Source organism: Streptomyces jeddahensis (assembly GCF_001642995.1).
In the GTDB taxonomy this organism is placed as follows: domain Bacteria; phylum Actinomycetota; class Actinomycetes; order Streptomycetales; family Streptomycetaceae; genus Streptomyces; species Streptomyces jeddahensis.
In genome coordinates this window covers 115,343-207,143 of record NZ_LOHS01000075.1, presented here as the reverse complement: position 1 = coordinate 207,143, position 91,801 = coordinate 115,343, and the positions used below count along the sequence as shown (strand labels likewise).

The window sequence follows — 91,801 nt, the reverse complement described above, 5'->3', positions numbered from 1 at the left end:
GGGGACGTGGCGGGATGTGCGCCCGCAGCGGCTGGCGCAAACTCCGGGTGACCCCAGACAACTACGGCTAGGCGCCAGACCGAGGACGTACATCCCGGCGCGGCCCCGACCCACCCACCGGCAGGTGGCGCACCGCCGACCAGCGGGGCCCTCACCACCGATCCGGATGCGCCGTCGCGTACCGCTTGGCGGCCTGGATCAGCTCCGGCGCAGCCGCGGGCGCCTCATCGCGATGACGCTCGGCCCACTTCGTGACGTACGGACACAGCGGCGCGACGGGTACGCCCTCGCGTCGGGCGATGACGTACAGCTCGCGCGCCAGTGCCCCGGCGATGCCCTGCCCCTCGTGGGCGGGTTCCACGACGGTGTGGAGCGGTACGAGGGCGCGCCGGGGCGACTCCAGCTCCAGGTAGACGATGTGGCCCACGACGTCACCGCCCGCGTACGCCTCGAGGCGGCCCCGCGGACGATCGTCACAGATCTCGATGTCACTCATCGGTTCTCCTCAGGCGGGACGGAACTGCGGCACTACGGCGACCGACGCGACGGTACGACGAGAGACGGCGGCACGGCGAGACGGCGTCAGGCAGAGGCCGGTAGGCCGGGGGCGGTGGTCAGACCGTGACGGCGGCCATGGCCTCGGCCGGGGCCGCCACGGCCTGCGGGCTGCGCTCCGTACCGCTGCCAGGCACCGGCTCCGAAGGGTCCGCGCCGAGCGCCACGATCCGGTTCGCCTCGTCCACGTGCACGACGCGCGGCCGCAGCGCACGGGCCTCGGCGTCATCGACCTGGGCGTAGCTGATGATGATCACCAGGTCGCCCGGGTGCACCAGATGGGCCGCCGCGCCGTTGATCCCTATGACGCCGGAGCCGCGCTCCCCCTCGATGACGTACGTCTCGAGCCGGGCGCCGTTGGTGATGTCGACGATGTGCACGAGTTCGCCGGGGAGCAGATCCGCGGCGTCCAGAAGGTCGGCGTCGATGGTGACGGACCCGACGTAGTGCAGGTCGGCCTGGGTCACCGTGGCGCGGTGGATCTTGGACTTGAACATGGTACGCATCATCGAGGTACTCCCGGATCTAGGCTCCCTGCCTGCGTTTTTGCAGGTCAAGGGCGGTTCCCTACCCTACAACGAGTCGCATGTTCGGGCAGCATTCCCCCAGGTTTTTCAGGACGCATGCTGACCACTTGCTGACTTTTCTGATGCATCGTCACGCAACTACAGGAGGGCTTCACGCCCTCTCCCGGACGCCACCGCGACGACGGCACAAGCCTACGCAGCACCCCGCCAAGGGCGTCCGTGATCACCGTCACTCCGGCGGTCTGGGCGGCCTCAAGGAGCCATCTTGCCCCTAGAACCGCAGTCGCACCCCGACGAGAGCCGCCCCGAAATCAGCTCGTCGCGCAGGCGCCATCGCGTCGAGCCCGTCCTTATGGATACTTCTGAGGTCGCTGGCGTTGCTCAACATGTCCACGAGCTGGGTCTATAGGGAGGCATCGAAATTGGGCTTGAAAGATCCCTGGCCCCCTTCCCGTCCGTCGACCGCGTGTCAAACCACCGGTGGTCTCCTGGAGCAGGGTGTCCCCGGCGAGGTGCTGGTCGAAGGTCTCGATGCCGCTGCGCGCGGCCAGGGCCCGTACGCGCTCCTCGCCGTCCCAGAACCAAGTGGCGCCCAGGTCGAGGCCCCGCTCGGGGTGAGATGTAGAGGCGGAGAACAGGCGGCCGCCGATGCGGTCGCGGGCCTCCAGGCAGACCGTGGCGCGGCCGGCGACGTGCAGCGCGGTGGCCGCGGCCAGCCCGGAGGCACCGGCGCCGATCACGATGACATCGTGCTGTCCTGGTGGGACATGTGTGGCTCCATTCTGAGCAGGCTGAACCCCCGCTGTTGTCGGTGGCTCCGGCATCAGGCTTCTGAGGTGCCGAGCCGGGGGTATGGGGGCAAGGCAAGGGGCCGCCCGCCGCGTGGCTGAGGCGTGGGGTGGGCGGAAGCGGCTGGCTACGTGCCGCTGGCGGCGGCAGTGTCCAGGACGATGCGGAAGCGGGGAGCTCCGGAACGCAGCCGGGTGACGGCTTCGCCGGCCTTCTCCAGCGGCATGCGCTCGAGCATCGGGCGCACGCCCTTGGTGACGGCGAAGGCCATGGCTTCCTCCGCTTCGCGCGGGCTGCCGGTCAGGTGGCCGGTGAGGGTGTGGCCGTTCATGACGAGCCGGGCCGCTGGAACGGTCACGGAGCGCGCGTCGACGCCGACGAGGGTGAGCTGCCCGTGCACGCCCAGGCCGGTGAGCAGCTCGTCCACGGGGGCGGTCGAGGAGGCGGTGTAGACGATGAGGTCGGCACCGCCGAGTTCCTTCAGGGCAGCGCCGGGCGCCTGGGCGGCGCTGACAGGACACCTTCGTCGTCATGTTGTGGACGAAGCAGCTCCTTTGATGAGGTCCGCCGCTCTGCGCAGGCCGTCGCGGCGGCGTATCTCCGCTCCCACGTCGGCCAGCCGCTTCCGCAGGGCATGGTCCGCGAGCAGACGCTCGACCGTCCTCGTCAGTTCCTCGTCCGTGAAGCGGTAGGTGTCCAGCCGGACGCCGAAGCCCAGCTCGTCCATCCGCTGGGCGTTGTCGTACTGGTCCCAGAACAGTGGTAGCAGCACCATCGGCTTGCCGAAGTGCAGGGCCTCCGTCGTCGTGTTGTTGCCGCCGTGGGTGATGACGAGATCGACGAGCGGCAGGATCGACGTCTGGGGCAGGAACTCCGCGCCCCACATGTTGGACGGGAGCTCTATCTCCTCGTGGAGCGGGCCCTTGGACACGATGTAGCGGTGCGGGGTCCCGGCCAGCACGCCGATGACGCGGCGCATCAGTTCCACGTCCGCCGAGCCGAGTGAGCCCAGCGAGAAGTAGATCAACGCGCCGTCGCCGTCCCGCAGTTCAGTGGGCAGCTCGAACTTCTCGTCCGTCTCGCGCACTGAGGAGTCCAGCCGGTGCCAGGACGGGCCGAGCGCGCGCTCGTAGTCCGCGGCCTCCGGGTACACGTAGAGGTTCGTTGCGCCTTCGTGAATGAAGTCCAGCTCGGGCAGGGCCGGGGCTCCCTGCTCCACCACCCACGCGTTGAACTCCTCCCAGAGCGCGCGGTGCGAGCGGTCGTACGCCTCCCGGAACTGAGCCCATCCGGAGCGGTCCGCCGCCGGATAACCGGAGAAGACCGGGGGCACGTCTCCCGTTCTCAGCTCGAGGGGGTTGCAGGACATGATGCGTACGAACGGCTTGCCTGCGGTCAGCAGGGCAGGGAAGCAGACGACGTTGTCCTCGACGATCACATCGGGCTGGACCCGTTCGATGATGCCCCGCAGCTGCGGCTCGCAGTACTTGACGCCCGCGATGAGCTCCTCCCAGACCGGCTTGATCCAGGTCTCCAACTGCTCGATGGTCGGCTTGCGGAACTCCGGGGCGGTGTCCCTGATGAAGTCCTTCCAGAACTGGCCCGCGTCCTGCTCGCCTTCCGACGGAGGCGCGAGGTCGACCAGGTCCTCCTCGAAGCCGAGCGCCGTGAGCTTGCCCTTCCAGGACGCCTCGGCGGCGAAGACGACGCGATGGCCGCGGCGGCGCAGGACATCGCCAATACCGACGCAGTTGTTGGTGGGTCCGTAGGCGCTCTCCGGTACGAACAGCACGGTGAGTCGGCGCTCGGTCATGGCTCTTCCCCCTCGATCGGACTGACAGGAGTGCTGGCGGGAACGTGGACGGCGGCGTCCGGCGGCCAGGACAGCGAGACCTGCTGGCCGGATATGACACGAGACGGGCCCTGGACGGCGACGAGCACCGGCCGGTCCAGGTCCGGGACACGCACGGCGAGGTGTGACGTTCCGCCGTGGAAGCTGACGTCGACGACCGTGCCCGTAAGTCGGCCGCCCCCGGCGTCGGGATCGCCGTCGCCGTCTCCTTCGCAGATACGGATGCTCTCCGGGCGTACCGCCGTGATGCCGTCCGGACCGGGAAAGAGGTTGTTCGCGCCGACGAAGCCCGCGACAAAAGCGGTACGCGGCCGTTCGTACAGCGTCACCGGTGCGTCGGTCTGCTCGATGCGGCCCGCGTTCATGACGGCGATCCGGTCGGCGAGCGACATCGCCTCCTCCTGGTCGTGCGTGACCACCAGGAAGGTGATGCCGACCTCGTGCTGCAGCCGCTTCAGCTCCAGCTGCATCTCCGCCCGCACCTGCTTGTCCAGCGCGGACAGCGGCTCGTCCAGCAGCAGCAACCGGGGCCGCTTCACGATCGCGCGGGCGAGCGCGACACGCTGGCGCTGTCCGCCGGAGAGCTCGTGCGGACGCCGGCGGGCGTACGCGGTCAGGCCTACGGTGTCGAGGACCGCGTCGACCCGTTCCCGTATCTCACGGCGCGGGAGCCGTTCCCGCTCCAGCCCGTACGCCACGTTCCGCTCCACCGACATGTGCGGGAAGAGCGCGAACGACTGGAACATCAGATTGACCGGGCGCCGGTGCGGCGGCACGGAGAGCAGGTCCTCCCCGTCGAGGGTGACCTTGCCCGCGTCCGGGGTCTCGAAGCCGGCGAGGACGCGCAGCAGGGTCGTCTTACCGCAGCCGCTCGGCCCGAGAAGCGCAGAGAACTCGCCTTCGCCGATGTCCAGCGAGACATCGTCCAGCGCCCGCGTCCGCCCGAAGCGGTGGCTGACGCCCTTGATCTCGATCATCCGGTCGCCTCCGGAGCGCCATGGGTGGTCGTACGGCTGAGCCGCTGCGCGGCGACGACTGCGGTGAAGCTGACCGCGAGCAGCAGCGTCGCGAGCGCGTTGATCTCCGGGGTGACGCCGAAGCGGACCATCGAGTACACGACCACGGGTAGGGTCGGCTCGGTCGGCGCGGCCGTGAAGAACGCGATGACGAACTCGTCGACGGAGAGCGTGAAGGCGAGCAGCGCTCCGGCTGCGACGCCCGGAGCGAGGGACGGCAGCGTGATGCGGACGAACGTCGTCAGCGGCGTCGCGCCCAGATCCCGGGATGCCTCCTCCAGAGAGGGATCTGTGTGCGCCAGCCGGGTCCGTACGAGGGCGGCGACGAACGCGGTGCCGAAGACGGTGTGCGCGAGCAGCACGCTGTGCAGGCCGAGGGTGAGCTGGACGGCTGCGTAGAAGACGAGCAGACCGATGGCGAGCAGCAGATCGGGGACGACGGCGGGGAGCAGGGTCACCGCGTCCAGCAGCCGTGAACGCCTGTCGCGGCCCGCGCCGACCGCGAGCAGGGTGCCGAGCACGGTGGACAGCGCGGCGGATCCGGCCGCGACGATCAGGGTGTTGACGAGCCCGTGCAGGATCTCGTCGTCGCCCGCCAACTCGCCGTACCAGCGGGGACTGAACCCCTCGAAGGCGTACGGGGAGTCGCCCGCGCTGAACGACATGGCGACGAGGACGACGACGGGCGTATAGAGGAAGAAGTACGTCAGCCAGAACGGAACCTTCACCAGCAGCCGGTGTCTCATCGGGTCGCGTACCTCCTCGCCGCCCACGCCTGCGCGAGGAGCAGCACCATCAGCACGGCCAGCAGAGCGAGCGCGAGCGCGGAGCCGAAGGGCCAGTCGCGGGCCTTGAGGAACTGGTCGCGGATGAGGTTGCCGACCATCACCGACCGTCCTCCGCCGAGCAGTTCGGGGACGACGAAGTTCCCGAAGCTCGGTACGAAAACGAAGAGGCAGCCGGTGAGGACCCCGGGGAGGGTGAGGGGAAGCGTCACCGTACGGAAGGTGGTCCATGGCCCGGCGCCCAGGTTCGCGGCGGCCTCGCGCACCTGCGGATCGAGCCGGACGAGGGACGCGTACAGGGGCAGGATCATCAGCGGCAGATACGCGTACAGCAGTCCGGTGACGACGGCGGCGTCGGTGTACAGGACGTCGACCGGACCGAGGCCGACGGCGCGCAGCGCCTTGTTGAGCCAGCCGGGGCCGCTGAGCAGCACGATCCACGCGTAGACGCGGATGAGGAAGCTGGTCCAGAAGGGCAGGACGACGGCGATCAGGGCGATCGTCTGCCGGCGGCGCGGGAGGCCGGCGATCACGTACGCCGTCGGGTAGCCGAACAGGAGGGCGAGGAAGGTGGTGAGGGCGGCGGTCCAGGTGGAGTGGAGGACGACGTCGGCGTAGAGGGGGTCGGCGAGGCGGGTGAGGTTCTCGATGGTCGGCTGGTACACGACACCGCCGAAGCGGCCGCGCCGGAGGAAGGCGTAACTCAGTACCAGGCCCAGCGGGACCACCATGAGGACGGTCAGGTAGGTCAGGCCGGGCCCGGTCAGCGGCCACCGCTTCATGAGCCGTGGCCCGGTCAGGGGCCACCGCTTCATGACCCGGCGGCTACCTCGGTCGACAGCCGGGTGTACTTTGTGGCCGCCTCGCCGACGTCGACGATGGACTCACCCTTCAGCAGCTCGGCCGGGGTCATACGCAGCGGTGCGTTGGCTTCGAGCACCTTCGGGTCGAGCTGCTCCATGGCCGCCTTGTTGGGCACCTTGTAGAGGATGTTCTCAGCGGCCCAGCTGTGGATCTCCGGGTCGAGGATGTAGTTGATGAGTGCGTGCGCGGCCTCTTTGTTCTTGGAGGACTTCAGTACGACCATCGTGTCCACCCAGAGGTCGCTGCCCTCCTTCGGCACGGTGAACTCGATCTTCGGGTCGCTGGTCGGGCACCAGCCGTCCCAGGCCTCGGCCATCGCCGACTCGCCCTTGGTCAGCCGGTCGCCGAAGGTGGTGTCGTCGTAGGCGAGCAGGTTCTTCTTGGCCTTGAGGAGCAGGGTGCGGGCGGCGTCGAGTTCCTGGTCGCTGGTGGTGTTGACGGAGTGGCCGAGCGCCTTGAGCGCAGGGAGGGCCAGCCAGCGCTCGGTGGTCATCATGGTGACCTTCTTCTTCAGCGCCGGCGGTGGGTTGAGCAGGTCGTTCCAGCTGGTCGGGGGCTGCTTCACGAGGTCGGTGCGGTAGCAGATCCCGGTCGTCCCCCAGGTGTAGGGGACGGAGAAGGTGTTGCCCTTGTCGTAGGCGAGCTTCTGGGCCTCGGGGTAGAGGTTCTTGAGGTTGGGGATCAGGTCCGCGTGGATGGGCTCGAGCAGTCCGGCCTCGTTCAGGGCCTGGGCGTACTGGCCGGAGACGAAGGCGACGTCGATACCGCTGTCGCTGTCGCCGCCCGCGCCGCCGGCCGTCAGCTTGGCCATGATCTCTTCGTTGGTGGCGTGGTGCGCGATCTTCACCGGGACGCCGAGGTCGTCCTTGACCCGCGCGGGGAGGTCTTCGGGGCTGTAGCCGTCCCAGATGGAGACGGTGAGGGACTGTTTGGTGATGTCGGCCTTCGGGTCAAGCGCGTCTGGGCCGTTGCTCCGGCTGCCTTCTTCTCCGCAGCCGGTGACCAGAAACAGGGCCAGCCCCGCAGCCACCGCTCCGACTGCACGTAAGCCGCGCATGCCACAACTCCCCCCGTTGAAACGCCGGTTGCGGCGTGAGTCTCGCATCACGTCGCAACTTCCACAACGGGGCGGTGATCAGGGTTCCTCAGACGGGCCGGACAACCCCGCCACGTACACCTCTGTTGCCCGTCCTGGGGCCTCCCCGTCCGATGCAGAGGCCGTCTGGGCGGTGATCACCGGCATGTACGAGGCGTACGCTGCCGGGACCGCGTGGCGATCGACGCGCGGCTGGATCCGGGGGCGACGACCTGGGATTCGGCGGCCGATGAGCTGCCGCTCGGCAACGGGGACCTGGACCGCCTGCGCGACGCGCGATCGGCGGCCGGGGGCTGTCCGGTGGAGACCAGCCTCGCCGCCTACGAACTGGGCAGTGCGGCCAGGAGCTGAGCCGGTCCCATCCGGTCGGCCCGTACGACGCTGCCGGGCTGCGCGACGCGCACGGCGGCCGTCGCGTTGGTGAACGCCCGGCCGAGCTCGGCAAGACCGGCTACCGGTCCGGCAACTGCCCCCGCGGTGGGCAGCAGCAGGCGGGCTCGGCGAGCGCCGTCCGCATTGAGAACGTGCGCTGGCTGTGCCTGGACATCGAACGCGACGACCCGGCGGAGCTGTACGAGGACGGATACGATCGCAAGGACATCCGTGCCGCGATCGACTTCCTGAACTGGCTCGATGAGAAGCAGCTCCCCCTGGCCGCGGCCGGCCAGGAGGACCTGGACCTCTGGCTCACCACTCACCCCACACGCCGGAGGGTCGATCGGAGCCTTCATCCGATGGGCCAGCGCCCGACGACTGACCAACAAGATGGCCCTCACGGCAGAGAGAACCGGCCTCCCAACCCAGCTCATCACCGAGGCCGCGCTGAACGAACAACTGAAACGCTGCCTGAACGACGACCAACTCCCCCACTTGCAGATTCTCCGCATCGCAGGGCGCTCGCCGACGGTCCGACTTGGAGTGGGCGTACTCGAGTGCGTCCAGAGTGGGATCAACCTGCCTTGCTCCAGGGCGAGTCAGGCTCGGACCGTTGATCTCGTGCCTCCTCGACCGTCACCGTCCCCGCCGCACCGTCGACCGTGATCACCTGGCCCGTGTGGATGTGCTCGGTCGCTCCCGGGACGCAGATCACCGCCGGGATGCCGTACTCCCGGGCCACCGTCGGCCCGTGTGCCATCACCGCGCCGGTCTCGGTGACGAGGCCGCCCGCCGTGAGGAACAGCGGTGTCCAGCCAGGATCGGTGGTCGGGGCGACGAGGATCTCGCCCGGTTCGAGCGCCGCGTGCACCGGATTGCGGACCACGCGGGCGCGGCCGGTGACCTTGCCAGGTGCGGCGCCCATGCCGGTGAGCGTCCGGTCGTCGGCCGTACGAGGTGGAAGCTGGGTCTCCACGTCCGTGCCGTCGGACAGCAGGGCCACCGGGACGGTACGGCGGCGCAGTTCGCGGTCGTACGTGGCGCGCCGGGCCGCGATCGTCTCCAAGAGCGTGTGCCGGTCGGCACCGCCCTCCACTGCCGTGCGCATTTCCGGCGGCGTGAGGAACATGACATCGTCCGCCTGCAAGAGCAGCCCCTGCGCCTGCAGTTCGGCGCCGATCAGGAGCAGCCTGCGGCGGCGGTCGCGCAGGGCGTAGAGCCCGGCGAACTTGCCCGCCTCGCGCAGACCCGTCAACTCCCGTGAGCGGCGCAGGAAGAAGCCGGCGACCCGGCCGCGCAGCCGGTGCGCACGCCGGGCGCGAAGGTCGAGTTCGGTCAGCATCGCCTCGGCCCGCGCTACGGCACGCTGGAACCGTACGTGCGGCGCCTGCTCCGGGTCGGTGACCTGCAGGCAGTTGGCCAGCATCGTGAAAACCGGCGTCGGATCCTCCGACCAGCGCGGCACACCGACGTCGACCTCGGCAGCGGACCGGTTGCCGTATCGGGCGAGAAAGCCGTCCAGGCCGAAGTCGGGCAGCTCGCCCGCCAGATAGGCGGTCGCGAGCTCCTGCGGTGGTGTGGTCAGGAGCTGGTCGCGGTACGCCTGTGCGCGCCGGGCCACCTCCCACAGCGCGAGGTCCATCTCGATCGTGACGTTGTACGGCATGCCGCCGAGCACCGTCCGTATCTCGTCGTCGCCCGCGACGCCCTTCAGCAGCGGCGGCAGCGCGGCCGAGACCACGAGTCCGCTGACCACCGGCCAGATGATGGCGTCGGTCCGCGTGCTCGACTCGTCCCCGACCAGGGTCAGTAGCTCCGCGGCCGTGGCCGGGTCCGTGACCGGCTCCCGCCGCAGCCGTTCGATCTCGTCGAACACCGTTGCTCGCGCCTTGGCGGGCCGGGCCAGCGCGCCGAGGATGCCCGCGACCGCCTTCGGGCCGGTCTTCAGCGCCGCCGCACTGCGCTTGCGGGCGGACTTCCGCGGTGCGAACCGCGGATCGTCGAGGAGATACTCGACCACCTGCTGCGCCCGCGGCCCGAAGTCGACCGCCATCAGCTTGACGAGGCGCTGCCGCGTCGAGGGGTCGCGCATCGCGTCGGTCAGATCCCCGTACAGCCGTCCGCCGATGTCGACGACCTCGACGGTGAGGCCGAACGAGGCGAGCATGCCCGCCACCATCGACTTCAGCGTCGACATGCCCATCGGGGTGGCGGGCTGGAGCATTCCCTGGACGTGACCGAACTCGACGTACAGGCGCGTGTCCGCCTGCCCGCTCGGCGGCGGGGCGGGGAACAGCGTGGTGATCGGGCGGGACTGCAGCAACCACAGCGTTCCATCGCCGTCATAGGCCCATTCGACGTCCTGTGGTGCGCCGAGGCCGTCCGCCAGCCGGGCGCCCGTCGCCCGCAGGTCCTGCAGACGGTCGGGGGAGAGGCACCCGTGGTCCGCCACCGCCATGCCGTTCAGTACGTAGTGGTCCGCCGACGACGTCCCGTCGACGACCGCTGTGCCGAGCCCCGGCGCCGCGTCGATCACGGTCTCGGCCCGCGAGCCGGTGACCGGGTCCACGTGATCTGGAGCGAGTGGCGCAACCCCGGCGAGGACAACGTTGACCTGCCTGAGTTCTGGTTCGATGCTCGGGAGTACCAGGCAGAGGTAGAGCGAGCCGTTGCGGACCAGAGCTGGGAGTGGCCAGCGCGCTTCGTTGGGCGACTGTTGGAGCTGGACCTCAGAGGGCGCGCTGGCTGGCTTGCACAGTGGGAATGTGAACTTGGCAGTGTGTCCGCCTGGTTTTGGGAACCCGACCAGATCAACCTCTTCCTCTTCCATCCGGGCCGCTCAGCCATTGGGGAAGACCGCCCATGGCTGCAGTCCCGGATGGTGCTTGACGTCTCCAGTGACGACCTGAAGGTCAGGCCGAAAGACTTGCTGAGCAACTCGTGGCGGGTGACCCACGTCAGACAGCCGAGGTCTGCGGCGGATCTCCGGAGTACGCCAGACAGCTCGGTTACCCGTGGCCGCAGCGGCGGAGGGTCTGAGAGGGCGGTTCCTGAGTTGATGTCCGTTTCTAAGTGACGCTTGGGGCAGGGGTGCTGGCTGCCGCGCCTGCTACTGCTTGCTGACGAAGTTGCCGGTGTCGGCTTCGGTGAGGACGCCGAGTCTGACCAGGCGCTTCAGCTTGCCCGGGTGCCTTCGACGTTCTTCGGCAGCACTTCGTGGCCGAGGGCCTGGCATACGTCCTTGGCCCGTAGGGGGCCGGTCGCCTCGTTGAAGACAGCGAGGATGCGCGGGTAGTCCGGGTGCTCGGGCAACTCCGGCGGGGATGCGGGGAGCCGGTCGGCGAGGCCGGTGACGGTCTTGCGGGTGATCGCGAGGTGCTCGAGGTGTGTCTCGGCCTCCCGCAGCTGGGCCTGTAGGTCATCGATCTGCGCACGAAGGTCGTCGGCCAGGGCCCGGGCGGCGTCCTTCTGAAGGTCCAGTGCCTGAAGGAGGGGACGGATGTTCATGCGCTCATCGCCTCTTGGCGCCAGGTGGAGGTGTTCGCGCCGGTGAGGCGGCGGATCATGATGTGGGACATCGCCCAGTAGACGCGGGAGGTGGAGGAGGCGGTGCGGTGCTCGTAGTCACGGACCAGGCGCCGGTGCAGTATCAGGATCCCGTAGGTCTGCTCGACCCTCCACCGCTTCGGCTGCGGCTGGAATCCCCGGTGCCCCGGATCGCGTTCGACGATCTCGACGTCGATGCCCAGTCCGGCGCCGTGCTCGACGACCTGGTTCTTGAAGCCCTGGTCGACCAGGGCTTTGCGGACGGTGTCGCCGGTGTGTTCGGCGACCTGGTCCAGCAGGACGATGCCCGCAGTGTTGTCGTGGGTGTTCGCGGCGAGGACGACGACCGCGATGACCAGGCCGAGGACGTCCACGGCTAGGCCGCGCTTGCGGCCCCGGCACCCGCTTGGCCGGATCGCGGCCGGTCGTGGAAGCGGGGACCCCGCTCGCCGTGTGGACACTCTGGGTGTCCAGCACCACCAGGGTCGGGTCCTCTAATCGCCGGGCGCGTTCACGGACCTGGCAGCGCAGGAGTTCATGGATGACCTGGTCGGTTCCGTCGTCCCGCCAGGCGGCGAAGTAGTAGTACGTCGCGCTCTTCTGCGGCAGATCGTGCGGGAGGTAGGCCCACTGGCAGCCGGTCCGCCCCTGGCAGAGGATCGCGTTCACGATCTCCCGCATGTCGTAGGCGCCCTGATGACCGCTGACCGAGCGGTGCCGGTCCTTCCACGCGGTGATCACAGGCTCGATCAACGACCACTGCTCGTCCGATAAGTCGCTGGGATACGGCTTCCGTTCACTCACCCCGCCAACCCCGACAGACCCCGCGTCGCGGACCTGCGGATTCCGTTCACACCCCACACCATCAGGCGACCACAAACCGACTCAAGGAATCACGAATCGCCCTCTAGGAGGGCGATTCGCCCTGGCCGGGCGTCTCAAGACGGTTGAAGCCAGCGAGGCGGGGCGAGATGGCGAAGGGGAAGGATTCGCCGTCGGGGGTCTTGATGGCCGCCACGATGTCGTGGTCCGGTGCACCGAATATCTCGAAGTGCTGCACGGTGCAGTGCTCCATCACCTCGCGGATGTACGGATCCGACAGCCGCCAGTGGGCGCGGATGGCATCGGAGTCGCGGTAGAGCTGGAAACTGTGCGCCAGCATCCGCTCCTCGTCGATGAAGACGTCCACCATGAGCTGGGGGCCGTGCTCTTGAGCGAATGCCACCGCCTGCGCGATGGCGTGCCGGAAGCCGTCGAGGTGGCCGTCGGTGATGCGCATGGTATTGCGGAAGAGAATGGTGCTGCTGTTTGTGGTCTTCATACGCCGAGTGTTGTACCTAAACCAAGGTTGAGGTCAAGGGTGCAGCTCAGCCGGGGCTATCGGCGTTTCTGCTGTTCAGTCCAGCAGCTGCTGCTCAGGCCCACGAACAGGTGAGACCGAGTAGCCGATCTAGCGGGCTGAGTACGAGACTTGGTGGGGCTGAGGAGCCGATTTGCGCTCGGCCTGCACACCACCCTGGCTCTCAGTCGACCTGAGCTGGGCGTTAGCCTCAGCGGATGATTCCTGCGCCCCCTCCGAAGGTCATCACGCGCCACCGCGACGGGCAGATCCGTGCCTATCTGAAGGGCCCCGGCGCTTTCGGGTCGCTGGAGCCCGCCGCGGTGTTCCAGCCGCGGGTCGGCGACGAGGTCGTGGAGTGGGCGGTGCGGCCTGATCTGGAGCGAGTCGTGTACACGACCCTGAACAGGGTCGTCTGCCTCACGCGCGCCGGTGACCTGGTGTGGGCGTCGGACTTCGAGCCGCACTCCGACGTGCGCCATGGCCACCGGCCTGGCTGTGCCCTCTCTCTGGACGGCCGGACTGTGTGGGTCTACCGGCCGGACGCGATGGCGGAACGTGGGGGCGGAGACCAGTGGGTCGTGCACGACGCCGAAGGCGGGGTGGTCCTCGTCCGCCGGGAGCTGGAGACGGTTGGGCATGGCGCCGGCCACCACGTGCACCCCGTGGACGGCAGCGTCTACCTCGACATCGGTGAGGGCCAGGACGGTGCCGTCATTCTCCGGGGGATAGTCGGGGCCGATGGCGAGCCGGAGTTCGTGACATACCCGTGGTGGGACCGCTGCCTGATCGACCTGGCGCCGGGCGGGCGGCAGTTCATGACCGTCGACCACGGTCAGCGGGACGTCGCCTTCCACCGCCACCCCAGCGGGGACCGGCTCTTCACTCTCTCCGTCGAGGCCTTCGGATATGACCCGGAGGAGACGTTCGTGGAATGGAGCGGTGGCTATCTGACCCCGGACACGGCCGTCGTCACCGTGGGCGGTGAAAGCCAGGATGAGGAGGAGTGGTACCGCTACCACCTGATCGACGTGAGGACGGGTACGGTCAGCGGCGACATCGCCGTCGACGTGGCCAGCCCGTACGAACTGGAGCTCCTGGGTGACGGCTCCTGGCTCACCGACGGCCCCGACGGTCACCCCGTCCGCTGGTCCCTCGTTCAGCACCCGGCAGGTTGAAGGGGCACACCGCACAGCACAGCGATGGGACCGCTACTCCGCCCGCCATCTGCACTGCCCAGACCCGCCAAGTCAGATGCTCAGCCGCTAGATCGGCTGCTCAGTCTCAACAGGACGGGGCCGCCCCGGTGTCCAGTCGACCAGGGCGGTCCCGCGTGGGTGAAGCTGTCAGGTGGTGGGTGGGCGAAGCAGGATGACGTTGCCTGGAGTCTGGCGGGCTTCGTTGACGCGCTCTTCTCTTGCGTGAGAACGGCGCTGGCAAGGGTGAGGTGGGGTCACCAGTTGGCGGAGTTCTTCGATCTCGGCTCTCTGATTGGCGATGGTCTTTTTGAGTTTGGGGCCAGGACGCAGCCGCGCCCAATGCTGACTGTTTGCTGACCTCAGCCCGGCAATCACGCCTCTGACCTGCGGGAGTGACAGGCTCTTTCCGGACTCATGCCGGGCCCGTGCCGCATGCCGGGTCCGTGCCGCCTGGCAGCTCCGGTTCCCGGTTCCTGCGCTTCTTTACGGGTGACCGTGTGCGCTGCCTGTCGGCGGGCCGCGTCAGCGGATGGTTCTCTCAGTGGGGCAACCCGACCGATTGAGGAACCTTGATCAACTTCAGCGTCACGGCGCTCGTCTTCGGTGTCGTCTTCCTCGCCGAGTTCCCGGACAAGACAGCGGTCGCGTGCTTCATCATGGGGACGCGCTACCGCGCCTCGTACGTATTCGCGGGCGTCGCCGCCGCTTTCGCGGTCCATGTCGCGCTGTCGGTGGCGGCAGGCAGCGTACTGACGCTCTTCCCGCGGCAGATCATCCGGGCGCTGACGGGTGTGCTCTTCCTCGGCGGCGCGGCCATGCTCCTGACGCAGAAGGACCGGTCCGATGGTGATACGGAGATCCGCAAGCCGGGGAGCCCCACCTTCTGGAAGGTCTCGGCGGCGGGCTTCATGCTCATCCTCGTGGCCGAGTTCGGCGACCTGATACCCAGATCTTGATGCTGAACCTGACGGCGCGCTACGGCGATCCGCTGTCGGTCGGGATCGGTGCGGTGCTCGCTCTGTGGACGGTGGCCGGCCTCGGCATCGCGTGCGGCAGGGCGCTGACGGAGAAGGTACCGCTGCATCTGATCACCAAGGTGGTGGCGCTGCTGATGCTGGGGCTGGGTGTGTGGAGCCTGTACGAGGCAGCGGCCGGGTGAGACGACGAGGAGTGACCGGTGCTCCCTGGCCAGCCCTCGGCGCAGGGGCGGTTCGTCTCCAGGTCCGGTCCGGAGGCGGGCCCGGGACGGTCCCCTACGTGTCGCTCTCGACGTATCGCCCTCATGGACAGGGCGACGGGCCGAGACCCGGTGAGAGCAGACTGAGGCGGGACAGCGCCGCGCTCAGCCAGGCGGCCCGGACGGCGGCGAGTGCGGCTGGAGCCGACTGCGGCGGCGCCGGCTCCTCGGGTTTCTCGGGTGTCTCGGGGTTCTCGGCTGCGGAGGTCAGCCAACCTGTACGGGCCAGGCGGTGCGCGAGGGGCTTCAGCGGTGCGTGGAGGAGCGTGGCGCCGGTGATGGCCGTCAGCGCGATGCCCCAGCCGATGGGGCCCAGCGGGGTGGATCCGAAGAAGTGGCTGATGCCCGGGGTCTGGATGATGCCGACGAGCACGGCGGCCGAGCCGATGGTGGCGGCGAGCACCTGGCGGTCAGCGCCGCCGCTGGTGAGGGTCTGTGCGAGCTGGGTGCCGACCACGGCAGCCAGCGCCACCGTGCCGGCGCGGCGTTGCGTGCCGGTGAGTCGTGCGACCGTCCAGGCCAGCCCCGCGCCGAGGGCGGTGGTGAGCCCGCGCTGCACCATCTCCTGGGTGAGTGCGGCGCCCAGCGACTGGTGGGGTCCTTCCTCGAGCAGCTGCTCTCCGGAGCTCTCAGCCGGAGTGCGTACGGCGATGGACAGTGCGGGGGCGAGGTCGGTGAGGAGGTTGACCAGCATGATCTGACGGGCGCTCAGCGGTGAGCTGCCGGCCAGCGCGGAGGCGAGCACGCTGAACGTGACCTCACCGAGGTTGCCGCCGATCAGGATGGCCAGCGCGGTCCTGACCGAGGTCCACATCGCACGGCCCTCGGTCAGGGCGGTGACGATCGTCTCCAGGCGGTCGTCACCGATGACCAGATCGGCTGCGGCCGTTGCCGCGGGAGTGCCGCGCCGTCCCAGGGCGATACCGACGTCGGCCAGCCGGATGGCGGGGGCGTCGTTCGCGCCGTCGCCGGTCATCGCCACGACCCGTCCGAGACGCTGGAATGCCTGGACGATGCGGACCTTGTGCCGCGGGGTGCACCGGGCGATCACATCGACCTTCGGCAGCAGCACGTCGAGCGCGTCGTCGTCGAGCTCGTCCAAGTCGGCCCCGGTGCGCACGGTTTGCTCCGGCTCGCCGGTGACCGACGCCGCGATGGCCTCCGCGGTGGCGGCGTGGTCCCCGGTGAGCAGGACCGTGTGCACCCCGGCCGCGCGCAGCCGGGCGGTGGCCGGCGCCGCCCCCGGGCGCACCGGGTCGGCCAGCACGACGAAGCCGATGAAGACGAGGTCCCGCACCGCCTCGTCGGTGAGCTCCTCGCCGGTACGCATGGTCCGTTCGGCCACCGCCAGGACGCGCCGGCCTGCACCGGCGAGCTCCTCGGTGGCCAGGGCGAACGCCGTACGCGCGGCGTCGTCGAGCGCGGTCTCCGCCCCGTTCAGGCGCCTGCTCCGGCAGCGGGCCAGCACGATCTCCGGGGCACCCTTGATGCTGAGCAGGGTGGAGCCGAGCGCCCGGCCCGCCGTGGCGTGGTACGCGCGGGAGGGGTCGAACGGCAGGGTGCCGGTGCGCCGCCAGCGGGGCGCGCCGCGGCTGACCGACACCCGAGCCCGGCGGGCCCCGGCGTCCACCGCCCGGTCGGTCTGGTGGGCCATCGGCTCGGACTGCCGGGCGGCGGGGGTGGCACGCAGCGCGGCGGCCAGGACCGCCTTGTGCCGCAGGCCGAGCCGGTCGACGGGAAGGATGCCGTCCCCGTCGCTGACGGCGACGAGCTGAAGGTTGCCCTCGGTGAGGGTGCCGGTCTTGTCGAAGCACAGCACATCGGCCCGGCCGAGCGCCTCGATCGTGCGCGGGTTGCGCACCAGCGCCCCGTGCTCGGCCAGGCGGCGCGCAGAGGCCAGTTGGGCTGCGTTGACGAGGAACGGCAGCCCTTCGGGGACCGAGGCGACAGCCAGGTTGACCGCCGAGGCCAGGCTCTCGGAAAGCGGGCGCCCGTGCAGCAGCCCGGCCCCGGCCACCGCCGCCGCGGAGGCCGTCGCCACGGGCAGGCTGGACTTGGTCAGCGACGACAGCCGCGCTTCGACGCCGGTCACGGGCGCCGCCTCCCGCGCGGTGGCCATGGTGCGCCCGACCTCGGTGGCCGCTCCCGTGGCCACGACTACGGCGACCGCCTCCCCCGCGGAGACGGTGGTGCCCTCGTAGAGCATCGAGCGGCGGTCGGTGAGATGGGATGCGACCACCGGCGCCGGATCCTTGGTCACGGGCAGGGACTCGCCGGTCAGCGACGACTCGTCGACCTCCAGCCCCTCGGCCTCCAGCAGGCGGCAGTCGGCGGGCACCACGTCCTCGGGTCTCAGCAGGACGACGTCGCCGGGCACCAAGTCCTCCGCGGTGACCAGCCGCTCGCGGCCCCCGCGCCGCACCCGTGCCCCGACCGCGGAGCGGGCGGTCAACTCCGCGAGGGCGCGCTCGGTCCGGACGCGCTGGACACCGCCGACGAACGCCGACGTGGCGGTGATCGAGGCGACCAGCGCGGCGTCCGCGCCGGATCCCACGGCGGCGGCCAGGGCGGCCCCGCCTGCCAGCACCGGCGTCAGCGGGTTGGCCAACTCCTCGACGAACGCCGACAGCAGGGTGGTCCGCGGCGCCGCACCCGTCCGCGCCGGACTCTTGGCCCGCACCTCGGCCTCCGCCGCGGAGAGTCCGTCGCTGCTGGTGCGCAGCCGATCCAGGACCCGGGCGGGAGGCATCAGGTGCCAGGGCACGGTCTCCACGGAGGGGGTGATGGGCCGGGAGCACAGCTGCCGTGCGCGCCAGGCCCCGAGGCAGAAGGCGATCCCCCCGGCGGTGTTGCACGCCGCCTGTCCGCGCGAGCACGCCTCGGCAGCCGGTGCCCGCATCGCCGTGACCGCGCCGATACCGCTGCCGCCTGCGGCCAGCAGCGCGCTGTCCCGGTCGACCTGGCGGGCCACGCCCACGCCGGTCAGGATCAGCGCGACCGCGTCCAGGTCGGTGCCGACCAGAAGGTGAGCGCCCCAGGGCGGCGGCTCCCCTTCCCGGTGGACGCCGATACCGCAGTCGGATGCCCCGAGCGCACGTCGGTCCGCCGACACCAGCAGCACCACCGCGCCATCCGCCTGCAACGCGCGCACCGACGCAACCAGGTGACCGCCCGCGGGCACCATCGCGTCGACGAACCCGAGTTCCGCATACGGCTGGTCGCTGGCGAGGACCACGCGGATCCCCGAACGGTGGGCCGCCGCCGCCAGGGCCTGCGCGCCCGGAAGCATGGGCACCGCCGCCCCCGCGACGCCCACCAGGCGGCGCCGGAAAGCCAGGCCCAGTACGCGTTCACTGCCCCGGCTCCGCAGCCGGTCCGCGGCCCTGCGACCCGTACGCCCCGTCAGATCCAGGTTCTCCAGCGGGCCCAGCTCCCAGCCTTCGCTGTCACGGTGGACCTGCGACGGCGCGGCCGGATCGAAGAGCGCGAAGAGCCGGTCGGACACCTCTTCGAGCTCGGCGCCGTCGAACAGCACCAGGTCGGTCAGTTCGTGGCGGCCGCCGCGCAGCACGTCCACGTCCAGGAGCACCGTGTCCACCTGGCCCAGGCGGCGCAGCGAACTGCGGTCCATGGCCACGACGCCGCGCAGCGCGAGGAACCGGCCCAGGCTGGTGGCGAAACCCTCCCGCCCGGCCTCCGGCGCCTTCGGCAGGCTGGACAGCGCCACCGCCAACGCGCGCCGCGGCCCTGCATACGGTGTGGTCAAGGCGCCCACGGCAGCACCCGCCGCCATAGCCCGTTCGGCGTAACGAGCTGTCACGTCCTGGTGCGCCTGCGGGCGTTCCACCACGATCGGCTCGGCCCGCGCATCCTCCGGTCCTGCCGCCAGCCGCGGCTCCGCCTCCGCCCACGCCTCACGAGCCGCGCTCGCCTCCCGCCACTGCGCCAGGCGCTGCGCGACGTCGAGCACCAGCCCGCCGCCGCGCGTGGCCACGCCCTGGACGAGCGCATGGAGTACCGGAAGCACCGATTCGGAGGGCTTCTGCTCCGTGAGGGCCGACGTGGCCACCCTGCGCAACCCCGGGTGGCACTGGATGGCCGTGGCCAGCGCCCCCACCTCGGCCGGCAGCGGCGTCCACGGCGACAAGCGCGTGGCCACCGTGAGCAGCAGGCCCGCGATGTCCGCCGCCAGGACCGGAAGGGCCGGCCGCCTGCGCGGTCCCTCGCACGGATGGTGAGGCGCAGGGCACCAGGCGTCGAACCCGTCCGGCTCCGCGGTGGCGGCGGCCCCGTGGGACTCCGCGTGGGCGATGATCCGGATCAGCTCCTGCTGCGCGGGCGGTGGCGAGGCCAGCTCCACGACGACGCGCTGCGCCGGGGCGTTCACGCGCGCCCACAGCACGCCAGGGTGACCCTCGAGCGCGCGCTCCACCATCCGGCCGACCTGCATGCCATGAGGGCCCTGCACCCCGCGTACCTCGATATGGCAGCGACCTGGGCGGGACCACACATCCCGCCGCTCCAACCCGAACAGCGTGGCGGCCACGTCCGCGGCCCCACGCACACCGGCGGCCAGCCCGCCAGCCACACTCCCGATCAACGGCGGCGAAAGCGGCAGCGGCAGACGGACTTCCGACAGCAGCGACACCCGCGTGCCACCTCCCTGGCAGGCCGATCCGTCGTCCCGTTGGACCATCATGACCCGCCCCGGACACCCTCGCCCGGCACGCTGATCCGAACGGCCGCCTGGCTCGCAGGCCCCTTTCCCTGTAGGTAGCTTGTGCGTCACCGGGGGCGAATCCGGACCCACGAACGGATGTGAGAACCGTGACCACACCGAAGACCGCTGGGAAACGCCCAGGTTCGAGGAGTGCGAAGACGTCACTCCCCTCCTCCGCGGCGAAGAGACCGCAGCGGCGCGCCGCCGAGCAGAGCAGAAGCGGGCAGAGCAGAACGCCGCCGGCGAAGGACCCGAAGAAGAACTCCGTCGCCGCGTCCGGCGAGCGCACGGTCCCCCTCACCCTCCCGGGGCTCGGCGAGGCGGCCACCTGGGCGGCCAAGGCCGCAGCGGTCCCCGTGTCCACCGCCCGCCGCGTGCTGCCCGCCAAGGGCGGCCTGCCCCTGTACGCCGGCCTCGGCGCGCTGGCCGTCGCGGGTGCCCTCTCGTGGCCGGTGGCGGTGGGCGTCGGCATCGGCTACGCCGTGCTCCGGGACCACGGCTTGCTTGCAGCGCCCGCCACCTCCAAGTGAGAGCCCTCTTCTCCCATCGCCGCCCCTGCGCCCGGACTCCTCACACCCTGACGACTGCTCGAGCACCACGGCCGATGCACGGGAAGTCGCGCTCGGTGTCCGATCTCTTCGGCTTCCGGACACCCTGCCGTCACGCCGTGCGGGAATCTTTGCGGCGTCCCCCTCCCTCGCCTCATAGCCGTCCGCCGCGTACCCCGCGGGTGTGACACGGAAGGACGACGCGCGCCGTGTCCCTGCTCCCGCTCGACGCTCTCCGGCCGCTCCCCGCCGCCGTCCGCTCTCCCTCTGCGGCACGGCTCGCCCGCCGGGTGCTGAGTGTGCTGCCGCTCCTGCTGCTCGCGGCGTGGGCGGCGGCCGACTGGCGTGCCGTGCGCGAGGGCACCGCGCGTCTGGCGTCCGCCGACCCCTGGTGGCTGCTCGTCGGTGTCCTGTTCACCTGCCTGGGCTGGGTGGCCGCCGCGTGCGTCCGCCAGGGAGCCGTACCGGAAAGGCTTCCGCCGGGGCTGCTGCTCGCCTCTCAGTTCGCTGCCGGCGCCGCGAACCACGTGCTTCCGGCGAGCATCGGCGCCCATGCCGTCACGCTGCGCTTCCTGCAGGGACGCGGCATACCCCTTGCGCGGGCCACCGCTTCGCTCGCCCTGTACTCGCTGGTCAAACCGATCGCGAAGACCCTGGTACTCCTGGTCTTCCTCCTGGCGTTCCCGGAGATGCTGCGGCTCGGTCAACTCGTCCCCGACGCACGGATGATGCTCCTGGCCGCCGGAGTCGTGGCGATCGGACTCGTCGCGGCGGCCGTGCTCCTGACGGTCGTACAGCCGCTGCGCCGCCCGGTTCTCGGATTCGTACGCACCGCCCTGACCGACGCACGACTCCTGCACACCCGGCCCAGCCGGGTCCTCGCTCTCTGGGGCGGGGCGGCAGCCACCCCGCTGCTGCAGGCGAGCGTGATCGCCTCGGTCGGAGCGTCGCTCGGGCTCCAACTGTCCTGGGTGCAGGTCGCGTTCGCGTTCCTCGTGGCCAGCACCGCGGTAGGGGCCGTGCCCGCGCCGGGCGGCATCGGCCCCGTGGACGCGGCGCTGGTGTTCACCCTGATCGCCTACGGCACACCCCTGGGCCTGGCGACGGCCACCGTCATCGGCTACCGCGTCCTGACGGTATGGCTGCCCCTGCTGCCGGGCACACTCGTGCTCGCGGCCCTCGTTCACCGCAAGGTGCTGTGAGCGGAGGCTTTCGCGGGTTCGGCAACACGAGCACGAGCGCGAGCACGCGCGGGCGATACGGCCGGTCGCCGGGCGGATCAGTCGTGCGCCGGTCGGTCGGTGAGCCGGTGGTCGGCCAGGCTCAGCGCCTCGCCGACGACCCGACGCAGGTGGCCGTCGCGCAGGGAGTAGATCACTCGACGGCCGTCTTTGCGGGTGGTGACGAGTCCGGCCAGCCGGAGCCGAGCCAGATGCTGACTGACAGCGGGGCGTGCGGCACCGCACGCCGTGGTCAGCGTCGTGACGTCCGCCTCGCCGTCGGCCAGCTGATGCAGCAGTGCGAGACGGGTGCGGTCGCCGAGGAGGGCGAGGATCTCGGCGGCGAGGGCGAACTGTTCCTCGCTGGGGGTGCGCGGGTGCGCATCATGCGCAGGTGATAGGTGCATGCGTGCGCTCATGAGCACATAATGGGGTGTGGGTGAGGCCGTGTCCACTCCCCCGCCAGATCTTCGCTCGCACGCCGGAAGGGGAAAGACGTGACGAACCACCAGCACGATCACCACGGCCACGGTTCCGAACACAGTCACGGCCACGACCACGGCCACGGGCACGGGCACGGGCACGGGCACGGGCACGGGCACGGGCACGGTGAAGAGCACCACCACGACCACGGTGGAGAGCACCACCACGACCACGATCCCGCCGGCCGTCTCGCCCGATGGCGGCACCAGCTCGGGCACGTGGTGAAGCCCCATTCGCACGAGGCGGCCGACAAGGTCGACTCGGCGCTGGAGTCCTCCGCGCGCGGCATGCGGGCGCTCTGGGTCTCGCTCGCCGTCCTCGGCGTGACGGCCGTGGCCCAGGCTGCGATCGTGGTGATATCCGGATCGGTCGCGCTGCTGGGCGACACCGTGCACAACGCCGCCGACGCGCTCACCGCCGTCCCCCTGGGAATCGCGTTCGTCCTGGGCCGCCGCGCGGCCACCCGCCGCTTCACCTACGGCTACGGGCGGGCCGAGGACGTGGCGGGAATCGTCATCGTGCTGACCATCGCCGCGTCCGCGGCCTTCGCTGCCTGGACGGCGGTGGACCGTCTGATCCATCCGCGGGACATGGAGCACATCTGGGTCGTGGCCGCCGCAGCCGTCGCCGGCTTCATCGGCAACGAGTGGGTGGCCCGCTACCGCATCCGCGTCGGCCGCGACATCGGCTCGGCCGCCCTGGTCGCCGACGGTCTGCATGCCCGTACGGACGGATTCACCTCGCTCGCGGTCCTCCTCAGCGCGGGTGGCGCGGCGCTCGGCTGGCAGTCGGCGGACCCCATCGTGGGCCTGCTGATCACAGCGGCGATCCTGTCGGTGCTGCGGGATGCGGCTCGGGAGGTCTTCCGGCGCGTCATGGACGCGGTCGACCCCGCTCTGGTCGACGCGGCGGAGACGGCCCTGCTCGACGTCGACGGCGTACGCGAGATTGGCGAGCTGAGGCTGCGCTGGATCGGACACCGGCTGCGCGCGGAGGTCGCGGTCGTCGTGGACGGGGACCTGAGCGTACGGCGTGCGCATCACGTCGCGGTGGAGGCCGAACATGCACTGCTGCATGCCGTGCCGAAGCTGACCGCGGCGCTCGTGCACGCGGATCCGGCGCCCGTTCCCGGCGAGACCGACCCGCACCACGTGCTGGCACACCACGGGACCGCGTGAGGCGCCCGACGCAGTGAGGGTGAGGACAGGCGTCGGTCGCGAGAGGCGTGCGCGGAGCTACAGCTTCTCGTACGGGTTCTCCGGCTGCTTCACATGCTTCACGGACGTGGCGTCGAGGACGGGCGGCCACGCCTCGTCCGAGCCGAGTTCGCCCTCGGGGTGCCAGGTGCCGGTGACCGTCACCCAGGCGTCGGTCGCCGGGGCGTCGGCCCCACGGATCTCGATCTTGTTGGGCCGTGCGTCGGCGGCACAGCAGGAGATGAGGAGCCGAGTCAGGTACCAGGTGTCCCCGTCCCTGGTGACGAAGCCCGTCATCCGCAGGGTGCGGCCCTTCATCGTCGCGCCGCTGTCGTACATGGCACGGGAGGTGAATTCGCCGAGCGTGAGGTCGACCGGGTCCTCGTCGGGGAGGGCGGGGAACGTACCGATGCCCTGGGCGGCGTACTGCGCCGCCTCGCGCTCCGCGCTGTACGAGCCGAGTGCCGGTGGTGGGAAGAACAGCAGAGCGAGTGCCGGGGCCGCCAACAGCCAGGCGACCCTCGGGCCCCGGCTGTGGTCGTGCCCGTGACCGCTCACCTCCCCCCGATGCCTGTCGTCGCTCCCTGCACCGTGGTGCTCGTGATCGTTCTCGGCGCCGGACCCGCCGGACGACCGGAAGGCAGCGACGACCCCCACGATCCCGAGGCTGATCAGCAGCACGCCCGAGGCGATCAGGAACGGTCGCAGTCCCGGCTTCACATACCGCAGATACAGCTCACTGAAGAGTGCGATCCGCAGCAGCGCCACGCCGCACAGGATCAGCAACGACGCCGGACCGTACCGCCTCACAGCAGCCACCACCCCACGAGCACACTGCTCACCACAGCCACCGCCCACGTCACGGACGAGAACCGCACCGCGAACGCCTTCCCGAAGGTCCCCGCCTGCAAGGCGATCAACTTCAGGTCCACCATCGGCCCGACCACCATGAACGCGAGCTGCGCGGTCGGCGAGAACCCGCTCAGCGAGGCCGCGACGAAGGCGTCCGCCTCGCTGCACACGCACAGCACCACCGCGAGGACGGCGAGCAGCAGCACCGACATCCAGGGTGAGCCGGTGAAGGCGTCCAGGACGGACCGGGGTACGGCGATGTTGAACATCGCCGCGGCCGCCGCGCCCACCACGAGGAATCCGCCCGCGTGCAGGAAGTCGTGCTGGAACCCGGCACGGAAATCCCTCCAACGTCCACCGCTCGTGGGCGCCTTGGTCGCCGTACGCGCCCTACGGGGCAGCCACTCCTCGCGCCCGAACCGGACCCACAGCCAGCCCATGATCACCGCGGTGGCGAGCGAGGCGATCAGCCGGCCCGCGACCATCGCCGGACTGCCGGGGAAGGCGATGGAGGTCGCGACCAGGACCACCGGGTTGATCGCGGGCGCGGACAGCAGGAAGGCGAGGGCGGCCGCAGGGGCGACCCCGCGCCTCATCAGGCTGTCCGCGACCGGCACCGACGCGCACTCGCAGCCCGGCAGAACAGCTCCCGCTGCACCCGCGACGGGCACGGCGAGCGCAGGACTGCGCGGCAGCAGTCGCCGGAAGACCCGCTCCGGCACGAAGGCCCCGATCGCCGCCGACATCAGCGTGCCGAGCAGCAGGAACGGCATCCCCTGCACGACCACGGCCGTGAACACCGTCCACCAGGCGGCCACCGCCGGTGTGTAGAGGTCCATGGCGAGCATCGGTCCGAGCACCGAGCCGACCGTGAGAATGGTGATCAGGGACAGACCGCCGACCACCACAGAGACGAGGGCCCGGACAGCCACCCGTGCACCCCCGGCCAGATTCCGCGCCCGCTCGTTACTCCCCTGGCTCGCCATGCCCCTCGTTCCCCGCCCCGCACCGTCCACCGTCCACCGTCCCGGCGAACTGCGCCACCGTATCGTCTGCCGGAGGGTAACGATCTCAGCTGTGGCAAGGGGTGAGAAATCCTGCGTTTATGCGGATCCGGGGCGCGGCCGTTACGGCTTCTCGGGCCGCACTGCTCGGCTTGCTTGTACGTACCGCAGCCAAGGCCGCACATCCCCGCGCCCGATCGTCGCGAAGCCCGCGTCAGCGATCAGCCCGTCGAGAGTCTCCACACGGTAGTGCGCCATGACGTGACCGGTGATCGCGGCGATCACATGCCGGACGGGCCGCGTGCGCGGCTGCCGGAAGTCGGCGACCAGCAGCCGCCCGCCCGGACGCAGCACCCGGTACATCTCGCGGAGCGCGACCGGCCGTACGTCTTCGGGCAGGTGGTGCATGGCCAGGCACGTGACGACGACGTCGAAGGAACCGTCCGGCGCGCTGAGCGCCTCACCGACCCCCGTCTCGTACGAGCAGTGCGGCTCGCGCGTCTTACGGCGGGCGTACTCGATGACCTCGACTGAAGGGTCGATGCCCAGCGCCGAGCCGCCGGGGCCGACGATCTTCGCCATACGCCGGGTCAGATAGCCGGTGCCGCAGCCGACGTCCAGCACCCGGTCTCCGGAACGCGCACCGCTGAGCCGCGCCAGCCGGGCATAGGCCCGCGGACGCAGCCCGCCGAAGCAGACAGCGCCGCAGAATTCGTAGGCGCGGGCGTGGGTGATGGTCAGGCCCTCGGTGTCGGGATGCGGCGTGCCGTGTCGTCGGAGGAGCTGTCCAAGATTCAGCTGTCCAGGATTCACGACCGCCTCCCTGCTCAGTGGCGACCAGGTACGAACTTCGAGCTTCGAGCTTAGTCGCGCCAAGTCGGGAGATCCGCCTCTCGGCTCGCCGGCAGCCGTCAGTGGATCAGCCGGGCGGGATGCGTGGCGGCATGCATCAGGTGTTCCAGCGGTCCGCGCCGGAAGCGGCGGGTCCAGAGGGGGGCCAGCAGCATGGCCGTCGCGGCGAAGCCGAGGAGCACCGGCAGTCCGGCAGGGTCCGCCAAGTCGTCGGTGGCCAGGAGCCTGATCGCCACGATGTGGGCGACGTAGGCCGTCAGGGAGACCGAGCCGACGGCGACGACCGGTGCGATCAGCCGGCTCTTGGGGCCGGAGATCTCGACGGCGAGGAGGCAGGCAGCCAGGACGGCGAGCGCGACACCGGTATTGCCGAGGATCGACCCCGTCGTCTGACTGTGCGGTGAGGCCACCAGCAGCCAGGCCGGATGGCCGGGAAGGAACTCCTGACCGACCGCGTCCGACCACCACGCCGAGCCCGCGGGACCGCCCTCGGCGGCCGCACTCACCCCGGCCGACGCGCCGGGGACCACCCGCAGGGCCAGCCACGATCCCCCGTAACCGATCACGGCCAGTGCGACGCCAAGGGACCCCAGCTTGCCGAGGACGTCACAGCGCGACAGGTCGAGCTTGGCCACCGCCATGCCGACGACGATGAAGGAGAACCACGTCAGCGCCGGGTATTCGCCGGTGACGAAGAGTTCCAGCAACCCGTCCGAGTCGGTGATGCGGGCCAGCGGGTCGTGGTCGATGACGGTGTCGGGCCACCTTCCGCCGTCGACCATGGACCTCAGCAGATACAGCAGCTGCGGCATGACGAGCGCGGTCGACGCCGCGATGATCGCCAGGGTTCTCGCGGTCAGCCGGTGCAGCGGAAGGGCGAGCACGAACAGCAGCCCGTAGAAGGACAGGATGACGTCGACGTCTGTGTCGAGCAGGACCAGCGCGTATCCCAGGGCGATCAGGACGGTGGCGCGGATCAGGACACGGCCGATCGCCTGACGCCGGTCGCGCCCGGTGCGCGGCTGCGGACGGCCGGTCAGAAGGATCAGGGTGAAGCCGGCCAGCAGCGCGAACAGGGCGGCGGAGCGGCCGCGTGCGACCTCCATGAGCCAGCCCAGCGGGCCGCCCACCGATGGCTCGGGACCCACGTGCGCGGCGAACATGCCCAGGATGGCCAGGCCGCGCGCGAGATCGATGCCGATCATGCGTCCGGTGGACGGCGCGCGCGGGGGCGAGTCGCCTACGGCCTGCGCCGCGGACGGCATCGGCGGAGCTGAGACGGATCCCATGGGTCACCACACTTCAGGAAAGGTGTCTGTTCAACCATCCGGCACGTGGGGGGGCCACCCCCGCAGACTGGCGGGGTCCGCCCCCTCGCGGCGGACCGTGGACCGTGAGCCGGACGCGAGTCGCCAGAACGTCTCCAGTACGCCTGGGTCTGATCGCTGGTGTCACGTCACTGGAGTTCGGGCCTTGCCGCCTGCCGAGAAGGCGTGTAAGGCGATACGCGGCCGGGTTCGCGGAGGCGCCGCCGCCGGGCTCGCGGAGGCGCGCGGCGGCATACGAGATCGTTTCCCCTGTCAAGTCCCGAATTCGAGTAGCAGGACAGATGTCGCCCGACCGGGCCTACTGGAGTGCGAGGCGCGACCCCGCAGCGTGCGGCGGCTCGGCGACTGCCTCTGTCACCACTCACCACTTCCGATATGCGCGGCAAGGCCCGGACGTTCCGATGGAATCCGGCGCGACCCGCGCCGACTGCAGGGAAACGACTTCATGCGTTGGTGGATTCATTGCCGGATCAGGGCTCACGGCCTTGTGACCTTCGGCTGGCGTGACGGGACCGCCCGTCCGGCACAAGGCCGCCAGGCGGGAACCGTCTCGGCGAATGCATGCGGGCACGGCCGGGAGGAACTGTCGTGACCTGCAACAGCCTTGAGGTTCCCCTGGTCGCTCAGGTCGCCTCGGCCTCCGTCGAGGAATCCACGGCCATGGACAACGGCGCGGTCCGTACCGAGGTGCAGCTGGCCGAGGTGCTGGCGGGGGTTCTGCGCACCGAACGCGTGCCGGTGGACAGCCATTTCTTCACCGACCTCGGCGCCGACTCCATGGTCATGGCCCAGTTCTGCGCCCGTCTCCGCAAACGGGACGACCTTCCCACCGTCTCGATGAAAGACGTCTACCGGCACTCCACGATCCGTGACCTGGCGGCCGCACTCACGCAGGACGACGCCCCTTCGGCCCCTGCCGCGGTCGACGCCTCGGCCCCCTCCCGGACGACCACACCGGTCTCTTCACCCCAAGCTGCGCAGGTCGACGCACCGTCCGATGTACCGTCCGACGCGTCGGCCGGGTCACCTTCCGGTACGTGGCAGTACCTGTTGTGCGGGGCTGCCCAGTTGCTGATCTTTCTCGGCTTTTCCTTTCTCGGCACCCTGGCGGTCGTCCGGGGATACGAGTGGATCTTGGCCGGTTCCGGGTCGGCCGGCCTCTACCAGCGGGCGGTCCTGTTCGGTGCGGCGGCCTTCCTCGGCCTGTGCGCCCTTCCCGTCGCGGCCAAGTGGACGCTCATCGGCCGCTTCACGCCCGGCAGGATTCCCGTGTGGAGCCTTCGCTACCTGCGCTTCTGGTGTGTGAAGACGCTCATTCGCATAAGCCCGGCGCGCCTGTTCGCGGGCTCACCGCTGTACGTCCTGTACCTGAGAGCACTGGGCGCACGTATCGGAAAGGGCGTCACCCTGCTGTCTCGCAACGTCCCGGTCTGCACCGACCTGATCTCCATTGGCGACGGCACAGTGGTCCGCAAGGACGTGTTCCTGTCCGGCTATCGAGCGCACAACGGCTGGATCGAGACGGGTCCGATATCCCTCGGTGCCGGTGTGACCATCAGCGAGCAGACCGTCGTCGACATCGACACGTCGATGGGTGACGGCGCCCAGCTGGGCCACGCGTCCTCCCTTCACCGGGGGCAGGCCGTTCCGGCCGGTGAGTCATGGCACGGCACACCGGCCCGGCCCACGAAGACCGACCACCGGGCCGTCGAACCCACCTCCTGCGGCGCGCTGCGCAGGGCCGTTTACAGCCTGTGGCAGCTTGCCGCCCTGCTGCTGGTGTGCGTGCCGGTGGCGCTGGCCGGCACGAGCATCGTGCTGACCGCCGTGCCGCAGCTGAAAGCCGTGGTGACGCCCGGGCCGCCGGCCATCACGAGCCCCGCGTTCTGCCTCGAGGCACTGATCGCTTCCCTGGTCGTCTTCTTCGGCGGCCTGCTGATCGGCCTGGTGACGGTGAACACCGTGCCGCGTCTGCTCAGCCTGATGATCAAACCGGGCAGGATATACCCGCTGTACGGCTTCCACTACGGTGTCCAGCGCGTGGTCACGCGCATGACCAACATCAGGTTCTTCACCATGCTGTTCGGCGACAGCTCCGCGATCGTGCACTACCTGCGAGCTCTCGGGTACGACCTGTGCCGTGTCGAGCAGACGGGGTCCAACTTCGGCGCGTTGATCAAGCACGACACCCCCTACCTGAGTCAGGTGGGCAGCGGGACGGTGGTCGCCGACGGTCTGTCGGTCATCAACGCCGACTTCTCGGCCACCTCCTTCCGCGTCCGCCGTACCGCGATCGGGTCGCGCAACTTCCTCGGCAACAACATCGCCTATCCGTCACGCGGGCGGACCGGCGACAACTGCCTGCTGGCGACGAAGGTCATGGTGCCCATCGACGGGCCGGTCCGCGAAGGCGTCGGCCTGCTGGGCTCGCCGAGCTTCGAGATCCCCCGCACGGTGATGCGCGACCAGCAGTTCGACCATCTGGCCACCGGTGACGAGCTGCGCCGCCGTCTGGCCGCCAAGAACAAGCACAACGCGGTCACCGCGAGCCTGTTCCTGCTGATGCGGTGGTTCCACTTCTTCGTGCTCACCTTCATCACCATGACGGCCGTCGATCTGTACCACACGCTCGGCGCGGTGGTGTTCGCGCCGGCGGGCCTGCTCACCCTGGCGTTCACCGTTCTCTACTTCGCGCTGATCGAGCGGGCCGTCACGGGATTCCGCCCCCTGCGACCGCTGTACTGCTCGATCTACGACCCCGCCTTCTGGCGCCACGAACGCTTCTGGAAGTTGACATCCCACCAGTTCATGCACGCCTTCAACGGCACCCCGTTCAAGGGCATGGTCTGGCGGCTGCTGGGCGTCAGGATCGGCCGCCGGGTCTTCGACGACGGCTGCTCACTGGTCGAGCGCACCCTCGTCGCCATCGGGGACGACTGCACCCTCAACGCCGGGAGCATCATCCAGTCCCACTCTCAGGAGGACGGCGCCTTCAAGTCCGACCACGCGGTCCTCGGCGCCGGCGTGACCCTGGGTGTCGGCGCGTTCGTCCACTACGGCACCACGGTCGGCGACCACGCCGAGCTCACCGCCGACGCGTTCCTGATGAAGGGCGAGGAGGTTCCCGCTCAGGCGCAGTGGGGCGGAAACCCCGCCCAGCCCGTGGGGTGAACGCAGAGACGGGCGCAACGCTGCGCGTGCACGGCGTGCTCCAGGCACGCGGAAGCTCCCGGGCCGGGACCAGGAACGAAAGTTCCGGGTTCCCTGCCCGGGAGCAGGTGTCTGGTGCGTCGCGCCGGTGACCGGCGGGCGGTCAGGCCGCGGCGGGGTGGCTTGCGCGGTCAGGCCGCGGCGGGGCAGCCTGCGCGGTCAGGCCGCGGCGGGGGCAGCCTGCGCGGTCAGTCGCTGGATGACCTCGGTCAGCCCGGTGACGACCTCTTCGTCGTCGGCGGGGTGGGTGTCGGCGAAGCGGGTCACGGAGCCGGGGATGGACAGCTTGGCGTCCTCCAGGACGGCGGCGCCGGCGATGCCCGCGGACTTGCGCGCGTCGTCCTGCGCCCAGACACCGCCGTACTGACCGAACGCGGTGCCGATCGCGGCGACCGGCTTGCCGGTCAGCGCACCGGCACCGTACGGACGGGACAGCCAGTCGATGGCGTTCTTGAGAACGGCCGGCATCGTGCCGTTGTACTCGGGCGAGAAGAGCAGGAAGGCGTCGGCCTGGCCCGCCGCGGCGCGCAGCCGCGCGGCGGCGTCCGGCACGCTCGCCTCCACGTCGATGTCCTCGTTGTAGAAGGGCACCTCGGCGAGGCCCTCGAACAGCTCGATCACGACGCCCTCGGGGGCGTGCTTGACGGCGGCCTCGGCCAGCTGACGGTTGTGGGAGCCGGCGCGGAGGCTGCCGACGAGAGCGAGGATGCGTACAGACATGAGGATGAGCTCCTGAGGCAGGGGGAGTCTTATCGGACCGCGGTCCGGTTCAATGTTGTACCACCTAACCGGACCCTGGTCCAGTTACCCCCTCGGACGCTACGCTGAGGCAATGACCGCCACGCCTTCGCCCTCCCCCGACGCACACTGCCTCCCCGCCGGATGCAAGGAGCTCGGGCTCGCCTCACCGGGCGAGCAGCCGCAGCTGCGCGCCGATGCCGCGCGCAACCGTGCGCTGCTGCTGGAGGCCGCGTCGCGGCTGGTGGCCGAGGAGGGCGTGGCGAAGCTCACCATGGAAGCGGTCGCCGCGGCCGCCAAAGTCGGCAAGGGCACCGTCTTCCGGCGCTTCGGTGACCGCTTCGGCCTTCTGCTGGCTCTCCTGAACCAACGCGAGGAGGAGCTCCAGGCCGCCTTCATGGCGGGCCCTCCCCCGTTGGGACCCGAGGCCCCCGCCCTCGAGCGCCTGCACGCATTCGGGCCCGCCGTCATCCGTCACGAACACACGCACAGCGACATCTACGTGGCCGCCCGCACCGACGCCGCCCGGAACCACACCGTGCCCGCCCACCGGCTCCGCCTCACCCACGTGGCCTTGCTGCTGCGCCAGATCGGGACGGGTGGCGACACCGAACTGCTCGCGCAGAGCCTGCTCAACTATCTCGACCCCACGCTCGTGCACCACCTGCTCACCCGGCGCGGCATGTCCTTCGAGCGCCTGGAGGCTGGCTGGCACGACCTGGTCGCCCGGCTGACGGCGGGAGCGGAAACGTAAGAGGTGCCGCACCGGCTCCTCGGACCGGTGCGGCACCAGCGCCCCGAAGGGGCGCGGGGAACTGCGCGACCAGCCACGACGAAGCCGCACCTAACGGACGGCACATCGCGGCACTTCCAGCGGAGCGCCGGCGTCGCGTCACCCCCGCTGAGGCGACAGGCGGATCATGTTCCAGGACAGGGGCTCGAGTTCGGCGCGGAGGACTCCCCCGGCGACCGTGGTGCCGGTGGCCGCGTGGGGCGTGACGCGGTCGGGCTCGTCCAGCGTGTTGCGGGCCTCGGGGTCGCTGTCGGCCAGGACCAGGTGCTCCACCACGGTGTGGGCTTCGACCCCGCGCAGGTCGATCTCCAGCGGCAGGGCGGCGGACTGGCTGCGGTTGACGGCGAAGACGGTGACGTCGCCGGTCTCGTCGTCGGTCACGGCGGTGGCGTGCAGCAACGGCACCTCGCCGAACCTGGCCGTGGTGTAGGTGGGGCTGTCGACCTCGACGCGCAGGACCCGGCCGCGCCCGTACCGGGAGGCCTGGGCGAACGGGAAGAAGGTGGTCTGCCGCCAGGCGGGACCGCCCGGCTCGGTCATGATCGGCGCGATGACGTTGACGAGCTGTGCGAGCGACGCGGCGGTGACCCGGTCGGCGTGGCGCAGCAGGGCGATGAGCAGCGAGCCGAAGACCACGGCGTCGGTGACGGTGTAGACGTCCTCCAGCAGGCGCGGCGCCTGCTGCCAGTCCTCGACCCGGTGCGGGTTGGGCCGTTTCTGGTACCAGACGTTCCACTCGTCGAAGGAGAGGTTGATGCGCTTCTGCGTCTTCAGCCGGGCCCGGACGTGGTCGCAGGTGGCGACGACCGACTCAATGAAGTGCTCCATGTCGACGGCCGAGGCGAGGAAGGAGTCGCGGTCGCCGTCGATCTCCTCGTAGTAGGCGTGCAGCGAGATGTAGTCGACCTGGTCGTAGGCGGCCTCCAGGACGGTCGCCTCCCAGGCGGCGAAGGTCGGCATGCCGGAGGCCGAGCTGCCGCAGGCGACCAGTTCCAGGTCCGGCTGGATCATCCGCATGGCGCGGGCCGTCTCGGCGGCGAGCCGCCCGTACTCCGCGGCCGTCTTGTGGCCGGTCTGCCAGGGGCCGTCCATCTCGTTGCCCAGGCACCACATGCGGATGCCGTACGGCTGCTTGGCGCCGTGGGCGATGCGGCGGTCGGACAGCTCGGTGCCGCCGGGGTGGTTGCTGTACTCCAGCAGCTGCAGGGCCTCCTCGACCCCGCGGGTGCCGAGGTTGACGGCCATCATGGGCTCCATGCCGGTCTTGGCGCAGAAGTCCATGAACTCGCCGAGGCCGAACTCGTTGGTCTCGGTGGTCTTCCAGGCGAGGTCCAGCCGGACCGGCCGCTCCTCGCGCGGTCCGACGGTGTCCTCCCAGCGGTAGCCGGAGACGAAGTTGCCGCCCGGGTAGCGCACGGTGGTGACGCCCAGCTCCCGGACCAGTTCCAGGACGTCCTGGCGCAGACCAGCGGCGTCGGCGGCAGGGTGGCCAGGTTCGTAGACGCCGGTGTAGACGCAGCGCCCCAGGTGCTCGACGAACGATCCGTACAGGCGCGGCTGGACGGCGCCTATGCCGAAGGCCGAGTCCAGGGTGAACCGTGCGGCGGTGGTGGTGCTTGGGTCGGGCATGACTGCCTTTCGGTGCGATGGGGCATGGCCAGGGCCACGTGGCCTACGGATGTGGGCGGGCGTTGCGTGAGGGTTCGTCAGAGGACGAGTGCGCAGACGACCGAGGGAAGGGCCGCTGCCGGGCCGGGCTGCTCGAGGGCTCCGGTGTCGAGGATGCGCAGCGCGGCGAGCGTGCCGCTGTGCTGGTTGGCGACCAGCAGATGGCCGGCCGCCAGGTTCAGGCCGCGGGGCCATGCGCCGCCACTGGGGGCCTCGCCGATCGGCTGGAGGCTGGTGCCGGTGACCCGGAAGGCGGCCACCGTCTCCGCGCCGCGGTTGGTCACCCATACGAAGCGGCCGCAGGGCGACGCCACGATTCCGCCGGGCTGGTTGGTGATGTCCTTGGCCTCTGTGGCGGGAACGCTGGATATCTCGGTGAGAGTGCCGGTGTCGGCGTCGTAGCGGTGGCAGGTGACGGTCGAGGACAGCTCGTCAGCGCTGAACACCAGCTCGCCACCGGGCGAGAAGGCGAGGTGGCGGGGGCCCGATCCGGCACGGAACCGGCTCACCGCGGTCTGCTCCAGCGTTCCGGTACGCGTGTCGAGGCGGTACGTGAAGACGGCGTCCGCCCCCAGGTCGGTGGCCAGGACGAAACGCCCCGCCGGGTCGACGAGGACCTGGTGGGCGTGGGTGCCCTCCTGCCGTCCGACGACCGGGCCGGACCCCTCGTGGATCGCGACGTCGGTCAGACCGCTCACACGCCCGTCCGCGTCGAGCCGGTGCACGGCCACGCTGCCGGGCGTCGTGTCGCTGCCGTAATTGGCCGTCAGCAGCCACTGTCCCCCGGGATGGACGCTGAGATGGCATGGGTTCGCGCCGCCGCTTCCGACCGGGTCTCCGAGCGGCACCAGTACGCCGTCGCTCTGCCGGGCGACAGCGCTGACAGCTCCGGATTCGTTCTCGTTGGTGCTGTAGACGACGTCCAGTGACGGGTGCGCCGCAAGGAAGGAAGCGCCGCTGACGGGCACCGGCGGCAGACTGCTGTCGGGCGTCAGAGAGCCGTTCTCCGGATCGAGCCGCACGGCGGCGAGCCCGGCACCCTCACCGCCCGAGTCCGGCGTGTAGGAGCCGGTGAGGACGAGGATTCCGTCGGCGGAGGAGCGCGTTGGCATGGGACTTCCTTGAGCGGTGGGCGAAGCGGTGGTGAAGCGGTAGGCGTGGGGGCGGGTGGGGGCGTTCAGCGGACGACGTCGTCGTGATGGTCGAGGAGAGCCAGCTCGGAACGGTTCGGCAGGCCTTCCCAGTCACCGGTGGTGCTGACGGCGAAGGCGCCGAGCACGGCCGCCGTCCGCAGCCGCCGCTCCGGCGGCTCCCCCGCGAGCAGTTCGGCCAGGTACCCCGCGGCGAACGCATCTCCCGCGCCCACCGAGTCGTGTACGCGCACGGGCACGGCAGGCTGCCGGTACTGGTTGCCGTCGAGAAGGGCGTACGCTCCCTCGACACCCAGTTTGATCACGGCACCGGCGGGACCGAGGTCGCAGATGCCCTTGGCGAGCGCTTCGGGGTCGTCCGCATCCGGGACCGCCAGCCGGGCCTCGTGCGGTCCTGCGAACACCAGATCACTCATGCGCAGCAGGGGCAGGAGGGTGGTACGGGCCTCCGCCTCGCTCCACAGCAGGGAGCGGAAGTTGATGTCCAGGGAGACCGGTACTCCGGCGTCGGCGGCGATGTCCACGGCCTTGCGGACGGCCGCGGCCGGGCCCGGGCCCAGCGCGGGCGTGATCCCGGTGATGTGCAGGACGGCCGCGCCGGCGACGACGTCCTCGGGGATGTCCTCCGTGGCCAGCCGGGAACCGGCCGTGTGGGTGCGGTAGTAGCGGGCGCGGCTGTGCGTGGAGGTACGCCGCTCCTTCAGCAGCAGCGAGGTGGGCGCGGGGTCCCGTGTCGCCATGGTGGTGACGCCTTCGGCGCGCAGCTCACGGAGGATGAGCTCGCCGAGTTCGTCGGCGCTGACGCGGCCGATCCAGGTGGCGGATCCGCCGAGCCTGCTCACGCCGACGGCGACGTTCGACTCCGCCCCGGCGAGGCCGAGGCGCAGACCGGACCCCAGGGCGAGGGGGCCCGGTTCCGACGCGGACAGGACCCCGAGGACCTCGCCGACGGTGACGAGGTAGGGAGCCTCGGAGGGGCTGTTCACGAGCGGGCCTCCTCGGCCCGCGCCGTGACCCTGACTGCTTCCAGCACTGTGCGCGCCCTTCCGGTGAGGGAGTCCAGGGACTCCGGGGTCGGGTTCTCGTCGGCGCCGCGCAGCAGCGGGGAGCCGACACCCACGGCGTACGCTCCGGCCTCGGTGTAGTCCCGCGCCTGGGCGATGTCGACTCCGCCGACGGCGATCAGCGGAATCTCCGGCAAGGGGGCCCGCAGCTGCCGCAGGTGCCCGGGGCCGCCGGTGCAGGCGGGGAACAATTTGACCGCGGCGGCGCCGACCTGCCAGGCCGTGAACACCTCGGTCGGCGTCCACGCGCCCGGATAGAAGGGAGTGCCGCCTGCCGCGGCGCCGCGAATCACCTCGCTGTCCACGTTCGGGGACACCAGGAATTGGGCTCCGGCCGCCAGTGCGTCCTTCGCCTGCGCGGCGGTGAGCACGGTGCCGGCGCCGACCGCCACCTCGGGTCCCAGTTCGTCCCGGATGCGGGCCAGGGCGTCCAGGGCGCCGGCGGTGGTCAAGGTGACCTCCAGGCACGTGATGCCCCCGGCCGCGAGCGCCTTGGCCACGGCGGGCAACCCCGACGCGTCCGCCGACCTGAGGATGGCCATGACCCGGGTCCGGCTGAGCTGCGGTGTGATAGCGGGACGCTGCGTCATGACCCCACCCCCGCGGCGGACGTGCCGGCGACCGGACGACGACCGGGCCACGCCGGCGCGCCGGAAGGCATCGGGCGGTTGAGCGGTAGCAAAAGTGACTCCTCGTCAGGTATTCGGCACGGGTGAGCTTGAGCGGACGGTTCGGTCACGGTAGTCCGGACCGGCGGGTCACGTGACCCCGTTGCGCATGGGTCACGTGATCCCGGACCGGTTCCGCTTACTTGAGTCCCGAGGTGGAGATGCCCGAGATGAAGCCGCGCTGCATGATCAGGAAGAGCGCGAGGACGGGCACGACGTACATCACCGCGCCGGCGGCGACGACGTTGCCCAGCTGCTGGCCGTGCTCGTTGACGTAGCCGGTGGCGAGCTTGACCGCCAGGGTGGTGCGGGCATCGTCGAGGAGCAGGGCCGGCGCGATGTAGTCGCCCCAGCTCCAGGAGAACGACAGGATCAGGCTGGTGGCGATGACCGGCCAGGACTGCGGCAGGAAGATCCGCCAGAAGATGCGGACCTGCCCGCAGCCGTCCACGATCGCCGCCTCCTCCAGTTCCTTGGGCATGTTCGTGAAGAACTGCCGGAACAGGAAGATCAGATACGGGGCGCCGGAAAGACCCCACAGCACCCACGGCATGTAGGTGTTCACCAGGTTGAGCTTGGCGAACATCAGATACGTGGGGATGAGAGTGATCACGCCCGGGAGCATCATCGTCGACAGCAGCACACCGAAGATGACCTTCTTGCCCGGCGCTTCCAGCCGGGCGAAGCCGTAACCCGCCCAGGCCGAGGCCACGGTGACCAGCACCGCGTAGAGGGTGGCGATCGTCAGCGAGTTGCGGGCGTAGCCGAGGTAGTCGAAGAGGGTCAGCGCCTCGGTGAAGTTGCCCAGGTTCGGATGGTGCGGCCACCAGTGGATGGGGAGGGCGCGCAGCTCGGACGAGTCCTTGAGTGCGGTGATCGCGAGCCACCCGAAGGGGCTGAGCATCAGCACCAGGGTCCCGATCAGGAGCATGTAGACGGTACTGCGCCGGGAGAGCACGCTCATCGGGCGTCTCCGATCGTGCGGGGCTTGGATTTCGCCTGCTCCGGTTCCACGGAGTAGAAGACCGCGCCCTTGCTGAGTTTGAAGATGAGGAAGGTGACGACGCAGATGATCGCGAAGAGCACCCACAGCAGGGCGGAGGCGTAGCCGTAGCGGCCGTTGGCGAAGTACTGGGCGAAGACGTGGATCATGAAGAAGTAGTTCGACTCGGGGACTCCCGTGACACCGGCAGGGGTGGGCGAGAGGGACATCAGCAGCGGCGCGAACGTCTGCAGTGAGCCGATGATGCCGGTGACGACCTGGAAGAAGATCACCGGGGACAGCAGCGGCAGGGTGATGCGGCTGAAGGACTGCCACGGACTGGCGCCGTCCACCCTGGCCGCTTCGAGCAGCTCCCTGGGGATGTCCTGAAGCCCGGCCAGGGAGATGATCATGCCGTTGCCCACGGTCCACATCGTCAGCATGATCAGCACCCAGCGGGCATACGGGTCTACCAGCCAGGACACCCCGTTGACATTGAAGACGTCCAGGAAGCCGTTGGCCGCTCCCGAGTCACGGTCGAAGATCAGCTTGAAGGTGAGAGCAGCACCCACGGGGGGCACCACGGCGGGCAGGTACAGCAGGGTGCGGAACACCCCGCGGGCCCGTATCGGCTGGTTCACCAGCACCGCCAGCAGCAGCCCCGCCAGGATCCCCAGAGGCACCGTGATCGCGGTGAAGACCCCGGTGCGCCACAGCGAGTCCATCGTCTCCGGATCGGAAAAGACCTCCCGGTAGTTTTCCAGCCCCACGAAGCGCGTGTTCGGCGACAGCCCGTCGGCGTTGGTGAAGCTCAGCCACAGCGCGTACCCCAGGGGGAAGGCCGTCAGTGCCAGGAAGCCGATGACCCAGGGCACGGTGAACACATAGAACGCTCGCGCCCTGCGGATCCGCAGCGGGGCCGGCCTGCGCGGCGTCTTGGCCGGCGGCCGGGACGGGGACGTCGCCGACGTACCCGTCCCGGCGGCCTGATCAGTGAGCTGGCCGGTGCTCACCCCAGGGCCTCCTTGCCCTTGGCGATCTGCTCGTTCATCAGGGAGTTGAGCTGGTCGGCGACCTTGCCCGCGGACGTCTTGCCCTTGATCGCCTTGGGCAGCACCTTGTTGATCACGGCGTCCAGGGCGGTCAGCTGGGTGTACGGCGTGAACGTCAGCACCGAGAAGTGCTTCAGCTCTTCCTCCTGCACCTTGAACGCCTGCTTCTGGAACGCAGTGTCCTGCGGCATCTTCGAGCGCAGGGACTTCAAGCTGGGGATGCCCCAGCCGCCCGCAGCCCGGTCCTCGGCGGGCTTGCCGCCGAAGTAGGCCTCGAAGAGCTTCCAGGCCGCGTCCTTGTTCTTGGAGTCCTTGGGGATCCAGTAGCCGGTGGCACCGAAGCAGGGGCTGATGCGGTTGCTGCCGAGCTGCGCGGCGGGCGCGAAACGCGACACCTTGGCGACCTTGGCGTCACCGCCGATCGCTCCGCCGAACCAGTAGCCGTCGCTGGCGATCGCCATGCGTCCGGCCTGGAAGGTGGGCCAGTCCCAGCCGTCCGGGTTAGGGTTGGCGACGTTGGGGCCGATGTCTGCCTGGGCGTACTCCAGGTACCACTGCAGCGCCTTGAGCGCCTCGGGGGAAGAGAAGTCGACCGTGAGCAGGTCCTCGGCGAACAGGCTTCCGCCGGCCGAGGCGGTCATGCCCATGAGCTGCGTGAAGGTGCCGAGGCCCGAGGAGCTCAGCCCGTAGACCTTGACCTTGCCGAGCCGGCGCTTGGTCAGCTCCCTGCCCAGATCCAGCAGCTCGTCGTACGACAGCGGCTCGGTCTCGCTGAGCGGATCCAGCTTCGCCGCCTCGAACATGTCCGTGCGGTACCAGAGCATCTGGTCCTGCGACCAGTCCTTGGCCATGCCGTAGCGGGGCCCCGCACCCTGCTTCTCGCCGTCGAAGCGCCAGACGTCGTTGACCGGGTCGATGTCGGACGCCTTGAGCACCGAGCTCTTGGCGAAGTACGGGTCCAGGTCGGCCATCAGCCCGCGTGCGGCGAAGTACGGCGTGTCCGTGGCACCGAGGCCGCGCACGATGTCCGGCGGGTTCTTCGCCGCCAGCATCGCGTTGAGCTTGGTCGCGTCGTTGCCGACGAAGTTGATCTTGATGCCCAGCGCCTTTCCGGCTGCCTGGAAGACCTTCTTCTCGTCGTCGGTGGACATGACGGTGAGCGTCGTGGTCTTGCCGCTTCCCGAACCGCCGCCGCTCGAGCCGTCGTCGACGGAGGCGGCACAACCGGGCAGGGCCGTCGCGGCGAGCGCCGCACCGGCGGAGGCTGCGAGGAATTGGCGCCGCCCCAGGGACGTACCAGAAATGGACATGTTTGTCGGCCTTTCGTGCGGTATGAACTGCTGGCTGGGGATGACAAAGGGGGTGCATGCGGCGCGAGAAGTCGGCAGGATCTCGCGTAAGTGATGTGTCCACGGTGAGGAGCGGACGCTGCCACCGCGTTCGCCGCCGCGGCCGGTCGGCTCACTGGGGGTTCGTGAGCGTGCGGAGGCACAGTCGACGGAAGCCGCCACCGGCGGAAATGCGGTCACTTCGACCAGGATTCGCGGTGTCGTGCCGGTACGGGCAGCGGGCGGGTGTCGCGGCCCTGGATCACTCGGTGAACGGCACGTCGTGGCCGAGGTTGTAGGTGGCCGCGTACTGCACCGTCTTCATGAAGCTGGTGTCGCCGTGGTCGTCACGGCGTCCTCGCCCGGTCCACCCGTCGCGCCGGCGTGGCCCCGGCTGTCGGATCGCGTCAGGGAGCGGCTCGGATCACAGCCGACTCCGGGGAGCGGGCGAGGTCAGGCACAGGTGCCGGTGGGCCCTGTCCGCGGACGCCGGATCCGACGATCGTTCCGCGTCCGCGACCAGCGATGTCGACATCGCGCAACGGCGGTGCCGACCGCCGGGAGTATTCCGGAGCGCTTCATTGCACACCTCACCCATCATCGGCTTCCGCCGACCTGTCATGCCTGTTGTTGACCAACCGACTTAAGGGGTCTGCGGAGGTATATCCGCAGATGCCCGTTCAAGGAAACCGGTTGACTGAAGCTGCGGTGGAAGTTAGGTTGCGACGCCAGAAGGTGTCAAGAGGTCAGTACGCGGCAACTCGGACTTTCGAAAGTTTCGCCGCGTGAAGTGCCACCACAGGGAAGGTGCGAAATGCCGGAACAGCCCGTCAGGGCAAGGTTGGTGGACGTCGCGCGGGTGGCCGGGGTCTCCAAGGCCACGGTCTCCAAGGTGCTCAACGGCCGGCAGGACCTGTCCGTCCGGCCGGAGACCCGGCAGCGCGTCCACGAGGCCGCCGAGTCGCTGGGTTACCGCCCCCATTCCGGCGCTCGGGCGCTTGCGGGTGCGAGCACACACGCCCTGGCGCTGCTGGTCCCCGCCCTGGCCAACCCCACGTACGTCACGATCGCCCGCGGTGCCTACCAGCGGGCTCGCGAACTGGGCTATCTCTCCCTCCTCGCCGAGGACTTCGACGGGCAGGAGGCCGACGAGTCCTTCAACGACCTGGTGCAGGAGGGCCGGGTCGACGGACTGCTCATCGCCTCCGCACGGCCGGGTCACCCCCTCCTCGACGCCCTGAGCCGCAGCCCCGTCCCGCACGTCTTCCTGAACCGGTCGGTCGAGGGATCCGGCCGGAACGTCACCATGGACGTGGCCCGTTCCAGCGTCACCGCCCTCGACCATCTGCACAGCCTCGGCCACCAGGCCGTCGGCCATATCGCGGGCCCGCCCGGCATAACCCCCAGCGAGGACCGGAAGCAGGCGTTCCTGCAGCATGCCGAGAAGCTGGGGCTGGCCGCCGCGCCGGTCGCGTCCGGGGACTTCACCGAGGACGGCGGCGTCGCCGCGACGCTGGAGCTGCTGCGTGCCACCGCGGACGGTTCCCGCCCGCCGGTCACCGCCATCTACACCAGCTCGCTCGCCCAGGCGATCGGCGCGATGGGGGCCATCCTCAAGCTCGGCCTGCGAATTCCCGAGGACATCTCCGTGGTGGGCAACGACGACCTGCCCATCGCCGGCCACCTCGTCCCACCGCTGACGACCGTGGCGATGCCCCTGTACGAGCTGGGGACCGCGGCAGTGGACGCCCTGGTGGCCGCCATCGAGGGGGCGCCGATGGGAGACGTCGTCGTACCCACCGAGCCGCATCTGGTGCTGCGCGGCTCCACGGCACGACCGGAGGGAGCATCATGACCGCCGCCGGACTGGCGCGCTTCACGGGCCGCACGGCCCTGCTCTCCGCGGCCGCCTCCGGGATCGGAGAGGCCGCCGCCCACCGTCTCGCCGCCGAGGGCGCGTCCGTCCTCGTCACCGACATCGACGGCAAGGGTGCGCACCGCGTGGCCGAGGAGATCCGCGCCGCGGGAGGAGAGGCCCGCGACCTGCAGCTCGACGCCACCTCGCCGGCGGACTGGGCCGCAGCCGTCGCGGAGGCCGAGTCCTGGACCGGGCGCCTCGACGTGGCGCATCTCAACGCCGGCCGGAACTTCCCCGGAGCGGCGCACGAGCTGGACGACGACTCGTGGCACTACCAGCTGCGGCTCTCCCTCGACTCGGTCTTCTTCGGTGTCCGGGCCACGGTGCCGCTGCTGAGAGCCGCCCGGGGCGCGGTGGTCATCACCTCGTCCGTGCACGCCGCCATCGGCTTCAAGGGGTATCCGGCGTACGCGGCTGCCAAGGGCGGGATCGACGCCCTGGTGCGCCAGCTCGCCGTCGAGTACGGCGGGGAGATCAGGTTCAACGCCGTCCTGCCGGGATCCGTGCTCACGGCCCTGTGGGCGGACACGCCGCCGGAAGCCAAGGCCCGGATCAGCGCCCGTACGCCGGTCGGCAGGCTCGGGGAGCCGGAGGACATCGCGGCGGCCGTGGCCTTCCTCGCCTCAGACGACGCCTCGTTCATCACCGGCCAGAACCTGCTCGTGGACGGCGGCCGCAGCATCACGTCCCACGAGTAGCCGCCGCAACTCCCCCACACCGCGAGCCACCTCGGCTCCCTGCCTCCCGAACCGCGAGCCGCCTCGGCTCCCACCCTCCCGAGCAGTCTCGACTCCCGACCTACGGGACAGCTTCGACGTCCCCGCCCCGAGCCGCACACCCCTCGCACTCCCGAACAACCTCCACCCCGACACGGGCCGAACAACTCTGCGCCGGCACCCCGGAGCGCTCTCATCCATCCGACAACAGCAGCCATCGGCCCCCGAGCCGTGCATCAGGACCCGGAGGTCCGCACCATGAAGATCACTGGATACGAACTCTTCCTCGTCGAACCGCGCTGGGTCTTCCTGCGCATCGACACCGACGAGGGCATCTCCGGCTGGGGCGAGCCCATCGTCGAAGGCAAGGCGGCCACCGTCGCCCGCTGCGTCGAGGAGATGTTCGACTACCTCGTCGGGCAGGACCCCGCCCGCATCGAGGAGCACTGGCAGGTGCTCGCCAAGAGCGGCTTCTACCGGGGCGGCGTCGTCCTCAACAGCGCCCTGGCCGGCATCGACCAGGCCCTGTGGGACATCGCGGGCAAGACCCACGGCGTTCCGGTGTACCAACTGCTCGGCGGCCACGTGCGCGACCGGGTACGCGTATACGGCTGGGTCGGCGGGGAGACCCTCGAGAAGCTGGCCGAGTCGGCGGCCGAACAGGTCGCCAAGGGCATGACCGCGGTCAAGCTCAACCCCTGCGGCCAGCTGGAACCGCTGGCCACCGCCGGTGCGATCAACGCCATCGTCGACACCGTTCGCACGGTGCGCGAGGCCATCGGCCCGGACCGCGACCTGGCGCTCGACTTCCACGGCCGCTTCAGCGGCGCGATGTCCCGTCGCGTACTGCCGTTCCTGGAGCCCCTGCTGCCGATGTTCGTGGAGGAGCCGGTGCTGCCGGAGTTCACCCAGGACCTCGGCGCCGTCGTGCGCTCCACTTCGATCCCCATCGCCACCGGTGAGCGGCTCTACTCCCGGTGGGACTTCCGCTCCGTACTGTCGGACGGAATCGCCGTGGCCCAGCCCGACATCAGCCACGCCGGAGGCATCTCCGAGACCCGGCGGATCGCCTCGATGGCGGAGGCGTACGACGTCCTGGTGGCGCCGCACTGCCCGCTCGGCCCCATCGCGCTGGCCGCGAGTCTGCAGCTCGACTTCGCCACCCCCAACTTCCTCATTCAGGAACAGGCGCTCGGCATCGGCTACGGCGACAGCAGCGGCCTCCTTGACTACCTCGTCGACCCCGAGACGTTCGCGTTCCGCGACGGTTACATCGAGCGCCCGACCGCACCGGGCCTCGGCATCACCATCGACGAGGACGCGGTCCGTGCCGCCGCCGAACGCGGGCACCGGTGGCGCAACCCCGTGTGGCGCAACGCGGACGGCTCGCTGGCGTCCTGGTAGCAGCCCGTCGGCCAGCCGGCCGGCACCAGGGCCGTACGCGTACGGCCCTGGTCAGCGGGTCCGTCAGGTCGTCAATCCGCAGGGGGCGCCTTCGGGCATCATCGGCTGCGGCGGTGCGCTGGGCAGCATGCGCGAGTACCTGCTCATCGAGGACGCCGTCGTGGGGAAGAGCGTGGCGGTGATCCCCGACTCGGTGACCTTCGACGTCGCCGCGCTCAACGAGCCCATGGCGGTCGCGCGGCACTGCGTCAACCGTTCCGAAGCCCGGACGACCGACAGGGTCGTGGTGTTCGGGGCCGGGCCCATCGGGCTCGGGGCCACGATCTGGCTGAAGCTGCGCGGGGTCGAGCACGTGGTCGTGGCCGACGTCATTCCGGAGCGCCTCGAGACGGCGCTGGCGGTCGGGGCCGACGCCGTCATCGACTCCTCACGCGAGGACGTGGCGGCGCGCCTGACGGAGCTGCACGGCCAGGGCGCCAACGCACTCGGGCAGCCCCGCCCGGACACCGACATCTACATCGACGCGGCCGGGGGTCGCCGTCGTCGCCAACACCGCGCTGCGGTCGGCGAAGTGGGGCGCCAAGCTCGTCGTCGTGGCCGCCCACAAGAAGCCCGAGCCCATCGATCTCGGCGCGATTTTCAGGAGCGAGATGACCGTCATCGCGTCCCAGGGCTACCCCACGGAGATCTTCGAGGTGACCGAGGAGATCGCGGAGCACCAGGAGCTCTTCGCGCGCCTGATCAGCCACCGCGTTCCCTTCTCCGACGTCGAGCGGGCCTTCGAGCTGACGCTGACACCGGGGGCGGCCGAAAAGGTCGTCGTCACCTTCGACTGACGGCCCGGACGGGAGCAATCATCGCGGCGATCCCCCCATCAGTGCGCCGGCGGCCGTCGCGACCGCCACGCCCACGGCCCTCGCGCAGCGCGTCTCAGCCACCGACGCCCTGCGCGAGGGCCGTACGCATTGAGGGCGCATTGAGGGACATATGGCTCCTTCCCGAGGCAGGAAAACCGATCCTGGACCACGATTGGTCGAAATATCGCACGTCGACCGGATTACCGAACCGGCTGGCGCCGAAGGTAAGGGCCCCGCCGCACAGAAGTCAACGCATTTTCGGCACTTGGATAGTGGGACGCCAGCTCCGACGGCGCGCCGCCCGACGCCGGACCACCCCACACACACCCGCGTTACTCAAACGTGACACCGCACTGATGCACGACTTCTTGACTGCCGCGGATTGTTAGCGCTCACAATGACCCGTGCATCCGCCCGGTCCGCCATCCAAGGAGGAACTGTGGCGGTACGACGGGGTGTTGTGCCGCCTTCTTGACCAGTGCTGTTGAGCTTTACGACCCGATACCTGCCCCTTCCCGGCCGGCGCGCCGGCACCCAGGCAGCCCCGGATCCGAGACGTCTCGGAGACGGAACCCACCCCACCTTTTACAGACCAGTACCTGACTGACAGTCACGACCGCCCAAGGAGGTGCGGCCATGGCACAACCATCACTTCGGCCGCCCACCATGGCGGACGTCGCCCGGCGCGCCGGGGTGTCCCACCAGACCGTTTCGCGCGTGCTGGGGGACCACCCCAACGTACGGGACGACACACGCGCCAAGGTTCTGAACGCGATCGGAGAACTGGGCTACCGCCGCAACTCCTCAGCACGGGCGCTCGTCACCCGGCGCACACGGAACCTGGGGGTCATCGCCTCCAACAGCACCCTCTACGGCCCGGCCAGCACACTGTTCGCGCTCGAGGAGGCAGCACGCGCCGAGGGCTACCTCGTCTCCACGGTCAGCCTGCGCAAGCTGACGGTGAAGACGCTGTCCGAGGCCCTGGACCGCTTGATCGAGGGCGGTGTGGACGGATTGCTCACGGTCGCCCCGCAGCAGTCCGCGGCCGCCGCGCTCACCGAACTGAGCACACCCTTCCCGGTGGTGACCGTGGGAAGCGGGAGCGGGGCGGGCGTTCCCGGTGTCAGCGTCGACCAGCACCTGGGCGCACGGCTGGCCACCGGCCATCTGCTGGACGCGGGCCACCGCAGGGTCTGGCATGTCGCCGGACCAGAGGACTGGCAGGAGGCACAGGACCGGGCCGACGGCTGGCGCGCGGCACTCGAAGGGGCAGGAATCGAGCCGCCCGAACCACTGAGCGGCGACTGGAGTCCGCTGTCGGGCTACCGTGCAGGCCAGGAGCTCGTCGGACGAGCGGGCCGGGAGCTGACCGCGGTCTTCGTGGCCAACGACCAGATGGCTCTCGGGGTGTTGCGGGCTCTGCGGGAAGCGGGACTGCGAACCCCCCACGATGTGGCGGTCGTCGGGTTCGACGACGTCCCGGAGGCGGAGTTCTTCGCTCCACCGCTCACCACGGTCCGCCAGGACTTCACAGCCGTGGGCCGACGGAGCATCACCCTGCTCCTGGACCAGATCGAAGGCCGGGAACCCGCCGCACCTCCGCGGATCGTCATCGAGCCCCACCTCATCGTCCGGACCAGCACCTCTCCACCCCGCTCGCCCTGACCCGGCGTCACCCATCTCGGACCCGACCGGGCCGTACGCCAACGACCACACATGACCGACATACCGAACACCGACCGACCAATTGAACATCGTCCACTCTTTCCCCGACAATCACCAGCGGGTCCGTCCCGGACCTGCTCCTCAAAGGAGAAGCACATGCTCAACAGGCGCAACTTCATCGCGGCGGCAGTAGGCGTGGCGGCCGCGGGCGGGCTGACCGCCTGCGCCAAGAAGGACGACTCCCCCTCGGGCTCGTCCGGCGGCGGCGGGGACAAGGCGATCACCCTGGGCTTCTCCCAGGTCGGTTCGGAGAGCGGCTGGCGCAGCGCCAACACCGAGTCGGTGAAGTCGGCCGCCAAGGAGGCGGGCTACAAGCTGCAGTTCTCCGACGCTCAGCAGAAGCAGGAGAACCAGATCTCCGCGATCCGCAGCTTCATCGCGCAGAAGGTGGACGTCATCGCCTTCTCGCCGGTGGTCGTCACCGGCTGGGACGCCGTGCTCAAGGAGGCCAAGGCGGCGAAGATCCCAGTCGTCCTGACCGACCGGTCCGTCGAGAGCGACGAGTCCCTGTTCGTCACCCTGGTCGGCTCCGACTTCACCGACGAGGGCCGCCGCGCCGCCAAGATCCTGGAGAAGGTCCTGGAGAAGGCCGGCCACAAGGGCAAGGTGAAGATCGCCCAGCTGGAGGGCACCACCGGTGCCGCCCCCGCGATCGAGCGCGCCAAGGGCTTCAAAGAGGTCATGGACGCGGAGCACAAGGACGACTGGGAGATCGTCGCCAGCCAGACCGGTGACTTCACCCGGGCCGGCGGCAAGCAGGTCATGGCTGCCTTCCTGCAGTCCAACCCGGACATCAACGTCCTCTACGCGCACAACGACGACATGGGCCTCGGCGCCATCCAGGCCATCGAGGCGGCCGGCAAGAAGCCCGGCAAGGACATCCTCATCGTCACGGTCGACGGTGTGAAGGACGGCTTCATCGCCATGTCCGAAGGCAAGATCAACGCGATCGTCGAGTGCAACCCGCTGCTCGGCCCCCAGCTGATGGAGGTCGTGAAGAAGGTCCACGACGGCGAGAAGGTCGAGCGCTGGATCAAGACCAAGGAGAGCGACTTCATGCAGGACCAGGCCAAGGACGCGCTCCCCACCCGTAAGTACTGACCGACCGCACCCACCGGCAGGGAGTCTCCGGCCGACCGGCGACCATCCGGTCCCGGAAGGCTCCCTGCGGGCCTGAACCCACTTCACGAGGAGCGCTGCCATGGCAGAGCCGCGGCCCGTCCTGGAGATGACGGGCATTGTCAAAGAGTTTCCGGGGGTACGGGCTCTGTCGGGCGTCGACTTCCGGCTCTTCCCCGGCGAGATCCACGCCCTCATGGGCGAGAACGGGGCCGGAAAGTCCACCCTCATCAAGGTGCTGACCGGGGTCTACTCCCTGGACGGCGGCACCATCACCCTCGACGGCAAGTCCGTGCAGTTCGGCAGCCCGCTGCAGGCGCAGCACGCCGGCATCAGCACGGTCTACCAGGAGGTCAACCTCTGCCCCAACCTCTCGGTGGCGGAGAACATCTTCATCGGCCGTGAACCCACCCGCGCGGGCCGCATCCAGTGGAAGCGGATGCGCAAGGAAGCCGCGGAGATGGTCGACCGCCTCGGCCTCGACATCGACGTGACGGCGCCGCTGTCCTCGTACCCGCTGGCAGTGCAGCAACTGGTCGCGATCGTACGGTCTGTGGGCCACGGCGACAGCGACGGCGAGGGCTCCGGCACCAAGGTGCTCGTCCTGGACGAGCCCACCTCCAGCCTCGACCGCGACGAGGTCCTCGAACTGTTCCGCCTGATGCGGCGCCTGCGGGACGAGGGCGTCGCGATCCTCTTCGTGTCGCACTTCCTCGACCAGATCTACGAGATCTGCGACCGCATGACCGTGCTGCGCAATGGCACCCTGGTCGGCGAGCACATGGTGGCCGACCTCGACCAGGTCGGGCTGATCGAGCTGATGATCGGCAAGGCCCTGGACCAGCTGGAGGAGCTCCACGAGCACCAGCTGCGCTCCGACGTCGGCGAGACGCTCGTCAAGGCCGAGGGCCTGGGCCGCACCGGCGGTATCGCCCCCTTCGACCTGGAGATCAAGAAGGGCGAGGTGCTCGGCCTCGCCGGACTGCTCGGCTCGGGCCGCACCGAACTGGCTCGGCTGCTGTTCGGCGCCGACCAGCCCGACAGCGGCAAGGTGACCGTCGCCGGCAAGCAGGTCTCGATGAGCGCCCCCAACGACGCCATCGGCGCCGGCGTCGCGTTCTGCTCGGAGAACCGCAAGACCGAGGGTCTCGTACCGGACCTGACGGTGCGTGAGAACATCATTCTCGCCCTGCAGGCGGCGCGCGGCTGGACCCGGCCCATCCCGGCATCGCAGCGCGACGAACTCGTCGCCAAGTACATCAAGGCGCTGGACATCCGCCCCGCCAACCCCGAGGCCCGCGTCGGCCAGCTCAGCGGCGGCAACCAGCAGAAGGTGCTGCTGGCCCGCTGGCTGATCACCCAGCCCAAGCTACTGATCCTGGACGAGCCGACGCGCGGTATCGACATCGGCGCGAAGGCGGAGATCCAGAAGCTCGTGGTCTCGCTCTCCGAGGACGGCATGTCCGTGCTGTACATCGCGGCCGAGCTGGAGGAGGTACTCCGGCTCAGTCACACCATCGGAGTGCTGCGCGACCGCCGGCTGGTGGCGCAGCTGACCAACGGGCCTGAGATCACCACCAGCCGGATCCTGGAGACCATCGCGAGCGGAGAGCACCAGTGAGTACCCCGGCAGTGACCACCCCCTCCCGCTGGCGAGCACTGACGCGCCACCACCTGTTCTGGCCGGTCGCGGTCCTGATCGCCCTGCTGCTCGTCAACGTCCCCTTCACACCCGACTTCTTCGCGATCAGGATGACCGACGGCCACCTCTACGGCAGCCTCGTCTCGATCGTGCTGTTCGGCTCGCCGCTGATCCTGGTGGCGGTCGGCATGACTCTGGTCATCGCCACCGGCGGCATCGACCTCTCCGTCGGCGCCGTGGTCGCCATCACCGGCGCCCTGACCTGCTCGTACATCAGCGATCAGGCCGACCAGAACGCGCTGGCGGGGGTCTTCCTCGCCATGGGCATCGGCCTGGTGGCGGCAGTGGTCTGCGGCCTGTGGAACGGCTTCCTGGTCGCCCGGATGGGCATCCAGCCCATCATCGCGACCCTCATCATCATGGTCGCCGGACGCGGTGTCGCCCAGCTGATCACCGACGGTCAGATCATCACCATCAACAGCGAGCCGTACAAGCTCATCGGCGGCGGCTACTGGCTGACCCTGCCCTTCTCCATCTTCGTGGTGGCCGCCGTCGTGGCCGTCACCGTCGCCCTGACCCGCCGTACGGCGCTCGGCCTGCTCGTCGAGTCGGTCGGCGGCAACGCCGAGGCCAGCCGCCTGGTCGGCATCCGCTCCCGGCGCATCAAGATCATGGTGTACATGTTCTGCGCCCTGTGCGCGGGCATCGCCGGCCTGATGATCAGCTCCAACACCTCGGCCGCGGACGGCAACAACGCCGGCCTGTGGATCGAGCTGGACGCGATCCTCGCGGTCGTCATCGGCGGCACCTCGCTGCTCGGCGGCCGGTTCTCCATCGGTGGCACCGTGATCGGCGCCCTCGTCATCCAGACCCTGACCACCACGATCTACACCATCGGCGTACCCACCCAGACCAACCTGGTCTTCAAGGCCGTCGTCGTCATCGTCGTCTGCCTGCTGCAGTCCCCGAAGTTCCGGGCCAAGGTCTTCGGCGCGAAGGGACGCGCCCGGACCACCGCCCCGGCGGAGCCCACCACCCCGGCCGACGCCGCCCCGAAGATGGAGGTGTCGCGATGAGCGCGACCACCAAGACCCGTACGGCAGCGGAAGGCCGTACGCCGTCCACGCCGGCACAGGCGTCCACGGCCGCGCGCCTGCTCGGCGACCGGCGGCTGCCCGTCCTGGTCACGGCCGCCCTGTTCCTCGCGATGTACATCGGCGGTCTCAGCCGCTACCAGAACTACGGTTTCGGCGAACCGCAGGTCTTCCTCAACCTGTTCATCGACAACGGCTATCTGCTGGTCGCCGCCGTCGGCGCCACCTTCGTCATCATGTCCGGCGGCATCGATCTGTCCGTCGGCTCGCTGATCGGCTTCACCACCATGTTCACGGCGTGGCTGGTGGAGCGTCAGGGCTTGCCGCTGATGCTGGTCATCCCGCTCGCCCTGGGGGTGGGCGCGTTCGGCGGCTTCCTCATGGGCTATGTGATCCACAACTTCGAGATCCAACCGTTCATCGTGACCCTCGCCGGCCTCTTCCTCTTCCGGGGCCTCTGCCTGGTCATCAGCAAGGAGTCCATCTCCATCGGCGACTCCACGGTGAGCAGCATGGCCCAGACCCGGGTCTCGCTCGGACTGGGGGAGCTGTCGATCGGCGCCATCGTCGCCCTGGTCGTCCTCGCCGCCGCCTTCTACATACTCCACTACACGCGCTTCGGCCGCCGGGTGTACGCCATCGGCGGCAACGAGCAGTCGGCGCTGCTGATGGGACTTCCGCTTGGCGGCACGAAGATCGCCGTGTACACCGTGAGCGGCTTCTGCTCGGCGCTGGCCGGCCTGCTGTTCATGCTGTACATCCAGTCCGGCGACCCGCTGCACGCCGTCGGCATGGAGCTCGACGCAATCGCCGCGGTCGTCATCGGCGGCACGCTGCTGACGGGCGGCTCCGGTTACGTCCTGGGCACTCTGTTCGGCGTCCTCGTGCTGGGCCTGATCAAGAGCATCATCCAGTTCGAGGGCACGCTCAGCTCTTGGTGGACGAAGATCGCCACGGGTGTGTTGCTGTGCGCGTTCATCCTCATACAGCGGGCGATGACGGCGCGCAGGAAGACCTGAGCCGGGACGGTCGACCAGGGCGACCATCGGGCCGGAGCGGTCCGCCACGCGGGGCACGATGAGTGCCACGCGGACGGACCGCTCCGGCCCTTCCGTTTGTGCAGCACTGCTGTCTCCGGCCCCAGCCGCAAGGCAGCCAAGCGGCCCTCCCCGAATTACCCCTCGACGACCGGCCTATACGGGCTCTTCGCAGTTGAGGGTGTAGCTCCGTAAATACGGAGCTGTTGCATGGTTGGATGTGAGTCGTCAGGAGGTGCGAGCGTCGTAGTTCTCGCGGTTTGCGAGGACCTCGGCCATGTGTGTCTGCGCCCAGTTTCTGAGCCCGCGCGTCATGTGGTGGAGCGAGAGGCCGAGGTCGGTCAGCTCGTAGGAGACGGTGACAGGGACAGTTGGCGTCACGGTACGGGTGAGCAGACCATCGCGCTCCAGCGACCGTAGCGTCTGCGTCAGCATCTTCTGGCTGACCCCGGCCAGAAGACGAGAGATCTCGGAGTAACGCATCGCCTTCGGAGCGTCTGCGTGTGCTGCACCGGGCTGGCCAGGGCCGTTGTCGCCACCCAGCGCACACAGGATCAGGACGACCCACTTGTCCGAGATTCGGTCGAGCAACTGCCGGCTGGGGCACCCTGCCAGGAACGCGTTGTACTCCACCTTGGCCTGAGCCCTCTTCTGGGCCGCCTTCATCGTCGTCACTGATCGCACCTCTCACCAATGGGTGGGTTACGCACTCCAAAGTGCCTACTTCCCGACAGGAAGTTTCTCTCCAATGCTGATGCAGAGAGGCAGCAGGCGACACCCCCTAAGTGCACGACGAAAGGCAACAAGATGAGCACACCCTCCCTCTCTCTTCCCGGCGGCACCTGGACTCTGGGCGACCTGACCGTCACCCGGTTCGGCTACGGCGCCATGCAACTGGCCGGCCCGTGGGTCATGGGGCCGCCCGACGATCGCGAGGGTGCCCTGGCCGTTCTGCGTGAAGCGGTCGACCTCGGTATCACCCACATCGACACCAGCGACGCCTACGGGCCGCGCGTCACCAACGAGTTGATCCGCGAGGCACTGCACCCCTATCCCGAGTCGCTGCACATCGTGACCAAGGTGGGCGCGACCCGCGACGAACAGGGTGGCTGGCCTACGGCCCGACGACCCGAAGATCTGCGCCGCCAGGTCCACGACAACCTCAACTCCCTCCGGCTCGACGTACTCGACCTGGTCAACCTCCGACTCGGCAACGCCGAAGGTCCCCAGCCCGGCTCACTCGCCGAGGCGTTCGAGACGCTCGTCGAACTCCAGCAGCAGGGCCTGATCCGCCACCTCGGGGTCAGCAACGCCACCGAGGAGCAGGTCACCGAGGCACAGAGCATCGCGCCGATCGTGTGCGTGCAGAACATGTACAACCTCGCCCACCGCCACGACGACAAGCTCATCGACCGGCTCGCCACCGACGACGTCGCGTACGTGCCCTTCTTCCCCCTCGGGGGCTTTACGCCGCTTCAATCCTCGGCGCTCTCGGCGGTCGCAGCCCGATTGAAGGCGACACAGATGTCCGTCGCACTGGCCTGGCTGCTGCAGCGATCACCGAACGTCCTGCTCATCCCCGGCACGTCATCGAAGGAGCACCTGCGCGAGAACGTCGCCGGCGCGGGACTCTCCCTCTCCCATGAGGACTTGACCGAGCTGGACGACATCAGCCGCTGAATACCCCAGAGCTGAACGTGTGTCACACCGGCGTTTTGGCAGCTCACCCCGCGTCGGTGGCCGGGGAGGCGTTGCTGCGGGCCGCATTTCTCGCCGGGCCGACGCTGTTGCCACAAGGAGCGGCGCCCGGGACTTCTACTCCCGGGCGCCGCTCCTTGACCGTGTTGTACGAGGGCCTTGCGGCCCTCCCCGCTACTCGGTGCCGACGCTGATGCCGTGGGTGGCGGCGCCGGTGAGGTTGTCGTAGAGGACGTCGCCGGTGGACTTGTTCCAGAGCTTGATGCGGAAGGTGTCCGGGCCGTCGGTGACGGTGATGCGGAAGCCGTAGCCGCCGGTGCCGTTGACCGTCCCGGAACCCTGGTAGTGGGCTTCGGAGTCCGTCACCACGAGCCAGTCCGACGAGGTGGAACGGAACTTCACGTCGCCGGCCTTGAAGTCGAAAGCCGCGTTGCCGGACGGGGCGGTGGCTTCCTTCTTGTACTGGGCCGTGAAGGAGAAGGCTGCTTTCCCGGTCAGATCCGGGTTGCCGGGGTAGGCACCCGCCGGGGAGGCGATGGTGCCGTCGCCGGCCGCGGGACCGGCCGCGCGGTCGTAGACGATCAGTTCGGGGAGCTTGGTGCTGTCCGAGCCGCCGTCGTCGTCGGTCACGGTGATCACCGGGCGGTGGATGCCCGCCGCGGTGTAGGTGTGGGCCGCTGCGCAGCCGGAGGCGGTGACCTCGCCGGAGGTGGGGTCGGTGCCGTCCTTCCAGTCGACCGTGCAGGTCTGAGTGTCACCGGAGCCCAGGTCGGTGAACTCGGCGGTGACGACGGTGCGCTTGCGGGCCGCCACCGGTTCCGTCGGGCCCGTGGCCGAGGTGATCACCGGAGCCGCGTTGTCCACGGTGACGGTGAGGGTGTCGCTGCTGCGGCCGCCGGTCAGCGTGACCTTGTAGGTGCCGTCGTCGTCGCAGGTGATCGTGGTCAGGATGGCGTTGGGGTCGGAGAAGACGCACGGTGCTCCGTCCTCCACCGTCCACTTCGGGGTGCCTGCCCCGGAGATCGTGCCGGTGAGGGGGGTGGCGCTGCCCTCGGTGCCCATCGCGTTCGGGCCGGCGCGGACGATGGTGACCGGGTCGATGCTGGTCAGGGTGGGGACGACCTTCTTGATCAGGCCGTCGGAGTCGAACTCCAGCTTGTCGACGGTCGTTTCGCGGTGGGTGCCGTCACCGCCGGGGATGGCGAAGCGGTGGTAGGCGATGTACCAGTCGTGGGTGTTCGGCACGTGCACCATGGAGTGGTGACCCGTGCCCTTGATGCCGAGGTCGAGGCGCTTGTCGAGGATCACGCCCTGCTTCGTCCAGGGCCCCAGGGGCGAGGACCCGGTGGCGTAGGCGACCCGGTAGTTCTCGTCCCGGGTGTCGTTCTCCGACCACATGAAGTAGTAGGTGTCCTTGCGCTTGATGACGAAGGAGCCCTCGTTGTAGCCGCTGGGCGTGATGTTGGTGACCTTCGAGGAGTCGAAGGAGACCATGTCCTCGTTGAGCGGCACGACGTACGCCCGGCCGTTGCCCCAGTAGAGGTACGACTGGCCGTCGTCCTCGGTGAAGACGGCCGGGTCGATCATCTGGCCGGTGAACTGGCCGGCGGGGATGAGCGGCTTGCCCAGTGCGTCCTTGAACGGGCCGGTGGGCGAGTCGGACACCGCGACGCCGATGTTCGCGTCGGCGCAGAAGTAGAAGTAGTACTTGCCGTTCTTCTCCTCGATCGCGGGGGCCCAGGCCCTGCTGTCGGCCCAGTTGACGTCCGGTCCGAGGTCGAGGATGACGCCGTGGTCCTTCCAGTGGACCAGGTCCGTGGACGAGTACGCCTTGAACTGCGTACCGCTCCAGCCCGGGAAGCCGTCGGTGGTCGGATACATATAGAAGGTGTCGCCGAACCTTGCGATGTTCGGGTCGGCGTTGAGCCCCGGAAGGACCGGGCTCTTCATCTCCAGGGCCTCCACCGTCCAGGTGCGCTTCTTGCCGTCCGAGCCCGTGACCTCGTACGTCACCGGGTCGGTGAAGTCGCGGAGCGTGCCGGAGGCGGGGCTGATGGACGCGCCGTGGGCGAGGGTGAACTCCGGCGCCAGAGCCGTGAGATCACTGCCCTCGCTCAGCGGGAGCGTGATGCGGCTGTCCGCGTCGTCGATGATCGCGTCGACCTTCAGCGCGGGGTGGGTCGCCGCGGCGATGCCCGTGGTGTTCCCGCTGAGTTCCAGGATCTCGGCGGGTGACAGGGCCCGGTTGTAGATCCGGAAGTCGTCGACCTCGCCGCCGAAGTACGGGTCCGGGGAGTAAAGGGACTTGCCGATGTAGCCGGTGTAGCCCTTCGACGCGTCGTACAGCTCGGACGGCTTGATGGTGACGCCCGTCGCGCGGGCCGCCTCGGCGCCGTCCACGTAGAGGACCGCCGTCTCGGTCGCGCCGTTCACCGTGACGGTGACGTGCTTCCACTCACCCGGGGTGAGCTGCGAGCCGCCCACCATCTGCTTCTCACCCGACCAGGTGGCCTTGGTGATCGCGGAGAACAGCTTGCCTCCGCCGTTGGACGGGGTGGCGAAGAGGTATTTGTTGCTGTCGGGGCCCAGGCCGAACAGCCACTGGAAATTGTCCCCGCCCTTCCACTTGGCGTACGTGGAGACGGTGACGCTGTCGACTCCCTTCAGGACGCCGTTCGGGATCCTGACGTACGGCGAGGTGGTGGATGCGCTGGAACCGCCGGACATCTTGAATGAGCCGCCTTCCACCCCCGTTCCGAAGTCGGGCGTACGGACATAGGTGCCGTGGTAGCCGTGCCCGCTGGAGTCGCGGGCGATGTTGCCGCCGGTCTCGTCGAAGTCGTAGTGCAGGATCATGTCGGCGGGCGCGTCGGGGCCTTCCTCCGAGACCGTGACCTCGGCCTGGGCTCTGAGCGCGGCGCCGTCCGGCAGGCTGCCCTTCACCGTGAAGGTGCCGGCCTGCGCGTACGCCGACTCCGGGACGTCGTCCCAGGTGACGGAGACGGGGCGCTCGACACCGTCGGCGTAGTCGGCGATCACGGTGGCCGGCAGGACCGGGGCGTCACCGATGCGTGTCTTCACCGAGACGTCCTCGACGGACTCGACGAGCTGGTCCGGCTGGTACGCGCGCAGCAGCCGGTCGTACTCGGCCTGCGTCACCGGCAGCACCGTGCCGTGGCGTGGCTTGGCGGGCAGGTCGTAGTCGGTGGACGGGGTCCAGTTGCCGGAGGCGAGGTCCGTCGTCTCGAAGGGGATGTAGCCGCGGCCTCCGAACTCGTCGAGGAACGCGTACCACTTCTCCTCGGTGTTGGACTTGAAGACCAGCGGCCCCTCGGCGGCGCTCATCGCCCCCTTGCCGATGCCCTCGGCGACGAAGTCCCAGGAGAGGTCGAGGATCGAGTCGCTCTTCTCCTGGAAGATGAACTTGCTGTTGGGGGTGGAGGAGGTGTTGTTCCGCTCGTCCTTGGACAGGCGGTAGTACGTCCCGTCGTGCTTGATCATCGTGGAGTCGATGACCGAGTAGCCGCGGTCGATCCAGACCTTTGGCTCGCTGAAGGTGTAGAAGTCGCGGGTGGTCGCGTACATCATGCGGTTGTACGTGTCGCCGGAGTGCTCGGCGTTGTCGTACAGCTTCGACGCCCAGAAGACCACGTACTCGCCGCGCTCGGCGTCGTAGAAGGCCTCCGGCGCCCAGGTGTTGCCCGCGCTGTCGGGTGAGACCTTGACCAGGCGCTGGTTGGTCCAGTGCACCAGGTCGGTGGACTCCCAGACCATGATGGACTTGCTTCCGGTGCGCTGGGACGCGTCCCAGTTGCCGCTGCCGTAGATCCGCAGGTCGGTGGCTATCTGGTAGAACTTGTCGCCCTCCGGGGAGCGGATGATGAACGGGTCACGCAGGCCCTTCTCGCCGAGCGTCGAGGTCAGCACCGGCTTGCCGTCGTTCAGCTCCCGCCAGCGCAGCGGGTCGTTGCCCTTGCTGAGGCCGAAGTAGAGCTGCTCGCCGTCCGAGGTGCCCTCACCGGTGAAGTAGCTGAACATATAGCCCTTGAGGGCTTCCTTGGCGGGGAGTTCGGGCACCTTGGCGGTGAAGACGCGGGTCGCCTTCGCGTCGCCCTTCGTGACGGTCGCGGTCAGCTCGACGGTGGTGGCGCCGTCGCCGTGCGCGGGGCGCTGGACCACGCCGTCGGCGGAGACGACGTCCGGCTTCGCCGAGGACCAGGCGACCTTCGTGCCGTACATGCCGGTGGCGGGCAGGGTGAGGTTGCCGCGTACGTCGTCGATGTTGTGGACGGTCAATGCCTCGGCGGACTGCTTGGTGGCGGTGGCGTCGTCGAACGCGGCGGGGACCGTGATGTCGAAGCTCTTGGTGTCGGTCACAGTTCCCTTCTTCAGGGTCGCGGTGAGCGTGGCGTGACCGTCCGGCTCGCCGGCGGCGGGGCGGGTGACGGCGCCCGTGTCCGACACCACGGAGGGGTTGTCGCTGGCCCAGCTGATCGTGGAGCCGCCGGCCGTGCCGGTCTTCGGCAGGGTCAGGTCGGAGACGACGGCGCTGGTGTCGCCGAGCGTGAGGGCGGCCTTGTCGTGGGCGATGCCCTGGGTGTTGACGGGAAGGGAGAGCTGCTCGACCTCCGTGGCCGCCAGCGCGCGGTTGTAGACCCGGAAGTCGCGGATCCTGCCCTTGAAGAGCTTGTCGCCGGGGTACACGGACTTGCCGATGTAGTTGGCGGTGGTGGTGCCCGAGCCGATGGCGCCGGGGGTGATGGTGACCGACGTGTTGCGGGCCACCTCCACGCCGTCCTCGTAGAGCACACCGATGCTGCCGGTCTGGGTGTAGGTGACATGCTTCCAGACGGAGCGGGTCAGCGCGCGCGAGGCGGACGGCTGGGTGGTCTGCTCCGTCGACCAGTTGCCGGTGGCGATGGAGGTCCGGAAGGTGTTGCCGGTGGTGAACAGGTAGCCGTTGCCGCTCGTCCCGCTCGTGTTGCCGAAGCCGTAGATGAAGTACGGGGTCGCCTGGGCGGAGTCGATCTTCACGTCCATCGAGACGGTGATCGAGTTCATGCCGCTCATGATGTTGTTCGGCACCTTGACGTAGGTGTCGGAACCGTTGAAGGCGAGCCCTTCACCGGTGCCCGACCAGCCGGCGGTGCCGTTGACCGTGCCGTCCTGGCCGTTGCCGGAGGCGTCGGTCACCGTGGTGCCGGAGGCCGCGTCGAGCTTGTACCAGAGGGCCAGACCGTCCGTGATCTCCGCCGCCTGCACGGGCGCGGCAGGTCCGGCTACCCCCAGGAACAGCGATGCGGCGGTCAGTCCGGAGAGGCAGCCCACCAGGCGTCTCGCGCGGCTGCGGGGTCTCTGCATGTGCATCGTTTTTCAAGTTCCCTTGCTGAGGCGTGACTTGAAAGAAATCGGGATGCGCGGCCTCAGCCGTGGGCACCCGCCCGTTTCGTCGGTGTGACGGCGCGTTTCGAGAGTGTCAAACGGTGCGGAGCGGGCGTCAAGAGGTATCGAACGACGTCCGACAGGTCGAACAATGCGATCCGGCCACATCCCGTCCGGTAAGCGCGGAAGGCTTTACTGCCCGGCCACGCGATTCTTTACGTAACGGAAAACCGAAGAAAACCAAATTTGCCAGAAGCGTTGACGCGTACACCACCTGTCCCTATCTTCTGCTCGAAGTTACGCACATTGTTCGAAATTTCGAGCATTTGTGACCGTCAGAAGGGGACCCGCCGTGTTCCGCACCCGCTACTGGCTCACCCTCGTGGCCGCGCTTCTGGTGATGCTCGTACCGGTCGCCGTCCAGCCCGCCGCCGCAGCGGAGGGGCGCCCGTACACAAACCCGATCAAGTCGGTGAAGGGTGCCGACCCCTGGCTGGAGTACTACAACGGCAACTACTACCTGGTGACGACCTCGTTCACCAACGAGCTGACCATGCGCAAGTCGCCGACGCTCGCCGGGCTGGCAACCGCCCCCAGCGTCCAGGTGTGGTCGGACACTGCATCGGGCCGTAACTGGAACATGTGGGCGCCGGAGATCCACTTCTTCGACGGCAAGTGGTACCTCTACTACTCGGCCGGCCAGCGCGGCGCCGCCTGCTGCGACTCCCAGCGCACCCACGTCCTGGAGAGCGCGGGCTCCGACCCGATGGGCCCGTACACCTACAAGAACACCCTCACGGGCTCCAACCTGAGCCCCGGCGGCTGGCTCATCGACGCCAGCGTCCTCAAACACGACAACAGGCTGTACCTGGTGGGCAGCGGCTTCATCAACGGCAGTACGCAGAGCCTCGTCATCGCCCCGATGAGCAACCCGTACACGCTGAGCAGCTCCACCTTCACCATTATCTCGAGCCCCACCCTGACCTGGGAGACCTCCGGCAACCCGGTCAACGAGGGTCCCGAACCGCTGTACCACAACGGCAGGACGTTCCTCACCTTCTCCGCCAGCTCCTGCCAGACCGCGGACTACAAGCTGGGCCAGCTCGAACTCACGGGCAGTGACCCGCTCAACCCGGCCTCCTGGACGAAGAAGCAGACGCCCGTCTTCCAGCGCAACGACGCGGCTGGGGTCTACGGTCCGGGCCACAACGGATTCTTCACCTCGCCGGACGGCACTGAGAACTGGATCGTCTACCACGGCAACAGCACGGCGAACGGCGGCTGCGGCAACGGCCGCACCACACGGGCACAGAAGTTCACGTGGAACGCGGACGGCACGCCGAACTTCGGAACGCCGGTCGCGCTCGGCACCACCCTGCCCGGTCCCGCCGGGGAGACGGCCACCACGCCGACGGCGTACACGATCGTCAACCGCAACAGCGGCAAGTGCCTGGACGTCGAGGGCGGCAACACCGCTGACGGCACCAACGTTTTCCAGTGGACCTGCAACGGCGGCGCCAACCAGAAGTGGCGTATCGAGGACCAGGCCGACGACACGAGCCGCCTGGTGAACGTGGCCACCGGCAAGGTCATGGATGTCGCCGACTGCTCCAGCACCGACGGTGCGGACATCCGGCAGTGGTCCTGGCTCAACAACACCTGCCAGCGGTTCCGTCTCGTCTACACCGGAGCCGACCACGTGCGTCTCGTGAACGCGAGCAGCGGCAAGGTCGCCGACGTCGCCAACTGCGGTACGGCCAACGGCACCGACGTACGCCAGTGGACCTGGCTGAACAACAACTGCCAGCAGTGGCAGCTCAGGCCCACCACCTGACCGCCTGCCCCCACCACATCTGACCTGACCAGGAGAAGACCACCCCCCATGAGACGCCTCATCGCCCGTGTGGTGACGGCGGTGCTCGCCGCACTCGCCGTACTGACCACCGGAACACCCGCCCACGCGGCCGCCCCCGCCTCACCGGCCGTGACGTTCACCAACCCGATCGCCGAACAGCGAGCCGACCCGCACATCTACAAGCACACGGACGGCTACTACTACTTCACCGCGACAGTCCCCGCGTACGACAAGATCGTCATGCGCCGGGCCACCACTCTCCAGGGGCTGTCCACGGCCGCCGAGACCACCATCTGGACCAAGCACGCCAGCGGTGAGATGGGCGCCCACATCTGGGCCCCGGAGATCCACTTCATCGACGGCAAGTGGTACGTCTACTTCGCCGCCGGCGCCTCCAACGACATCTGGAAGATCCGGCCGTACGTCCTGGAGACCAGCGCTGCCAACCCGCTCACCGGCACGTGGACCGAGAAGGGCCGCATCGCACTGCCCCTGGACACCTTCTCGCTGGACGCCACCACCTTCGTGCACAACGGCACCCGCTATCTGAGCTGGGCGCAGAACGACCCGGCGGTCGGCGACGGCACCAACATCTACCTCGCCAGGATGTCCAGTCCCTGGACCATCACCGGCAGCCCGGTCATGATCTCCCGGCCCACCAACGCCTGGGAGAAGGTCGGCCACACGGTCAACGAGGGTCCGGCCGTCATCCAGAAGAACGGCAAGGTCTTCATGACCTTCTCCGCCAGCGCCACCGACAGCAACTACTGCCTGGGCCTGCTGACCGCCAACGCCACCGCCGACCTGATGAACCCGGCCTCCTGGACGAAGAACCCCAACCCGGTCTTCGCCAGCAACGCCGCGACCGGCCAGTACGGTCCCGGCCACAACACCTTCACCACGTCCGAGGACGGCAAGTCGGACATCCTGGTCTACCACGACCGCGACTACAAGGACATCAGCGGTGACCCGCTGAACGACCCCAACCGCCGCACCCGGTACCAGAAGCTGTACTGGAACGCCGACGGTACCCCCAACTTCGGCATCCCTGTCGCCGACGGCGTCACCCCGGTCCGCTTCTCCTCGTACAACTTCCCCGACCGGTACATCCGCCACTGGGAGTTCCGCGCCAAGATCGAACCGAACGTCACGAACCTCGCCGACTCCCAGTTCCGCGTGGTGACCGGGCTCGCCGGCAGCGGCACGGTCTCGCTCGAATCGGCCAACTACCCCGGCTACTACCTCCGGCACAAGAACTTCGAGGTCTGGGTGGAGAAGGACGACGGCACGGCCACCTTCAAGAACGACGCCAGCTTCCACCGGCGGGCGGGCCTCTCCGACACGGCCGACGGGGTCTCCTTCGAGTCGTACAACTACCCGGGCCGCTACCTCCGGCACTACGACTACCTGCTCTACGTCCAGCCCGCCGACACGACGACCGCCAAGGCGGACGCGACGTTCTACGCGGAGTGACGCGTACCGAGTGGCGCGTACCGAGTGACGCGTATTCAGGGCCCTTTCCCCCACGGAGGTTTCAATGAAGAGACCCATGCGAGGCCTGCTCGCGCTCATCGCGACCCTGGCGGCCGTACTGGTCGGCATCACCGCCCCTGCCGCGCAGGCTGCGCATCCTGCGCCCGGTTCGGCGACGCGGTACACGATGACCGCGTTCACCAACAGCAGCGAGTCGAACATGTACGTCTACGACTCGCCGGACGGCACCGGTTTCACGCTCCGGAAAGGCCCGGCGTACACCCCGCCGTCCGGCCTGATCCGCGACCCCAGCATCTTCCGGCACACCGACGGCTACTACTACCTGACCTACACCACCCGTACCTGGTCGGACCTGTCCACCACCATCGGCTTCGCCCGCTCCACCGACCGCCTCAACTGGACCTTCCTGTACGACTACACGGTCCCGATCAGCGGGCTGCAGCGCGCCTGGGCGCCCGAGTGGTTCCTCGACACGGACGGCAGCGTCAACATCATCCTGTCGGCGTCCGTCGCGGCCGACGGCGAGTGGATCTTCAAGCCGTACAAGCTCACCGCGACCAACGCATCCCTGACGGCCTGGTCCCCTCCCACGCTGCTGTCCGGCCTCGGCCCGAACTACATCGACACCTTCATCGTCAAGATCGGCTCCACCTACCACGCGTTCACCAAGAACGAGACGACGAAGTACATCGAGTACGCCACCGCCTCCAGCCTCACCGGCCCGTACACCTTCCAGAAGACGGGCAACTGGGCGGGCTTCGGGTCCTATGTGGAGGGCCCGGCGCTGGTCCAGCTCGACAACGGCGGGTGGCGGATCTACTTCGACGGCTACTCCGCCGGGAAGTACTGGTACAGCGACAGCTACGACAACTTCGCCACCTGGTCGACGCCCACCGAACTGCCCGGCCTGACCGGCTTCGTACGCCATCTCACCGTGCTCAAGGAGACCGTCCCCGGCGGAGCCACCCTCCCGACGAACACCACCCGGTCGCTGCAGTCGGTGAACTATCCGGGCCGTTACGCCGTCGTCCGCTCGGACAGTCTGGGTTATGTCGATCCGGTGACGTCCTCCAGCACGGCGGCCGTCAAGCAGAGCGCCACGTGGACGATCGTGCCCGGCCTGGCGGACGCCAACTGCTACTCGTTCCGCGACTCGGCCGGCCGCTATCTGCGGCACTGGGATTTCCGGGCCCGCTTCGACAGCAACGACGGCTCGGACGTCTTCAGGAAGGACGCCACGTACTGTGCCCGCCCGGGCACGGCGAGTGGATCCGTCCGGCTGGAGTCGTACAACTACCCCGGCCGCTATCTGCGCCACTACAACTACGAGCTGCGGGTGGATCTCTACCAGGACACGGACACCTTCCGCGCGGACAGCTCGTTCACGGCGGTCACGCCCTGGGCCTGATCGCCTGCGCCTGCCCCACATCGCCGAGAGACCCGGACGGGCTGGATCTTCCAGCCCGTCCGGTTCTCTGGGGTCTTCGCCCCAGCCCTGTAAGTACTGCATTCTCAGTAGCCGGGATTGTCGGCAGGCTGCCATCGTGCGTTAACTGCTACATCTTCACGCCGATGGCCGTACCACGGTCGAGGGATTGAGGATCACGAATGAGCTGTGAGCTGCGGTGTCCTGCTATCGCCGCCGCTCCGGACGTCGCATCTGTGGCGGGCTTCTGGAACTGCGTCCGGTACAGCTGGGCGTACCGCCCATCCGCCGCCAGGAGCTCCTCGTGGGTGCCGCGCTCCACGACCCGCCCGCCCTCGATGACGAGGATGAGGTCGGCGGCGCGCACCGTGGACAGCCGGTGGGCGATCACAACGGCGGTGCGGCCGTCCAGGGCCTCGGTGAGAGCCTCCTGCACGGCGGCCTCCGAGGTGTTGTCGAGGTGGGCCGTGGCCTCGTCGAGGATGACGACGCGCTGACGGGCGAGCAGCAGGCGGGCGATGGTCAGGCGCTGGCGTTCTCCGCCGGAGAGCCGGTAGCCGCGTTCGCCGACGACCGTGTCCAGGCCGTCGGGCAGCGAGCGGACGAGGTCCTCGAGCCGGGCGCGCCGCAGCACGTCCCACAGGTCGTCGTCACCGGCGTCGGGCCGGGCGAGCAGCAGGTTGGCGCGGACCGTGTCGTGGAACAGGTGGCCGTCCTGGGTGACCATGCCGAGGGTCTCGCGCAGGGAGGCGGCGGACAGGTCGCGTACGTCGACGCCGCCGATGCGTACGGCGCCTTCGTCGGCGTCGTACAGGCGCGGCAGCAGCTGTGCGATGGTCGACTTGCCCGCCCCCGACGAGCCGACGAGCGCGACGGTCTGGCCGGGTTCGGCCCGGAAGGAGACGCCGTGCAGCACCTCCGTGCCGCCGCGGGTGTCCAGCGAGGCGACCTCCTCGAGCGATGCGAGGGAGACCTTGTCCGCGGACGGGTAACCGAAGCGGACGCCGTCGAACTCGACCGACACCGGCCCCTCCGGGACGCTCCGGGCGTCCGGCTTCTCCTCGATCAGCGGCTTGAGGTCGAGGACTTCGAAGACCCGCTCGAAGCTGACGAGTGCGCTCATGACCTCGACGCGGGCGCCGGCCAGGGAGGTCAGCGGCGCGTAGAGGCGGGTGAGCAGCAGGGCGAGCGCGACGACGGCGCCCGGCTCCAGGCTGCCGTGCAGCGCGTAGTAGCCGCCCAGGCCGTAGACCAGCGCGAGCGCCAGTGCGGAGACGAGGGTGAGGGCGGTCATGAAGGCCGACTGGGCCATGGCCGTGCGCACGCCGATGTCCCGCACGCGGCGGGCGCGGGCCGAGAATTCCGCGGACTCCTCGTCGGGCCGCCCGAAGAGCTTCACGAGGGTCGCGCCGGGTGCGGAGAACCGCTCGGTCATCCGGGTGCCCATCGCGGCGTTGAGGTTGGCGGCCTCCCGCTGCATCCTCGCCATCCGGCTGCCCATACGGCGCGCGGGCACGACGAAGATCGGCAGCAGGACGAGCGCGAGGAGGGTGATCTGCCAGGACAGGGTGAGCATGACCGCGAGCGTGAGCAGCAGCGTGACGATGTTGCCGACCACGCCGGAGAGCGTGTTGCTGAACGCCCGCTGCGCGCCGATGACGTCGTTGTTGAGACGGCTGACGAGCGCCCCCGTACGCGTACGCGTGAAGAAGGCGACCGGCATCCGCTGCACGTGGTCGAAGACCGCCGACCGCAGATCGAGGATCAGCCCCTCGCCGAGGGTCGCCGACAGCCAGCGGCCGAGCAGGCCGAGCCCCGCCTCGGCGAGCGCGATGAGGGCGATGAGCCCGGCGAGCCGGACGACCGTGCCGGAGTCGTGCCCAGACACGATCGCGTCGACGACGCGTCCCGCCAGGACCGGCGTGGCCACGGCGAGCAGCGCGGTCGCGATGCTGAGCAGCACGAACAGTGCGATGCGCCGCCGGTGGGGGCGCGCGAAGGCACCGATACGGCGCAGAGTGGCGCGGGCGAAGGGGCGGCGGTCCTGCTGCGCGTTCATGACGCTGTGCAGCTGGACCCAGGCGGTGGTCTCCATGCTCATGAATAGGACGGTAGAACCTCAAGCATTGTCGAGGTCAAGGCATCGAGAGAGATCTGCGGGGTAGGTCGTGACCCGGTCCTGGGGAAGGTCGTGACCCGCACGTCAACCCCCGTCTGCGTGCCCGCTACCCGGAGTTGGGACGGTATGGGAGCCTCTGGCGGTGTGACCGCCGTACGAGTGCGACGCCCTGAAGGGCTCCCCCGGCGCCTGCCCGTGCGGGAGGTGCTCTGTCTGCTTCCGCTGGCCCTGGTGCTGGTCGTCGCGGTGCGCCACTGGTCGGTGCTCGAGGAGGGTTTCCGCAGGCTGGCGGGCGCCGAGTGGCCGTGGCTGCTCGCGGCGGCGGGGGCCACCTGCCTTACCTGGGTCGCCGCGGCGTTCACCCGGCAGGGCGCCCTGGTCGAGAGGCTGCCGTCCCTTCGCTTGCTCGCCACGCAGTTCGCGGCGGGCGCGGCGAACCATCTGCTGCCGTCGGGCCTGGGCGCGAGCGCGGTGAACCTGCGGTTCATGGCGGTGTGCGGAGTGCCGCTCGCCCGCTCGTCGGCCGCCCTGGCGCTGTATCTGCTGGCCGAGTCGGTCGGCCGGGTCGGCCTGCTGCTGGTGCTGCTGTTCGTCTTTCCCAACGCGCTGCGGCTGGGGACTCTCCTTCCCGACGGGGCCGTCGGGCCGCTGCTGATCGCCACCGGTGCGGCGCTCTGTGTCGCGCTCGCCGTGCTTCTGGTCGTACGCCGCCTGCGTACGGCCGTGTTCGGCTTCCTGCGCACCGCCCTCGGCGAGGCCCGCGGTGTGCACACCCGGCCGGCCCGCGCCCTGGCGCTGTGGGGCGGCTCGCTGGCCTTTCCCGCGCTGCAGGCGGCCGTTCTGGTGGCGGTCGGACAGGCGCTGGGACTGCGGATCCCGGTGGCACACATGGCGGTGGCGTATCTCGCGGCGACGGTGGCGGTGGCCCTGGTGCCCACGCCGGGCGGTCTCGGCTCGGTGGAGGCCGCGCTCGTGGTCGCGCTGGTCGCGGCGGGCGCACCCGCGGCTGTGGCGACCGCGGTGGTCCTGGCGTTCCGGATCATCACGGTGTGGCTGCCGCTGCTGCCGGGCGCGTTGGTGCTCGGCGCGCTGGTACGGCTGAAGGTCATCTGAGGTCGTACGACCGTCGGCCGCCGTTGGCGAAGAGCGGCGCGGCTGTGACGCGCGGATACTGGACGGCGAGTGGACGAGGACGACGCCGGTGCCCGGCCGTCCCGGACGCGGAGGTGTCCTTCGATGCGTGACCCCCTGCCCATCGCCGTCGGCGTGGACGGTTCCCCGGAGAGTCTGGCCGCCGCGGACTGGGCCGCGCGCGAGGCGCGACGCCGCTCGCTCGCGCTCCGTCTGGTGCACGGCTGGATCTGGCAGGCGCACGACATGCCGGCGCCGCGGGACCTCGACGCGCAGAAGCAGTGGGCCCGCACCATGCTGAGGGACACCGAGTACGCCCTGCGGGCCCGTCTTCCGGGACTCACGATCACTGTGGAGGAGCTGTCAGGACCGGCGTCCGAGGCCCTGGCGGAGCACGCGGAGCACGCCGAGATGCTGGTACTGGGCTCCAGCGGACACGGAGCCGTGGCCGGCTTCGTGCTGGGGTCCGTCGGCCTGCGGGTGCTCGCCAGGGCGAAGGGTCCGGTGGTGATGGTGCGGGCGAACGAGCGGTCCACGGAGGAGCACGACGCCGACGAAGTGGTCGTCGGCGTCCAGGACCTCGCCGAACCCGCCGGACCGCTCCTGGACTTCGCGTTCGCCGCGGCGGCCGCCCGTGGGGCGACGCTGCGCGCCGTACACGCGTGGCGGCTGCGGCCCGTGTACGGATACGGCGAGTCCGCCGAGGAGATGTCCGCCGGCGGGACGGAGGGAGTACCCGCGCAGAAGGAGCGGGCCCTCGCCGAGGTCCTGGAACCGTGGCGGAAGCGGTATCCGCAGGTCGACGTGGAAGAGACCGTCGACCTCGCCTATCCGTCCGGCGTCATGCTGGACGCCGCGGCCCGGGCCGGGCTCCTGGTCGTCGGCCGCCGGATGCGCCGGCTACATCTCGGCATGCGCCTCGGCGCGGTCGCCCACGCGGTGCTCCACCATGCGGCCGCGCCCGTGGCGGTCGTTCCGCATGCCTGACGCCGTATAAGACCGCGATCTCCCGGCCCGAGATGCTCACGGTCTCGATGCGCACCCACATGTCGCGTTCGCCGCCAGCCCAGGGCGCGGTGTACGCCCGCTCCTCCAGCCTGCGTACGTCATCGGGGTCCGTCACGGCCCGGGCGTGGCCCCGGACGAGCACGCTCCAGCCCTGGCTGAGCGCGTCGTCGATGCGGTCGATCTCGAAGCCGACCTCGGTACCGGCGGCGGCCGCCGGTTCCGTGCCGTGCGCGGTGCAGTAGACGACCGCACCGTCGATGACGCTGTAGTTGACCGGCATGATGACCGGCCCCATGGGGGTGGGTATCGCGAGTCGCCCGACGCCGTGCGTGGCCAGTCGCGCCCGGCACTCGTCGGGGCTCAGCTCGACCAGCTCGGGGTGGTAGGCGGCCCGGCCCGTGCCCGGTGGGAGATCGGCGGCCCCGCCGCACAGGGCCGCCACCGTGGTGTGCAGGGTGTCGGCCAGCCTGATGAGGATGCCGATGCCGGGTGCCGCCGCCGGATTCTCCTCCAGGTACTGCAGATATCCGGGGGCCGTGCCCGCCCGGACGGCCGTCTCCTTCCGGGTGAGACCGAGTTCCTCGCGCCGCTGCTGGATGCGGCGCCCGATGTCGCCACGGGCCGTCCCCGCCCTCGCGGATCCCGCGCTTGAATGCGTCTGCTCGGACACGGCCGGTCACTTCCTTTCGTCGGCCCCCTTGACCAGCAGGGCGTCGTGCTGCTCGGCGAGGACGACCTTGAGCGCGCCCGTGTCGGCGGCCCGGGCGAAGACGTCGTACGCCTCCTCCATCGCGTCCGGCGGGAAGGCGTGCGTGACCAGGGACGACACCGGCAGGCGTCCGGCGGCGAGCATGCGCAGCAGCATCGGCGTGGAGTGCGTGTCGACGACTCCGGTGGTGATCGTCACGTTCCTGCGCCACAGGTCTTCGAGGTGGAGGGTCGCGGGCTCGCCGTGCACGCCGATGTTGGCGAGGTGCCCGCCGGGCCGCACCATGCGGGTGCACAGCTCGAAACTCTCGGGCACGCCCACCGCTTCGATGACGACGTCGGCCCCGAGCCCGTCGGTGAGATCGGCGACCAGCTCGTCGGGGCCCTCCTCGGGGGCGGCCACGGCGTCGGCGCCGAGGTGCTTGGCCGCGTCGAGGCGGGTGGGCGCCAGGTCGACGGCGATGATCCTCTCGGGCGAGTACAGCCCGGCTGCGGCGATCGCGGCCAGCCCGACGGGCCCGGCACCGACGACGGCGACGGTGTCTCCGGGCCGTACGCCGCCCTTCACCACGCCCACCTCGTACGCCGTGGGGTAGATGTCGGCCAGCAGCACGGCGTCCCTGCTGTCCACCGTGCCGGGCAGGACGTGCAGGGACATGTCGGCGTGGGGCACGCGGACGTACTCGGCCTGCGTGCCGTTGATCAGGTTGCCGAGCATCCAGCCCCCGCCGCCGCGGCACTGCCCGTACATGGCCTCGCGGCAGAAGCGGCAGCGGCCGCAGGCCGTGATGCACGAGACCAGCACCCGGTCGCCGGGGCGGACCGAGCGCACGTCCCCGCCCACCTCGACGACCTCGCCGACCGCTTCGTGCCCGAGGACCGTGCCGGGCTGCACCTCCGGCACGTCGCCCTTGAGGATGTGCAGGTCGGTACCGCAGATGGTGACGACGTCGACACGGACGACCGCGTCGGTGGCGTCCACGACGTCGGGATCGGGAACGTCCTCCCAGGCGGACTGCCCGCGGCCGTGGAAAACCAGTGCCTTCATGACGCCCTCCTCCTTCCCCCTCCGTCCCTCCGTCCGTCTCTTCCGGCCCCTCCTGATCCCGGCTTCCCCGGTGGCCCGTCCCGACACCCCCGGAGCCGGATGTCGGGCCACCTGCGATCCGGCGGCGAGCGAGGCCCGACCTGGCATGATCCTCGCCGAGATGCCGCGCAGGTGGAGCGGTGCCAGCCTGGAGACGCAATGGCATGTTCCGACCATCCGTCCGGCAGGGCGGGCGCCTCTCAGGGCGTTTCTGTGGAAGGAGCCACGACATGGCCACTCATGTCAGCGGCGCACGCAGGGGACAGGGCCGCGCGGAGGCCGTAAGCCCCTGGGTGGCGGGATGGACCGCCGCCGCCGCGGTTCTGATGGTGTTCGGCGGCATCATGGCGATCTTCGTCGGCATAGCGGCGATCGCCAACGACAACGTGTTCATCGTGAATGACGGCTTCGTGTACGCGTTCAGCCTCACCGGCTGGGGCTGGATCCACATGATTCTCGGTGTGGTCATCACCATCGCCGGTGTCGCGCTGTTCACCGGCGCCCCCTGGGCCCGTGCCGTCGGCGTGGCACTCGCCGGGCTCAGCATGATCGCCAACTTCATCTGGCTGCCCTATGCCCCTGTCTGGTCGATCGTGCTGATCGTCGTGGACGGTTTCATCATCTGGGCGCTGTGCTCGCCGCGGCGGGAGCCTTCGACGTAGGCGCTCCGCTGGTCGTGCCGCGATGTGCCGTCGGTTCGCTGCGGCGACGTCGTGGCTGGTCGCGCAGTTCCCCGCCGGGGCGCGTACCGCCCCCTGCAGAAGTCCCAAGCCCAGTAAGGAAATGTCGACATGCGGGCACGGACAGGTCCGTGCTCGCATGTCGGCTGTCCGGGGCGTGGCCCGCGGCTTCCCTGTGACGGCTCGCCACCAAGAGGCCCGTACCGGACAATGAGGACACCTCGGGGAGTCTCGACGAGAGACAGTCGCATGGACCGCTATCCGCCCATCGCCGACCACGGCCTCGTGGGAGATCTGCAGACCGCCGCGCTCATCTCGGCCCACGGTGTCGTGGACTGGTTCCCGGCACCGCGCTTCGACTCGCCCAGCGTCTTCACCGCCCTGCTCGACCACGACGACGGGGGCCACTTCGGCTTCGCACCCGATCCGCGCGGCAGCACATGCAAGCAGCTCTACTACCCCGACACCGCCGTGCTCGTGACCCGCTTCCTGTCCCCCGACGGGGTCGGCGAGGTCTTCGACTTCATGCCGCCGAACGACACGGACACACCCTCCGACCGGCACACCCTGTTCCGCCTCGTACGGGCGGTGCGCGGCACGGTCAGCTTCGAGCTGGAGTGCCGGCCACGTTTCGACTACGCCCGGGCCCGGCACCACCTGTCCCTGAACGGAGAAACGGGCGGCGCTACGGGCGGCGCTACGGACGACGAAACCGTGGCCGTCTTCCGCGCCCCGGGCGTCACCGCGTATCTGCAGTGCAGCTTTCCGCTGGAGCGCGATCAGGACGACGTCCGCGGGAGGGTCACGCTGGGCGTCGGCGAGTCCGCGGCCGCCGTGTTCACCGTGTGCGCTCCGGACAGCCCCCCGCCCGCGCGCGTCACCGCCTCGTCGGCCACCGAACAGCTGTGGGCGACCGTCGACTTCTGGCAGTACTGGATCCGCACCTCCCGCTACCGAGGCCGGTGGCCGGACATGGTCCACCGCTCGGCCATCACGCTCAAGCTGCTGACGTACGCACCCACCGGCGCCCCGGTCGCGGCGGCCACCACCGGCCTGCCCGAGCAGGTGGGCGGCCAGCGCAACTGGGACTACCGCTACACCTGGATCCGCGACGGTTCACTGTCCGTACGGGCCCTGCTCGACCTCGGGTTCGTCGACGAGGCGGCCCGCTTCACCCGCTGGCTCGGGGACCGGATGCGCGCGGGGGCGGAAAGCGGCGGCGAACCCCTGCAGATCATGTACCGCGTCGACGGAGATCCCCGGCTCCCCGAGGAGCTGCTGCCCCATCTGGAGGGCTACTGCGGCTCGTATCCGGTGCGCGTCGGCAACGCGGCGACGGGCCAGCTGCAGCTCGACATCTACGGAGACGCGCTGTACGCGCTCGCCGAGGGCCGGGAGGTGGGGGTGCAGGTGGACTACCACGGCTGGAAGGGCATCGCCTCGACCCTGGACTGGCTCGCGGACCACTGGGACCGGCCCGACGAGGGCGTGTGGGAGACACGGGGCGGGCGCAAGGACTTCACCTTCAGCCGCGTCATGTGCTGGGTCGCCTTCGACCGCGGGCTGAAACTGGCCGCCGAGTACAGCCGGCCCGCGGACACCGCGCGCTGGACGGCCGCGCGCGACACGATTCTCGACCAGGTGATGCAACGCGCCTGGAGCGAGAAGGAACAGGCTCTCGTCCAGCACTACGGCGACGACGTACTGGACGCATCCCTCCTGCTCATCCCCCGGCTCGGCTTCCTCGCCCCCAGGAGTCCGAGCTGGCTCTCGACCCTCGACGCCATCGAACGGGCTCTCGTCTCGGACAGCCTCGTCCACCGCTACGACCCGGCCGCGTCACCCGACGGACTGCAGGGCGCGGAGGGCACGTTCAGCCTCTGCACCTATCTGTACGTCGACGCGCTCGCCCAGGCGGGCCGGCTGCGCCAGGCCCGGTACGCCTTCGAGAAGATGCACACCTACGCCAACCACGTCGGCCTCTACGCGGAGGAGATCGGCCCCGGCGGGGAGCAGCTGGGCAACTTCCCTCAGGCGTTCACGCACCTCGCGCTGATCATGGCCGCCACGACGCTCGACAAGGCGCTCGACGAGGCGTGGTACGGGCCGGGAGCGAACCGTCGGTGACGGACGACTTCGTCGGGGCCACGGGAATGCCGAGTGGCCGGATGGCGCTGAGGATCATAGGGTGATCTGGAGTTCTATCAAGGAGCAGGAAGGTTCTCCCGTAAAGGACTTCTACACGGCTCCCGAAAGGGAGCGCTGCAGGCTCCCGTAGCGGAGTGCCGCAGCGCGAGGTGGGTGCTGGCGATGGCGCTGCTGTCTTCCTTCATCGCAGTCGCGGACCGGCCGGGCCGCACGGCTCGGGCGGCGGCGGGATACGTCCGTCGCCACCTGGTCGGCGGGCAGCCCCGGTCCGACGGCGCGGGCCGGCATGAGGCGGGGACCGTCGTGGTCCCGCCGCGCGCGGCGTCCTTCGTGGAGGGCCGTGCCGAGGGCCTCGAGCCGGTGACGGTGGCGTACGAGCGGGAGGGCACAGGGGAGCCCCTGGTACTGCTCCACGGACTCGGTTACCACCGGCAGGCGTGGGGTTCGGTCGTGCCGCTGCTGGCCGACTCGCACGACACGATCGCCATGGATCTGCCCGGCTTCGGAGAGTCACCGGACCTCGATCCGACCGTGCCGCGCGACCTGGAGACGGCTGTGGCCTGGCTGGGTGCCGTCTTCGAGAAGCTGGACGTGACCAGGCCGCATGTGGTCGGCCACTCGCTGGGCGGGCTGATCGCGCTCCGCCTGGGGCAGGCCGGGCTTGCGCGCAGCGTGACGGCGCTGGCCCCGGCCGGGTTCTGGACGGGCGCCGAGCGGCGGTACGCGTACGCCATGCTGACCGCTGCCCGGCAGGGCGTACGGTTGCTGCCCGACGAGGCGGTGGGATGGCTGGCGCGGAGCGCGGCCGGGCGCGCCGCACTGACCGGCACCCTCTACGGCAGGTCCGGTCTGTGCCCGCCGGAGACGGTGATGGCCTCGCTGCGGGCGCTGCGGGACGCTGCGGCGTTCGGGTCCACGCTGCGGGCCGGCCGCGATGGTGTGCTGTTCAGCGGGGACATCCCCGGTGTGCCGGTCACCATCGCATGGGGAACCTGGGACCGTGTCCTGCCGCCCTGGCAGGCCTACCGGGTCAAGGCCATGATCCCCGAGGCACGGCTGGTGCCGCTGCCCGGCTGCGGCCACGTCCCCATGAACGATGCTCCCGAGTTGGTCGCCCGCGTGATCCTGGAGGCCACCGGCGTTCCGCAGGGTGCTCACTAGGCCACGCGGTTCAGGAGTCCAACCGGCTCAAGCCAACCAGTTCGCTGGCTCAACCAGTTCGCCGGTTCAACCAGTTCGCCGGTTCAACAGTTCAACCAGGTCGCGAGTTCAAGGTTCAACCGCGCGGGCCGTTCAGCGTACGGCCATTCAGCGTGGGCCCGTTCAACGGTGAACATCATCGCGGCCCCTGCAGCCCCATCACGGCCTGCGTCACAGACTGCGTGTCGGCCAGATCCGCCGAATCCGGTGTGGTGATCACGCTAGCGGGTACCCAATCGCCGCATAACAGGACAAATCTCATACGGAGGTGGCTGTATGACTCTGCCTGTGCGACGTGGTATGCCCGGAAGGCTTACAGAACGGCGATTCCCCGGCTGGGCCAGGGACCCGCTGGCCGCGGCGAGTTCAAGGAGCGCGAGCGCGCCGGCACGCTGCGCCGGAGCACCCGCCGCACCGGCCGTTTCGAGTACCGCACCCTGCTGCCCGGAGACGCGAACGCCGAAGGCGTCAACGCGGCGCTCCGCGACGGCGTGCTGACCATCACCGTCCCCAAGGCGGAGACGACGAAGCCCCGCCACATCCAGATCACAGCCGGAGACTGACACCGACACCCCGGTGCATCCCTGACGGCGAGTACGCGGATCCCTGCCCTGACGGCCCCCACCCTCAGCGGCCGCCATGCAGGGCGCCGGCCACTCCACTCGACCGGGACACGCCAACCGCAACCACCCGCACGTCCCCCGGGCACACCTCAGGCGCACATGGCCAGGAGTGCGGTTCGCCTGGACGGACACCTTGCGCCCCGGGAGGTGACGCGCGACGAGGCCGCAGCCGATCGCTGGGCCCGCCACAAGGACGCGCCACGATCGTCTGCTCGCCGAGCGCCCGACCACTGCCGCCGGACGGATCCGCGCCGCGAAGGCACGGCTGCCGAACGGACAGCCGTCTCGTGCACGGCGCGGGCCCCACCAGCCGCCCGAGACCACCAGACCACCAGACCACCAGGGAAACACGCCATGACAGTGACGACCGATGTCCTCATACCGGCGTTGGAAGACGCCTGCGAGGCCCATGCCGCGGTCATCGACCGGTTCCGGTCGGACATGGCCCGCACCCCCGACGGCCCGCACCGGCAGGCGCTGGAACGCCACGTCGCCGACGCACAGGACCACATCAGCCGTATCGACGACCATGTCAGCGACATCCGTCCGCGCAGTCCGCTGCGGGACGCCGCAGGCACGGTCCGCACGATCGCCAAGGGCACCGTCCGCACGACCACACTGCCGCTCGAGATCGGCGCCTCGATCGCGGGCCGGACTCTGCGCGGCAGGCACGAGGCGGACGAACGCCGCCTGCTGAAGAACGCCGAGGACGAGTACGCGATCACCTCCCGGGCAGTGGCCGCCTGCCGTGCCGGGGAGAGCATCGCCGCCCAGGCCAGCGACGGAGAGGCGGCCCGTCTGCTCGCCTCGCTGCGCCGCCAGGACGAGAAACTCCTGGACGCCCTCAAGGACAGCGTCGCCGAACACGCGCGTGCCGTGGCGACGGCCGACGGCGGGCGGTCGGAGGAGTCCGACGGCGGCCTGACCGGCGCGGCCACCCGTGTGGTGCGCACCGCCGTCGGCCGGCTGCGGGGCGCCGCCCAGACCGGTGGCCGGCAGACGGCACGCACGGCCACCGGCGCGATCCGCAAGGTGCCCGGCATGACCGGGATGGCCAAGGAGGTCCAGGGCGCGGCGGCCCGCGAGGACGACCTGCCGATCTCCGACTACGGGCAGCTCACCGTCTCCGACATCACCCAGCGGTTGCGCACGCTCCCGCAGGACGAGCTCACCGTGGTCGAGGGATACGAGCGCGCCCACGCCAACCGGGCGGGTGTCCTCAACGCCATCGAGCGGCTGCGCGGCGACCAGCCGTGGCCCGACTACGACACCATGAGCCTGGACCAGATCCACCGGCGGCTGAAGACCGCCGACTCCGCCCTCGCGCTGCAGACCCTGGACTACGAACGGCGCCACCGCCAGCGCAAGTCGGTGATCAACGCCGCGCGTCAGCGCACCACCGTCTGACGGTGCACAGGAGGTGGCCGGCCCGCGGCCGGCCACCTCCGCGGGCCCGCCCTGCAGGCGCATTGGGGGGCGCGATGCGCCGTCGATCGTCTGCGGCACCGTCGTGGCTGGTCGCGCAGTTCCCCGCGCCCCTTCGGGGCGCTGCCCGACCTGCTCAACTCCCGAGCAGGGTCTCCATCGAAGCCGCCTGGTACGCCGCGGTGCCCCGGATCCCGGCGAGGAACTCGTCCAGTTCCGCCATGCCCACGGGAGGTGGGAGCGGATGCCACCCGGGGAGGGCGGCAAGCGCGGGCCGGTACCGCAGCACGCTGCCGAGATCTTCTGGATAGGCCCGCTCGTCCACGCCGATGGTCCCCCCAGCCGTCCCGGCGTACCGCCGGGCCAGCCCGCGCCAGTGCTCCACCGGGACGAGACCCACCGAGCGCTGTCCGTTGGAGAACAGGCTCACGTGGATGCGCTGGTACGGCTCGGCGTGCGCCAGGTAGTCGGTCGCGCAGCGGTACGAGGGCCGGGTGGTGAACTGGAGCCAGAAGGGCACGGCACCGAGGCGCAGCGCCCAGTACGGCTCCCACTGGGTGTACGTCTCGATGAGCAGGCGGTCGTCCGGCAGGCCGCGCCTGCGGTACCACCAGCGGTGGAACTCCGCGACGAGCGGGCTGAGATGCTCCGGCTCGGCGATGGTGATGCGGCGCACCTGGTATCCGCAGCGGCGCGCCAGTTCGAGCACGTCCGCTGTGAGCGCGTCGTCGTAGCCCCATTCCGCTTCCGGATACAGCTCGTCCGGCGGCGGTGCGTCCCACTGCCGGACGCTCGCGCCCTGCTCGGCGAGGAACCGGGCGATCCGTTCGCTGCCGGCCCCGTACTCGTCGGCCGTCATCCCGCCCAGGGCGCCGAACTGGAAGCGGTGCCGCTCGCCCAGTACGGACATCGGCCAGGCCAGGGTGCAGTCGACGACGAAGATCGTCGCGCCCGGGGCGAGGCTCCGCTCGAGGAAACCCTGCAGCGTCGCCCCGAGCCGCAGCCGCTTGAAGCGGAAGCAGGCGAACCGCACGGTCATCGCCCGGTTCTGGCCGGGGTCGTGTATATGGCACAGCGCCAGGTCCGGGTTGGCCTCCACCATCCGGCGGCCGAGGTGCAGGCCGGCCATCATCGCGGCCCGGGGCCGGTCGGGATCGAGCCGGGCCCGCACCGGCACCAGACAGGTCTGCGGCAGGACGGGCGCGCCCAGGGCGGCGGCCAGATGGACGGCGGCGCCGCTGCCCGCCCCTATGAAGACGGCCGGGTACGGGCCGTTCCCGTACTGCCGGACAGTCCACGCCGCGAGGTCCTCGCCGGTCAGCCCCCGCACCAGGGAGACCGGCGCGCCGTGCATCGCCGCGACGAGGAGGTACGCGCGGCGCCGCGCGTCTGAGGGAAGGTGCGAGAGCACGTCGGCGAGCCGGGCGGAGCCCGGCCCCCTGCCGAGGGCGCGGAAGTCCGGCCCGCGCAGAAACCGGCTCACCGCCCGCACCGCCACCACGGACGAGTCGGCGTCGCACAGACAGCGGGCCGTCCGCAGGTGCCGAAGGACGGAGTGCTGGAGGACGTGGTGCTGGAGCACGGTGCACCTCGCCTCCTTCTGCCGCGAGTCGGATCTCCTCGCTCACCGGTTGCGGTACCGCCGATGGCCGGGTTCCCCGCTCGTACGAACAAAACTGGCCACATCGGTCACGCCCAGCGCGCCGTACGCACATGCCGGGACGGCCCGCCGCGCGACCGGCGGGCCGTTGCCGTCATGAAAGGGCGGTCGGCGGGGGTGCTGGGCGCTGTGACATAGCCCGCCGAGGTACCGTCCCAGCGCTTCCCGTCTCCCGGTAGGTGCCGGGCTTGATGGAGATGACGACCCGTGAGGTGTTGTTTGCCGGTACGGCGTCGACCGCGGCCTGCACGGTCCTGTACTGACCGGAGCCGTCCTGTGCCACGGTGAGCGTGGTCGCCGCCGCGGCGGTGCCGCCACTCTCGTTGCGGCCGCTGGTGCCGGAGAACACACGTCGTCGGCCCAGGCAGAGGTGCACGCCGCCCAGGCGTAGCGTCGTCTGCCCTGCTGTGAGTGGGGGGTGATGACGCAGGGACGTCGCCGCCAGACGAGGAAAGGTTGCCGCTCAGGCCGCCGCGGTGGTCTCGGGCCGGTGCGCGTCGTGGAGCACGCGGCAGACTTCGCTCACGACTCTGCGGTGCAGGGGAAGCGACACGTGGCCGACGGCCCGTACCGGAATGTTGCTGGTGCGCAGGTCCGGGTGGTCAAGCCGGGCGCTGGCGGTGGGGATGACCAGCTCGTCGAGGTCGCTGTGGAACGCGACGAAACTGGTCGCGCAGCCGGGAGCGGGCTCCGCGAGTTCGGTGAGCAGGTCACTGCCCGGCCTGAGCTGCCGAATCACCGGGTGCGGCAGCGGCAGCATGGCGACCAGCGTGCCCTGATGCGGCGCGCCGAGGGTGACAAGTGTGTGCACGCGCGCGTGGCCGCCCAGGCGTTGCACGTAGTAGCGGGCGATCAGGCCGCCGAGGCTGTGCCCGATCACATGGACGCGCTCGTGGCCTCCGCGCTCGCACAGCCGCTCCACCTCCGCGGCCAGCATGCGCGCGGCCTTGCGGACGTCCGTGGTGAGCCAGCTGTAGTTGGGCACGCTCACCTGCCGGAAACCCGCCCGGCGCAGGTCCCGCCGGAGGACGTGGAAGATCGCCCGATTGCTGCTCATCCCGTGCACCAGCACGACGGGGATGTCATCGGCGGCGGCCTGCACACGGTGCGTACGGGCCCCGGAAGCGGCCTCGTCCGACGGGTCGACGGCCCGGAGCCCGGCGGTCGCAGTCGCCCCGTCTTCGCCGAAGCCGAACGGATACAGGGCAAGCGCGGTGGTCATCGCTGCCATCTCGACGGCGGCGGCGCACACGGCTCCGGTGAGGACGCGCAGCGGGAACGGGCTCATGGCGCGGGAGTACAGGCGGACGGGGACACGGCGTCGGCGGCGCCCGCGGCGGTGACGCCGCGGACCGTTCGTCCGTCTCGCGTCTCGGGGCATGCGAAAAGAAGCATGGGGCGACTCCCTGCTGCCTGTCGGATGAGGTGCCGGGTGCGGACCGGGACCGCGAGGGGCCGGCCGCACGAGGGGCGCCTTTCCGAGCCGGAGCCTTCTGGTGCCGTGCGCGTGGTCTGGACGCGGACGAGGGACGGCCGGCGGCGACGGGTCAGGATGCCCCGCTGATGTTCACGTTGCGCTCGGGGGTCCACCGGGTGGCATGGATGAGGACTCGGCATCCGGCCTCGGCGGTTTCCCTCAAGCAGGTTGCGAGGACGTTAGCCACGGGTTTCAGGCGTCCACAAGGAGACGTGATCCACCTCACGCCACGGGCATTCGCCATGCCCGAATTGGGATTTGACATCCTCTTTGTCGCATCACGATCCGGAGCGGGCCACGGGCTGTGCGTCACCGCTTCCGCGGGCCCGACACAGCACACCCCCCACACACCGCAGGGTGGTACGGCGTGCCGGTGAAGGCCGCCGTACCACCCTGTGCCGGCTGGCAGCCGTCCCGTTGGCTGCCGTGCGCCGACTCTCGCGGCGGTCCTACTTGGCGTACATCAGCGTGCCGAAGCCGAGCTGGTCGTAGCCGCCGCTCGTGGAGCCGTAGTCACCGCCGCCGCCCTCCGGGGCGACCAGGTTGTAGTACATCTGCGAGATGTACTTGTCGTCCAGGTACAGGCGCCGGTTGTAGTGGAAGTGGAGCATGGCCCACACCGGACGGACCTGGCCGCGACTGCCGGAGCCGATCACGGTCTGCGACTGCTGGGAGCAGTTCGTGCCGCTGCCCCAGGTGTAGGTGGTGTAGGGCACGTCCATGCCCAGGTTGTACTTGGCGACGTACTGGGCCGCCTTGAAGAACCTCCTGCTGTCGTAGCTGTACAGGTCGTCGCCCTGGTTCCAGGCCATCTCGCAGATCGCGCCCATCTGGCCCATGCCCATCATGGTGTGGCCCTGGTCGCGGCCGGACTCCTGCCACTGGCCGAGGTCGTAGCCCTCGACGTTCGAGTACAGGAACGGGACGGCGTGCTGGATGGAGCCGTTGCCCGCGCCGGTCTTGAAGTAGTTGACGGCCTGGTCGTACTTGGCGCCGTCGTCGCACAGGATCCCGATGGCCAGCACGGAGGCCATGTTGCACAGGTCCCAGTTCGCCCAGTAGTTGGTGATGCAGGCGCCGTTGTGGCGGGTCACGAAGTCGTTGTTCATCGGGTAGAAGACGTTCAGCATCATCTGCTGGAACTTCGCCAGGTCGAACCCGGCGTAGCCGCGCATGAGTTCGGCGGCCTGGCAGAACTCCCAGCCGTAGATGCCGGCGGCGAGGAACCGGTCCGCGCTGCCCTGGATCGACGTGAGCGTGTTCGCCCAGGCGTTGAGGATACGGACGGCGCAGTCCGCGTTGGCGCTGGTGCCGCCGACGACCCAACGGAGGGCGTTCTGGTAGGCGGCGGCGATGTCGTTGTAGAGGATGCCGTAGTTCTCGGGCCAGCCCGATCCGCGGTAGATCGTGGCCTGCGGGTTGGGCGTCCAGGTTGACTGGGAGTGGGAGTTGGCGGTCAGCCGGTTCCAGCCGGACAGCCAGGGGTCGTCGCCCGCGGCGACCCTGACCTTGGCCCGGTTGATGTCACCGGCGTTGTGCAGCATGCCGGGGTGGGTGAAGGTCGCGGGTGCGGCGCCCGCGGTGCCGCCGGTCAGCGCCGCGGTGGCGCCGCCCAGGGCGAGGGCGGCGGTGAGACCGCCCGCGGTCCGCAGGAGACCGCGGCGGCTCACCTCTCTTGGCAGGTTGTTCGTGTGGGGGAATGTGCGGCTCATTGCTGTGCATCTCCGATCCCGCTGGAGGATTTATGTGGGGGTGATGCTCACCTCGCTGAATCGCGTGGTGCAGCGGGCCAGGGGTACGCGCGAGCACACCACGAGACCCACGTAGTAGGGGGCGTCACCGAAGCCGGGGATCTCTCCCGTGGCGACCGTGGTCCAGGTGGCGCCGTCATCGGTGGAGACGGCTGCGCTGAAGGCGGTCCCGGTGCGCTTCAGCCGCAGCAGGCTGGGGAGGGTGGCCGTTCCGTTCCCGGTGAAGGCCGACCTTCCGGCCACCGTGGTGCGGAGCATGAGCTGCGCGCTCGTCCCGCCCGTGACGATCGCCCCGGCCGCCTGGTCGAACGGCGACAGGGACTTGGCCATGAGCAGCCCCACCCGGTCGCCGGTGGCACCGTCGCGTGAGACCAGCCGGGCGGTGATCTCACAGTCGCCGGTGACGGGCCGTCGCACGAACTGGCCGGTCATCCCCTGGTTGTTGACCGTGAGATCCGAGCCGGCACCCCGCACGACGAAGGTCCCGTCTTCGTACGCGGTGATCCCGGGGGTGGGCATCGCCACGACTCCGAAGGTCCCGAACGCCCGGTCGTCGAAGACCACGTCTCCGAGGTCGCCGTAAGTCCAGGGGTCCGGCGGAGGCGTGCCGACCGTGAGGGTGAGGGTGTCCGTCGCGGTACCCGCCGCATTGCCCACGCTGGTGGTGACGGTGAACTCGCCGGTCTCGTTGGGCGTTCCGGAGATGAGCCCGGTGCGTTTGTCGATGCGCAGGCCGTCGGGCAGGCCGTCCGCGCTGAACCGTATGGGCTCGTGCGAGGCCCTCAGCAGATGGCGGAACGCGACGCCCTGGTTGGCGAACGCGGTGGCTGCGGAGATGATCGCGGGCACGGACGGTGTCGGCATCTGCGCGGAGGCGGAATCCGACAGCGGGCCGCGTCCCCCGCAGTTGGTCTTGGCGACCGCGTAGTGGTACGTCGTGCCGGGAGTCCCGGTCGCGTCCGCGTACTGGATGCGGGTGCCGAAGCCCACCGGGCCGACACCGGTCGCGATGGTCACGTAAGGGCCGTCGGCGTCCGTCGACCGCAGCACCTTGTACCGCGCCGACAGGTCCGGGTCGGTCCAGGCCAGCTCGACCGCGTCGGCGCCTGCGGTCGCACGCAGATCGGTCGCGGTGCGCGCCGGGCGGGGCACGGACCAGACCTCGCCGAACGCGGACGACACCACGCTGACGTTGTCGAAGGCCCCGGTGCCGGTCTCGGCGTACTCCTCGTCGACGCCCAGGCAGGAGGTGAGGACGAGACCCGCGTACGCCGTCCGCCCCAGGTCGACCTCGGTGGAGCCCACTTCGGTCCACCGGATGCCGTCCGGGGAGATCGCTCCGGTGCAGCGCTTGCCCTTCCGGGTGACGCGCACCCAGTACGGCATCCGCAGCCGGTAGCCGTCGCCCGCGCCTTCGACGTACGGCGCCTCGAGCGGCGTCGCCGACTCAGGCAGGGCTCCGAGGTTGGAGATCGGGAACGAGGCGGAGGTGGTGATGGCCTGCTGCTGGGACGGCGGTACCGGCGTGCGGCCGGTGGCGGAGACGTCCGCCCCGGTCGACGGGCGCACGGTCCACACGCCGCTCCAGGTGTGCAGCGGCAGGCCCTGGATCAGCATGGAGGCGTGCGGGGCGTCGGCGTCGAGGGAGTCGCGGAGGGTGACGCCGATCTTGGAGTACTGCGAGCTCAGCGGATACACGATGCGCGCGGTGACGGTGCCGTCGCCGTCCAGCGGCAGGTGCACCAGCCGGTAGGTGTCCGCGGTGCCGCTCGTCTCCAGAACGAAGCGCTCCCCGTCGAAGAGGGCGGAGCCGGGGATCTTCACGTCCCCCACGTCCCGGGTCGACCAGGGCTCGGGCACACCGGCGGCCGCCGACGCCCATGCCGAACTCCCGCTTTCCTTTTGGGAGTTGGCGGCGCTGACCGTGTAGTAGTACGTCCGGCCCACGCGTGCGTCGCGGTCCTTGTACGTCGGCGTGTCGATGCCGGACGCGACGGTCTCGTACGCGCCGTCGGGGCTGGTGGCCCGCCGCACCGTGTAGCCGGTCGCCCACGCGGACGGCAGCCACGACACGGTGACCGCGTCGTCCGTCCCCACCGCGGTGACACCGGCCGGAGCTGCCGGCACGCCTGGCGAGGGGGCCGTCGGGCCGGCGTAGGCGAAGGTGCCCCAGCTCGGCAGGTCGTCGTTGCTTCCCTCCACCACGCGCGCACCGCCGGTGCCACGGAAGACGGCGTTCTTCGTGTACGGGGCGTCCAGGCCGCGTACGCCCACGTAGTGCGCGTACGCCATCTCGTAGATCGGCGGCAGGTTGCCGCGCGCCCTGTCCGACACGGACGTCTTGATGTACTTGCCGGTGCGGTCGAGGTCGGGGGTGAAGGGGACGTCGCCGCCGAGGTTGTAGCGGGCGGCGTACTCGAAGTTGGCGAGGATGCGGTTGTCGTCGAAGCCCCACAGGTCGACGCCCTGGTTCCAGGCGACCTGCGCCGCGTCGGCGAGCAGGCCGACGGCGAGCTGCTCGTGGCCCTGGTCGCGGCCGCTCTCCTGGCCCTGACCCGCGTCGGTGACGATGCGCCCCCGGACGCTGCCGTTGCCCGCGCCTGCCGCGGCGAAGCGCAGGGCGTCCTCGAAGAGCGTCCACTCCTCGCAGAACACGCCGATGGCCAGGATGGACTGGACGGACGTCAGGTCCCAGTTGCCGTTGGCGTACAGCATGTAGCCGGAGATGGCCGGATACCAGACGTTCAGGAAGGAGTCTTCGCAGCGCGCGATGTCGGCGTCCGTCCATCCGTCGTAGTCGCTGTGCCGCAGCAGCTCGGCCGCGTTCACGAACTTGAAGACCTGCAGGCCGGCGCCGAGCGGGCCGTCGGCTCCCGTGATCCCGGTCAGCGACGCCGACCAGGCGTTGAGGATGTCGCGCGCCTTGTCCGCGTGCGCGCGGTTGCCGGTGGCGCACCACATGAGGGCGTTCTGGTAGGCGGCGGCCGAGTCGGCGACCGCCTGGTTCTGGAAGTTGGTGGGGCCGCGTCCCCAGGTGGTGATCTGGCCGGTGTTCTGGATCGTGTACGTGGCCTTCGAGCGGGCGTGGGCCGCGAACGCCAGGTATCCGTCGTAGATCGGCGATTCCTGCGCGGCGACCGCGGCCTTCATGCGTGCGAGGTCGGCGGCGCTGTGCAGCAGTCCGGGGTGGGTGAAGGCCCGCAGCGCAGTCTTGTCGCCCTGGGCCCAGGCCGCCGAGGCGGAGGCGGACAGCAGTCCGCCTCCGGCCGCGGCCACGAGACCGGCCGCGCCGAGGAAGGACCGTCTGCTGAGAGGAAGCACGGGTGACTCCTAGTTCAGAGGTGGTGCCGCTTCACGCGTGCTGCACGGTGAGCGTGAGGGTCTGCGTCGCGGTGCCCACGCTGTTGGTGGCCGAGACGGTGACGGTGAAGGTGCCGACGTTGTCCTCGGCGGTCCCGGAGATCAGACCGGTGGCGGTGTCGATGTCCAGCCCCTTCGGCAGCCCGTCGGCGTTGAACGACGTCGGCAGCTCGGTTGCCGTGATCAGGTAGTTGAAGACCTGGTTCTTGGTGGCCGTAGCCTGGTCCGGGCTGCTGATCTGCGGCGCGTTGGTGGACGTGGCCTCGGTGGAGTTCAGGAACCGCGTGTTCAGCACGTGCTCGTTGGCGTAGCCCGGCATCATGTCGGTGAACTTGTACCAGCCGGGCTTCCTCATCCCGTTGCCGATGAACTTGCCGTTGATGACCAGGTTCTGGAAGGTGACGTTCTTGATGGCGTGGTCCGCGTCGTAGCCGACGAAGGTGGAGGGATTGGCGCGCGTCCCGGTGTACGTCAGGTTCCGTATGAACACCCCGTCGATGCCCCGCCCCACCGAGGTGTTGTACGTCTTGTTGTACATGACCCGCATGTTGAGCAACTGGCCCCAGCGGAAGTCCTCCACGCGGATGTCCTGCGCGCGGACGTTCTTCACCAGGTTGCTGTCGCCGGGGTTCAGCGCGATGCAGCCCTGGTAGTCCATCTGCGGTTCGCGGTGGTCGAGGATGTCGATGTTGCTGAAGACGAGGTTCTCGATGGTCTCCGGGTTCTCGGTGTTGCCGTGCGTGCCGACGTTGACCGGGTGCGCGACGTCCGCCCAGAGGGTGGAGTTGCGGACGGTGACGTTGCGGACGTCACCGTAGTAGTCCCAGCGGTGGGCGTAGATCGCGATGCAGTCGTCGGAGTTGCGCATCCACACGCCCTCGATGAGGACGTCCTCGCTGCAGAAGATGTCGATGCCGTCGCCCCACTGGCCGTGGCTGTAGGAGTGCAGGTTGCGGATGGTGACCTGCTTCGACTGGCCGACGGTGCAGGCGTAGCCGCTGCTCGGGTTGAGCACCATGACGCCGTCGATCTCGATGTTCTTGGAGTACTGGAGCAGGACACCGCTCGGCGAGTTGTACAGCACACCGCGGCCGCGCAGCCGGGCGTTCTCGACGTTGACGAACTCCACCCGGGACGTCAGCACCGCGCCGCCGGCCAGGTACACCGTCTTGCCGCTGGGCACCTTGACCACGTTGTCGGTGGTCCTGTGCAGGCCGGGCCCGAAGTAGATGACGTCCGGGTCGTCGGGGTCGGGCGCGTTCGACTCGATCGGGTTGGCGTGCAGCTGCAGGTTGTTGAAGATCTCGCCGTCGATCTCGATGGAGAGGTTGCGCGGCTCGGTGAGGGTGAAGCTCACCGTGGCGCCATCCACCGTGAACTGGGTGTCGTACGACAGCGGGCGGATCCGCGCGGAGCCGATGGCGCCCTTGGACGAGGTGACGGCGACCTCCACGGTGCCGTCGAAGTCGAACGTGGCGACGGACGAGTTGAAGACAGGACCGCTGCCCGTGTTGGCGTCGATCTGCTTTGCCCTGGCGCGGTAGACCTGCACCGTCTGCCATTCGCCGCCCGGCGTGCGGGCCTTGACGGAGAAGCTCGAGTTGGTCGGGACCCCGCTCGGGATGGGATAGACCACCAGCTTGTCGGCCGATGCGGGCGTGTCGTCGGCTCTCGCGGTGCCGGCCGCGGCGCCGATCAGGGAGTACGCGGCGGCGGTGGCACCCGCGGCCTGGATCAGGGTGCGCCGGGTCAGTCCAGTGCCCTGGGTGTCGTTCATCGAGGACTTCCTTCACACAACGGGAGATGAGAGACGCGGTGGTTACGTGGAGCCGGCGGGCGATCACCGGCCGCGGAGCCGCGGCCGATCCGTCAGGCAACCGGTTGCCGTGCGATCGGGCAGAGCTTCTTCCTTGTCCGGAATCTGCGTCAAGAGCCTTGACGCACTTTCGAAAAGACTGGGTAACCTCTTTGCCATGTACGGAAAGCCCGGAGGTTCACTACGGAGCCTGCGGCGATCGAACGAAGAGCAGGTCATCGCCCTACTGATCGCCCGAGGCCCGTTGCACCGGGCCGAGCTGGCGCGACAGGCGGGCGTCTCCCGGACCACCGTGTCGACGATCGTCAGCGAGCTGCTGGCACGTGGCCTGATCGTCGAGTCCGACGAGCCTGACGGCGATCTCGACGGGCGAGCCGGAAACCGGTTGTTGGTAAACCCGCGAGCGGCCGTCGTGGCCGGGATGAACCACACCTTCGACGGCGTCTGGGTGCACCTCAGCGACCTGGGCGCACGGGAGATCGCCAGCTCCGGGGCGCCCCTCGACCCGGGCACGGGACCGGCCGAGCGCATCGAGGCCGGGGTGTCGATCCTCCAGCGGCTCCTGGCCACGGCAGGCGTGAAGAGGCAGCAGGTCATCGGAGTCGGCGTGGGTGTACCAGGCCCCATTCACCGGGGGACCGGAATCGTCGGAGTGTCCCTGCCGGGCCAGCCCTGGTCCCATGTGCACGCCGCCGAGGCGTTGCAGCGGGCACTCGGCCTGCCGGTCGTCGTGGAGAACAACACCCGTCTTGAAGGGGTGGCCGAAGCCCGTTGGGGCGCCGGTCGCGGCGTGGCGAACCTCTTCTACTTCGGTCTGTCCAGCGGCATCGGCTCCGGCCTGATCCTCGACGGACGGCTGTACCGCGGAGCGGTCGGCGCCGCGGGCGAGCTGGGCCATGTGTCGGTGAACGTCGACGGGCCGGCCTGTCCGTGCGGCAACCGGGGCTGCCTGGTGCTGCGGGCCGGCCTCCCGGCCGTGCTGACCGCGCTACGACCGGCGTTCGGCCAGGACACAGGCCTGGACGAGATCCTGGCCCGCACCGCGGCCGGGGAGCGCGCGGGCGAGGAGGTGTTCGCCGACGTGGGCACCGTGGTCGGCCAGGTCCTCGCCAACCTGTGCAATCTCCTCAACCCCGAGCGCATCGTGGTGGGCGGCGAACTGTCCCGGGCCGGTGAGGTACTCCTTGCCCCGATGCGGGACGCGGTACGCCGGCACGCCCTGTCCCTCGCCCGTGACGTGGACCTCGTACCCGCCGAGCTGGGGCTCGGCGCACGCGTCGGCGCACTCGGCGGCGCAGCCCTGGTCCTGAGCGAGACACCTGACCTGGCGGCCGCGCTGAACCGCATGCACGCGACCGTTTGAACCACTCCCCCGTCATGACGCCCAGGTCGGCGAGCCGGTCGCCGCCAGGCTGACGGCAACCGGACTGACGGCAACCGGTCCGACGGCAACCGGGCAGCGCCCTGAGCACGGCCGCTGCCAGCGTCGCGGAATGCCGGGTAACCGATTACGAGCAAGCGCCAATCCCAGCCCCACCAGCGGCAGGCGTCGGGACCGCCCAAGTTCCGGCAAGACGTCCCAGCCTGCGGCTCCACCCGCCACGACGTGGGCATTCGCCGCCGGCCCGTCGACACAACGCTCGTACCCGGCAGTCGTCCTGCTCATTGACCGGCACTTCGCAGGAGATCTACGGTAGAAGACGCTTTCTAAAACGTTTCCGAGTCTCAGGAGAGTCATGCCCAGCGTCCAGCCGCCGAGGGCCGTGTTCGCCATGGATCCGGTGCACCTCCCGCTGCTCTTCCCCCCGCCGCTCATGGCACGGCTCCAGGAGCTTGCCGAGCTGGACACCGACGTCGTCGTGCAGGACTTCACCGAACCGTCTGCCGCCGCGGCACTGGCCGGGGCGGAGGTGCTGATCACCGGCTGGGGCTGCCCCCACCTCGACGAGGAAGTCCTCGCCGCGGCACCGCAGCTGCACACCGTCCTGCACGCCGCCGGCTCCGTGCGCTCGCTGGTCGGCGAGGCCCTGTGGGCGGACGGAGTGACGATCTGCAGCGCGGTGAAGGGCAACGCGCTGCCGGTCGCGGAGTACACGCTCGCGATGATCCTGCTCGCCGGAAAGGACGCCTTCGCCCACCGCGAGCGCTACCGGGGGACCCACGCCTACCCCTCCCCCGCAGAGACCGCGCACACGGGCAACCTCGGCCGTCGCGTGGGAGTCATCGGCGCCTCACGTGTCGGCCGCCGGCTCCTGCAGCTGCTGCAGCCGCTCGATCTCACGGTCGCCTTGTACGACCCCTACGTGGACGCCGGCGAAGCAGCCGCCCTGGGCGCCGAACTCCTGTCCCTCGAGGAGCTGTTGCGCAGCAGCGACATCATCAGCCTGCACGCCCCCGACATCCCCGAGACCTACCGCATGCTGGACCACGACAGGCTCGCCCTCATCAGGGACGGCGGCGTGCTGATCAACACCTCCCGCGGCGCCCTGGTCGATCCGGTCGCGCTCACCGACGAGCTGGTGTCCGGCCGTCTCAGCGCGGTGCTGGACGTCACCGAACCCGAGCCGCTGCCCACCGCATCGCCGCTGTACGCGCTCCCCAACGTCTTCCTCACACCGCACATCGCGGGCTCGCTCGGCAACGAGCTGGAACGCCTCGGGCGCATCGTCGTCGAGGAACTGGAACGCCTCGTCGCGGGCCTGCCACCGGCCCACGAGGTGCGGCATGCGGATCTGGCTCATGTCGCCTGAACTCCGCGCCGGCACCCCGCTCTGTCCTGGTGAAACGATGGGATACGGTTTCAGCACCGGCGGGGGGCGGGATCCCGGCCCGTCCGGTGCGGGAGTCGCTACGGTGAAGGAGCCGCAACGGTGAGTGAGCGCAAGGCGTCGGGCGACCCCGGACGAGCGACCATCCGGGACGTGGCGGAGCGGGCCGGTGTCTCGGTCGCCAGCGTGTCACGCGTCCTGTCCGGCAACTATCCGGTGTCGGACGAACTGCGCCGCCGCGTGATGAAAGTGGTCCGGGACCTGGACTACGTCACCAACGCCCACGCCCGTTCCCTCGCGGGCGGCGGCACGCCGACGGTGGCCATCCTCATCAACAACATCACCGGCGCCGCCTTCACGCACGTGGCCAAGGGCGTCGAGGGTGCCGCCTCGTTGCGCGGCTGGCTCTCCCTGGTCGGCACGACCGGGGACGACCCTGAACGCGAACTCGCGCTGGTGAACCTCATGCGCCAGCAGGGCGTCGCAGCGGTGATCCTGCTCGGCGGCGCGTACGACTACGACGAGTACCAGATGCGCATGGCCCGGTTCGCCCGCTCCCTGGACTCGGCCGGCTCCCATCTCGTGCTGGTGGGCAGGCCTCCGCTCGAGGGCGACGTACCGGCGACGACGGTCGACTACGACAACGAGGGCGGCGCCTACGCGATGGCCAGCCATCTGCTGTCCGCCGGCCACCGCCGGGTCCTCGTACTGCCGGGCCACTCCGAACTCACCACGGCCCAGGGCCGGTTGAGGGGCGCACAGCGGGCCTTCGAGGCGTACGGCGTGCCCTTCGATCCGGACATGGTGCTGCATGGCCCCTACGACTACGAGCACGGATACGACGCCGTCGAGGAGAGCCTGCGCCGCAAGCTCGACTTCACGGCGGTGCTCGCGGGAACCGACGTGGTCGCCGCGGGCGCCATGCAGGCCCTGCGCGCGGCGGGGCTCAGGGTGCCCGAGGACGTGTCGATCGTCGGCTACGACGACATCCCGCTGGCATCCCAGCTCACTCCCCAACTGACCACCGTTCACGTGCCGTACGAGGAGATGGGCCGCGTAGCGCTGCGCGCGGTCGCCGACCGGCGCGAGAGGGGCGCCGGCCGCCGCAAGGGCGGCGACGGCGACCACCTGGTGCTGGGCACGCATGTCGTCGTGCGGAACTCCGTCCAGCCGCCCCCACTGCCTTAAGGGGCCTGGGATGTGCCCTCATCCCGGCAGCCGTAGCCCCTGACGACTTTTGTTACGTAAGCGGTTTCGACGACGTCCTGAAGCGCCGTACGGCGTCCGCGGACACCATGGATGACACCCGGCACGCCCGTGACCTGCACGATCGTCTCGGCTTGCCGATCAGACAGGGCTACCGCGGCGCGCAATGTGGCGGACAACCCGGCGTAACAATTTGCCGTACGCCTCTTGCGTGAAACGGAGCACGCCACCTACGTTTCACAGCAACCGTTTTCTACATGTTCCGCAGGGGACCCCGAGACGCGAGCCGACGGTTGCCTCGCTCGCCGTCGCCCCACCGAGCCGCCCCTCTTCCGCGATCGTCTACGTCTCTAAGGATGACCGTACGATGAACTCCACCAGCCCCCGGAGAAGGTTCGCCCACGTCGCAGTCGCGGGTCTCGCGCTGACAGGTCTGCTCTCCGCCTGTGGCGGATCCGGAGACTCCGACTCCGAGTCCAAGTCCGCCGGTCCGGTCACCCTCGACTTCTGGGGCTGGGCCAACGGCCAGAAGGCCGTCGTCGAGGCGTTCAACGCCAGCCACAAGGACGTACAGCTCAAGTACACCAAGGTCACCGACCAGCTCACCATGCAGAAGCAGCTGACGAACGCCGTCAAGGCCGGCAATGCGCCCTGCCTGCTGCAGAACACCGGTGAGTACGTCACGAGTTGGGTCTCGCAGGGCGCCCTGGCCGACATCACCCAGTACGTCGAGTCCAGCAAGGACAAGTTCAACCCCGGAGCGTGGGCCGTCGGCCAGGTCCAGGGCAAGGTCTACGGCGTCCCCACCGCATCGGCGCCCGCCTTCACCATCTACCGCACCGACATCTTCAAGAAGTACGACCTGGAGCCGCCCAAGACCTGGGACGACTTCATCGCCGCGGGCAAGGTGCTGAAGAAGCACGACATCAAGATCACCAACTACGCCGGTGAGGACCCGAGCACCCTGGAGGTGCTCGCCATGCAGGCCGGCGCACACTGGTACTCCGTCGACGGCGACTCCTGGGTGGTCAACTTCCAGGACGAGGGCAGCCTCAAGGCGGCGAAGGTGATCCAGGACATCATCGACAACGACCTGAACTCCAAGCTCTCCTTCGCGGACTACGCGGCCGTGCAGCGCAACTACGACAACGGCGGCACCGCGACCCGGCAGATCTCCACCTGGCAGATGTCCGGCATGGTGCAGAACTTCACCAAGTCCTTCGGCGACTGGGCGCTCTCCCCCTGGCCGACCTACAAGGGCGAGGCTCCCAAGACCCCGGCCGGGACCAACCAGAGCGGCAACCTGACTCTGGTGAGCGAGCAGTGCAAGTACAAGGAGCAGGCCGCCGAGGCGGCGCTGTGGATGTCCACCGACACCGGTGCGGTCAAGACCATGGCGAGCCCGGAGACCGGCAGCGGTGTGATGCCGGCGCTGTCCGACAGCGAGTCGTACGTCTCCGAGGCGATCTCCGAGAAGCTGCTCGGCAAGAACTACGAGCCCGCCAAGAAGATCGTGACGGACAGCCTGGGCACCGTCACCACCGACTGGACCTTCGGCCCGAACTGGACCGCGATGTTCACGGAGATGCAGGACGAGTGGGCCAAGGTCGTCAGCAAGGAGCAGAAGGTCACCGACCTCCTGGCGCACATGCAGGAGTGGACGGTCAACGACCTGAAGCAGCGCGGCATCAGCGTCAAGGGCTGAGGCACACCCGATGATTCGCTCCCAGCGCTGGAAGGGTGCGGCGTTCACGGTGCCCTTCCAGCTCGGCTTCGTCTTCCTCTACCTGCTCCCGATCGGCTACGCGGTCTACCAGTCGCTGTACCTGGAAAAGCAGTCCGGGCTGGGGCTCGGCGGCGCGACCACGGAGTTCGTCGGGCTCGAGAACTACCGGAACGGCCTGACCGACTCGGCGTTCATGACCTCCATCCTGCGGGTGGTGCTGTTCGCCTGCGTCCAGATCCCGTTCATGCTGCTCATCAGCCTGGTCCTTGCGCTCTTCCTGGACGCGGTCACCTCGAAGGTGGCCGGCCGGTACCGGATCATGCTGCTGGTCCCGTACATGATCCCCGGCGTGGTCGCGGCCATCGTGTGGATCAACCTGTACAGCCCCGAGGTGGGCCCCCTGACGCCGCTCGGCGAGCTGTTCGGGTTCGACTGGAACTTCTTCGCGCCCTCGATGGTGTGGCCGGCCATCGGCAACCTGCTGACCTGGCACGGCATCGGCTA

69 protein-coding genes and 5 pseudogenes (1 of these 74 only partly in view) are annotated in these 91,801 nt (G+C 69.7%); 34 read left to right on the top strand and 40 right to left on the bottom strand.

The genetic code is table 11. The annotated features are described in order from the left end of the window. Nucleotides 1-151: 151 nt before the first annotated feature. The 9 genes from STSP_RS15120 to STSP_RS15080 all read right to left on the bottom strand — a co-directional run bounded on the left by STSP_RS15120 (nucleotide 152) and on the right by STSP_RS15080 (nucleotide 7,418). The gene (locus STSP_RS15120) at nucleotides 152-496 is read right to left on the bottom strand and encodes a GNAT family N-acetyltransferase (RefSeq protein WP_067277387.1); all 345 of its coding nucleotides are present in this window, start codon (nucleotides 494-496) and stop codon (nucleotides 152-154) included. A gap of 118 nt (nucleotides 497-614) precedes the next feature. Continuing rightward, nucleotides 615-1,064 carry an aspartate 1-decarboxylase gene (gene panD / locus STSP_RS15115; RefSeq protein ID WP_067277384.1) on the bottom strand — a complete coding sequence of 150 codons (450 nt, stop codon included), beginning with the start codon at nucleotides 1,062-1,064 and terminating at the stop codon, nucleotides 615-617. Nucleotides 1,065-1,432: 368 nt separating this feature from the next. Continuing rightward, the gene (locus STSP_RS15110; RefSeq protein WP_232789644.1) at nucleotides 1,433-1,906 is read right to left on the bottom strand and encodes an FAD-dependent oxidoreductase; all 474 of its coding nucleotides are present in this window, start codon (nucleotides 1,904-1,906) and stop codon (nucleotides 1,433-1,435) included. 92 nt (nucleotides 1,907-1,998) lie between these two features. Further along, nucleotides 1,999-2,298, bottom strand: coding sequence for an MDR/zinc-dependent alcohol dehydrogenase-like family protein (locus tag STSP_RS15105; protein WP_232789643.1), 300 nt, complete (start codon nucleotides 2,296-2,298; stop codon nucleotides 1,999-2,001). Between the two features lie 102 nt (nucleotides 2,299-2,400). Beyond that, complete coding sequence (locus tag STSP_RS15100; protein ID WP_067277378.1) at nucleotides 2,401-3,684, bottom strand: glycosyltransferase; 1,284 nt, start codon at nucleotides 3,682-3,684, stop codon at nucleotides 2,401-2,403. Then, nucleotides 3,681-4,700 carry an ABC transporter ATP-binding protein gene (locus STSP_RS15095; protein WP_067277375.1) on the bottom strand — a complete coding sequence of 340 codons (1,020 nt, stop codon included), beginning with the start codon at nucleotides 4,698-4,700 and terminating at the stop codon, nucleotides 3,681-3,683. The genes STSP_RS15100 and STSP_RS15095 overlap by 4 nt, the downstream gene beginning before the upstream one ends. After that, on the bottom strand, nucleotides 4,697-5,485 hold the full coding sequence (locus STSP_RS15090) for an ABC transporter permease (protein WP_067277439.1): 789 nt from the start codon (nucleotides 5,483-5,485) through the stop codon (nucleotides 4,697-4,699). The genes STSP_RS15095 and STSP_RS15090 overlap by 4 nt, the downstream gene beginning before the upstream one ends. Beyond that, entirely contained in the window at nucleotides 5,482-6,339 is an 858-nt protein-coding gene (locus STSP_RS15085; protein WP_067277374.1) for an ABC transporter permease, read from the bottom strand. The genes STSP_RS15090 and STSP_RS15085 overlap by 4 nt, the downstream gene beginning before the upstream one ends. Beyond that, nucleotides 6,336-7,418 carry a polyamine ABC transporter substrate-binding protein gene (locus tag STSP_RS15080; protein ID WP_232789642.1) on the bottom strand — a complete coding sequence of 361 codons (1,083 nt, stop codon included), beginning with the start codon at nucleotides 7,416-7,418 and terminating at the stop codon, nucleotides 6,336-6,338. The genes STSP_RS15085 and STSP_RS15080 overlap by 4 nt, the downstream gene beginning before the upstream one ends. Nucleotides 7,419-7,658: 240 nt before the next feature. On the opposite strand from STSP_RS15080, the gene STSP_RS39160 reads away from it, so the two are divergent. Beyond that, a complete protein-coding gene (locus STSP_RS39160; protein ID WP_157902837.1) occupies nucleotides 7,659-7,835 on the top strand; it encodes a hypothetical protein in 177 nt (58 codons plus the stop codon). On the opposite strand, the gene STSP_RS15075 is transcribed toward STSP_RS39160, so the two are convergent. The 5 genes and pseudogenes from STSP_RS15075 to STSP_RS15050 all read right to left on the bottom strand — a co-directional run bounded on the left by STSP_RS15075 (nucleotide 7,805) and on the right by STSP_RS15050 (nucleotide 12,726). Then, nucleotides 7,805-8,182 (bottom strand): hypothetical protein, encoded by a 378-nt coding sequence (locus STSP_RS15075; RefSeq protein WP_157902836.1) that lies wholly within the window; start codon nucleotides 8,180-8,182, stop codon nucleotides 7,805-7,807. The two genes, STSP_RS39160 and STSP_RS15075, sit on opposite strands and share 31 nt — an antisense overlap. Before the next feature lie 251 nt (nucleotides 8,183-8,433). Beyond that, entirely contained in the window at nucleotides 8,434-10,428 is a 1,995-nt protein-coding gene (locus STSP_RS15070) for a PEP-utilizing enzyme (protein WP_067277366.1), read from the bottom strand. A gap of 605 nt (nucleotides 10,429-11,033) precedes the next feature. Continuing rightward, complete coding sequence (locus STSP_RS15060) at nucleotides 11,034-11,366, bottom strand: hypothetical protein (RefSeq protein WP_232789641.1); 333 nt, start codon at nucleotides 11,364-11,366, stop codon at nucleotides 11,034-11,036. Next, a pseudogene (locus tag STSP_RS37080) lies at nucleotides 11,363-12,209 on the bottom strand (IS5 family transposase). The gene STSP_RS15060 and the pseudogene STSP_RS37080 overlap by 4 nt, the downstream one beginning before the upstream one ends. A 103-nt stretch (nucleotides 12,210-12,312) precedes the next feature. Next, on the bottom strand, nucleotides 12,313-12,726 hold the full coding sequence (locus STSP_RS15050; protein WP_067277360.1) for a hypothetical protein: 414 nt from the start codon (nucleotides 12,724-12,726) through the stop codon (nucleotides 12,313-12,315). A gap of 236 nt (nucleotides 12,727-12,962) precedes the next feature. Between STSP_RS15050 and STSP_RS15045 the strand changes: the two genes are divergently transcribed. Next, entirely contained in the window at nucleotides 12,963-13,922 is a 960-nt protein-coding gene (locus STSP_RS15045; RefSeq protein ID WP_067277358.1) for a hypothetical protein, read from the top strand. A gap of 590 nt (nucleotides 13,923-14,512) precedes the next feature. Beyond that, nucleotides 14,513-15,102, top strand: a pseudogene (locus tag STSP_RS15040) (TMEM165/GDT1 family protein). Nucleotides 15,103-15,223: 121 nt separating this feature from the next. Here the strand turns inward: STSP_RS15040 and STSP_RS15035 are convergent. Further along, nucleotides 15,224-19,828, bottom strand: coding sequence for a cation-translocating P-type ATPase (locus STSP_RS15035; protein ID WP_232789640.1), 4,605 nt, complete (start codon nucleotides 19,826-19,828; stop codon nucleotides 15,224-15,226). 179 nt (nucleotides 19,829-20,007) lie between these two features. Between STSP_RS15035 and STSP_RS15030 the strand changes: the two genes are divergently transcribed. Further along, complete coding sequence (locus tag STSP_RS15030; RefSeq protein ID WP_067277354.1) at nucleotides 20,008-20,430, top strand: hypothetical protein; 423 nt, start codon at nucleotides 20,008-20,010, stop codon at nucleotides 20,428-20,430. 227 nt (nucleotides 20,431-20,657) lie between these two features. Continuing rightward, nucleotides 20,658-21,650 carry a lysylphosphatidylglycerol synthase transmembrane domain-containing protein gene (locus STSP_RS15025; RefSeq protein WP_067277352.1) on the top strand — a complete coding sequence of 331 codons (993 nt, stop codon included), beginning with the start codon at nucleotides 20,658-20,660 and terminating at the stop codon, nucleotides 21,648-21,650. A 77-nt stretch (nucleotides 21,651-21,727) separates the two neighbouring features. Here STSP_RS15025 and STSP_RS15020 read toward each other — a convergent pair whose 3' ends face one another. Then, entirely contained in the window at nucleotides 21,728-22,087 is a 360-nt protein-coding gene (locus tag STSP_RS15020) for an ArsR/SmtB family transcription factor (protein WP_067277350.1), read from the bottom strand. A gap of 78 nt (nucleotides 22,088-22,165) precedes the next feature. Between STSP_RS15020 and STSP_RS15015 the strand changes: the two genes are divergently transcribed. Then, nucleotides 22,166-23,329, top strand: a complete 1,164-nt coding sequence (locus STSP_RS15015) for a cation diffusion facilitator family transporter (protein WP_067277349.1) — start codon at nucleotides 22,166-22,168, stop codon at nucleotides 23,327-23,329. Between the two features lie 57 nt (nucleotides 23,330-23,386). On the opposite strand, the gene STSP_RS15010 is transcribed toward STSP_RS15015, so the two are convergent. The 4 genes from STSP_RS15010 to STSP_RS14995 all read right to left on the bottom strand — a co-directional run bounded on the left by STSP_RS15010 (nucleotide 23,387) and on the right by STSP_RS14995 (nucleotide 27,344). Then, nucleotides 23,387-24,157 carry a TIGR03943 family putative permease subunit gene (locus STSP_RS15010; RefSeq protein ID WP_067277346.1) on the bottom strand — a complete coding sequence of 257 codons (771 nt, stop codon included), beginning with the start codon at nucleotides 24,155-24,157 and terminating at the stop codon, nucleotides 23,387-23,389. After that, a complete protein-coding gene (locus STSP_RS15005; protein ID WP_067277344.1) occupies nucleotides 24,154-25,185 on the bottom strand; it encodes a permease in 1,032 nt (343 codons plus the stop codon). Before STSP_RS15005 ends, STSP_RS15010 begins: the two co-directional genes overlap by 4 nt. A gap of 141 nt (nucleotides 25,186-25,326) precedes the next feature. After that, nucleotides 25,327-26,016: a class I SAM-dependent methyltransferase gene (locus STSP_RS15000; protein ID WP_157902835.1), complete on the bottom strand. Its 690-nt coding sequence runs from the start codon at nucleotides 26,014-26,016 to the stop codon at nucleotides 25,327-25,329. A gap of 98 nt (nucleotides 26,017-26,114) precedes the next feature. Next, nucleotides 26,115-27,344, bottom strand: coding sequence for a DUF418 domain-containing protein (locus tag STSP_RS14995; protein ID WP_067277342.1), 1,230 nt, complete (start codon nucleotides 27,342-27,344; stop codon nucleotides 26,115-26,117). Between the two features lie 699 nt (nucleotides 27,345-28,043). Here STSP_RS14995 and STSP_RS14990 point away from each other — a divergent pair. Beyond that, nucleotides 28,044-30,554 (top strand): Pls/PosA family non-ribosomal peptide synthetase, encoded by a 2,511-nt coding sequence (locus STSP_RS14990; protein ID WP_078067185.1) that lies wholly within the window; start codon nucleotides 28,044-28,046, stop codon nucleotides 30,552-30,554. A 198-nt stretch (nucleotides 30,555-30,752) separates the two neighbouring features. Here the strand turns inward: STSP_RS14990 and STSP_RS14985 are convergent, their stop codons facing one another. Continuing rightward, on the bottom strand, nucleotides 30,753-31,313 hold the full coding sequence (locus STSP_RS14985) for an NAD(P)H-dependent oxidoreductase (RefSeq protein WP_067277338.1): 561 nt from the start codon (nucleotides 31,311-31,313) through the stop codon (nucleotides 30,753-30,755). 112 nt (nucleotides 31,314-31,425) lie between these two features. Here STSP_RS14985 and STSP_RS14980 point away from each other — a divergent pair, with 112 nt between their 5' ends. Further along, nucleotides 31,426-32,085 (top strand): TetR/AcrR family transcriptional regulator, encoded by a 660-nt coding sequence (locus tag STSP_RS14980; RefSeq protein ID WP_067277335.1) that lies wholly within the window; start codon nucleotides 31,426-31,428, stop codon nucleotides 32,083-32,085. A gap of 138 nt (nucleotides 32,086-32,223) precedes the next feature. Here STSP_RS14980 and arfA read toward each other — a convergent pair whose 3' ends face one another. The 7 genes from arfA to STSP_RS14945 form a co-directional block, all read right to left on the bottom strand. Continuing rightward, nucleotides 32,224-33,753, bottom strand: a complete 1,530-nt coding sequence (gene arfA / locus STSP_RS14975; RefSeq protein ID WP_067277332.1) for an arabinosylfuranosidase ArfA — start codon at nucleotides 33,751-33,753, stop codon at nucleotides 32,224-32,226. 77 nt (nucleotides 33,754-33,830) lie between these two features. Continuing rightward, nucleotides 33,831-34,904 carry a lactonase family protein gene (locus STSP_RS14970; RefSeq protein ID WP_067277330.1) on the bottom strand — a complete coding sequence of 358 codons (1,074 nt, stop codon included), beginning with the start codon at nucleotides 34,902-34,904 and terminating at the stop codon, nucleotides 33,831-33,833. A gap of 65 nt (nucleotides 34,905-34,969) precedes the next feature. After that, nucleotides 34,970-35,929, bottom strand: coding sequence for a sugar kinase (locus STSP_RS14965; RefSeq protein ID WP_067277328.1), 960 nt, complete (start codon nucleotides 35,927-35,929; stop codon nucleotides 34,970-34,972). Continuing rightward, on the bottom strand, nucleotides 35,926-36,597 hold the full coding sequence (locus STSP_RS14960) for a bifunctional 4-hydroxy-2-oxoglutarate aldolase/2-dehydro-3-deoxy-phosphogluconate aldolase (protein WP_067277325.1): 672 nt from the start codon (nucleotides 36,595-36,597) through the stop codon (nucleotides 35,926-35,928). Before STSP_RS14960 ends, STSP_RS14965 begins: the two co-directional genes overlap by 4 nt. 217 nt (nucleotides 36,598-36,814) lie before the next feature. Continuing rightward, nucleotides 36,815-37,639, bottom strand: coding sequence for a carbohydrate ABC transporter permease (locus tag STSP_RS14955; RefSeq protein ID WP_067277322.1), 825 nt, complete (start codon nucleotides 37,637-37,639; stop codon nucleotides 36,815-36,817). Then, nucleotides 37,636-38,670 carry a carbohydrate ABC transporter permease gene (locus STSP_RS14950; protein ID WP_067277320.1) on the bottom strand — a complete coding sequence of 345 codons (1,035 nt, stop codon included), beginning with the start codon at nucleotides 38,668-38,670 and terminating at the stop codon, nucleotides 37,636-37,638. The genes STSP_RS14955 and STSP_RS14950 overlap by 4 nt, the downstream gene beginning before the upstream one ends. Continuing rightward, on the bottom strand, nucleotides 38,667-40,019 hold the full coding sequence (locus STSP_RS14945) for an extracellular solute-binding protein (protein ID WP_067277318.1): 1,353 nt from the start codon (nucleotides 40,017-40,019) through the stop codon (nucleotides 38,667-38,669). The genes STSP_RS14950 and STSP_RS14945 overlap by 4 nt, the downstream gene beginning before the upstream one ends. Before the next feature lie 832 nt (nucleotides 40,020-40,851). On the opposite strand from STSP_RS14945, the gene STSP_RS14940 reads away from it, so the two are divergent. From STSP_RS14940 to dgoD, 3 genes are all read left to right on the top strand, one after another. Next, nucleotides 40,852-41,892 carry a LacI family DNA-binding transcriptional regulator gene (locus STSP_RS14940; RefSeq protein WP_067277315.1) on the top strand — a complete coding sequence of 347 codons (1,041 nt, stop codon included), beginning with the start codon at nucleotides 40,852-40,854 and terminating at the stop codon, nucleotides 41,890-41,892. After that, nucleotides 41,889-42,653, top strand: a complete 765-nt coding sequence (locus STSP_RS14935) for an SDR family NAD(P)-dependent oxidoreductase (RefSeq protein WP_067277312.1) — start codon at nucleotides 41,889-41,891, stop codon at nucleotides 42,651-42,653. Before STSP_RS14940 ends, STSP_RS14935 begins: the two co-directional genes overlap by 4 nt. Nucleotides 42,654-42,929: 276 nt before the next feature. Continuing rightward, nucleotides 42,930-44,075 (top strand): galactonate dehydratase, encoded by a 1,146-nt coding sequence (gene dgoD / locus STSP_RS14930; protein WP_067277297.1) that lies wholly within the window; start codon nucleotides 42,930-42,932, stop codon nucleotides 44,073-44,075. Nucleotides 44,076-44,138: 63 nt separating this feature from the next. Here the strand turns inward: dgoD and STSP_RS40200 are convergent, their stop codons facing one another. Next, nucleotides 44,139-44,447 carry a hypothetical protein gene (locus STSP_RS40200; protein ID WP_232789648.1) on the bottom strand — a complete coding sequence of 103 codons (309 nt, stop codon included), beginning with the start codon at nucleotides 44,445-44,447 and terminating at the stop codon, nucleotides 44,139-44,141. Between STSP_RS40200 and STSP_RS40195 the strand changes: the two are divergent. The 7 genes and pseudogenes from STSP_RS40195 to yjfF form a co-directional block, all read left to right on the top strand. Continuing rightward, nucleotides 44,428-44,499 (top strand): annotated as a pseudogene (locus STSP_RS40195) (hypothetical protein); the annotation flags it as partial. The gene STSP_RS40200 and the pseudogene STSP_RS40195 sit on opposite strands and share 20 nt — an antisense overlap. Before the next feature lie 169 nt (nucleotides 44,500-44,668). After that, complete coding sequence (locus STSP_RS40190; protein WP_232789647.1) at nucleotides 44,669-44,911, top strand: hypothetical protein; 243 nt, start codon at nucleotides 44,669-44,671, stop codon at nucleotides 44,909-44,911. Nucleotides 44,912-45,568: 657 nt separating this feature from the next. After that, nucleotides 45,569-46,597: a LacI family DNA-binding transcriptional regulator gene (locus STSP_RS14920; protein WP_067277287.1), complete on the top strand. Its 1,029-nt coding sequence runs from the start codon at nucleotides 45,569-45,571 to the stop codon at nucleotides 46,595-46,597. A gap of 156 nt (nucleotides 46,598-46,753) precedes the next feature. Continuing rightward, nucleotides 46,754-47,758 (top strand): ABC transporter substrate-binding protein, encoded by a 1,005-nt coding sequence (locus STSP_RS14915; RefSeq protein WP_067277284.1) that lies wholly within the window; start codon nucleotides 46,754-46,756, stop codon nucleotides 47,756-47,758. A gap of 100 nt (nucleotides 47,759-47,858) precedes the next feature. Then, complete coding sequence (locus tag STSP_RS14910) at nucleotides 47,859-49,397, top strand: sugar ABC transporter ATP-binding protein (RefSeq protein WP_067277283.1); 1,539 nt, start codon at nucleotides 47,859-47,861, stop codon at nucleotides 49,395-49,397. After that, a complete protein-coding gene (locus STSP_RS14905) occupies nucleotides 49,394-50,494 on the top strand; it encodes an ABC transporter permease (RefSeq protein WP_067277280.1) in 1,101 nt (366 codons plus the stop codon). Before STSP_RS14910 ends, STSP_RS14905 begins: the two co-directional genes overlap by 4 nt. After that, the gene (gene yjfF, locus STSP_RS14900; protein WP_067277278.1) at nucleotides 50,491-51,531 is read left to right on the top strand and encodes a galactofuranose ABC transporter, permease protein YjfF; all 1,041 of its coding nucleotides are present in this window, start codon (nucleotides 50,491-50,493) and stop codon (nucleotides 51,529-51,531) included. Before STSP_RS14905 ends, yjfF begins: the two co-directional genes overlap by 4 nt. Nucleotides 51,532-51,777: 246 nt before the next feature. On the opposite strand, the gene STSP_RS14895 is transcribed toward yjfF, so the two are convergent. Then, entirely contained in the window at nucleotides 51,778-52,215 is a 438-nt protein-coding gene (locus tag STSP_RS14895) for a winged helix-turn-helix transcriptional regulator (protein WP_408646293.1), read from the bottom strand. 141 nt (nucleotides 52,216-52,356) lie between these two features. Here STSP_RS14895 and STSP_RS14890 point away from each other — a divergent pair, with 141 nt between their 5' ends. Next, on the top strand, nucleotides 52,357-53,229 hold the full coding sequence (locus STSP_RS14890; protein WP_067277273.1) for an aldo/keto reductase family oxidoreductase: 873 nt from the start codon (nucleotides 52,357-52,359) through the stop codon (nucleotides 53,227-53,229). 192 nt (nucleotides 53,230-53,421) lie between these two features. Here the strand turns inward: STSP_RS14890 and STSP_RS14885 are convergent, their stop codons facing one another. Continuing rightward, on the bottom strand, nucleotides 53,422-58,614 hold the full coding sequence (locus tag STSP_RS14885) for a family 43 glycosylhydrolase (RefSeq protein ID WP_067277272.1): 5,193 nt from the start codon (nucleotides 58,612-58,614) through the stop codon (nucleotides 53,422-53,424). Between the two features lie 415 nt (nucleotides 58,615-59,029). Between STSP_RS14885 and STSP_RS14880 the strand changes: the two genes are divergently transcribed. The 3 genes from STSP_RS14880 to STSP_RS14870 all read left to right on the top strand — a co-directional run bounded on the left by STSP_RS14880 (nucleotide 59,030) and on the right by STSP_RS14870 (nucleotide 63,386). Then, nucleotides 59,030-60,463 (top strand): family 43 glycosylhydrolase, encoded by a 1,434-nt coding sequence (locus tag STSP_RS14880; protein ID WP_067277434.1) that lies wholly within the window; start codon nucleotides 59,030-59,032, stop codon nucleotides 60,461-60,463. Between the two features lie 48 nt (nucleotides 60,464-60,511). Further along, nucleotides 60,512-61,957 (top strand): family 43 glycosylhydrolase, encoded by a 1,446-nt coding sequence (locus STSP_RS14875; protein WP_078067179.1) that lies wholly within the window; start codon nucleotides 60,512-60,514, stop codon nucleotides 61,955-61,957. A 64-nt stretch (nucleotides 61,958-62,021) separates the two neighbouring features. Continuing rightward, nucleotides 62,022-63,386, top strand: coding sequence for a glycoside hydrolase family 43 protein (locus tag STSP_RS14870; RefSeq protein WP_067277270.1), 1,365 nt, complete (start codon nucleotides 62,022-62,024; stop codon nucleotides 63,384-63,386). A gap of 148 nt (nucleotides 63,387-63,534) precedes the next feature. On the opposite strand, the gene STSP_RS14865 is transcribed toward STSP_RS14870, so the two are convergent. Next, entirely contained in the window at nucleotides 63,535-65,499 is a 1,965-nt protein-coding gene (locus tag STSP_RS14865) for an ABC transporter ATP-binding protein (RefSeq protein WP_198547346.1), read from the bottom strand. 150 nt (nucleotides 65,500-65,649) lie between these two features. On the opposite strand from STSP_RS14865, the gene STSP_RS14860 reads away from it, so the two are divergent. Together STSP_RS14860 and STSP_RS14855 are read left to right on the top strand one after the other, a co-directional pair. Then, nucleotides 65,650-66,636: a lysylphosphatidylglycerol synthase transmembrane domain-containing protein gene (locus STSP_RS14860; protein WP_198547343.1), complete on the top strand. Its 987-nt coding sequence runs from the start codon at nucleotides 65,650-65,652 to the stop codon at nucleotides 66,634-66,636. A 123-nt stretch (nucleotides 66,637-66,759) separates the two neighbouring features. Continuing rightward, on the top strand, nucleotides 66,760-67,641 hold the full coding sequence (locus STSP_RS14855; protein WP_067277267.1) for a universal stress protein: 882 nt from the start codon (nucleotides 66,760-66,762) through the stop codon (nucleotides 67,639-67,641). 34 nt (nucleotides 67,642-67,675) lie between these two features. On the opposite strand, the pseudogene STSP_RS37075 reads toward STSP_RS14855, so the two are convergent. Then, nucleotides 67,676-68,332, bottom strand: a pseudogene (locus STSP_RS37075) (helix-turn-helix domain-containing protein); the annotation flags it as partial. 6 nt (nucleotides 68,333-68,338) lie between these two features. Further along, the gene (locus tag STSP_RS14850) at nucleotides 68,339-69,418 is read right to left on the bottom strand and encodes an alcohol dehydrogenase catalytic domain-containing protein (RefSeq protein ID WP_067277265.1); all 1,080 of its coding nucleotides are present in this window, start codon (nucleotides 69,416-69,418) and stop codon (nucleotides 68,339-68,341) included. Between the two features lie 269 nt (nucleotides 69,419-69,687). On the opposite strand from STSP_RS14850, the gene STSP_RS14845 reads away from it, so the two are divergent. The 5 genes from STSP_RS14845 (at nucleotide 69,688) to STSP_RS14825 (ending at nucleotide 75,515) form a co-directional block, all read left to right on the top strand. Further along, nucleotides 69,688-70,119: a DUF7144 family membrane protein gene (locus tag STSP_RS14845; RefSeq protein WP_067277263.1), complete on the top strand. Its 432-nt coding sequence runs from the start codon at nucleotides 69,688-69,690 to the stop codon at nucleotides 70,117-70,119. 267 nt (nucleotides 70,120-70,386) lie between these two features. Next, nucleotides 70,387-72,264 (top strand): glycoside hydrolase family 15 protein, encoded by a 1,878-nt coding sequence (locus tag STSP_RS14840; protein ID WP_067277260.1) that lies wholly within the window; start codon nucleotides 70,387-70,389, stop codon nucleotides 72,262-72,264. A gap of 183 nt (nucleotides 72,265-72,447) precedes the next feature. Then, entirely contained in the window at nucleotides 72,448-73,446 is a 999-nt protein-coding gene (locus tag STSP_RS14835) for an alpha/beta fold hydrolase (RefSeq protein ID WP_078067184.1), read from the top strand. A gap of 152 nt (nucleotides 73,447-73,598) precedes the next feature. Continuing rightward, nucleotides 73,599-74,048 carry an Hsp20/alpha crystallin family protein gene (locus STSP_RS37070; RefSeq protein WP_078067177.1) on the top strand — a complete coding sequence of 150 codons (450 nt, stop codon included), beginning with the start codon at nucleotides 73,599-73,601 and terminating at the stop codon, nucleotides 74,046-74,048. Nucleotides 74,049-74,462: 414 nt separating this feature from the next. Next, on the top strand, nucleotides 74,463-75,515 hold the full coding sequence (locus STSP_RS14825; RefSeq protein WP_067277259.1) for a hypothetical protein: 1,053 nt from the start codon (nucleotides 74,463-74,465) through the stop codon (nucleotides 75,513-75,515). Nucleotides 75,516-75,669: 154 nt separating this feature from the next. Here STSP_RS14825 and STSP_RS14820 read toward each other — a convergent pair whose 3' ends face one another. From STSP_RS14820 to STSP_RS14800, 6 genes and pseudogenes are all read right to left on the bottom strand, one after another. Beyond that, on the bottom strand, nucleotides 75,670-77,115 hold the full coding sequence (locus STSP_RS14820; protein WP_078067176.1) for a hypothetical protein: 1,446 nt from the start codon (nucleotides 77,113-77,115) through the stop codon (nucleotides 75,670-75,672). Between the two features lie 244 nt (nucleotides 77,116-77,359). Beyond that, nucleotides 77,360-77,551 (bottom strand): annotated as a pseudogene (locus STSP_RS37065) (pectinesterase family protein); the annotation flags it as partial. Nucleotides 77,552-77,656: 105 nt separating this feature from the next. Continuing rightward, nucleotides 77,657-78,481, bottom strand: a complete 825-nt coding sequence (locus STSP_RS14815) for an esterase/lipase family protein (RefSeq protein ID WP_067277258.1) — start codon at nucleotides 78,479-78,481, stop codon at nucleotides 77,657-77,659. A 638-nt stretch (nucleotides 78,482-79,119) separates the two neighbouring features. Next, a complete protein-coding gene (locus STSP_RS14810) occupies nucleotides 79,120-80,382 on the bottom strand; it encodes an alginate lyase family protein (RefSeq protein ID WP_067277257.1) in 1,263 nt (420 codons plus the stop codon). Nucleotides 80,383-80,412: 30 nt separating this feature from the next. Beyond that, the gene (locus STSP_RS14805) at nucleotides 80,413-83,742 is read right to left on the bottom strand and encodes an alginate lyase family protein (RefSeq protein WP_067277256.1); all 3,330 of its coding nucleotides are present in this window, start codon (nucleotides 83,740-83,742) and stop codon (nucleotides 80,413-80,415) included. 31 nt (nucleotides 83,743-83,773) lie between these two features. Then, complete coding sequence (locus STSP_RS14800) at nucleotides 83,774-85,558, bottom strand: Ig domain-containing protein (RefSeq protein WP_067277255.1); 1,785 nt, start codon at nucleotides 85,556-85,558, stop codon at nucleotides 83,774-83,776. Nucleotides 85,559-85,754: 196 nt separating this feature from the next. On the opposite strand from STSP_RS14800, the gene STSP_RS14795 reads away from it, so the two are divergent. The 5 genes from STSP_RS14795 to STSP_RS14775 all read left to right on the top strand — a co-directional run. After that, nucleotides 85,755-86,960 carry an ROK family transcriptional regulator gene (locus STSP_RS14795; RefSeq protein WP_067277253.1) on the top strand — a complete coding sequence of 402 codons (1,206 nt, stop codon included), beginning with the start codon at nucleotides 85,755-85,757 and terminating at the stop codon, nucleotides 86,958-86,960. Nucleotides 86,961-87,333: 373 nt separating this feature from the next. After that, a complete protein-coding gene (locus STSP_RS14790; RefSeq protein ID WP_198547342.1) occupies nucleotides 87,334-88,347 on the top strand; it encodes a hydroxyacid dehydrogenase in 1,014 nt (337 codons plus the stop codon). 120 nt (nucleotides 88,348-88,467) lie between these two features. Then, nucleotides 88,468-89,553: a LacI family DNA-binding transcriptional regulator gene (locus tag STSP_RS14785; protein WP_067277251.1), complete on the top strand. Its 1,086-nt coding sequence runs from the start codon at nucleotides 88,468-88,470 to the stop codon at nucleotides 89,551-89,553. Nucleotides 89,554-89,938: 385 nt separating this feature from the next. Next, on the top strand, nucleotides 89,939-91,276 hold the full coding sequence (locus tag STSP_RS14780; protein ID WP_067277248.1) for an ABC transporter substrate-binding protein: 1,338 nt from the start codon (nucleotides 89,939-89,941) through the stop codon (nucleotides 91,274-91,276). Nucleotides 91,277-91,286: 10 nt separating this feature from the next. Further along, on the top strand, nucleotides 91,287-91,801 hold the 5' portion of the coding sequence (locus STSP_RS14775) for a carbohydrate ABC transporter permease (RefSeq protein WP_067277246.1). 370 nt of this gene lie beyond the right edge of the window; the window shows 515 of its 885 coding nt (coding positions 1-515); the start codon lies at nucleotides 91,287-91,289; its stop codon lies off the right edge, out of view.

Coding starts and splice junctions, on each gene's coding strand:
- STSP_RS15120 (WP_067277387.1), bottom strand. CDS start 496: ATGAGTGACATCGAGATCTGTGACGATCGTCCGCGGGGCCGCCTCGAG.
- panD (WP_067277384.1), bottom strand. CDS start 1,064: ATGATGCGTACCATGTTCAAGTCCAAGATCCACCGCGCCACGGTGACC.
- STSP_RS15110 (WP_232789644.1), bottom strand. CDS start 1,906: ATGCCGGAGCCACCGACAACAGCGGGGGTTCAGCCTGCTCAGAATGGA.
- STSP_RS15100 (WP_067277378.1), bottom strand. CDS start 3,684: ATGACCGAGCGCCGACTCACCGTGCTGTTCGTACCGGAGAGCGCCTAC.
- STSP_RS15095 (WP_067277375.1), bottom strand. CDS start 4,700: ATGATCGAGATCAAGGGCGTCAGCCACCGCTTCGGGCGGACGCGGGCG.
- STSP_RS15090 (WP_067277439.1), bottom strand. CDS start 5,485: ATGAGACACCGGCTGCTGGTGAAGGTTCCGTTCTGGCTGACGTACTTC.
- STSP_RS15085 (WP_067277374.1), bottom strand. CDS start 6,339: ATGAAGCGGTGGCCCCTGACCGGGCCACGGCTCATGAAGCGGTGGCCG.
- STSP_RS15060 (WP_232789641.1), bottom strand. CDS start 11,366: ATGAACATCCGTCCCCTCCTTCAGGCACTGGACCTTCAGAAGGACGCC.
- STSP_RS15050 (WP_067277360.1), bottom strand. CDS start 12,726: ATGAAGACCACAAACAGCAGCACCATTCTCTTCCGCAATACCATGCGC.
- STSP_RS15045 (WP_067277358.1), top strand. CDS start 12,963: ATGATTCCTGCGCCCCCTCCGAAGGTCATCACGCGCCACCGCGACGGG.
- STSP_RS15020 (WP_067277350.1), bottom strand. CDS start 22,087: ATGAGCGCACGCATGCACCTATCACCTGCGCATGATGCGCACCCGCGC.
- STSP_RS15005 (WP_067277344.1), bottom strand. CDS start 25,185: ATGGCGAGCCAGGGGAGTAACGAGCGGGCGCGGAATCTGGCCGGGGGT.
- STSP_RS14995 (WP_067277342.1), bottom strand. CDS start 27,344: ATGGGATCCGTCTCAGCTCCGCCGATGCCGTCCGCGGCGCAGGCCGTA.
- STSP_RS14990 (WP_078067185.1), top strand. CDS start 28,044: ATGGACAACGGCGCGGTCCGTACCGAGGTGCAGCTGGCCGAGGTGCTG.
- STSP_RS14985 (WP_067277338.1), bottom strand. CDS start 31,313: ATGTCTGTACGCATCCTCGCTCTCGTCGGCAGCCTCCGCGCCGGCTCC.
- STSP_RS14980 (WP_067277335.1), top strand. CDS start 31,426: ATGACCGCCACGCCTTCGCCCTCCCCCGACGCACACTGCCTCCCCGCC.
- arfA (WP_067277332.1), bottom strand. CDS start 33,753: ATGCCCGACCCAAGCACCACCACCGCCGCACGGTTCACCCTGGACTCG.
- STSP_RS14970 (WP_067277330.1), bottom strand. CDS start 34,904: ATGCCAACGCGCTCCTCCGCCGACGGAATCCTCGTCCTCACCGGCTCC.
- STSP_RS14960 (WP_067277325.1), bottom strand. CDS start 36,597: ATGACGCAGCGTCCCGCTATCACACCGCAGCTCAGCCGGACCCGGGTC.
- STSP_RS14955 (WP_067277322.1), bottom strand. CDS start 37,639: ATGAGCGTGCTCTCCCGGCGCAGTACCGTCTACATGCTCCTGATCGGG.
- STSP_RS14945 (WP_067277318.1), bottom strand. CDS start 40,019: ATGTCCATTTCTGGTACGTCCCTGGGGCGGCGCCAATTCCTCGCAGCC.
- STSP_RS14940 (WP_067277315.1), top strand. CDS start 40,852: ATGCCGGAACAGCCCGTCAGGGCAAGGTTGGTGGACGTCGCGCGGGTG.
- STSP_RS14935 (WP_067277312.1), top strand. CDS start 41,889: ATGACCGCCGCCGGACTGGCGCGCTTCACGGGCCGCACGGCCCTGCTC.
- dgoD (WP_067277297.1), top strand. CDS start 42,930: ATGAAGATCACTGGATACGAACTCTTCCTCGTCGAACCGCGCTGGGTC.
- STSP_RS40200 (WP_232789648.1), bottom strand. CDS start 44,447: ATGACGTCGGCCACGACCACGTGCTCGACCCCGCGCAGCTTCAGCCAG.
- STSP_RS14920 (WP_067277287.1), top strand. CDS start 45,569: ATGGCACAACCATCACTTCGGCCGCCCACCATGGCGGACGTCGCCCGG.
- STSP_RS14915 (WP_067277284.1), top strand. CDS start 46,754: ATGCTCAACAGGCGCAACTTCATCGCGGCGGCAGTAGGCGTGGCGGCC.
- STSP_RS14910 (WP_067277283.1), top strand. CDS start 47,859: ATGGCAGAGCCGCGGCCCGTCCTGGAGATGACGGGCATTGTCAAAGAG.
- yjfF (WP_067277278.1), top strand. CDS start 50,491: ATGAGCGCGACCACCAAGACCCGTACGGCAGCGGAAGGCCGTACGCCG.
- STSP_RS14895 (WP_408646293.1), bottom strand. CDS start 52,215: ATGAAGGCGGCCCAGAAGAGGGCTCAGGCCAAGGTGGAGTACAACGCG.
- STSP_RS14890 (WP_067277273.1), top strand. CDS start 52,357: ATGAGCACACCCTCCCTCTCTCTTCCCGGCGGCACCTGGACTCTGGGC.
- STSP_RS14885 (WP_067277272.1), bottom strand. CDS start 58,614: ATGCACATGCAGAGACCCCGCAGCCGCGCGAGACGCCTGGTGGGCTGC.
- STSP_RS14880 (WP_067277434.1), top strand. CDS start 59,030: ATGCTCGTACCGGTCGCCGTCCAGCCCGCCGCCGCAGCGGAGGGGCGC.
- STSP_RS14875 (WP_078067179.1), top strand. CDS start 60,512: ATGAGACGCCTCATCGCCCGTGTGGTGACGGCGGTGCTCGCCGCACTC.
- STSP_RS14870 (WP_067277270.1), top strand. CDS start 62,022: ATGAAGAGACCCATGCGAGGCCTGCTCGCGCTCATCGCGACCCTGGCG.
- STSP_RS14865 (WP_198547346.1), bottom strand. CDS start 65,499: ATGGAGACCACCGCCTGGGTCCAGCTGCACAGCGTCATGAACGCGCAG.
- STSP_RS14860 (WP_198547343.1), top strand. CDS start 65,650: ATGGGAGCCTCTGGCGGTGTGACCGCCGTACGAGTGCGACGCCCTGAA.
- STSP_RS14855 (WP_067277267.1), top strand. CDS start 66,760: ATGCGTGACCCCCTGCCCATCGCCGTCGGCGTGGACGGTTCCCCGGAG.
- STSP_RS14850 (WP_067277265.1), bottom strand. CDS start 69,418: ATGAAGGCACTGGTTTTCCACGGCCGCGGGCAGTCCGCCTGGGAGGAC.
- STSP_RS14845 (WP_067277263.1), top strand. CDS start 69,688: ATGGCCACTCATGTCAGCGGCGCACGCAGGGGACAGGGCCGCGCGGAG.
- STSP_RS14840 (WP_067277260.1), top strand. CDS start 70,387: ATGGACCGCTATCCGCCCATCGCCGACCACGGCCTCGTGGGAGATCTG.
- STSP_RS14835 (WP_078067184.1), top strand. CDS start 72,448: ATGGCGCTGCTGTCTTCCTTCATCGCAGTCGCGGACCGGCCGGGCCGC.
- STSP_RS14825 (WP_067277259.1), top strand. CDS start 74,463: ATGACAGTGACGACCGATGTCCTCATACCGGCGTTGGAAGACGCCTGC.
- STSP_RS14815 (WP_067277258.1), bottom strand. CDS start 78,481: ATGAGCCCGTTCCCGCTGCGCGTCCTCACCGGAGCCGTGTGCGCCGCC.
- STSP_RS14810 (WP_067277257.1), bottom strand. CDS start 80,382: ATGAGCCGCACATTCCCCCACACGAACAACCTGCCAAGAGAGGTGAGC.
- STSP_RS14800 (WP_067277255.1), bottom strand. CDS start 85,558: ATGAACGACACCCAGGGCACTGGACTGACCCGGCGCACCCTGATCCAG.
- STSP_RS14795 (WP_067277253.1), top strand. CDS start 85,755: ATGTACGGAAAGCCCGGAGGTTCACTACGGAGCCTGCGGCGATCGAAC.
- STSP_RS14790 (WP_198547342.1), top strand. CDS start 87,334: ATGCCCAGCGTCCAGCCGCCGAGGGCCGTGTTCGCCATGGATCCGGTG.
- STSP_RS14780 (WP_067277248.1), top strand. CDS start 89,939: ATGAACTCCACCAGCCCCCGGAGAAGGTTCGCCCACGTCGCAGTCGCG.